Origin of the sequence: Alteraurantiacibacter palmitatis (genome assembly GCF_037154115.1) — a bacterium.
Taxonomy (GTDB): Bacteria; Pseudomonadota; Alphaproteobacteria; order Sphingomonadales; family Sphingomonadaceae; genus Alteraurantiacibacter; species Alteraurantiacibacter palmitatis.
On the sequence record NZ_JBANRO010000004.1, the window covers coordinates 113332 to 225936 of the forward strand.

At 65.3% G+C, this 112605-nt stretch carries 111 protein-coding genes, 2 tRNA genes and 2 pseudogenes (2 of these 115 cut by a window edge); 43 read left to right on the plus strand and 72 right to left on the minus strand.

The window, feature by feature from the left end; genetic code table 11:
* Positions 1 to 398: the final stretch of a UTP--glucose-1-phosphate uridylyltransferase gene (locus WFP44_RS05775; protein WP_336925461.1), read on the plus strand. The gene continues 478 nt to the left of window position 1, outside the view; only the last 398 of its 876 coding nucleotides appear in the window; the start codon falls outside the window, past its left edge; its stop codon occupies positions 396 to 398.
* Between the two features lie 84 nt (positions 399 to 482).
* Here the strand turns inward: WFP44_RS05775 and WFP44_RS05780 are convergent, their stop codons facing one another.
* From WFP44_RS05780 to glnE, 4 genes are all read right to left on the minus strand, one after another.
* A complete protein-coding gene (locus WFP44_RS05780; RefSeq protein ID WP_336925462.1) occupies positions 483 to 1166 on the minus strand; it encodes a M23 family metallopeptidase in 684 nt (227 codons plus the stop codon).
* 132 nt (positions 1167 to 1298) lie between these two features.
* Positions 1299 to 2087, minus strand: a complete 789-nt coding sequence (locus WFP44_RS05785) for a ferritin-like domain-containing protein (RefSeq protein WP_336925463.1) — start codon at positions 2085 to 2087, stop codon at positions 1299 to 1301.
* A 19-nt stretch (positions 2088 to 2106) separates the two neighbouring features.
* Entirely contained in the window at positions 2107 to 2580 is a 474-nt protein-coding gene (locus WFP44_RS05790) for a peroxiredoxin (protein ID WP_336925464.1), read from the minus strand.
* A complete protein-coding gene (gene glnE, locus WFP44_RS05795; RefSeq protein WP_336925465.1) occupies positions 2577 to 5252 on the minus strand; it encodes a bifunctional [glutamate--ammonia ligase]-adenylyl-L-tyrosine phosphorylase/[glutamate--ammonia-ligase] adenylyltransferase in 2676 nt (891 codons plus the stop codon). The genes WFP44_RS05790 and glnE overlap by 4 nt, the downstream gene beginning before the upstream one ends.
* 111 nt (positions 5253 to 5363) lie before the next feature.
* Here glnE and WFP44_RS05800 point away from each other — a divergent pair, with 111 nt between their 5' ends.
* The 3 genes from WFP44_RS05800 to WFP44_RS05810 are packed head-to-tail and all read left to right on the plus strand — an operon-like array spanning position 5364 to position 8198.
* Complete coding sequence (locus tag WFP44_RS05800) at positions 5364 to 7034, plus strand: M28 family peptidase (RefSeq protein WP_336925466.1); 1671 nt, start codon at positions 5364 to 5366, stop codon at positions 7032 to 7034.
* Between the two features lie 2 nt (positions 7035 to 7036).
* On the plus strand, positions 7037 to 8023 hold the full coding sequence (locus WFP44_RS05805) for an agmatine deiminase family protein (protein ID WP_336925467.1): 987 nt from the start codon (positions 7037 to 7039) through the stop codon (positions 8021 to 8023).
* Positions 8024 to 8075: 52 nt separating this feature from the next.
* A complete protein-coding gene (locus WFP44_RS05810) occupies positions 8076 to 8198 on the plus strand; it encodes a hypothetical protein (protein WP_336925468.1) in 123 nt (40 codons plus the stop codon).
* Positions 8199 to 8397: 199 nt separating this feature from the next.
* On the opposite strand, the gene thrS is transcribed toward WFP44_RS05810, so the two are convergent.
* Positions 8398 to 10395 (minus strand): threonine--tRNA ligase, encoded by a 1998-nt coding sequence (thrS, locus tag WFP44_RS05815; protein ID WP_336925469.1) that lies wholly within the window; start codon positions 10393 to 10395, stop codon positions 8398 to 8400.
* Between the two features lie 149 nt (positions 10396 to 10544).
* Between thrS and WFP44_RS05820 the strand changes: the two genes are divergently transcribed.
* Genes WFP44_RS05820 through WFP44_RS05835 form a run of 4 tightly spaced genes read left to right on the plus strand, consistent with a single transcriptional unit; the run spans position 10545 to position 14007 of the window.
* Positions 10545 to 11426 (plus strand): hypothetical protein, encoded by an 882-nt coding sequence (locus tag WFP44_RS05820; protein ID WP_336925470.1) that lies wholly within the window; start codon positions 10545 to 10547, stop codon positions 11424 to 11426.
* A 13-nt stretch (positions 11427 to 11439) separates the two neighbouring features.
* Positions 11440 to 12165: an alpha/beta fold hydrolase gene (locus WFP44_RS05825; RefSeq protein WP_336925471.1), complete on the plus strand. Its 726-nt coding sequence runs from the start codon at positions 11440 to 11442 to the stop codon at positions 12163 to 12165.
* A gap of 28 nt (positions 12166 to 12193) precedes the next feature.
* Positions 12194 to 13012, plus strand: a complete 819-nt coding sequence (locus WFP44_RS05830) for a tetratricopeptide repeat protein (RefSeq protein WP_336925472.1) — start codon at positions 12194 to 12196, stop codon at positions 13010 to 13012.
* Entirely contained in the window at positions 13009 to 14007 is a 999-nt protein-coding gene (locus WFP44_RS05835) for an LLM class flavin-dependent oxidoreductase (RefSeq protein WP_336925473.1), read from the plus strand. Before WFP44_RS05830 ends, WFP44_RS05835 begins: the two co-directional genes overlap by 4 nt.
* Positions 14008 to 14124: 117 nt before the next feature.
* Here the strand turns inward: WFP44_RS05835 and WFP44_RS05840 are convergent, their stop codons facing one another.
* From WFP44_RS05840 to WFP44_RS05880, 9 genes are all read right to left on the minus strand, one after another.
* Positions 14125 to 15285 carry an OmpA family protein gene (locus tag WFP44_RS05840; protein ID WP_336925474.1) on the minus strand — a complete coding sequence of 387 codons (1161 nt, stop codon included), beginning with the start codon at positions 15283 to 15285 and terminating at the stop codon, positions 14125 to 14127.
* A gap of 292 nt (positions 15286 to 15577) precedes the next feature.
* The gene (locus WFP44_RS05845) at positions 15578 to 15916 is read right to left on the minus strand and encodes a P-II family nitrogen regulator (protein WP_336925475.1); all 339 of its coding nucleotides are present in this window, start codon (positions 15914 to 15916) and stop codon (positions 15578 to 15580) included.
* Positions 15917 to 16125: 209 nt separating this feature from the next.
* Positions 16126 to 17463: an ammonium transporter gene (locus WFP44_RS05850; RefSeq protein WP_336925476.1), complete on the minus strand. Its 1338-nt coding sequence runs from the start codon at positions 17461 to 17463 to the stop codon at positions 16126 to 16128.
* A gap of 30 nt (positions 17464 to 17493) precedes the next feature.
* A complete protein-coding gene (locus tag WFP44_RS05855; protein WP_249699641.1) occupies positions 17494 to 17832 on the minus strand; it encodes a P-II family nitrogen regulator in 339 nt (112 codons plus the stop codon).
* A gap of 161 nt (positions 17833 to 17993) precedes the next feature.
* Complete coding sequence (locus WFP44_RS05860) at positions 17994 to 18701, minus strand: endonuclease/exonuclease/phosphatase family protein (protein ID WP_336925477.1); 708 nt, start codon at positions 18699 to 18701, stop codon at positions 17994 to 17996.
* Positions 18702 to 18773: 72 nt separating this feature from the next.
* Positions 18774 to 20297 carry a peptide chain release factor 3 gene (locus WFP44_RS05865; protein ID WP_336925478.1) on the minus strand — a complete coding sequence of 508 codons (1524 nt, stop codon included), beginning with the start codon at positions 20295 to 20297 and terminating at the stop codon, positions 18774 to 18776.
* 115 nt (positions 20298 to 20412) lie between these two features.
* On the minus strand, positions 20413 to 22821 hold the full coding sequence (gene pheT / locus WFP44_RS05870; protein ID WP_336925479.1) for a phenylalanine--tRNA ligase subunit beta: 2409 nt from the start codon (positions 22819 to 22821) through the stop codon (positions 20413 to 20415).
* Positions 22818 to 23933, minus strand: coding sequence for a phenylalanine--tRNA ligase subunit alpha (gene pheS / locus WFP44_RS05875; RefSeq protein ID WP_336925480.1), 1116 nt, complete (start codon positions 23931 to 23933; stop codon positions 22818 to 22820). Before pheS ends, pheT begins: the two co-directional genes overlap by 4 nt.
* 93 nt (positions 23934 to 24026) lie before the next feature.
* On the minus strand, positions 24027 to 24953 hold the full coding sequence (locus WFP44_RS05880; protein ID WP_336925481.1) for a helix-turn-helix domain-containing protein: 927 nt from the start codon (positions 24951 to 24953) through the stop codon (positions 24027 to 24029).
* Positions 24954 to 25214: 261 nt separating this feature from the next.
* On the opposite strand from WFP44_RS05880, the gene WFP44_RS05885 reads away from it, so the two are divergent.
* Positions 25215 to 26099, plus strand: a complete 885-nt coding sequence (locus tag WFP44_RS05885; protein ID WP_336925483.1) for an SH3 domain-containing protein — start codon at positions 25215 to 25217, stop codon at positions 26097 to 26099.
* Positions 26100 to 26257: 158 nt separating this feature from the next.
* Here the strand turns inward: WFP44_RS05885 and rplT are convergent, their stop codons facing one another.
* The 6 genes from rplT to glpX form a co-directional block, all read right to left on the minus strand.
* Positions 26258 to 26617 carry a 50S ribosomal protein L20 gene (rplT, locus tag WFP44_RS05890; RefSeq protein WP_336925484.1) on the minus strand — a complete coding sequence of 120 codons (360 nt, stop codon included), beginning with the start codon at positions 26615 to 26617 and terminating at the stop codon, positions 26258 to 26260.
* A 13-nt stretch (positions 26618 to 26630) separates the two neighbouring features.
* The gene (gene rpmI, locus WFP44_RS05895) at positions 26631 to 26834 is read right to left on the minus strand and encodes a 50S ribosomal protein L35 (protein WP_336920320.1); all 204 of its coding nucleotides are present in this window, start codon (positions 26832 to 26834) and stop codon (positions 26631 to 26633) included.
* A gap of 130 nt (positions 26835 to 26964) precedes the next feature.
* Positions 26965 to 27768: an inositol monophosphatase family protein gene (locus tag WFP44_RS05900; protein ID WP_336925485.1), complete on the minus strand. Its 804-nt coding sequence runs from the start codon at positions 27766 to 27768 to the stop codon at positions 26965 to 26967.
* Positions 27765 to 28154 (minus strand): cupin domain-containing protein, encoded by a 390-nt coding sequence (locus tag WFP44_RS05905; protein WP_336925486.1) that lies wholly within the window; start codon positions 28152 to 28154, stop codon positions 27765 to 27767. Before WFP44_RS05905 ends, WFP44_RS05900 begins: the two co-directional genes overlap by 4 nt.
* Positions 28155 to 28182: 28 nt before the next feature.
* The gene (locus WFP44_RS05910; protein ID WP_336925487.1) at positions 28183 to 29118 is read right to left on the minus strand and encodes a ribose-phosphate pyrophosphokinase; all 936 of its coding nucleotides are present in this window, start codon (positions 29116 to 29118) and stop codon (positions 28183 to 28185) included.
* Between the two features lie 112 nt (positions 29119 to 29230).
* A complete protein-coding gene (gene glpX, locus WFP44_RS05915; RefSeq protein ID WP_336925488.1) occupies positions 29231 to 30253 on the minus strand; it encodes a class II fructose-bisphosphatase in 1023 nt (340 codons plus the stop codon).
* A 57-nt stretch (positions 30254 to 30310) separates the two neighbouring features.
* On the opposite strand from glpX, the gene WFP44_RS05920 reads away from it, so the two are divergent.
* Positions 30311 to 30790 carry a hypothetical protein gene (locus tag WFP44_RS05920; protein WP_336925489.1) on the plus strand — a complete coding sequence of 160 codons (480 nt, stop codon included), beginning with the start codon at positions 30311 to 30313 and terminating at the stop codon, positions 30788 to 30790.
* On the opposite strand, the gene WFP44_RS05925 is transcribed toward WFP44_RS05920, so the two are convergent.
* Positions 30787 to 32094, minus strand: a complete 1308-nt coding sequence (locus WFP44_RS05925) for a homoserine dehydrogenase (protein ID WP_336925490.1) — start codon at positions 32092 to 32094, stop codon at positions 30787 to 30789. The genes WFP44_RS05920 and WFP44_RS05925 overlap by 4 nt on opposite strands.
* Positions 32095 to 32179: 85 nt before the next feature.
* Positions 32180 to 33076 (minus strand): hypothetical protein, encoded by an 897-nt coding sequence (locus tag WFP44_RS05930; RefSeq protein ID WP_336925491.1) that lies wholly within the window; start codon positions 33074 to 33076, stop codon positions 32180 to 32182.
* Positions 33077 to 33529: 453 nt separating this feature from the next.
* On the opposite strand from WFP44_RS05930, the gene WFP44_RS05935 reads away from it, so the two are divergent.
* From WFP44_RS05935 to WFP44_RS05950, 4 genes are all read left to right on the plus strand, one after another.
* Positions 33530 to 34183, plus strand: coding sequence for an energy transducer TonB (locus WFP44_RS05935; protein ID WP_336925492.1), 654 nt, complete (start codon positions 33530 to 33532; stop codon positions 34181 to 34183).
* Positions 34184 to 34225: 42 nt separating this feature from the next.
* Positions 34226 to 34984, plus strand: coding sequence for a MotA/TolQ/ExbB proton channel family protein (locus tag WFP44_RS05940; protein WP_336925493.1), 759 nt, complete (start codon positions 34226 to 34228; stop codon positions 34982 to 34984).
* Between the two features lie 78 nt (positions 34985 to 35062).
* Entirely contained in the window at positions 35063 to 35602 is a 540-nt protein-coding gene (locus tag WFP44_RS05945) for an ExbD/TolR family protein (RefSeq protein ID WP_336925494.1), read from the plus strand.
* 42 nt (positions 35603 to 35644) lie between these two features.
* Positions 35645 to 36079: an ExbD/TolR family protein gene (locus WFP44_RS05950; RefSeq protein WP_336925495.1), complete on the plus strand. Its 435-nt coding sequence runs from the start codon at positions 35645 to 35647 to the stop codon at positions 36077 to 36079.
* 98 nt (positions 36080 to 36177) lie between these two features.
* Here the strand turns inward: WFP44_RS05950 and WFP44_RS05955 are convergent, their stop codons facing one another.
* From WFP44_RS05955 to WFP44_RS05980, 6 genes are read right to left on the minus strand one after another with little or no spacing between them, the layout of a single operon-like run.
* Entirely contained in the window at positions 36178 to 38616 is a 2439-nt protein-coding gene (locus tag WFP44_RS05955; protein ID WP_336925497.1) for a ligase-associated DNA damage response DEXH box helicase, read from the minus strand.
* A 30-nt stretch (positions 38617 to 38646) separates the two neighbouring features.
* Positions 38647 to 39492, minus strand: coding sequence for an arylamine N-acetyltransferase family protein (locus WFP44_RS05960; protein ID WP_336925498.1), 846 nt, complete (start codon positions 39490 to 39492; stop codon positions 38647 to 38649).
* 2 nt (positions 39493 to 39494) lie between these two features.
* Positions 39495 to 40364, minus strand: coding sequence for a DUF2059 domain-containing protein (locus WFP44_RS05965; RefSeq protein ID WP_336925500.1), 870 nt, complete (start codon positions 40362 to 40364; stop codon positions 39495 to 39497).
* 35 nt (positions 40365 to 40399) lie between these two features.
* Positions 40400 to 41815, minus strand: a complete 1416-nt coding sequence (pgmG, locus tag WFP44_RS05970) for a phosphoglucomutase/phosphomannomutase PgmG (RefSeq protein ID WP_336925501.1) — start codon at positions 41813 to 41815, stop codon at positions 40400 to 40402.
* Positions 41816 to 41851: 36 nt separating this feature from the next.
* A complete protein-coding gene (locus tag WFP44_RS05975; protein WP_336925502.1) occupies positions 41852 to 42154 on the minus strand; it encodes a J domain-containing protein in 303 nt (100 codons plus the stop codon).
* A gap of 5 nt (positions 42155 to 42159) precedes the next feature.
* Complete coding sequence (locus WFP44_RS05980) at positions 42160 to 43014, minus strand: division plane positioning ATPase MipZ (protein ID WP_336925504.1); 855 nt, start codon at positions 43012 to 43014, stop codon at positions 42160 to 42162.
* An 80-nt stretch (positions 43015 to 43094) separates the two neighbouring features.
* Between WFP44_RS05980 and panC the strand changes: the two genes are divergently transcribed.
* Positions 43095 to 43961 carry a pantoate--beta-alanine ligase gene (gene panC / locus WFP44_RS05985; RefSeq protein ID WP_336925505.1) on the plus strand — a complete coding sequence of 289 codons (867 nt, stop codon included), beginning with the start codon at positions 43095 to 43097 and terminating at the stop codon, positions 43959 to 43961.
* Positions 43955 to 44179 carry a hypothetical protein gene (locus tag WFP44_RS05990; RefSeq protein ID WP_336925506.1) on the plus strand — a complete coding sequence of 75 codons (225 nt, stop codon included), beginning with the start codon at positions 43955 to 43957 and terminating at the stop codon, positions 44177 to 44179. Before panC ends, WFP44_RS05990 begins: the two co-directional genes overlap by 7 nt.
* On the opposite strand, the gene WFP44_RS05995 is transcribed toward WFP44_RS05990, so the two are convergent.
* The 10 genes and pseudogenes from WFP44_RS05995 to pepN all read right to left on the minus strand — a co-directional run bounded on the left by WFP44_RS05995 (position 44148) and on the right by pepN (position 55341).
* A complete protein-coding gene (locus WFP44_RS05995; RefSeq protein WP_336925507.1) occupies positions 44148 to 47366 on the minus strand; it encodes a type ISP restriction/modification enzyme in 3219 nt (1072 codons plus the stop codon). The two genes, WFP44_RS05990 and WFP44_RS05995, sit on opposite strands and share 32 nt — an antisense overlap.
* A 219-nt stretch (positions 47367 to 47585) precedes the next feature.
* Positions 47586 to 47792, minus strand: a pseudogene (locus tag WFP44_RS15870) (integrase); the annotation flags it as partial.
* Between the two features lie 144 nt (positions 47793 to 47936).
* Positions 47937 to 48161, minus strand: a pseudogene (locus WFP44_RS15875) (Arm DNA-binding domain-containing protein); the annotation flags it as partial.
* A gap of 112 nt (positions 48162 to 48273) precedes the next feature.
* Positions 48274 to 48347 (minus strand) — tRNA-Gly (locus tag WFP44_RS06005).
* A 73-nt stretch (positions 48348 to 48420) separates the two neighbouring features.
* Positions 48421 to 48954: an adenine phosphoribosyltransferase gene (locus WFP44_RS06010; RefSeq protein ID WP_336925508.1), complete on the minus strand. Its 534-nt coding sequence runs from the start codon at positions 48952 to 48954 to the stop codon at positions 48421 to 48423.
* Between the two features lie 17 nt (positions 48955 to 48971).
* On the minus strand, positions 48972 to 49820 hold the full coding sequence (locus WFP44_RS06015) for a cytochrome c1 (RefSeq protein ID WP_336925509.1): 849 nt from the start codon (positions 49818 to 49820) through the stop codon (positions 48972 to 48974).
* A gap of 26 nt (positions 49821 to 49846) precedes the next feature.
* Positions 49847 to 51142 (minus strand): cytochrome b, encoded by a 1296-nt coding sequence (locus tag WFP44_RS06020; protein WP_336925510.1) that lies wholly within the window; start codon positions 51140 to 51142, stop codon positions 49847 to 49849.
* Between the two features lie 17 nt (positions 51143 to 51159).
* Positions 51160 to 51723: a ubiquinol-cytochrome c reductase iron-sulfur subunit gene (gene petA, locus WFP44_RS06025; protein WP_336925511.1), complete on the minus strand. Its 564-nt coding sequence runs from the start codon at positions 51721 to 51723 to the stop codon at positions 51160 to 51162.
* Positions 51724 to 51965: 242 nt separating this feature from the next.
* Positions 51966 to 52709 carry a peptidoglycan editing factor PgeF gene (gene pgeF, locus WFP44_RS06030; protein WP_377922604.1) on the minus strand — a complete coding sequence of 248 codons (744 nt, stop codon included), beginning with the start codon at positions 52707 to 52709 and terminating at the stop codon, positions 51966 to 51968.
* Positions 52681 to 55341: an aminopeptidase N gene (gene pepN, locus WFP44_RS06035; RefSeq protein WP_336925513.1), complete on the minus strand. Its 2661-nt coding sequence runs from the start codon at positions 55339 to 55341 to the stop codon at positions 52681 to 52683. Before pepN ends, pgeF begins: the two co-directional genes overlap by 29 nt.
* Positions 55342 to 55396: 55 nt before the next feature.
* Here pepN and WFP44_RS06040 point away from each other — a divergent pair, with 55 nt between their 5' ends.
* A complete protein-coding gene (locus WFP44_RS06040) occupies positions 55397 to 56206 on the plus strand; it encodes a Rossmann-fold NAD(P)-binding domain-containing protein (RefSeq protein WP_336925514.1) in 810 nt (269 codons plus the stop codon).
* On the opposite strand, the gene WFP44_RS06045 is transcribed toward WFP44_RS06040, so the two are convergent.
* On the minus strand, positions 56175 to 57122 hold the full coding sequence (locus WFP44_RS06045; RefSeq protein ID WP_336925515.1) for a DMT family transporter: 948 nt from the start codon (positions 57120 to 57122) through the stop codon (positions 56175 to 56177). The two genes, WFP44_RS06040 and WFP44_RS06045, sit on opposite strands and share 32 nt — an antisense overlap.
* Positions 57119 to 58114, minus strand: a complete 996-nt coding sequence (locus tag WFP44_RS06050) for a threonine aldolase family protein (RefSeq protein ID WP_336925516.1) — start codon at positions 58112 to 58114, stop codon at positions 57119 to 57121. Before WFP44_RS06050 ends, WFP44_RS06045 begins: the two co-directional genes overlap by 4 nt.
* Positions 58115 to 58170: 56 nt before the next feature.
* Here WFP44_RS06050 and WFP44_RS06055 point away from each other — a divergent pair, with 56 nt between their 5' ends.
* The gene (locus WFP44_RS06055) at positions 58171 to 58509 is read left to right on the plus strand and encodes a GNAT family N-acetyltransferase (RefSeq protein WP_336925517.1); all 339 of its coding nucleotides are present in this window, start codon (positions 58171 to 58173) and stop codon (positions 58507 to 58509) included.
* Positions 58510 to 58625: 116 nt separating this feature from the next.
* Here WFP44_RS06055 and WFP44_RS06060 read toward each other — a convergent pair.
* Positions 58626 to 58700 (minus strand) — tRNA-Thr (locus WFP44_RS06060).
* A 94-nt stretch (positions 58701 to 58794) separates the two neighbouring features.
* Between WFP44_RS06060 and WFP44_RS06065 the strand changes: the two genes are divergently transcribed.
* From WFP44_RS06065 to WFP44_RS06105, 9 genes are read left to right on the plus strand one after another with little or no spacing between them, the layout of a single operon-like run.
* Complete coding sequence (locus WFP44_RS06065) at positions 58795 to 58965, plus strand: hypothetical protein (RefSeq protein WP_336925518.1); 171 nt, start codon at positions 58795 to 58797, stop codon at positions 58963 to 58965.
* 35 nt (positions 58966 to 59000) lie between these two features.
* Entirely contained in the window at positions 59001 to 59687 is a 687-nt protein-coding gene (gene gpmA, locus WFP44_RS06070) for a 2,3-diphosphoglycerate-dependent phosphoglycerate mutase (protein ID WP_336925519.1), read from the plus strand.
* A 5-nt stretch (positions 59688 to 59692) separates the two neighbouring features.
* Positions 59693 to 60190, plus strand: coding sequence for a 5-(carboxyamino)imidazole ribonucleotide mutase (purE, locus tag WFP44_RS06075; protein WP_336925520.1), 498 nt, complete (start codon positions 59693 to 59695; stop codon positions 60188 to 60190).
* Between the two features lie 6 nt (positions 60191 to 60196).
* A complete protein-coding gene (locus WFP44_RS06080) occupies positions 60197 to 61267 on the plus strand; it encodes a 5-(carboxyamino)imidazole ribonucleotide synthase (RefSeq protein WP_336925521.1) in 1071 nt (356 codons plus the stop codon).
* Complete coding sequence (locus WFP44_RS06085) at positions 61257 to 61754, plus strand: dihydrofolate reductase (protein WP_336925522.1); 498 nt, start codon at positions 61257 to 61259, stop codon at positions 61752 to 61754. The genes WFP44_RS06080 and WFP44_RS06085 overlap by 11 nt, the downstream gene beginning before the upstream one ends.
* Complete coding sequence (locus tag WFP44_RS06090) at positions 61751 to 62683, plus strand: bifunctional riboflavin kinase/FAD synthetase (protein WP_336925644.1); 933 nt, start codon at positions 61751 to 61753, stop codon at positions 62681 to 62683. Before WFP44_RS06085 ends, WFP44_RS06090 begins: the two co-directional genes overlap by 4 nt.
* A gap of 41 nt (positions 62684 to 62724) precedes the next feature.
* Positions 62725 to 65643, plus strand: coding sequence for an isoleucine--tRNA ligase (gene ileS / locus WFP44_RS06095; RefSeq protein WP_336925523.1), 2919 nt, complete (start codon positions 62725 to 62727; stop codon positions 65641 to 65643).
* Entirely contained in the window at positions 65640 to 66182 is a 543-nt protein-coding gene (gene lspA, locus WFP44_RS06100; RefSeq protein ID WP_336925524.1) for a signal peptidase II, read from the plus strand. Before ileS ends, lspA begins: the two co-directional genes overlap by 4 nt.
* Before the next feature lie 2 nt (positions 66183 to 66184).
* Positions 66185 to 66583: a DUF3035 domain-containing protein gene (locus WFP44_RS06105; RefSeq protein ID WP_336925525.1), complete on the plus strand. Its 399-nt coding sequence runs from the start codon at positions 66185 to 66187 to the stop codon at positions 66581 to 66583.
* Positions 66584 to 66726: 143 nt separating this feature from the next.
* Here the strand turns inward: WFP44_RS06105 and WFP44_RS06110 are convergent, their stop codons facing one another.
* Entirely contained in the window at positions 66727 to 68019 is a 1293-nt protein-coding gene (locus WFP44_RS06110) for a hemolysin family protein (protein WP_336925526.1), read from the minus strand.
* A 176-nt stretch (positions 68020 to 68195) separates the two neighbouring features.
* Here WFP44_RS06110 and WFP44_RS06115 point away from each other — a divergent pair, with 176 nt between their 5' ends.
* Positions 68196 to 68876, plus strand: a complete 681-nt coding sequence (locus WFP44_RS06115; RefSeq protein ID WP_336925527.1) for a YiaD family glycine zipper/OmpA-like lipoprotein — start codon at positions 68196 to 68198, stop codon at positions 68874 to 68876.
* Positions 68877 to 68937: 61 nt separating this feature from the next.
* On the opposite strand, the gene WFP44_RS06120 is transcribed toward WFP44_RS06115, so the two are convergent.
* The gene (locus tag WFP44_RS06120; protein ID WP_336925528.1) at positions 68938 to 69714 is read right to left on the minus strand and encodes a 3'(2'),5'-bisphosphate nucleotidase CysQ; all 777 of its coding nucleotides are present in this window, start codon (positions 69712 to 69714) and stop codon (positions 68938 to 68940) included.
* 102 nt (positions 69715 to 69816) lie between these two features.
* Here WFP44_RS06120 and sucC point away from each other — a divergent pair, with 102 nt between their 5' ends.
* Positions 69817 to 71016, plus strand: coding sequence for an ADP-forming succinate--CoA ligase subunit beta (sucC, locus tag WFP44_RS06125; RefSeq protein ID WP_336925529.1), 1200 nt, complete (start codon positions 69817 to 69819; stop codon positions 71014 to 71016).
* Positions 71017 to 71112: 96 nt separating this feature from the next.
* On the plus strand, positions 71113 to 72033 hold the full coding sequence (locus tag WFP44_RS06130) for a hypothetical protein (protein WP_336925530.1): 921 nt from the start codon (positions 71113 to 71115) through the stop codon (positions 72031 to 72033).
* Positions 72034 to 72043: 10 nt separating this feature from the next.
* On the opposite strand, the gene WFP44_RS06135 is transcribed toward WFP44_RS06130, so the two are convergent.
* From WFP44_RS06135 to WFP44_RS06160, 6 genes are all read right to left on the minus strand, one after another.
* A complete protein-coding gene (locus WFP44_RS06135; RefSeq protein WP_336925645.1) occupies positions 72044 to 73258 on the minus strand; it encodes a DUF445 domain-containing protein in 1215 nt (404 codons plus the stop codon).
* A gap of 121 nt (positions 73259 to 73379) precedes the next feature.
* Positions 73380 to 76796 carry an efflux RND transporter permease subunit gene (locus WFP44_RS06140; protein ID WP_336925531.1) on the minus strand — a complete coding sequence of 1139 codons (3417 nt, stop codon included), beginning with the start codon at positions 76794 to 76796 and terminating at the stop codon, positions 73380 to 73382.
* A gap of 10 nt (positions 76797 to 76806) precedes the next feature.
* Entirely contained in the window at positions 76807 to 78036 is a 1230-nt protein-coding gene (locus WFP44_RS06145) for an efflux RND transporter periplasmic adaptor subunit (protein ID WP_336925532.1), read from the minus strand.
* A 323-nt stretch (positions 78037 to 78359) separates the two neighbouring features.
* Positions 78360 to 78626: a GlsB/YeaQ/YmgE family stress response membrane protein gene (locus tag WFP44_RS06150; protein WP_336925533.1), complete on the minus strand. Its 267-nt coding sequence runs from the start codon at positions 78624 to 78626 to the stop codon at positions 78360 to 78362.
* A 183-nt stretch (positions 78627 to 78809) separates the two neighbouring features.
* Positions 78810 to 79109, minus strand: a complete 300-nt coding sequence (gene sciP, locus WFP44_RS06155; RefSeq protein ID WP_336920392.1) for a CtrA inhibitor SciP — start codon at positions 79107 to 79109, stop codon at positions 78810 to 78812.
* Complete coding sequence (locus WFP44_RS06160; RefSeq protein ID WP_336925534.1) at positions 79109 to 79429, minus strand: hypothetical protein; 321 nt, start codon at positions 79427 to 79429, stop codon at positions 79109 to 79111. The genes sciP and WFP44_RS06160 overlap by 1 nt, the downstream gene beginning before the upstream one ends.
* 155 nt (positions 79430 to 79584) lie before the next feature.
* On the opposite strand from WFP44_RS06160, the gene mnmA reads away from it, so the two are divergent.
* The gene (gene mnmA, locus WFP44_RS06165) at positions 79585 to 80751 is read left to right on the plus strand and encodes a tRNA 2-thiouridine(34) synthase MnmA (protein ID WP_336925535.1); all 1167 of its coding nucleotides are present in this window, start codon (positions 79585 to 79587) and stop codon (positions 80749 to 80751) included.
* Here mnmA and WFP44_RS06170 read toward each other — a convergent pair.
* Positions 80748 to 81119 (minus strand): hypothetical protein, encoded by a 372-nt coding sequence (locus WFP44_RS06170; protein WP_336925536.1) that lies wholly within the window; start codon positions 81117 to 81119, stop codon positions 80748 to 80750. The two genes, mnmA and WFP44_RS06170, sit on opposite strands and share 4 nt — an antisense overlap.
* Positions 81120 to 81148: 29 nt before the next feature.
* Here WFP44_RS06170 and WFP44_RS06175 point away from each other — a divergent pair, with 29 nt between their 5' ends.
* Positions 81149 to 82321, plus strand: a complete 1173-nt coding sequence (locus WFP44_RS06175) for a serine hydrolase domain-containing protein (RefSeq protein WP_336925537.1) — start codon at positions 81149 to 81151, stop codon at positions 82319 to 82321.
* Positions 82322 to 82328: 7 nt separating this feature from the next.
* Here WFP44_RS06175 and WFP44_RS06180 read toward each other — a convergent pair whose 3' ends face one another.
* Together WFP44_RS06180 and pdxH are read right to left on the minus strand one after the other, a co-directional pair.
* Positions 82329 to 83261, minus strand: a complete 933-nt coding sequence (locus WFP44_RS06180; RefSeq protein ID WP_336925538.1) for a cation diffusion facilitator family transporter — start codon at positions 83259 to 83261, stop codon at positions 82329 to 82331.
* Positions 83258 to 83860 carry a pyridoxamine 5'-phosphate oxidase gene (gene pdxH / locus WFP44_RS06185; RefSeq protein ID WP_336925539.1) on the minus strand — a complete coding sequence of 201 codons (603 nt, stop codon included), beginning with the start codon at positions 83858 to 83860 and terminating at the stop codon, positions 83258 to 83260. The genes WFP44_RS06180 and pdxH overlap by 4 nt, the downstream gene beginning before the upstream one ends.
* A 65-nt stretch (positions 83861 to 83925) precedes the next feature.
* Here pdxH and WFP44_RS06190 point away from each other — a divergent pair, with 65 nt between their 5' ends.
* From WFP44_RS06190 to WFP44_RS06205, 4 genes are read left to right on the plus strand one after another with little or no spacing between them, the layout of a single operon-like run.
* Positions 83926 to 84858, plus strand: a complete 933-nt coding sequence (locus WFP44_RS06190) for a DnaJ C-terminal domain-containing protein (RefSeq protein WP_336925540.1) — start codon at positions 83926 to 83928, stop codon at positions 84856 to 84858.
* A 54-nt stretch (positions 84859 to 84912) separates the two neighbouring features.
* Positions 84913 to 85932 (plus strand): YihY/virulence factor BrkB family protein, encoded by a 1020-nt coding sequence (locus tag WFP44_RS06195; protein WP_336925541.1) that lies wholly within the window; start codon positions 84913 to 84915, stop codon positions 85930 to 85932.
* A 23-nt stretch (positions 85933 to 85955) separates the two neighbouring features.
* Positions 85956 to 86747, plus strand: a complete 792-nt coding sequence (gene fabI, locus WFP44_RS06200; protein ID WP_336920408.1) for an enoyl-ACP reductase FabI — start codon at positions 85956 to 85958, stop codon at positions 86745 to 86747.
* A 47-nt stretch (positions 86748 to 86794) separates the two neighbouring features.
* Positions 86795 to 87196 (plus strand): GFA family protein, encoded by a 402-nt coding sequence (locus tag WFP44_RS06205; protein ID WP_336925542.1) that lies wholly within the window; start codon positions 86795 to 86797, stop codon positions 87194 to 87196.
* Here WFP44_RS06205 and WFP44_RS06210 read toward each other — a convergent pair.
* The 13 genes from WFP44_RS06210 to WFP44_RS06270 all read right to left on the minus strand — a co-directional run bounded on the left by WFP44_RS06210 (position 87193) and on the right by WFP44_RS06270 (position 98854).
* The gene (locus WFP44_RS06210) at positions 87193 to 87564 is read right to left on the minus strand and encodes a hypothetical protein (protein WP_336925543.1); all 372 of its coding nucleotides are present in this window, start codon (positions 87562 to 87564) and stop codon (positions 87193 to 87195) included. The two genes, WFP44_RS06205 and WFP44_RS06210, sit on opposite strands and share 4 nt — an antisense overlap.
* Before the next feature lie 9 nt (positions 87565 to 87573).
* The gene (gene wecC, locus WFP44_RS06215) at positions 87574 to 88881 is read right to left on the minus strand and encodes a UDP-N-acetyl-D-mannosamine dehydrogenase (RefSeq protein ID WP_336925544.1); all 1308 of its coding nucleotides are present in this window, start codon (positions 88879 to 88881) and stop codon (positions 87574 to 87576) included.
* A 302-nt stretch (positions 88882 to 89183) separates the two neighbouring features.
* Positions 89184 to 90305, minus strand: a complete 1122-nt coding sequence (gene wecB / locus WFP44_RS06220; protein ID WP_336925545.1) for a non-hydrolyzing UDP-N-acetylglucosamine 2-epimerase — start codon at positions 90303 to 90305, stop codon at positions 89184 to 89186.
* Between the two features lie 53 nt (positions 90306 to 90358).
* The gene (locus WFP44_RS06225; RefSeq protein WP_336925546.1) at positions 90359 to 90958 is read right to left on the minus strand and encodes a hypothetical protein; all 600 of its coding nucleotides are present in this window, start codon (positions 90956 to 90958) and stop codon (positions 90359 to 90361) included.
* A gap of 84 nt (positions 90959 to 91042) precedes the next feature.
* Complete coding sequence (locus tag WFP44_RS06230) at positions 91043 to 91567, minus strand: demethoxyubiquinone hydroxylase family protein (protein ID WP_336925547.1); 525 nt, start codon at positions 91565 to 91567, stop codon at positions 91043 to 91045.
* A 2-nt stretch (positions 91568 to 91569) separates the two neighbouring features.
* On the minus strand, positions 91570 to 92049 hold the full coding sequence (locus tag WFP44_RS06235; RefSeq protein ID WP_336925548.1) for a disulfide bond formation protein B: 480 nt from the start codon (positions 92047 to 92049) through the stop codon (positions 91570 to 91572).
* Positions 92050 to 92053: 4 nt separating this feature from the next.
* Positions 92054 to 93409: a S41 family peptidase gene (locus tag WFP44_RS06240; protein ID WP_336925549.1), complete on the minus strand. Its 1356-nt coding sequence runs from the start codon at positions 93407 to 93409 to the stop codon at positions 92054 to 92056.
* A gap of 78 nt (positions 93410 to 93487) precedes the next feature.
* Complete coding sequence (locus tag WFP44_RS06245; protein WP_336925551.1) at positions 93488 to 94711, minus strand: murein hydrolase activator EnvC family protein; 1224 nt, start codon at positions 94709 to 94711, stop codon at positions 93488 to 93490.
* A gap of 14 nt (positions 94712 to 94725) precedes the next feature.
* On the minus strand, positions 94726 to 95148 hold the full coding sequence (locus tag WFP44_RS06250; RefSeq protein ID WP_336925552.1) for a 23S rRNA (pseudouridine(1915)-N(3))-methyltransferase RlmH: 423 nt from the start codon (positions 95146 to 95148) through the stop codon (positions 94726 to 94728).
* A 133-nt stretch (positions 95149 to 95281) separates the two neighbouring features.
* Complete coding sequence (gene rsfS / locus WFP44_RS06255) at positions 95282 to 95650, minus strand: ribosome silencing factor (protein WP_336925646.1); 369 nt, start codon at positions 95648 to 95650, stop codon at positions 95282 to 95284.
* A 151-nt stretch (positions 95651 to 95801) separates the two neighbouring features.
* Complete coding sequence (locus WFP44_RS06260) at positions 95802 to 96473, minus strand: nicotinate-nucleotide adenylyltransferase (RefSeq protein WP_336925553.1); 672 nt, start codon at positions 96471 to 96473, stop codon at positions 95802 to 95804.
* Positions 96470 to 97522: an aldo/keto reductase gene (locus WFP44_RS06265; protein WP_336925554.1), complete on the minus strand. Its 1053-nt coding sequence runs from the start codon at positions 97520 to 97522 to the stop codon at positions 96470 to 96472. Before WFP44_RS06265 ends, WFP44_RS06260 begins: the two co-directional genes overlap by 4 nt.
* A 30-nt stretch (positions 97523 to 97552) precedes the next feature.
* Positions 97553 to 98854, minus strand: coding sequence for a glutamate-5-semialdehyde dehydrogenase (locus WFP44_RS06270; RefSeq protein WP_377922595.1), 1302 nt, complete (start codon positions 98852 to 98854; stop codon positions 97553 to 97555).
* A gap of 265 nt (positions 98855 to 99119) precedes the next feature.
* On the opposite strand from WFP44_RS06270, the gene WFP44_RS06275 reads away from it, so the two are divergent.
* Entirely contained in the window at positions 99120 to 100298 is a 1179-nt protein-coding gene (locus tag WFP44_RS06275) for a M23 family metallopeptidase (RefSeq protein WP_336925555.1), read from the plus strand.
* Positions 100288 to 100665, plus strand: coding sequence for a bactofilin family protein (locus WFP44_RS06280; protein WP_336925556.1), 378 nt, complete (start codon positions 100288 to 100290; stop codon positions 100663 to 100665). Before WFP44_RS06275 ends, WFP44_RS06280 begins: the two co-directional genes overlap by 11 nt.
* Positions 100666 to 100752: 87 nt before the next feature.
* Here the strand turns inward: WFP44_RS06280 and WFP44_RS06285 are convergent, their stop codons facing one another.
* The 5 genes from WFP44_RS06285 to WFP44_RS06305 form a co-directional block, all read right to left on the minus strand.
* A complete protein-coding gene (locus WFP44_RS06285) occupies positions 100753 to 101454 on the minus strand; it encodes a DUF1013 domain-containing protein (RefSeq protein WP_336925557.1) in 702 nt (233 codons plus the stop codon).
* Positions 101455 to 101601: 147 nt separating this feature from the next.
* Entirely contained in the window at positions 101602 to 102645 is a 1044-nt protein-coding gene (locus WFP44_RS06290; RefSeq protein WP_336925558.1) for a glycosyltransferase family 4 protein, read from the minus strand.
* A 13-nt stretch (positions 102646 to 102658) separates the two neighbouring features.
* A complete protein-coding gene (locus tag WFP44_RS06295; RefSeq protein ID WP_336925559.1) occupies positions 102659 to 103570 on the minus strand; it encodes a UDP-2,3-diacylglucosamine diphosphatase in 912 nt (303 codons plus the stop codon).
* Between the two features lie 319 nt (positions 103571 to 103889).
* On the minus strand, positions 103890 to 104804 hold the full coding sequence (locus WFP44_RS06300) for a DUF8021 domain-containing protein (protein WP_336925560.1): 915 nt from the start codon (positions 104802 to 104804) through the stop codon (positions 103890 to 103892).
* Position 104805: 1 nt separating this feature from the next.
* Complete coding sequence (locus tag WFP44_RS06305) at positions 104806 to 105792, minus strand: NAD(P)H-quinone oxidoreductase (RefSeq protein WP_336925561.1); 987 nt, start codon at positions 105790 to 105792, stop codon at positions 104806 to 104808.
* Positions 105793 to 105917: 125 nt separating this feature from the next.
* Here WFP44_RS06305 and WFP44_RS06310 point away from each other — a divergent pair, with 125 nt between their 5' ends.
* The 5 genes from WFP44_RS06310 (at position 105918) to WFP44_RS06330 (ending at position 112033) form a co-directional block, all read left to right on the plus strand.
* Entirely contained in the window at positions 105918 to 106127 is a 210-nt protein-coding gene (locus tag WFP44_RS06310; protein WP_336925562.1) for a DUF1192 domain-containing protein, read from the plus strand.
* Between the two features lie 152 nt (positions 106128 to 106279).
* Positions 106280 to 108640, plus strand: a complete 2361-nt coding sequence (gene clpA / locus WFP44_RS06315) for an ATP-dependent Clp protease ATP-binding subunit ClpA (RefSeq protein ID WP_336925563.1) — start codon at positions 106280 to 106282, stop codon at positions 108638 to 108640.
* A 79-nt stretch (positions 108641 to 108719) separates the two neighbouring features.
* Complete coding sequence (locus tag WFP44_RS06320) at positions 108720 to 109727, plus strand: ligase-associated DNA damage response exonuclease (protein ID WP_336925564.1); 1008 nt, start codon at positions 108720 to 108722, stop codon at positions 109725 to 109727.
* Positions 109728 to 109730: 3 nt separating this feature from the next.
* Positions 109731 to 111353, plus strand: coding sequence for a cisplatin damage response ATP-dependent DNA ligase (locus tag WFP44_RS06325; RefSeq protein WP_336925565.1), 1623 nt, complete (start codon positions 109731 to 109733; stop codon positions 111351 to 111353).
* A gap of 32 nt (positions 111354 to 111385) precedes the next feature.
* Positions 111386 to 112033, plus strand: a complete 648-nt coding sequence (locus tag WFP44_RS06330; RefSeq protein WP_336925566.1) for a YoaK family protein — start codon at positions 111386 to 111388, stop codon at positions 112031 to 112033.
* On the opposite strand, the gene WFP44_RS06335 is transcribed toward WFP44_RS06330, so the two are convergent.
* Positions 112030 to 112308: a DUF167 domain-containing protein gene (locus WFP44_RS06335; RefSeq protein WP_336925567.1), complete on the minus strand. Its 279-nt coding sequence runs from the start codon at positions 112306 to 112308 to the stop codon at positions 112030 to 112032. The two genes, WFP44_RS06330 and WFP44_RS06335, sit on opposite strands and share 4 nt — an antisense overlap.
* Positions 112289 to 112605: the 3' portion of a gamma carbonic anhydrase family protein gene (locus WFP44_RS06340; RefSeq protein WP_336925568.1), read on the minus strand. The gene runs 268 nt beyond the window's last position; 317 of the gene's 585 nt are visible here — the last part of the coding sequence; the start codon falls outside the window, past its right edge; its stop codon occupies positions 112289 to 112291. The genes WFP44_RS06335 and WFP44_RS06340 overlap by 20 nt, the downstream gene beginning before the upstream one ends.

Sequence of the window (112605 nt, forward strand, 5' to 3'; positions counted from 1 at the left end):
CGGTGCTGGAAGTGCCATGGGACGAAGTGTCCAGTTATGGGGTTATCGATCCGGGCGAAAGCATGGGTGCGCTGACGCAAGTGAAGGGGTTGGTCGAGAAGCCGCCGCGCGAGCGTGCGCCGTCAAACAAGATCATATCGGGGCGCTACATCCTCCAGCCCGAAGTGATGCGCACGCTGGAAAGCCAGGGCAAGGGCGCCGGTGGGGAAATCCAGCTGACCGATGCGATGGCGCGGATGATCGGGCACCAGCCGTTCCACGCGGTCACCTTTGCCGGGCGACGGTTCGATTGCGGCAGCAAGACAGGCTTTGTCGAAGCCACGCTGGCGCTGGCACTCGAACGCGAGGATATGGGCGCCGAGGTGCGGCGCATTGCCGAACGGCTGCTCAAGGCCTGATGCGGTATTGCAGAGCATAGAAACACAAATGGCGGCAGATGATCTGCCGCCACTTTGCTGTTCACCGGTAATGCCGCGCGGGGCCTAGTCGCCGCCGCGCCCGCCTTCGCCGCGGCGCAGTTCGGCGTATTGCGGCATCATGTAGGGGGTGGGATCAACCGCCACATTGTCCACGCGGACTTCGTAATGCAGATGCGGGCCGGTGGAACGGCCGGTCGACCCGACATAGCCGATCAGATCGCCCTTGCGCACCATGTCGCCATCACGAACGGTGTAGGCCGACAGATGGGCGTAACGCGTCTGCAGCGAGCCGCCATGCTCGATCTGCACATAATTCCCGTAGGAGCTGTACCACTGCGCCATGCTCACCCGGCCATCGGCGGTGGCGTAAACCGGCGTGCCGGTGGGTGCCGCCAGATCGATGCCGTTGTGTTGGCGACGACCGCCCAGCACCGGATGCGTGCGCATACCGTAAGAGCTGGTGAGCGTCATATTGTCGAGCGGCGCGCGCGAGGGGATCGACACGCCGAGTCGCGGAGCGGCTACGATCGTGCCGCTGGTGGTGACCTGCCCGCCATTGGCAAGTTCGCCCCAGCTGGCGAACAGATCGCCAAATTCCTGATCGGGGCTGGCGGAAATGCCGGTATCGGCGGCTTCGATGGCGGCGGAAATGCTGGCGGAAGCGGGGACCAGCGCGTCATTTGCGAAAGCCGGCGTTGCACCAAGCGTCAGCGCGGCAGCAAAGCCAAGTATCGATTTGATGATCATGCGATCCCTTTGATTTCCTTGGCCTTGCGGCAACCCGTCCATTATGCCGAACCCCCCAGCCCGACTGCTGTGCCTGGCGCGGGAACTTTTCCGCATCAGGCGTGTTGAGATGGTTAGGGGCGCAAGGGTTAATCAGGCAAGCGCGGTATACGCTTCGCGCGACAAACCGCCTGCGAGACGCGCTGAGTCGTTGAACGGTGGCTTAACGGCCCCCGAAAAGTGGCGTTTGACGAGGCTGATCCAGCATTCGTCGACAGATTGCCCGCGTTGTTCGCAGATTCTCGCGAAATGGCTTGATCCGGCGCGCACATGGCGGATTTCGTCGTCAAGGATTCGTTCGAGGATCCGGGCGCCGCGCGCGTCCCCCGCTGCGCGCACCCGTGCCAGCGTGGCGGGCGTCACATCCAGCGCGCGCGCTTCAAGCACCATCGGCACCACCGCCAGCCGCGCCGCGACATCGCCACTGGTATCCTGCGCCGCGCTCCACAAACCGTCATGCACCGGCAGGTCGCCATATTGCACCCCCATTTCGCGCAAATGCCGCGCGATCAGGGTAAAATGCATGGCCTCATCCGCGGCCACGCCCAGAAAGTCCGCGATGAAGCACGCGTCCATCTGCGCACCGAAACGCCCCACCATGTCGAGAGCGAGATCGATCGCCACGAATTCGATATGCGCCAGCGCGTGCCACAGCGCGGCGCGGTTGCGGTCCGAACCGCCCCGCCCGCGCTTGGGCATCCGCGACGGGGGCAGCAGCACCAGATGCGCCGGCCATTCCGGGCGGTCGGGCATGGTGGCGGCAAAGCCGGTGGGCAGTTCGCCGCGCCGCCACGCCCGCACAAGCGAGCGGGTGACGCGCACCTTGGCCGGTGGCTCTGCCGTCAGCAGCGCCGCGCGGATGGCTTCCGAAAGGTCGGCCAAGGGTTGAGTCTGCCGAGATTTACAGGGCGCGGGCCGCGTCCAGCACTTCGGCGGCGTGCCCCTTCACCTTCACCTTGCGCCAGATGCGCGCGATCCTGCCCGATGCATCCACCAGAAAGGTGCTGCGCTCCATGCCCATATAGGTCTTGCCATACATACTTTTCTCGGTCCACACGCCCAGCGCATCGGACAGTCCGCCTTCCAGTGCATCGGACGCCAGCGGCGCGGTGAGCGCGTGTTTGGCGGCGAACTTGGCGTGTTTGGCGGGGGGATCCTTGCTGACGCCCAGCAACGCCGTGCCCGCCGCCGCGAAATCGGCCTTGAGCGCGGAAAAGTCGATATTCTCGGTCGTGCAGCCGGGGGTGTCGTCCTTTGGGTAGAAGAACAGCACCAGCTTCTGCCCGGCAAAGTCCGATGGCTTCACGCGTCCGCCAGATGGCGTTTCCAGCGCGATATCGGGAATAGTGTCGCCCACATCGGGAAAAGTGGTCATGCTTGGTCAACCTCCAATGTCTCGCCAAAATGCACGGCCCAAGCCGCCGCGATCGCCTGCCGCGCTGTTGCGATGGCCGCCAGCACGCCGCTGTAATCCGCCTGACCGCACGCCCGCGCCAGCGCAATACGGGCGGCAGCAGGTGGCTCCTTCCCGTCAGGCGCCAGCAGCCGCGCAGAGATGAGCACGCGGGCCAGCGTGGAAAAATGCGCGCCGAAATCCTCCGGCAGCAGCCCCGCCTCGGTCAGCCCGGCAATCGCAACTTCCACGCCGGGGGCCAGCCCCTTGTGTTCGCGCAATTGCAGGTAATGAACCAGGAATTCGCAATCGACCAGCCCGCCGCGCAGCAATTTGACATCCAGCGGCCCCTTGGGGTGCTTGTGCCGCGCCATTTCGGAACGCATCGCCAGCACATCAGCCTTCAGCTTGGCCGGATCGCGCGGGGTTTCCAGCACCTGGCGAATAATGCCCGCCAGTTCGGCGCGCGCCTTGGCCGAGCCATACAGCGGGCGCGCACGGCACAGCGCCATATGCTCCCAGGTCCAGGCATCCTCGCGCTGATATTGCGCAAAACTGGCGAGGCTGACCGCCAGCGGCCCCTGATTGCCCTGCGGCCTGAGGCGCGTATCCACTTCATACAGCGCGCCCTCCGCCGTGGGCACGGATAGCGCGGCGGTCACCCGCGTCGCCAGGCGGTTGAAATAGAGCGAGGTGGTGAGCGGGCGCGGCCCATCCGATTCGCTGCCGATCTCCCCGCCGGCAAACAGATAGACCAGATCAAGATCGGAGGCATGGGTCAGCGCCCCGCCGCCCAGCCGGCCCAGCCCCAACACCACCAGTTCACCGCCCGCAATGCGCCCGTGCTTCGCCGCGAACTCCTCCACCGCCGCATCCGCGCCCACCTGCAAGGCCGCCTCGGCCACGCGGCACAGCCCTTCGGCAATGGCGAGCGGATCGTGACGCCCCTCGATCAGCTGCACGCCAAGGGCAAAGCGCGCATCGCCCACGACCTGCCGGATGTGGTCGAGCCGCTTTTCGTAATCGCGATCCTCGCAGGCAGCCATGCGTGCGGCGAGTTCCGCCACCTCGCCCGGCAAGTCGAGCGCGGTCGAATCGATCAGCGCATCGAGCAGTTCCACCCGCCGGGCCAGCGCGTCGGCCAGCGGCGGGGCAAGCGTGATGATGCGCAGAACTTGGCCGAGCAGGCCGGGGCGCTGTTCGAACAGGCGAAACAGGTTAATTGCCGTGGGCAAACGTGCCAGAAGGGTTTCCCACCGGACCATGGCCCGTTCCGGATCGCTCGCCCCGGCAAAGGCTTCAGCAAGGTCGGGCAGGATCGCATCGAGCGCCAGCCGCGCTTCCGCCCCGCGCAGCGCGCGGATATTGTCCTTCCACCCTTCCACCCGTGCGGCAAAGGCATCGGGCAGTTCCGCCGCCGCACGCGCGGGTGCCGGGTGGGCATCGGCATCATCGCCCAGCAGCTCGTCATACCGCGCCGCCACCGCGCCGCAGACCGCGCGCAAATCCGCCAGCAGCGCCGCGCCATCGGCGAGGCCGTCCAGCCGCGCCACATTGTCCAGAGCCTCGACCGTATCGGGCAGGCTGTGCGTCTGCCGGTCAGCCACCATCTGCAAACGGTGCTCCACCACGCGCAGCCGGTCATAGGCATCGCCCAGCACGCGCGCATCCTCGGCCGCGATGATCCCCTCCGCCGCCAGCGCATCGAGCGCGGCGCGCGTGCCCTTTTGCCTGAGCGAAGGCAGCCGCCCGCCATAGATCAGCTGGTGCGTCTGCGCGAAGAACTCGACCTCGCGGATTCCGCCCCTCCCGCGCTTCACGTCAAAGCCCGGCCCCGGCTCGGTCGGGCCGCGATAGGCACGGCGGATGCGGCTGGTCAGCCGGCGGATTTCCTCGATCGCGGTGAAATCCAGATTGCGCCGCCAGACGAAGGGGCGCAACTGCTCCAGAAACCGCTCCCCCGCCGCCACATCGCCCCCGGCGGCGCGCGCGCGAATATAGGCCGCGCGTTCCCACGCCAGCGCGCTGCTTTCGTAATGCGTCATCGCCGCGCCGAACGATATCGCCAGCGGACTCACTTCGCTGGCCGGGCGCAGGCGCAGATCGACGCGAAAGACATAGCCATCCGCCGTCTGCTGGCTGAGCATTTCCACCAGCCAGCGCGCGTAACGCTGCGCCGCTTCGCCCGGATCATCGCCTGCGCGGCGCGGCAGCGTGTCGGGATCGTAGAGCAGGATGGGGTCGATATCGGAGGAGTAGTTCAGCTCCCCCGCCCCATGCTTTCCCAGCGCGATGGCGGTGAAGCCCTGCGGCTCACCATCGGGCACGCGCCGCGCGATGGCGGCAGCAATCGCCCGGTCAAGCGCCCGGTCGGCCAGCGCCGAAAGCTCCCCGATCACGCGGCCCAGCGGGAAATGCCCCGCCAGATCGCCCACGCCCAGCACCAGCGCCAGCCCCAGCCGCTCCCGCCGCAGCGCGCGGGCGGTATCGCTGTCGGTTACGGCAAGCGCCGACGCCAGCGCCTCGTCCGCGCGGCCCTCGGCCAGCATTGCGGCCAGATCGGGCAGGCGCTGGAGGGCGAGGGTGAGAAACGGCGAATGCGCGCGCACCCGCGCCAGCGCGTAATCCCAATCGGGTGAGGTTCCACTTCCCATGGCCCCTTCCCTGCCGCCAATCATCCGGCAGGGCAAGGGCAGCAGGAGGGGCAGCAGGAGGGGCAGCAGGATCGCTTGCCCTGCGCGGCGTCCTTTGCCAGAGCATCTGCCATGCGCTCTCCCCTGCTTCTTGCCGCCCTGTGCGGCCTCGCCCTTGCCGGTTGCGCCACCACCGGTGCGCCTGCGCCCCTGATCGCCAACGGGGAGATACCGCTCGAACGCTGGCAGAGCCTGTCGCGCACGCTCTCCTCCGACGAGTTTGAAGGCCGCGCGCCGGGAACACGGGGCGAGGAGCTGACCCTGGCGGCGTTGGCGGACGCCTTTGCCGCAGCGGGACTTCAGCCGGGCAACCGGGGCAGCTGGTTTCAGGATGTGCCGCTGGTGGAGATCACCGGGCACAGCCATGCGCCCTTCGTGGTGCGCGGGGCAAGCGGCCCGGCCATCGCGCTGGCCTATTCGGACGACTGGGCGGGCGTGACTTACCGCGAGGCGGCGGAAATCACTCTGCCCGCGAGCGAAATCGTGTTTGTCGGATACGGCATCAACGCGCCCGAAAAGGGCTGGAACGATTACGCCGGCGTGGACATGAGGGGCAAGATCGCGCTCATTCTCGTCAACGATCCCGATTATGCCTCCGAAACGCTGGACGGCCCGTTTGGCGGCCGCGCGATGACCTATTACGGGCGCTGGACCTACAAGTTCGAGGAAGCCGCCCGTCAGGGTGCCGCCGCCGCGCTGATCGTGCATGACACTTTCCCGGCGGCTTACGGCTGGAATGTGGTGCAATCGGGCTGGACCGGCCCGCAATCGCGCGCCCGCACGGCGGATGGCGGAGCGGGTGAAGCGCTGCTCAACGGCTGGGTGCAGCTGGACGCGGCGCGCCGCATAATGACCGCTGCCGGACAGGATCCGGACAGGCTGATGGAAGCCGCGCGCCAGCCGGGTTTCCGCGCGGTGCCGCTGGGGCTGACAGGGGCGACCAGCTTTGCCAACACGATCCGCCCCTATGCCAGCCGCAATGTCATCGGCGTGCTGCCGGGGCGCGGAAGGGCACAGGAATATGTGCTGCACACCGCGCACTGGGACCATATGGGCCGCTGCCCCGCCAACGCAGCAGGCGACGATATCTGCAACGGCGCGATCGACAACGCAGTGGGCACTGCCGCGCTCGCCGCCCTGGCGGAGGCCCATGTGAAAGCCGGGCCGACGCTGCGCACGCAGGTGTTTCTGGCGGTGACGGCGGAGGAGGCGGGCCTGCTCGGTTCCGAATATTACGCCGCGAACCCGGTCTTCCCGCTGGAAAGCACGGCGGGCGGCCTCAATATCGATGCACTGTTCGTTTCGGGCGAGGCGCGCGATGTGATCGCAATTGGCGCGGGCAAAAGCGATCTGGACGATTACCTTTCTGCCGCGCTCGCCACGCAGGGCCGCCGCCTTTCGCCCGATACCGCGCCGCAGGCGGGCCGCTATTACCGATCCGACCATTTCAGCATGGCCAAGCGCGGCGTGCCGATGCTCTACCTCAAATCGGGCATTGACCTGATCGACGGGGGCGAGGAAGCGGGTCTTGCCTGGGGCCGCGCCTATGATGCGGTCTATCACGGCCCGGATGACGAGTTTGACGAAAGCTGGGACTGGCGCGGCGCGATGCGCGATTTGCAGCTGTATTTCACGCTGGGCCGGATGCTGGGCGACAGCGCCGACTGGCCCAATTGGCGCACGGGCGACGAGTTCCGCCAGCTGCGCGATGCCGCCTGTGCCGCATCCAGAAGGGGTTGCTGACAATGACATACCGTATGCCTGCCGAATGGGCCGAACAGGAATGGATCTGGATCGGCTTTCCCGCCGCTGCCGATCTGTGGAAAGACGATCTTGCGCCCGCGCAGGAACAGGTCGCCGCCTTTGCCAACGCCATTGCCGAAACAGGGCAAGAGGTGCGGCTGGTGGTGCAGGGTGATGTGGCCGAAGCGCAGGCGCGCGCGCTGGTTCTGCCGCAGGTCATCATCGAACAGCATCCCTATGGCGATATCTGGATCCGCGATACCGGCCCGCTGGTGCTGCTGAACGAAGCGGGTGAGCGCGCCGCGCGGCGGTTCGGCTTCAACGGCTGGGGCGGGAAATATCTGCTCGATGGCGATGCCGAAACCGGTGCGTCGCTGGTGGCGGCGGGCGGGCTGGCCGATCTGGGGCAGGCGGACTGGGTGCTGGAAGGCGGCGCGGTGGACAGCGACGGCACGGGCCTGATCGTGACGACCGCGCAATGCCTGCTCCACCCCAACCGCAACCCGCAGCTGAGCAAGGACGAGATCGCCGCACGGCTGAACCGCGATCTGGGCGCAGGCCGCGTTCTGTGGCTGGGCGATGGCCTGCTGGGCGACCATACCGATGGCCATGTGGACAATCTGGCGCGTTTCGTGGCGCCGGGCCGCATCGCCATTCCTGAAGGTGCGGGCGACGATGATCCCAACACCGCGACCTATGACGATGCCGCGCGGCGCGCCGCCGCCTTTGGCCTGGATGTGGTGCGCGTGCCCAGCCCCGGCCTGTACGGGGACAGCGACGATGCAGAGCCTGCCAGCTATATGAACTTCGTCATCGCCAACCATGTGGTGGTGGTGCCGATCTATGGCGCGGAAAATGACGCGGCGGCGGTGGAAGCCATCGGCGCGCTGTTTCCGGGGCGCCGCGCCGTGGGGCTGATGGCGGATGCGGTGCTGACCGGCGGCGGCAGCTTCCATTGTTGCAGCCAACACGTGCCGCTGGCGCTGTAGGGCGCGGGACGCGTTAACCTTTCGTTAGGGATTTTGGCGGAGAGGGGGTGGCATGAGCAAGGCCATCGCCCTCACCCGCCTCTATGCCGCCGATCCGGTGGACGCACTCCGCAGCGCTATCGTGCTGGTCTGTGCGGCGGCACTCATCCTTGCCGGGGCGGCGCTGCCTTTCTGACGCGAAAGTGACAAAGCTGACATCGTGACGATGGGCTTTTTCGCCAGATAACCATCGATTATCAAATATTTGGATGCTTCAAGCGAAGTTGACACTTCGCCGCCGCGCTTTGCGGCCTATCGGGGGTTCTGACAGGGGAAAGAGCCACAGCCGGGCTGCCATGGCTCCATCCGTGTAGGACAGTGCCCGTTCGCACGGATTACCGCAGATCAGGCGGCGTCGCTTCCCCTGAAATCAGTGCCACGGCATCGTCCAGCGTCATCACCTTCTGATGCTCGGCCCCCAATGTGCGCAGCGCAATCGTGCCTTCCTCCGCCTCGCGCTTGCCCACCACCAGCAGGAACGGCACCTTGGCAAGGGAGTGCTCGCGCACTTTGTAATTGATCTTCTCGTTGCGGGTGTCGGTATCGACGCGGATGCCCGCCGCGGCCAGCTTTTCCGCCACTTCAGCGGCATAGCCATCGGCATCGGACACGATGGTGGCGACCACCGCCTGCGTCGGCGCGAGCCAAGTGGGCAGGCGGCCGGCAAAATGCTCGATCAGAATGCCGATGAAGCGTTCATAGCTGCCGAAGATCGCGCGGTGCAGCATCACCGGGCGATGCTTTTCGCCATCTTCGCCCACATAGACCGCGTCGAGCCGTTCGGGCAGCACCCGGTCGGACTGGATCGTGCCCACCTGCCAGGTGCGGCCAATCGCATCGGTCAGGTGCCATTCCAGCTTGGGGGCATAGAACGCGCCTTCGCCCGGCAGTTCTTCCCAGCCATATTCGGGCGTTGCCAGTCCGGCTTCGATCACCGCATTGCGCAGTTCGGATTCGGCCTGATCCCACATTTCATCGGTGCCGAAACGCTGGTCGGGGCGCAGCGCCAGCTTGATCGCATAGGTGAAGCCGAAATCGCGGTAGATGCGGTCGGCCAGCTCGCAAAAGGCGCGCACCTCGCTCACGATCTGGTCTTCACGGCAGAAGATATGCGCATCGTCCTGCGTGAACTGGCGCACGCGCATCAGGCCGTGCAGCGCGCCATGCGGTTCGTTGCGATGGCAGCAGCCATTCTCATACAGGCGCAGCGGCAGATCGCGGTAGGAGGTGATGCCCTGCTTGAAGATCAGCACATGGGCGGGGCAGTTCATGGGTTTGAGCGCCATCCACTGGGCCTCGCCGCTGATAACCGGGCCGTCATCCTCCGTATTGGGAACCTCGTCGGGGATGACGAACATATTGGCGCGGTATTTGCCCCAATGGCCGCTCTGCTCCCACTGGCGGGCGTCCATCACCTGCGGGGTTTTGACTTCCTGATAGCCGGCGGCATCGATGGCGCGGCGCATATAGGCTTCGAGCGCGCGCCACACCTTGAAGCCGTTGGGATGCCAGAAGACCGATCCGTGCGCCTCTTCCTGCAAGTGGAACAGATCCATCTCGCGGCCCAGACGGCGATGGTCGCGCTTGGCGGCTTCCTCCAGCCGGGTGAGGTGCGCGTCCAATTGCTTCTTGTTCAGCCAGCCGGTGCCGTAAATGCGGGTGAGCTGCGCGTTCTTCTGGTCGCCGCGCCAGTATGCGCCCGCCACGCGCATCAGCTTGAAGGCCTGCGGATCGAGCTTGCCAGTGCTGGGCAGATGCGGGCCGCGGCACATATCAAGCCAGTCATCACCGCTCCAATAGACGGTCAGTTCCTCGCCTTCAGGAAGCTCCGCCGCCCATTCGGCCTTGAAGGTCTCGCCCTCTGCCGTCCAGCGGTCGATCAGCGCCTGCCGGCTCCACACTTCGCGGCGGAGCGGTTTGTCGGCGCGGATGATCTCGCGCATCTTCTCCTCGATCGCGGGCAGGTCTTCCATGCTGAAAGGCGCGCGGCTGGCAGGCGCCATGACGTCGTAATAGAACCCGTCATCGGTGGCCGGGCCAAAGGTGATCTGCGTGCCGGGCCACAGCGCCTGCACCGCCTCGGCCAGAATATGGGCGTAATCATGCCGGACGAGTTCCAGCGCGTCTGCCTCGTCACGCGCCGTGACCAGCGCCAGCTCGCAATCGCCGTCAAACGGGCGGGTCAGATCGCGCAGTTCCCCATCCACCCGCGCGGCCAGCGCCGCCTTGGCAAGGCCGGGGCCAATCGCGGCAGCAAGGTCAGCCGGGGTCGAACCCGCCGGCATTTCGCGGGCGGAACCATCGGGCAGGCGGATCGTGAGCATTTCGGACACGGGGGAAACTTTCCTTGGGCTGTGGCCGCTGGCATTACGGGGAGGCCGCGCTGCCTGCAACCCCGGCATCGCGCCAAGGGCTTTGCAAATCCGCGCCCCGGCATCTATCCTGCGCCCGGGCGCGGCATTTCAGGAGCAGGACAGGGCAGATGGTATCCCCGGACCTCAGGGAAAGGCTGCGCGATCCGGCCTATCGCGATCTGCACTTGGCGGCGGTGATGGCGATGCGGCAGGTGGCGGACATTCCCTGGTACGATGCGCATTTCCTGCGCTTCTACGAAACCGCCAAGCTATATCTGGCAGCGGTGCGGCCTGACGCGCTGGAATGCTTCGTGGACGGATTTGCTCCCTTGCGCACCCCGCCCGGCTTTACCGTGCAGGAGATCGAAGGGCTGTTCGGTGCCGCAGAACTTGAAGCGCTGCGCGCCGAAGTCGCCGGCCTGCCCGCGGCAAAACTGCGCGATGACGAGATCCGCACTTTCGGCCGCCACGTGGTGCAGGATCATCCGGCCTTCCTGGCGCTGCAACGCGAACTAACCCCCCGCGTCAGCGCATGGGCCGGGCAAGAGGTGGAGCCGGGCTACAATTTCCTCAGCCTCTACGGCAATTCCGGCCGCTGCGCGCTGCACATGGACCAGCCCATATCGATGTACACGCTGGACATCTGCATCGACCAGGACGTGGAATGGCCGATCTGGTTCAGCGACGTGGTCGACTGGCCGGACAGCGCCGCGATGGCCGCCTTCGATGCCGCCGATGTGAAGGCGCGGCTGCCTTTCACCGGCTATACGCTGCAACCGGGCAAGGCGATCCTGTTTTCCGGCAGCAGCCAATGGCATTACCGCGACGCCATGCCCCGCCCCGGCTTCTGCCACCTGTTGTTCTTCCACTATTACCCCAAGGGCTGTCTCGAACTGGTGGAATCGAGCAACTGGCCCCGGCTGTTCGATTTGCCGGAACTGGAGCCGCTGATCGACATATTCCGCGAAGCCTATCCCGAAGCGGTCGGTTTCCGCCCCGTTTTCGGGTAAGGCGCCGCGCGCGATGATCCGCCATTACCCCTTCGCAGGCCTCCACCTCGCATACCGCCACACATCCGGAACCGGCCCTGCCATCGTCTTCCTGCCCGGCTATATGTCCGACATGGCGGGCGGCAAGGCGACTGCCGTGTTCGATTGGGCGCAAGGCACCGGGCGCGAATGTCTGCTGCTCGATTATTCGGGCTGCGGGGGAAGCGGGGGCGACTTTGCCGAAGGCACGCTCAGCCGCTGGCGGGACGAGGTGCTGGCGCTGATCGGCGCGCAGCTGGCGGCGGATCGGGTGATCCTTGTCGGCTCCAGCATGGGCGGCTGGCTGATGCTGCTCGTGGGCCTTGCTCTGCAGAACCGGCTGGCCGGCCTTGTCGGCATCGCTGCCGCGCCCGATTTCACCGATTGGGGCTATTCGCCGGAACAGAAGGCGCAGCTGGCAGCAGGCGAAACCGTGTTCGAGGACAATCCCTATGGCCCCGAACCCACGCCGACCCATGCCGGTTTCTGGGCCGATGGGGAGCGGTTGAAGCTGCTGGATACGCCCATCGCGCTCACCTGCCCCGTGCGGCTGATCTACGGGCAGGAGGATGCCGATGTGCCGCCTGCCCTCTCGCTGCGGCTGGCAGCGGCCTTGCGTTCAGAGGATGTGCAGGTCACGCTGGTCAAAGGCGGGGATCACCGCCTGTCGCGCGCGGGGGATATTGCCCTGTTGCTGCGCACATTGGCCTCATTGGCCTGACTTGATGGCCTGAACGGATTTGTCGTCCATGCTCCTGATTGCCTCGCTTGCCTTTGCCCAGCTGACCATTCCGCTGAACCTGCCCACTTTCGGCAGCCCCGATGCGCCGCGCACCGCGCCGGTGGAGGTGCCGGCCGCCGATGCGCGGCTTGCCGCCTGCATGAGGCAGGCGCGCGACAATCCGGATGCAGCGGTGGTGGCCGCGCTGCAATGGCTGGAGGGTTTGATCGCGCCGGCAACAAGCGCGCCGCAGGAATGCCTCGGCTTTGCGCATACGCTGGCGGGCCGGTGGGGCGCGGCCGAAACCGCCTTTGTCGCCGCCCGCGATGCGCGGCTGGCGGGGGATGCAACGGAACGTGCCCGGCTCGGCGCCATGGCGGGAAATGCCGCGCTGGCTGGCGGGCGGCTGGAGCAGGCGCTGAACTTGCTCACAGCGGCGCAGGCTGATGCAGGCGCGGCCAGCAATGCCGATATGGCGGGCGCGATCGCGGCCGACCGGGCGCGGGCGCTGGTGGCGCTGGGCCGCGAACTGGACGGGGCGCAGGCGCTCGCCAGCGCACGCGATCTCGCCCCGCAGGATGCCACCGTCTGGCTGCTGTCGGCCACGCTGGCCCGGCGGATGGAAGATCTGGCCTCCGCGCAGGGATGGATCGTGAACGCCGCGCGGCTCGACCCGCGCAGCCCTGCCGTCGGCCTCGAAGCCGGGCTGATCGCCGCGCTGGCAGGGCAGGACGATACCGCCCGCCGGAACTGGCAATCGGTGATCGAAATGGCGCCGCAGTCTTCACAAGCCGATGCCGCGCGCCAATATCTGGCTCAGCTCGATAGCCAGCCGGAAAGCCCATGATCCCGCTCAGCGTCCTTGATCTCGTCCCGATCCGCGAAGGCAGCGATGCCCACGACGCGCTGGCCCAGGCCTGCGCCCTGGCGCGGGTGGCCGAGGAAGCGGGATACCGGCGCTATTGGGTGGCCGAACATCACGCCACACCCGGCATTGCCGGGGGTGCCACGGCGGTCGTTCTGGCCGCGATCGGCCATGCTACGCGCATGATCCGCATCGGGGCAGGCGGAATCATGCTGCCCAACCACAACCCCTTCGTGATTGCCGAACAGTTCGGCACGCTCGATGCTCTGTTTCCGGGCCGCGTCGATCTGGGGCTGGGCCGCGCGCCGGGCGCCGCGCCGATACTGGGGCAGGCGCTGCGCAAGGATCTGGGGCGCGCGGCCGAATATTTCCCTCAGGATGTGGTGGAACTTCGCGCGCTGCTGACGGGCGATATCGACCTGCCGATTTCCGCGACGCCCGGCCTGGGGGCAAAGGTGGATCTCTGGATGCTCGGCTCCAGCCTGTTTGGCGCGCAACTCGCCGCACGGCTGGGGCTTCCCTATGCCTTTGCCAGCCATTTCGCGCCCGATCACCTCGATGCAGCGCTTGCCACCTATCGCGAGCAGTTCCAACCCTCGGCCCAGCTTGATCAGCCCTATGCGGTGGCCGCGATGACGGTGATCTGCGCCGATACCGATTCGGAGGCGGAGCTTCTCGCCAGTTCGCAGGATCAGGCCTTCGTTCGCCTGCGCACCGGCGATCCGGGCAAGCTGCCGCCTCCCCTGCCCCATTACCGGCAATCGCTTTCGCTGTCCGAGCGGGGAATGCTTGAACGGCTGGGCGCAGCACGCGCGGTGGGATCGCCGCAGACGGTGCGTGACAAGATCGCCCGCTTCGTGGAAAGGACGCGCGCGGACGAGATCATCGTATCGGGCGCGACCTTCGATCCGCTGGCCCGCCAGGCCTCGCTGCGGCTCACCATGGAAGCCGTCGGCGGCACAGCCCTCGCCGCCTGAGCTTCGGGTTGGCTGACCCTCGCTACCCGGCGATCAGCCTCACGCGCGCAACCCCATGAAAAAGGGGCCGGAAGGTTTCCCCTCCGGCCCCTGTTTTCGTGTTGGTGAAACCGACCCTTAGCGGCCCGAACCCGGACCGTAGGTGATTTCCACGCGGCGGTTCTGCAGTTCGCGCACACCGTCGGCGGTGGGAACGCGGTTCTGCGTTTCGCCGAAGGCTTCGCTGCTGATGCGTGCCGCGGGGATGCCGCGACCGGTCAGATACTGCTGCACGGCTTCGTTGCGGCGCTGCGACAGGCCGACATTGTACTGGGCCGAGCCCGAACGGTCGGCGTGGCCGGCCAGCATGATCGCGGCGCTGCCGCAATTGCCGTAAGCCGTGACGGCCGAGTTCAGCACCGTGGCCGCTTCGGCCGTGATCGCCGAGGAATCCCAATCGAAGAACACGATGTAGGGGCCCTGGTTGCACTGCACCACCGGCGGCGGAGGCGGCGGCGGGGGAGGCGGCGGCGGGGGCGGCGGGGGAGGCGGCGGCGGGGGCGGCGGCGGCGGAGCCACAGCAGCCGGGGCCGGAGCGCCACCGAAGTTGTAGATCAGGCTGATCAGCGCGGAGTGCGTGGCCAGCGAGAACGAGGTCGCACGGCCCTGGCTGTCGGTCACGTTGAAGGTGTTGGTGTTGAAGTACTTGTACTTCAGGCCAACATCGAAATTGCGGCTGGCCGGAACACGCAGCGCGGCAATCGCCTGCCATGCCCAGGTGTGATCCGCATCATCGATATAGCCGGGGCCGGGCGAATAGATCGAGGTTTCGCCGCTCATCCAGGTGTGGCCGAAGCCGCCACCCACCGACAGGCCAACGCCTTCGTCACCGCCGAAGTCGACCAGCGCATTCGCCATCACCGAGGTGAGGCGCAGTTCGCCGCCAGCGACCGAGGTGCCGGTGAAGAAGTTGCCGTTGCGAACAGCTTCCGCGGTGCGCGGAATGCCGATGACGGTCGATGTGAGGAGCGTGGGGTCCCACTCCTTGTAGGAACCTTCCAGTTCGGCACGGACGGGGCCAAAGTCATAGCCGAGCACGCCGGCGACTTCCCAACCGGTTTCGCCTTCGATCAGCACCGCGTTCTGGGCAACGCCAGCATTGGTGGTGACGTCGAGTTCATACTCGTTCGGGAAAACAGCGCCGACATCGACACCGAAATACCCCTGACCATCCCTGGCCATTGCAGGTGCCGAAAGGGCAACGGCTGCAACGCCAAGGCCAAGCGCAAATTTCTTCATAGTTTATTCCCCTTTGAACCTTCGAAGACGGTCATAATTGCTCATGCCAATTGTGGCAACCGTAACCGGTTATCCAGCATATGTGACAGCCGGTGGTTTCAACGATTTGAAGCCCCATATCGCAAACCTATGCCGCACTTGCGGTTCCCGGCAACGCCCCTTTTCGCGCAGTTTCGGGCGATAATGGAGCTTTTCACCCGCCATCGTTGCCCAAATGCAACATTTGCGCGATTTCCATGCGTGGCGGGCAAACTCTGCTGCATTGCAGCGGCGTTGGGCTGCCAAGGCGGCCCTAGAGGGCCAATTCGCCCGATTCTCCGGTGCGTATCCGCACCACTTCGGGCAGGTCGAGAACGAAGATCTTGCCATCGCCGATTGTATCGGTGCTGGCGGCGTGGCGGATTGTCTCGATGACTTGGGGCGCCAGCTCGTCGCTCGTGGCGATCTCCAGCCGGACCTTGGGCAGCATATTCACCGCATATTCGGCGCCGCGATAAATCTCGGTCTGGCCCTTCTGCCGGCCAAAACCCTTGGCCTCGGATGCGGTCATGCCGGCGATCCCGATCCCGGCCAGCGCCTCGCGCACGGCTTCCAGCTTGAAAGGCTTGATCACCGCAATCACCAGTTTCATCGCATATCCCCTTGGTCAGTGCCCCGGCAGCCGCGCCTTCCCCCGGCGTCTGCCGCCCCTCTCATAATCGGCCTCTGCGCCGCGATGGCAACAAAAAAGGGCCGGAGCGGCTGGCTCCGGCCCAAAGTTTGTTCGTTCGCAGGAGGAACGAGTGGAGGCGGGACCGAGGGGAGAGGAGGAGGAGGTTCCCGGTCCCGCCAAGCTTCAACTCAGTTGTAGGCGCGCTCGCCGTGTTCGGAGATGTCGAGGCCGTTGACCTCTTCCTCTTCGGTGACACGCAGACCGATGGTCAGCTTCACGAGGTAGCCCGCAATCAGCGTGCCGATACCGGCCCACAGGATCGTGACGATTACGCTGAAGGTCTGGATCCAGAGCTGTGCGCCCATGGCGGTCGAACCGTCGCCAGGGCCGCCCAGGAACGGCTGGTAGACAACCGCGGTGCCGATGGCGCCGACGATGCCGCCGATCCCGTGGATGCCGAAGGCGTCCAGCGAGTCGTCATAGCCGAACTTCGCCTTCATCTTCGCCACGAAGACGTAGCAGACGATGGAGGAGACGATGCCGAGCAGGATCGCGCCGAACGGGCCGGAATTGCCCGCCGCCGGGGTGACGGCGACGAGGCCCGCGATAATGCCCGAGGCAAAGCCCAGCGCCGAACCCTTGTGGCCGGCCAGCTTTTCCACGACCATCCAGGTGAGCGCAGCGGCAGCGGTGGCCACGAAGGTGTTGATCATGGCAAGACCAGCCGAACCATCAGCCTCCAGCGCCGAACCGGCGTTGAAGCCGAACCAGCCCACCCACAGCAGGCCAGCGCCCACCAGCGTCAGCGTCAGGCTGTGCGGCGGCATCGGCTCCTGCGGGTAACCACGGCGCTTGCCCAGCAGATAGGCGAGGACGAGGCCCGAGATACCGGCATTGATGTGCACCACGGTGCCGCCGGCGAAGTCGAGCGCGCCATCTTCGAACAGCAGGCCGCCGCCCGCCCACACCATGTGCGCGATCGGGAAATAGACGATGGTCAGCCAGATCGGCACGAACAGCATCAGCGCGCTGAACTTCATGCGCTCGGCCGTCGCACCCAGGATCAGGGCGGCGGTGATCGCGGCGAAGGTCATCTGGAAGCTGATGAAGACATACTTGCTGATGACTTCATCGGTAAAAGTGGCGGCCGTGCTGGACGCATCGGTGCCCATCAGGAAATAGCTGCCGCCCGAAATGAACAGGCCCAGCGTGCCTTCATAGGTGGTGTCGCCAAAGGCGAGCGAGTAGCCCCACATCACCCAGATCAGCATGGCAAGACAGGCCGTCGCGCCGACCTGCGTCATGGTGGAGAGCATATTCTTGGAACGCGTCAGGCCGCCATAGAACAGGGCGAGGCCCGGCAGGATCATGAGCAGCACCAGAAGGGTGGCGGTCATCATCCAGGCGTTGTTGCCGGGATTGGGCACGGCTTCGACCACTTCGGCCGCTTCCTGTGCAAAGGCCGCCGTAGCGGTCAGCATGGATGCACCGAGCGTTGCGGCGCCATACATGAGTTTGCGGATCATTGTGTTACCCCTTTGTCCGAAAAGCACTGGTCAAAGCGCGGTTTCGCCGGTTTCGCCGGTGCGGATCCGGGTCGTCGACATGAGGTCGAGGACGAAGATCTTGCCGTCGCCGATGCTTTCCGTGCTGGCGGTCGCCTGAATGGTTTCCACGACCTTGGGCATAAGCTCGTCGCTGACGGCGATTTCGAGCTTCACCTTGGGCAGCATATTCACCGAATATTCGGCCCCGCGGTAAATCTCGGTCTGGCCCTTCTGCCGCCCGAAGCCCTTGACTTCGGACACAGTCATGCCCGCAACGCCCAGCGCGCCAAGCGCTTCACGCACTTCGTCGAGCTTGAATGGTTTGATGATGGCGATGATGAATTTCATCACTGACCCCTGTTGCTTCTACCGGAGACGGTCCCGGCCAAGCGAGGGCAATGCAAAGGCCGTGCCAGTTTCCCGCAAGAGGGGCTCAACGGACTGTTAACAATTAGGACAGGGGCAAGATCGTCCGCGACACGCCCGAATCTTGTGCAGTTGCACAAAAATTAGGCACCCACCCCCCGCTTCGTGAGCTCCAGTTCGGCACGCACCGGCAGGTGGTCGGATGCAGCGACAGCGAGCGCGCTGCGGTGCACTTCGCATCCCGCACAGCGCCAGTGCGGCGAATGCACGATCCGGTCGAGCGGGGCGAGCGGGCGGCTGCCGGGAAAGGAGCGGCCGGGGGCAAGCACTTCCCACCCCTGCCCGAACGAGCGCAGCGCCCCGCCGCGCGGCGACCATTCGTTGAGGTCGCCCAGGATCACCGCCGGCGCATCCCCATGCGCCAGCACGCCGCACACGGTTTCGATCTGGCGGCGGCGCAGCAGCCCCGACAGGTCGAGATGCATCCCCACCACATCGAATTCGCAGCCTTCCTTCGACAGCCGCGTGTGCACCGCGCCGCGCGGTTCGAGCGAAGGGAGCGTTATCGGGGCGGCGTCCACAATGTCGATCCCGCGCTTCACCAGAATGGAATTGCCGTGCCAGCCCATTCCCCCTGCCCGCATCGCCAGCGGCACGATCTGCCAATGCGTCTCGATCAGCATATCGCGCGGGATCACCGCGGCGCGCGGGCCGAAACGCTGATCGGCTTCCTGCAAGGCCACCACATCGGCATCAAGCTCGTGCAGCACGCGCACGATCCGGTCGGCATCGTGCCGCCCGTCAATCCCCACGCCCTTGTGGATGTTGTAGCTGGCGAAAGTCAGCTTCATCCCGCGCATTTTCCATCAACCGGCATGGGACTACAGGTAGGTCGGCCCTGCCCGATTGTCACCTGCCGCCAATCACCGTTCCTTGGTGGCGGAAAAAGCGAGGTCGGGATTCTTCTCTGCCGCGTAATTCACATCCCAGGGGCTTTTTGCCATGAACACCAGATCGCCGTCGCGGTCTTTCGCCAGATTGGGGCGGTTGAATTCGGCAAAGCTGCGCTGCGCCGCCTCGCTGCCCCTGATCCAGCGCGCGGTGGCAAAAGGCGAGGGTTCGAGCACCGCCTCCACCTTGTATTCGGCTTCCAGCCGCGAAATCAGCACTTCCAATTGCAGCTGGCCCACCACGCCCACGATCCACTGGCTGCCGATTTCGGGATAGAAAACCTGGATCACCCCTTCTTCGGACAAGTCATCCAGCGCTTTACGCAATTGCTTGGTCTTGGTGGGATCCTTCAATTGCACCCGGCGCAGGATTTCGGGGGCGAAATTGGGCAGGCCGGTGAAGCGGATCTGGTTCTTTTCCGAAAGCGTATCGCCCACGCTCAAGGTGCCGTGATTGGGGATGCCAATAATGTCGCCAGCCTCTGCGGTATCCGCCAGCTCGCGGTCCTGCGCGAAGAACAGGATGGGCGAATGCACCGCAATCGGCTTGCCGAGGCCCGATGGCACCAGCTTCATGCCGCGTTTGAAGGTGCCCGACACCTGCCGCATGAAGGCGATGCGGTCGCGGTGGTTGGGGTCCATATTGGCCTGCACCTTGAAGATGAAGCCGGTCACCTCGTCGCGTTCCGGGCTGATCAGCTCCTCGCCCGCAGGCTGCGGGCGCGGCGGTGGGGCATAGCGGGCGATGGCATCAATCAATTCCTCGACGCCGAAGTTCTTGAGCGCCGATCCGAAATAGACCGGCGTCAGATCGCCGTGGCGGAAGGCTTCCAGATCAAACTCCGGGTAACCGCCGCGCGCCAGCTCGATTTCCTCGGCAAAGCGCGCAGGGATGGCGGCATCGGTTTCGCGGGTGCCGAGAAATTCGCGGCTCGGCCCTTCGGGGCGGCTGACCGTTTCGGTCGCGAAATCGAGCAGGCCTTCAAACTCGCCGCCCATGCCGATGGGCCACATTTGCGGGGATACATCGAGCGCCAGCATATCGGCCACTTCGTCGAGCAGTTCGAACGGATCGCGCCCTTCGCGGTCGACCTTGTTGACGAAAGTGATGATGGGCACGGAGCGCAAGCGGCAGACCTCGAACAGCTTGCGCGTCTGCGGTTCGATCCCCTTGGCCGCATCGATCACCATGATGGCCGAATCGACCGCTGTCAGCGTGCGGTAGGTATCTTCGCTGAAATCCTCGTGCCCCGGCGTGTCGAGCAGGTTGAAGGTGATGCCGTCCTTCTGAAAGGTCATCACGCTGGAAGTGACCGAGATGCCGCGCTGCTGTTCGATCTTCATCCAGTCAGACCGGGCGCGCCGCGCGGCGCCGCGCGCCTTCACCTCGCCCGCCAGATGGATCGCGCCGCCTTGCAGCAGCAGCTTTTCGGTAAGCGTGGTTTTGCCTGCGTCAGGATGCGAGATGATCGCGAAGGTGCGGCGGTTGGACGTCATGATTGAACTTTCTTCTCCCCTCCCGCCTGCGGGAGGGGCCGGGGGTGGGCCTGTTCCCAAAACATCGCGCCAGGGGCAGGCCCACCCCTAACCCCTCCCGCGAGCGGGAGGGGAACTATCCGCGCAGCTCCGCGCCCAGCTTGGCCGCTGCCGCGACCACCTTGTCCGAAATGGCTTTCAGATCGGCATCCTTGAAGCTGGCTTCGCCCGGTTGCAGCGTGACCTCGATCGCCAGCGACTTCTTGCCATCGGGCACGCCCGCGCCTGCGAACAGGTCGAAGATGCGCGCATCGGCAATGCTCACCTTGTCCGCGCCCCTGACGCTGCGCAGCAGATCGCCCGCAGGCAGATCGGCGGGCACCAGGAAGGCGAAATCGCGCGTCACCGCTTGCAGCGCGGGCGGGGCGTAATGCGGGCGGGCAAAGCTGGCCGCGCCCTTCTTCGCCGGGATCGCATCGAGGAACAGTTCGACCGCCATCACCGGGCCATCGACATCGAACGCGGCCAGCGTAGCGGGGTGCAGCGCGCCGAAGCGGGCGAGCACAACCTTCGGCCCCAGCCGCAAAGTGGCAGACTGGCCGGGGTGGAACTGATCGCCCGCCTCGCCGGCGATTTGCAGCTTGTCGACCGGCGCGCCCGCTTCGGCCAGCAGGGCCAGCGCCTCGGCCTTGGCGTCGAAGGCGTCGAACTTTACCGCCTTGCCCGTGGCCCAGCCACGCGGGGTCTTTTCGCCCGCCAGCACCACGGCCAGCGCGGCGCGCTCGTCGCTCGCGCCATCAGGGCTGCGCAGATAGCGGCGGCCGATTTCGAACAGGCGCGAGCCGGCCGCGCCGCGATCGGCATTGCGCTTGGCCGCAGCCAGCAGGCCGGGGATGAGCGAGGGGCGCATTGCCTTCATGTCTTCGCTGATCGGGTTGTCGAGCACCCATACTTCGTCAGGCTCAGCATGAGCGGAACGGGTAGCAAAATGCTCCGCCTGCGCCACCGGCAGGAAGGACCATGTCACCGCCTCGTTCAGCCCGCGCGCGGCCGCCGCGCGGCGCAGGCGGCGCTCCATTTGCTGCTGCGGCGTGGCGGTGGGACGGGCCACGCCGTCGGCACGCGGCAGCGGCACGCTGGCCACCTTGTCCAGCCCATGGATGCGCACCACTTCCTCGACAATGTCGGGCGCGCCGTCCACATCGTGGCGGCGCAGCGGCACGGTCACCTGCCAATCGGGCGAGACGCTGAAATCGAGCGCTGAGAGGATGCGGCGCTGTTCGCTCTCCTCCACCGCCACGCCGCCCAGCTTCTGCGTCAGCGCGGGGTCATAGGCGATGACCTTGGGCGTGGCGGGCGGCGAACCGGCGCGCACCACATGGCTCGCCTCGCCCCCGCACAGCCGCAGGATCAGGCTGGTGAGCCCGTCCAGCCCGCCATCGAGCCAGGCCGGGTCCACCCCGCGTTCAAACCGCGTGCGCGCATCGCTGGCGAGGCCGAGGCGGCGCCCGGTCACGCCAATGCTTTCCGGGTTGAAATAGGCGATTTCGAGCAGGACATCTCTCGTCCCCTCGGTCACGCTCGAATGTTCACCGCCCATGATCCCGGCAATGTCGTGCACTTGCTCATCGTCCGCGATCACGGTCATGCTGGAATCGAGCGTATAGGTCTTGCCGTTCAGCGCCAGCACCTCTTCGCCATCCCTGGCGCGGCGGGCAACAACCGCGCCGGTCAGCTTGGCGAGGTCATAGACGTGCGCCGGGCGGCCAAAGGCCAGCATCAGGTAATTGGTGATGTCCACCAGCGCACTGATCGGGCGCTGGCCGGCTGCCTTCAGCCGCGCCTGCATCCAGTCGGGCGAAGGGCCGTTTGTGACGCCGCGGATCACCCGGCCGTAGAAGGCAGGGCAGCCTTCGGGATCGTCGGTGCGGATTTCCACGGGGCAGGGGAATGTCCCCTCGATCCGGTCATCGCGCAGCGGCTTCAGCGTGCCCAGCCCTGCCGCCGCCAGATCGCGGGCAATGCCATACACCCCCATGCAATCGGGCCGGTTGGGCGTGATCGCCACATCGAACACGGGGCTGGTGCCGTGATAATCGGCAAAGGGCGTGCCCACCGGCGCATCATCGGGCAGTTCGATGATGCCTGCGTGGTCATCGCCCAGCTCCAGCTCGCGGCTGGAGCACATCATGCCGTTCGATTCCTGTCCGCGAATGGCGCTTTTCTTCAGCACCATGCCGTTGGCGGGCACCACCGCGCCGGCCGTGCCCAGCACGCCCTTCATCCCTGCGCGGGCATTGGGCGCACCGCACACGACCTGAAGCGGATTGCCATCGCCGGCATCCACGGTGAGCACTTGCAGCTTGTCCGCATCGGGATGCGGGCGGGCGGTGAGCACATGGGCGACACGAAAACCGGCGAGCTTTTCCGCCGGGTCTTCAATGCCTTCCACCTCATGACCGATGGCGTTGAGGGCACCAGCAATCTGCGCGGTATCCGCCTCGGTGTCGAGGAAGTATTTCAGCCATTCGAGCGAGAACTTCATGCCCGTGCTCCTACGCCGCCGGACAATGTCGGCTGATCGAACGGCGAGAAGCCGTAATGCGCCAGCCAGCGTGCATCGCCATCAAAGAAGGCGCGCAGATCATCCATCCCGTATTTCAGCATGGCCAGCCGGTCCACGCCGAGGCCAAAGGCAAAGCCCTGCCATTCATTGGGATCAAGGCCCGACATTTCGATCACCCGGCGGTTGACCATGCCGCTGCCCAGCAATTCCATCCAGCCGTGCCCCGGTTCATCCCCGCTCCCGCCCAGCACGCGGCGCGAACGGCCATCGGGCGTCTTTTCGATGGCAAAGCCCACATCGACTTCCACCGATGGTTCGGTGAAGGGGAAATAGCTGGGGCGCAGGCGCAGCACGATGTCCTCGCGTTCGAAAAACGCCTTGAGGAAGGTTTCCAGCGTCCATTTCAGATGGCCCAGATGGATGTCGCGGTCGATCACCAGCCCTTCGATCTGGTGGAACATCGGCGTGTGCGTGGCGTCGCTGTCACTGCGGTAGACGCGGCCCGGCGCGATGATGCGCAAAGGCGCGCCTTCCGCCAGCATGGTGCGCACCTGCACAGGGCTGGTATGCGTGCGCAGCAGCATCTTGCCGCCTTTCGGCGCCTGATCCGGAAAATAGAAGGTGTCGTGCATCGCCCGCGCCGGGTGGCTTTCTGGCATATTGAGCGCGGTGAAATTGTACCAGTCGTCCTCGATCTCCGGACCCGTAGCCACGGCAAAGCCCAGATCGGCAAAGATTTCGGCCAGCTCGTCCATCACCTGCGAAACCGGGTGCACGCTGCCGCGCGCGGCTTCGGGCGCGGGCAGCGTCAGATCGACACGCTCGGTCGCAAGCCGCTCGGCCAGTTCGGCCGCTTCGAACGCCTGCTTGGCGCTGGCCAGCGCTTCGGCCACGGCTTCGCGCAAGCCCTGGATCGCGGGGCCTTTGGCCTGCCGCTCCTCCGGGCTCATCGCGCCCAGCGTTTTCAGCAGCGCGGACACGCTGCCCTGCTTGCCCAGCAGGCCAACGCGCAAGGCTTCCAGTGCGGCAGGATCGGCAGCGGCAGCGATTGCGGCCAGCGCCTCGCGCTTCATGGTTTCAATGTCAGACATGGTTCGTGGTCAGTCACAAGGTTTGCGGCAGATAATGGCTGGCGCGCCTGTTAGCCGCCCCGCGCGCTGCACCCAAGCCTTAAATGGCAAGACCTAGCCAGCAACCCCCGCGCCATCGGCATAACGCAGCACGGTGGGCATATCGGTTTGCGGAAGGACACCCTGATCGACCATGCGGCGCGCCATGATCCGGTCGAGCACCGGGTGCGGCGTGTCGGCATAGTCGGTTGGCGTCATCCCCATGAAGCTGCGGAAATCGCGCACGAAATGGGCATGGTCGAAATATTGTTCGTCAAGCGCGCTGCTCCAGCTGCGCCCGCTGCCATCGGCCGGCGGCAACACCATGAACCGCGCCAGACTGCGCAGGAATCGCTGCCGGCGCAGCAGCTTCTTGGGCGCAAAGCCGAAATGGCGCGCGCAAAACCGCTCCAGCGAACGGCGGTTCATGCCCAGCCTGCGGCCCAGCTCCTCCACATCGCCTACCGCCGGATCGCGCAGCACTTCATGGCAGCGCTCCACCATGGGATCGGGCGGGCCAAAGTGGACGTCCTGTTGCAGGAGATAGGAATTGATCTGACGGGCGATGGCATCGGCTTCCACCCCTTGCTGCCGCACAATGTCGAGGATGGGGGCGAAATGCGCCAGCGCCTGCACCTGGCTGCCGTCAACAATCCGGTCGGCCAGCTCGCGCGCGTGCAGCCGGACATAGCGCGCCCATCCCGCCGGTTGCAGCCCCAGCCCCCACAGGCGCGAGCGCCACAGGGTAAATCCGATCGCGCGGCTGGTGGGGCCGCTCACCACAAAGGGAAAAGTCGGGCGTGTCGCCTCGGGAATGACACCGGCATCCGGCGGCCTGCCGCTTTGGGTAAAGCGCATCGTGGCCCATTCGGGGTGCAGCCAGTCATCCACCCGCGCGCCTTCAAGGCAATCGATCTCGAAGGAATAGAGCGCGGTGAAATAAGGCTGCAATGCGCCCGACAGCGCGTAGAATTGCACCCTAACCTCAATCGGCTCCGTCATTTGCGCAACCCAGCCCTGTCTGTGCCGAACCATTGGTGCCGGGCCGGATTCGGCTCCGCTCAATGCGACACATTATTACGCGCCACTGCCCGGATGGTTCCCATCAAGACCAGTTTTTTGCACGCCGCCTGTTACAATCGCACTCGGAATAATGACAAGCACCGTTAGGGCGCGGCGGCTGTCTTGCCGCACAGGACTGGCGCTGTTTCACATCGCTTTCGCCGACTGGATCGTTTCAGATCGGGTGGAAGGGATAGAGACATGAAGACGCGAACCGGATGGGCCTGTGCAACTGCGCTGGCCCTCGCCTGCGGGGCGATGCCCGCACTTGCCAACGACAATGCCGTGCAACTTGTCCGGTGCGAACAGAGCCTGGGCAGCGTGGCGTTGGTGGACGGCGCGAATGCCGGGTGGAGCCAGTGGAACCTGGGCAGCCCGCGCGCGCTGCTGATGCGCCTTGCAACCGAATCGGGATGCTTCACCCCGCACAGCGGCGGCAACGAGCCTGCGCGCTTTCTGATGACCGCCATCGCCGGGACCCAGGAAGAAGTGGATCAGGGCGTGGAACTGGCGCGCGGCGCCGCCACCGAAGCGCTGGTGCGCAGCGGCGCGGCGTCATCCGTCCTGCGCAGCGTGCCCTTTGGCGGCGCGGCGCTGGGGATGCTGGGCGGGCTGGGCGGCCGGCGCACCACGGTGGCCGCCGGCCTGACCGTGGTGAGCCCGGCCAATGGCCAGCCGCTTGCCACCGGCAGCGGATCGGTCACGCGATCCTCGCTGACATTTCGTGGCAATAACGGATCATGGGCGCGCGATGTGGCGGGCACCACGGGCTATGCCAACAGCAGCGAGGGGCAGCGCCTGACCGAAGCCTTCATTCTCGCCTTCAACCAGATCGTGGCGCAGAGCGCCGCGCTGGCCGCGGCTCCGCAACCGGGTGCCGCGGCAGCAGCTCCGGCTCCAGCGCCGGGGGCGACCACGGCGGTTGCCACGGTGATGCGCGCCGGCCCTGCCGAAAGCGCCGCCGAAGTGCGCGACCTGCGCGCAGGCACCGCCCTGAAGCTCACCGGCAACCGCGACGGACTGTGGATCGAGGCGGAGGACAATTTCGGCACCAAGGGCTGGGTATCGGTCGAAGACCTGCAATAGCCCCCTTTTCAGGGACGGCCTTCTGAACCGGCGCTGCGCCTCTCGGCAAACGACCCTTGCCCCTGCGGTGTTCGGAACAGACGAAGGGCGCGGATGGCCCAAACCATCCGCGCCCTTCATTTTGTCTTGTGGTCAGACGACCGCAACGCGCAGGCAGCTTACGCGGGAAGCGCGCTCTTGGCCTGGCGGATGATCGCGGTGAAGGCATCGGCCTGGTTCATCGCCAGATCGGCCATCACCTTGCGGTCCAGTTCAATGCCGGCCAGCTTGGCGCCGTGCATGAACTGCGAATAGGTCAGGCCTTCCACGCGGACCGCGGCGTTGATGCGCTGGATCCACAAAGCGCGGAAATTGCGCTTCTTCACCTTGCGGTCGCGGTAGGCATACTGGCCGGCCTTCTCGACCGCCTGCCGCGCTACGCGGATGGTGTTCTTGCGGCGACCGCGATAGCCCTTGGCCTGGTCCAGAATCCGCTTGTGCTTGGCGCGGGTGGTAACACCCCTCTTGATACGGCTCATCCGTCAGTACTCCTTAATTCAGGCCGTAGGGCGCCCAAAGCTTGATCGTCTTCGCATCTGCGTCAGAGATCACCTTGGTGCCGCGCTGCTGGCGGATGTACTTGGCGTTGTGGCTGATCAGGCGGTGGCGCTTGCCGGCCACACCGTGCTTGACCTTGCCATTGGCGGTGATCTTGAAGCGCTTCTTCACACCGCTCTTGGTCTTCAGCTTGGGCATTTTCGTCTCCTTTGTCAGGGACACGTCCGACCAGCCCTGGCAGCCCTTGTGGCCAGACCGGCGGTGAATCACGTGTCAGTGAAGGTGGGGCCGATAGGCGTTGGTCGCGCAAAAGGCAAGCCGGATCGGATCAGTGCGCGTGATCGTCGTGCGCGTCCTTGCCGCTCATCGCGGCGAGCACATCCTCAAGCCGCGCCGGATCGCCCAGCGCCAGCACATGACCTTCGGATGCATCGTGCAGCGGTTCGCCGTTCCAGTCGCACATCATGCCGCCTGCGCCTTCCACCACGGGCACCAGCGCGGCGTAATCGTGCAGCTTCAGCCCCGCTTCGCACACGATGTCGATATGGCCGCTGGCAAGACAGGCGTAATTGTAGCAATCGCCGCCCATCACCATGCGCTTGTGATCGGTCTTGGCCGCCAGCGCCATGAACACTTCGCCTTCCTGCTGGCTGAAATAGTGCGGGCCGGTGGTGGCGATGGTGGCGCGCGAAAGGTCGCGGCAGGCGCGCGCGGACACAGGCTGCCCGTTCAGCGTGGTGCCCTGCCCGGCCACGCCCAGCCACCGTTCCTTCAGCACCGGCTGATCGATCAGGCCCAGCACGGGAAAGCCATCCACCAGCAGCGCGATCAGCGTGCCGAAGGTGGCGCGCCCGGCCAGAAAGGCGGTGGTGCCGTCAATGGGGTCGAGCACCCATTGCCGCCCCGAACGGCCCTTCTCCTCGCCAAACTCTTCGCCAAACACGCCGTCTTGCGGGACTTCGGCCTTGAGGATGCGGCGCATCGCTTCTTCGGCGTTGCGGTCCGCCAGCGTGACGGGGGTCGCATCCTCCTTCGCCTCGCTGGAAACGGGCGTGCGGAACAGCGGCAGGATCTCGGCCCGCGCGGCGTCGGCCAGTCGGTGCGCCAGCGCGATTTCGGCGGCGAGGTTCATTGAGGCGGCATCCTCTCAGCCGCGGGCGTGCTCACCGGATCGCCCGCATCGTGCACACGGACAACGATGGCGCGAATCCCTTCCGCCCCGGCGCGCGGCGTGTGCACCGTGCGGCGCGGAATGACGAAGCTTTCGCCTGGCCCCAATTCGCGCGGCTCCATCCCGTCAATATCGAGCACCGCGCTGCCGCCCAGCACGTAGAGATATTCCTCCCACTCATGCCAATGCGCCTCGCCCACGGCATTGGGCGGCAGGTGGAGATCGGCCACGATCAGCTCATGCCCCGGCGCGGCGTGGGTTTCCTCGGTAAACACGGGGTTGGAGCCGAAAGGCGGCTGATGGATCGCGGGCTGGGCATGGGCAGGCGCCGCAGAAGCGGCGAGCAATACGAGGGGAGCCAGCGCGCGCATCGGATCAGTCGAACAGGCTCGACACGCTGCTTTCGTCCGCGATGCGACGCACCGCTTCGCCCACCAGCGGGGCGATGGTGAGCACGCGGATCTTGGAGGACGTGCGCGTCGCCTCGGTCGGCAGGATGGTGTCGGTAATCACAAGTTCCTTCATGCACGAACCCTCGATCCGCGCCACCGCGCCGCCTGACAGCACGCCGTGCGTGATATAGGCCGCCACGCTCTTCGCGCCCGCTTCCAGCAGCGCTTCGGCCGCGTTGCACAGAGTGCCGCCCGAATCGATGATGTCGTCGATCAGGATGCAATTGCGCCCCTTCACCTCGCCGATGATGTTCATCACCTCGCTCTCGCCCGGACGCTCGCGGCGCTTGTCCACAATCGCCAGCGGGGCGTTGTCGAGCCGCTTGGCCAGCGCGCGGGCGCGCACCACGCCGCCCACATCGGGGGAGACGACCATAAGATCGTTCTCGCCGTAACGGGCCTGAATGTCCGCCGCCATCACGGGGGCTGCATAGAGGTTGTCGGTGGGGATATCGAAGAAACCCTGAATCTGGCCGGCGTGCAGATCCACCGCCAGCACGCGGTTGGCGCCCGCCTGCGTGATGAGGTTCGCCACCAGCTTGGCCGAAATCGGCGTGCGCGGGCCGGGTTTGCGATCCTGCCGGCCGTACCCGAAATAGGGCACCACCGCCGTGATCCGCTTGGCCGAGGCGCGTTTGAGCGCGTCGATGCAGATCAGCAATTCCATCAGATTGTCGTTCGCCGGATAGCTGGTGGATTGCACCACGAACACATCCTCGCCACGCACATTCTCGTGAATCTCGACGAAGATTTCCTCGTCCGCAAAGCGGCGCACGCTGGCATCGGTCAGCGGCACTTCGAGATAGCCGGCAATGGCGCGGGCAAGCGGCAGATTGGCATTGCCGGACATGATCTTCATGGGCGTTCAAGACCTGTAATGACGCATGGGGGCGGAATCGTTGCCATGCCTCTAGCCCAGCGTCACATTATTGCAAACCATGGGCGCGCGGCGGATCGGGGGAAAGGCAGGCTCAACCCGCCTGCGGCACACCGTGTTCGCCCCTTATCCAGCGAATCGTGCCGGTGGACGCGCGCATGACCACGCTGTGGGTGGACAGCGCGTGGCGCCCGTCCTTGCGGCGAATGTGGCGCACCCCGTCAAGCAGGCTGCCATCGGTCACGCCCGTGGCCGCAAAGATGCAGTCGCCGCGCGCCAGATCCTCCAGCCGGTAGATGCGATCGAAATCGGTAATGCCGCATTCATGCGCGCGGCGGCGCTCGGCCTCGGTGCGGAACATCAGCCGCCCTTCGAACTGCCCGCCAAGGCAGCGCAGCGCCGCTGCCGCCAGCACGCCTTCGGGTGCGCCGCCCGACCCCATGTAGAGGTCGATCCCGCCATCGGGATCAGCAGTGGCAATCACCCCGGCAATATCACCATCGCCCAGCAATTGAATGCCGCAGCCCAGCTCCCGCAATTTGCCGATCAGATCAGCATGGCGCGGCCGGTCAAGCACGCTGACCATCAGCTGGTCGGGTGCAACGCCCTTGGCGGCGGCCACCGCCGCGATGTTTTCCTCTGGCGTCTTGGCAAGGCTGACGATTCCATCGGGAAAACCGGGGCCGACCGCGATCTTTTCCATATAGACATCGGGCGCCTTGAGCAGGCAGCCCTTGCCCGCGATCGCCAGCACGGTCAGTGCATTGGCCCCGGCCTTCGCGGTGATGGTGGTGCCTTCCAGCGGATCGACCGCAATGTCGATTTCCGGCCCGGCCAGACCTTCGCTGGCCTGCGCTGCGCCCAGCTTTTCCCCGATATAGAGCATGGGTGCGTGGTCGCGCTCGCCTTCACCGATCACCACTGTGCCATCGACCGGCACAAGATCGAACGCGGCGCGCATGGCCCTAACCGCCGCGTCATCGGCCGCCGTCTCGTCTCCCCGGCCCACCTGTCGCGCCGCCGCCATCGCCGCCGCTTCGGTGACTCGCACCATTTCCAGCGTCAGCACCCGGTCGAGCGGGGATGTCGTCGCGGCAAGTGTGGCGGTATCGTTCACGGGCAATTCACTCGGGCAAGGGGAGGTTGCCGGCGGGATTAGGACGGGGTGGCAGCGATGTCGAGATCATTGGCGCATTACGCCGTGCTTGCGGCGCTGGCTGGGGCTCTGTCCGTGCCCTTGGCCGCGCCCCTGGCCGCGCAGCAGGCCGCGCCCGCCATCACGGCAGAGGAAGCGCTGGAAAACGCCCGTTCTCTCTGGAGCACAAGGCCGGAGCCCGAAGTGGACCCTTGCGCGCAGGCCGAAGCCAATCCCGATGTGATCGTGGTCTGCCGCCGCTGGGAAAGCGGGGAGCGCTATACCTTCGCGCGCCCGGTGCAGGCGGATACCGATGTCACCGGCAGCGGCGCGCCGCGCCCGCCCGAATTCGACAATTCCTGCCTGCGCACGCTGGGCCGCGAAAACTGCATCATGCTGGGCAGTGTGCCGCCGCCTGCCGTGATGGTGGACTTCTCCGCTTTCCCCGAAACGCCAGCCGGATCGGATGCGGCGCGCTATGGCGGGCCAACCGATGCGCGCGAAGCCGCCTCCGATTAACCCAGCAGCGGCATCACCAGTGGCGGTTCGGCAAGGCTGGGCGAGCCTTCGAGCAGGCGCATCGCTGCCGCCACCGCGCTTTCCGGCCCTTCATGGCTGACAATCGCCACCAGCACCGGGTCCAGCCCGTCGAGCGGGTGGCCATGCTGGATCATGCTCTCGATCGACACGCCCGCATCGCGCATTGCGGCGGTAATCTCGGCCAGCACGCCGGGCCGATCGGCCACGGTAAAGCGCATATAGTGCCGCCCCAGCCGGTTGCCGGGATCAGCGGCAGGTGCCTCTTCCAGCATGGCCACGGGCAGCGAGAACGCGGGCACCGCATTGCCGCGCGCAATGTCGATGAGGTCAGCCACGACGGCGCTGGCCGTGGGGCCATCGCCCGCACCGCGCCCCTGGAACAGCAGGCGGCCCACGAAATTGCCTTCGGCCACCACGGCATTGGTGGGGCCGTCCACCGCGGCGAGCGGGTGATCCTTTGCCACCAGCACCGGTTGCACGCGCTGGAACAGGCGATGCTCGCCCTTCACCGTCTGCATTTCGGCCTGTCCGACAAGGCGAATCACATGGCCCAGCGCATCGGCCTGCGCGATATCGGCGGCGCGGATGCGGCTGATGCCGGAAATGTCCACCGCACCGAAATCCACCGCCGTGCCGAAGGCGAGTGCCGCCAGAATCGCCAGCTTGTGCGCCGCGTCCACGCCCTCGACGTCAAAGGTGGGGTCAGCCTCGGCATAACCCAGATCCTGTGCGGCCTTGAGCACGCCGCCAAAATCCGCGCCGGTCGATTCCATCTGCGTCAGGATGTAATTGCAGGTGCCGTTGAGGATGCCATACAATCGCTCGATCCGGTTGGCGGCTGCGCCCTCGCCCAGCCCCTTGATCACCGGGATGCCGCCCGCGACCGCCGCTTCGAACTTGAGCGCAAGGCCGTGCTGTTCAGCCAGAGCGGCCAGTTCCATCCCGTGATGCGCGATCATCGCCTTGTTCGCGGTAACCAGCGCCTTGCCGCCGCCCAGCGCCTGCCGCGCCAGAGTGAGCGCGGGGCCATCCGATCCGCCGACCAGCTCCACCACCACATCCACGTCGGGCCGCTTGGCCAGCGCGGTCATGTCGTCTTCCCAGGCATAGGCGGACAGGTCGATGCCGCGATCCTTGCCGCGGCTGCGCGCACTCACCGCCACAACTTCGATGGCCCGGCCCGCACGCGCGGCGATCAGGCCGCCATTGGCATCAAGCAGGCGAATCACGCCAGCCCCCACGGTGCCAAGTCCGGCAAGAGCGATACGCAAGGGGTGGGTCATTTCCGGATTTCCGCAAGCTGAGTGGTGAAGGCCTAGGCCGCGCCCGATAATGCGGACAGGTGCGCTTGGCTAGGGCCAGCCGCGCCTAATCCCCGCTGCGCGCGCAGGGGCCGACCCGCTCGCGCACCAACGCGTAATCGGCCCGCGCCCGCGCCCGCGAATCGGGATCGCGCTGCAAAAAGGCGTCGGCGGGCAATTCGGGCGGCAGGAAGCAGGCCAGCGCATACCATTGCAGCGTTTCCGCGCGCGGCGGGCGGGCGGACTGGTCGACGATCTCGGTCCAGGACACGCCCCATTCAGGCGCCATCCCCGGTCGCCGCACGATCGACAGCGAGACAGGCGCACCGCTGCGCGTTTCGAGGAAGATCTGCGTTTCCGATTCGCCCGCCAGATTGCCCGGCACGCTCATCACCTCTTTCACCCCGGTGATGACGGGTGGCCGGTCACCCTGAACCAGCTGTGTCATGACCTCGCGCACGCGCGCTTCCAGCAGCGGATCGGCGGGCTGGATCGCCTGCGGCCCCACCAGCTGGATCTGCCCCGGACGGTTGGGCACGCGGCGGGCGAAGACCACCACGGTCTCGCGCTTCAGATTGGGGCGGCGGCCGCGTTCGTTCAGCGGCAGATCGACCAGAAAACTGTGCCGCGCGCCCACCGGCCCCGGCCCCGCGATGAGCGCCTGCGTGTCGGCTTCCACCAGCAGGCGCGCCATGCCCGGCGCCAGCCCCGGCGCATTGGCCGGGCGGATATTGCTTTGCTTGCGCACCTCGACGCGCATCACCAGTTCGGCCGCCTGCCCCAGTTCGACCAGGTCGACATAGGTGAGATCTGCAGCAGGCAGGGGGCCGCTGCGGAACGGGGAAGGAAGTGTCGCTGCCGCCTGCGCCTGTACGGGCGTGGCCGCGGGCCCTGTTGCCGCCGTCAGCGCCAGCGCGATTCCCGCGACCGCCAGAAGATTCGCCTTGCGAGAGATTCGCATCATCAAGCCATCCTTGTGCCAAAAACAGGCCCCGCCAATGGAGGGAACTGCCCGTTCCTTGCCCCATATAGGACGCGATTTGGCGGTTTTGCGACAAAAACTGTCTTTAAACCCTCCGTTAACGGCTGAATCCTTGCTGAACTCCGCCTGCACGCCATGAAAGCGATTGCCCATGGGGTAAGGTGCCGTTAAGACCCGGGCCGAATGGATGGCGCACCCATAACAAAACAAGGGCGCTTCCTGGGCGGGGTGGGCAAAATGCGTATGTCCTCTCGTTCCTTACCGCTCTTGAAGCAACGCGCGCTCCGAACAGGTTCGGGCCGAGTTTTCTGGAGTAGTAAAATTTCGCTGCGGCAGGCGAACCCCGATCGGGTTGTGGAATGCTGCTCTGGCCGGGCCTGGACCCGGCGAATGGAAATGGAGTGATGGGACTGGATGGCTTACGCTGACCAAGAAATGAGCGGTAGTCGAATCATATCGATTATCATCGTTGCCCTCATCCACATTGCAGTTGGTTACCTGCTTATCAGCGGCCTCGCCATTTCGGCGGTAAAGGAAGTTGTCGAGCGCGTGACCACCGTGGATGTGAAGGAACCGGAGCCGGAAGTGGAGGAACCCCCGCCACCGCCGCCGGACGAAACCGCGCCGCCGCCGCCAGTGGCACCGGCACCGCCGATCAGTATTGCACCGGCACCGCCGCCGATCCGCACGCAGGAGAATATTCCTCCGCCTGCGCCGCCGGCCGTGATCGTGCCGCCGCCGGCACCGCCCGCGCCGCCTGCTGCTCCGCCGCCGCCGCCGCCGCCTTCGCGGGCACGTCCTGCGCAGCCGGATGGGCAAAGCCGCTGGGCGCGCCGCATCCAGGACAACTATCCCGCACGCGCCGTGCGTCAGGAAATCCAGGGCAATGTCGGCGTAACTGTCGTCGTCGGCCCGGATGGCCGCGTGACGCAGTGCACGGTTTCCAATTCCAGCGGTTCGGACATTCTGGACACGGCAGCTTGCGAAGGGATGCAGCGTTACGCGCGCTACACTCCGGCGCTGGATGATGCGGGCAACCCCACAACCGGCCGGCACTCGATCACGATCGTGTACCAGCTCGGCAACTGATTTTCCGGTTCAGATTCATCTCATACAGAGAGGACTTTTCGCATGTTTATTGAACTTCTCGCCGCCGCTGCCGATGCAGCTCCGCAGAACCAGTTCGGCTTCATGGAAGCCATGGAACAGGGTGGCCCCGTCGCCTGGTCGATTCTGGGCGTGCTGGTCATCCAGTCGGTTGGCTCGTTCTACATCCTGTTCACCAAGTATTTCGAACAGAACAAGGTGATGAAGCAGTACAGCAACAGCCGCGCCGCTTTCTGGCGTGCCGGTTCGCTGTCCGAAGGCGCAACCAAGCTGGAGAAGGACAGCGCCTGGCGCCAGCTGGTGGATGATGCCCTCGCCGCCGAATCCGAGCACAAGAACATGACCGACAGCCTCGAAGCGCATGACTGGCTGCACGGCACGCTGGCGCGTTCCGAAGCCGCGATCAACGCCAAGCTGTCGAGCGGCCTGCCCTTCCTCGCCACCACCGGTGCGACCGCGCCGTTCGTGGGTCTGCTCGGCACCGTGATCGGGATCTACCGCGCGCTGATCAACATCGGCATCGCCGGCTCGGCCTCGATCGACAAGGTCGCCGGCCCTGTGGGTGAAGCGCTCATCATGACCGCCATCGGTCTGCTGGTGGCCGTGCCTGCGGTGTTCGCCTATAACTACCTGCAGAGCCGCAACAAGAAGATCGCAGCGATGCTGTCGGGCTTCTCGACCGAACTGCTGGCCAACCTCGCCTCGAACGGCGCAGTGAAGCCGGCCCTGCCGGCCGCGGCTGCCAAGCCCGCCGCTCCGGCCAAGCCGGCGCCGAAGGCCTGATCCTCTCCTGCAAACATGACGGCGGGTGCCAGGCGGCACCCGCCACCTTGCAGATTTATTTGAGATAGGACGAGAAACATGGCCATTTCGATGGGTGGAGACGGCGCCGACGCGCCAATGTCCGACATCAACACCACCCCGCTGGTGGACGTGATGCTGGTGCTGTTGATCATCTTCCTGATCGCCGTGCCGGTTGCCATCCAGACGGTGGAAGAACTGCGTGTGCCGATCCTCGTTTCGCGCGAATCGGACAACAAGGTCGAAAACCTGCTGATCACGGTGACCACCACCGACGAAGCAGGGCGCACCCCTAGCACGATCAACACGGCTTTCACCGGCGCCTCGCGCAACGGTGATTGCCGCGTGTATTTCAACAACACCACGCTGGTCGATTCGAGCGAGCTGTATCAGCAGGCGTTCGAGCGTCTGGATGCCATCGTGCAACGCGCGGGCGGGCCGGAAGCTATCATGGCGCAGCCCGAACTGATCCCGCAGGTGCACATCCGCGGTGACGTGAATGCGCCCTGGCGTTGTGTGGCGGGCACGATCTTCAACGTGCAGGCGGCGGGCTATCCCACCGTCGGCTTCATTTCCAACCCGGTCGATCCGAACGGCTGATCGCCGCTCGCCAAATCGATCAGGATACGAGGAGACTAACCCATGGCAATGTCAGGCGGCCGGGACGATGGCGAGCCGATGATGGAGATGAACACGACGCCGCTGATCGACGTCATGCTCGTGCTCCTCATCATGTTCATCATCACCATTCCCGTGGCGACCCACGCCATCAATATCGATCTGCCGGCGCCGAGCCCGCCAACCGATGTTCCGCCGCCCGATCCGGTGGTGAACAAGGTGGTGCTGACGCCGGAAAACCAGATCCTCTGGAACGGGAATGCCATTTCGATTGCCGAGCTGCGCTACCAGTTGCAGCAGACGCTGAACTTCCCGGTGGAACCCGAGCTTCAGTTCGAGCCGGAAGCACAGGCAAGCTACGAATTGTCGGCTCAGGTGCTTAACGTGATCAAGAACGAAGGCATCAACAAGTTCGGCTTCGTCGGCAACGAACGCTACCGCAGCTTCGGCAAGGAATAAGCCGGAACGCTTCGGCGGACAGAATTGAGGGGGCCGGAGCGATCCGGCCCCCTTTTTCGTGCGCCCCCCTTTCGCGGATGCGGCCGTGACGTCGGGGATCAATCCAGCCGCATGGCCGCATCCGCCAGGCTCTCGGCTTCCAACAACAGCTCGTCATCGCCTGCGCCCTGCGGCACCGCCTCGCGGCCGATCATCACCATCACCGGCACTGCCAGCGGGCTAACCCGATCCAGCGTGACATGGACGATCCGCGCCGCCGCCCCTTCCAGCACATCGGCCAGCCGCGCCATATCGGTCAGCCGCGCGCGCGCATCGGCCCAGGCCGCCTCGATCAGCACATGACCCGGCTCGTATTTGCGCAGCACATCGTAGATCAGATCGGTGCTGAAAGTGACCTGTCGCCCGGACTTCTTCCGGCCGGGTTGCTGGCGTTCAACCAACCCGCCAATCACCGCCACTTCGCGGAACGCGCGGCGCAGCAGATAGCTGTTTTCCACCCAGCTTTCGAATTCTGCCGCCAAAATCGCGGGCGAGAGCAGCAGCGCGGGGTCTGCCACCTGCCGCCGCCCCCATACCGCCAGGCAATAATCATTGGCGACAAATCCGCCCGGCATCAGGCCCGCATCCTCCATCCGCTTGGTAATGAGCATCCCCAGCGACTGGTTCGCATTCCACCCGGCGAAGGTGTAATAGACCGTGTATTCGCGCCCGCCATGTGGGAAGCTCTCGACCAGCAGATTGTCCGGCCCCGGCAGCCGGCTGCGCCAATCCTGCACCTCCAGCCATTCGCGCACCTCATCGGGCAGGCGCGCCCAGCCTGCCCGATCGACCAGCAGGGCGCGCACCCGGTCGGCCAGATGCGTGGTGAGCGGCAAGCGCAAACCGCCATAGGAGGGGATCACTGCCGCCTTTGCGCTGGCGCGCACGATCAGCTCCATGTCCTTCAATTGCTCGACTTCGAGGTTGAGGCCGGAAAAGCGGAACGTGTCCCCCGGTGACAGCGCCGCGGCAAAGCGTTCCTCCACACGCCCCAGCGCGCGGCCGTTGCGGAAGCGGACATTGAGCATTTCGGAATCGACAATGATGCCGGCATTGAGGCGGTGCCGCGCCGCCATTTCGGGATGCGTCAGCCGCCATGTGCCGTCGGCTTCGCGGGTGATGCGCCGGAACCGGTCATAGGCCTGCAGCGCATAGCCGCCTGTCGCCACGAAGTTCAGCACCCGGCTCCACACCGCCGCGTCCACAAAGGCATAGGGCAGGCAGGATCGCACTTCGGCCAACAGCCCACCCTCGTCAAACGGCGCTGCGCAGGCGCAGGCCATCACGTGCTGCGCCAGCACATCGAGCGCACCGGGCCGGAAATCTTCCCCGTCGCGCCGGCCTTCATCCACCGCATCCTTGGCCGCCTGCGCTTCCAGGAATTCGAACCGGTTGCCCGGCACCAGCAGCGCGCGGCTTGCCTGGTCGAGCCGGTGATTGGCGCGGCCGATGCGTTGCAGGAGACGGCTGGAGCCCTTGGGTGCACCCATCTGCACCACCAGATCGATATCGCCCCAGTCTACCCCCAAATCGAGGCTGGCGGTGCACACCAGCGCCCGCAGTTCCCCGCGCGCCATCGCGCCTTCCACCTTGCGCCGCCCTTCGGCCGACAGCGATCCGTGGTGGATGCCGATCGGCAGCTTGTCCTCGTTCGCGTCCCACAAGTGTTCGAAGATATATTCGGCCAGAAAGCGCGTATTGGTGAAGATCAGCGTGGTCTTGTGGGCGCGGATCTGGGCGTACAGCTGCGGGATCGCCCATGTCCCCGCATGGCCGCCCCAGGGCACGCGCGCATCCTCGGGCAAGGCAATTTCCACCTCAGCCGGTGCGCCCGGCTCGCCTTCCACCAGCGCGACCGAGTCGATTTCACCAAAGGGGGCGAGCCATGCGCAAAAACCTGCCGGATCGGCCAGCGTGGCGGAAAGGCCCACGCGCTGCACATCGGGCGCAATGGCCTGCAACCGCGCCAGCGCCAGCGCCAGCAGGTCGCCGCGCTTCTGCGTGGCGAAGGCGTGAATCTCGTCCACCACCACGCGTTTCAGCCCTGCAAACAGCGTGAAGCTTTCGGGGTAGGACAGCAGCAGCGAGAGGCTTTCCGGCGTGGTGAGCAGGATATGCGGCGGCTTTTCGCGCTGGCGCTTCTTGCGGTCGGACGGGGTATCGCCGCTGCGCGCCTCCACCCGCAGGGCGAGGCCCATTTCGGCCACGGGGGTGAGCAGATTGCGCTGCACATCATGCGCCAGCGCCTTCAGCGGCGAGACATAAAGCGTGTGCAGGCCTTCGGGCGGTGGCCCATCCCCCAGAACCGACGGGCAGAACGCCGCCAGAGTGGGCAGGAAACCCGCCAGCGTCTTGCCCGCGCCGGTATCCGCCACCAGCAGTGCGTGCCGCCCGGTCTCGGCCACCGCCAGCATCTCGGCCTGATGGCGGCGCAGACGCCAGCCCTTGGCGGCAAACCATTGCGCGATTTCGGGCGGGAGAGGCGGCGAGGATGCCATGCCATAGAGATAGGGCGCACCGCCCCGCGATCAAAGATCGAACAGATCCAGTTGCGCAATCTCTGCGAGCGAAAGGTGAAGGCCGAAATTCTGCGCCAGCACAGCGCGCAGCTCCTCCGCCCCTGCCAATTCGCGCTTTTCCACCGCAGCCGTGCTGCCGATCGACAGCGTTCGGTCGGTCAGCGCCGCAAACCCGGCGGGCAATACAAGGCTGACCACCAGCCCGGCGCGAAAGCGGGACTGTGGCCATGTCGCTGTCCAGTGATTGGCCTGCTCCAGATCCATCGGCATGACGGGCGCGAGATCGAAACTGTATTGCGCCTGCCACTCGGCGGTGTCCCGCGCGCGGCCATCGGTGGTGGTGCGCGGGCCGCTGCGTTCGAGCAGCCATTCGCCATGCGGCTCGCCTGCCCGGCGCAAGCGGTGGCGTGCGCCATCGGGCGTTTCGGCCGACGCCCCATCCTCCAGCGGCATGGGCGGCACGAAACTGCCGCCAAAGCCCGCATCGGCCAGCCATTTCTGACCCCCAAGCTCGGCCAGCAACAGCACATGGGTGCGCGGGCCAATGAAGTCCGCAGGCATGGCGAGGCGCGGACGGGCGAGCAGGGGCCGGTTGGCAATGCCCAAGGCGGCAAGCATATCGGCGTAAAGCCGGTTCTGTTCAAAACAATATCCGCCGCGCCCGCGCTCCACCAGCTTTGCAAAAACGCTGTCGCTGTCGATCGCAGGCGTCTGGCCCCGCAACACGTCGATATTTTCGAAGGTGATTGCCTGCCGATGCGCAGCCTGCACCTCGGCCAGACCCGCTGCCGAGGCGGGCGGCACGTGGGCCAGACCCAGTCGCGCCAGATAGGCGGCCAGCCGATCTGCCACCATCGCTACCAGCCTTCGTCGGCCTGCGCGCCATGGGCGGAATCGATGAACAGCATCTGCTCGTCCAGCTCCTCCCGGCTCAATCCCACCATCTGCGCCAGCCGTTTGCGGTCAGCTTCGGGCAGGTCGAAATAGCGTCGTTCCGCCGGCAGGTCGGCCGTGGCGGCGGCGATCTCTGCCTCCATGGCGGTGAGACTTCCCATCATCGCAGGGATGGCTGCCATACTGGCCGAAGCCATGCGCGGATCAGAGCTCATTTCCTGCGATTGCCGGGCAAAGGCCGCGCCTGATGGCGTGGCGAAAAAGGCGGCGATATCGGTCAATTCGGTTACGCTGAAACGGATCGCATACATTTCCGTCATGGCCCGGCGCACCGGAGCCTCCATCCGCTCGACCACGCGCTGCATCATCTGCGGGAGTATCTGCATCTCGCGTTCGGAACGGATACGCCAGGCGGGGTCAAGCAGGCTCGCGGCGCGTTCGGCCTGCGCCTCGTCCAGGTCCAGATCCCAGCTTTCCATACCCAGCCGCCGTGCCACATACTGGGCCGCGCCGGACGGTGCCATGTCCTGCAGGGGCGTGAGGATCGTATCGGCAAGGCTGCTCATCATCTGGCCCATGCTGCCTTCGGGGAACAGCTGCGCCACCACGGCTGCGGCCAGTGGCAGGCGCGCCTCCTGCTCTGGCGTCAGCGGTTCGGGGGTGAAGGCCTGCATCAGCCCGCCCAGCCAGTCGCCGCCCGATTCCCCCTTCCCGCCCGGATATTCATCGGCGCGCTCCACCGGGATTTGGGCGTTCCATCTGTCCTGCGCGCCCGCGCCCGCAGGCGCAAGAAGCAGCGCCAGCGGTGCGGCCCACGTCAGGCTCTTGCGCATTCCATGTCCCCCTGTGCCCACCTGTCTTGCGCAGCCTAGTGCCCCACGCTTTCCCCGCGTTCGAGGCCGGAGAGCGCCAATTGCTCGTCGATCTGCGCCAGCAGCCGTTCCAGCCCTTCCGCCGTGTCGCTTTCCGCGCGGGCGACCAGCACATCCTGCGTGTTGGAGGCGCGCAGCAGCCACCAGCCATCTTCGTTGGTCACGCGCACGCCATCGGTATCGTTGACCTCGGCCGGGCTGCCAGATTCGTTGGCGGCGAGCCGTGCGGCGACTTCGGTGATGGCGGCAAACTTGCGGCTTTCATCCACCTGAAAGCGCATTTCGGGCGTGTTGAGCATTTGCGGCATCGCGCTGCGCAATTCGGTGACCGATTTGCCCAGCCGCGCCGAGGCGGCGATCAGCCGCACACCGGCATAAAGCGCATCGTCAAAGCCGTAATATTCGTCCGCAAAAAAGACATGGCCGCTCATCTCGCCGGCCAGAGGTGAGGAAACCTCCTTCATTTTGGACTTAATCAGCGAGTGGCCCGTCTTCCACATCAGCGGCTGCCCCCCGCAGGCCGCGACATGATCGAACAGCGCGCGGCTGGCCTTCACATCGGCGATAATCGTCGCGCCGGGGCGGCGGGCAAGCAGATCTTCGGCATAGATCATCAGCAACTGGTCGCCCCAGATCACCCGGCCCTTGCCGTCAATTGCGCCGATCCGGTCGCCATCCCCGTCAAAAGCAACTCCGAAATCGAGGGACTTTGCGGAGACAAGCGCGCGCAAATCCTCAAGGTTTGCCTCGACAGTAGGATCGGGATGATGATTGGGAAATTCGCCATCGACTTCGGTAAACAGCAGGTGATGTTCGCCGGGCAGACGCGCGGCCAGCTTCTCCAGCGCAGGGCCAGCAGCGCCATTGCCCGCATCCCACCCCACCTTCAGACGGGACAGGACTTGCGGATCGATCCCCTCCAGCGGGGCGAGGAGCCGGTCGATATACGCATCGAGGATATCTACATCCTCAGCCGTCCCGGTGCCGCTGTCCCAATCGCCCGCCGCCGCCATCCGGCCCAGCGTCTGGATGTCCGCACCGAAGAACGGACGCCCGCGAAATACCATTTTGAAGCCGTTGTAATTGGCGGGATTGTGGCTGCCGGTTATCTGAATGCCGCCATCCACATCTTCGGCTGACGCTTCGGCGTAATACAGCATGGGGGTTGGTCCCATGCCCACGCGCCGGACATTCACCCCGGCCTCGTTCAGGCCCTTCACCAGCGCTTCGGCCAGCATGGGTGAGGAGACGCGCCCGTCCCAGCCCACCGCCACCAGCCTGCCCCCGTCACGCGCGATCAGCGTGCCGAAACCCCGGCCGATGGCATAGGCATCCTCCGTGCCCAGCGTTTCGCCGATAATGCCGCGAATATCGTATTCGCGCAGGACGGTGGAGTGGAACTGGTGCGTCATGGATGCTCCTTGGAATCGGGGGAGATGAGTGCAGATTCAGGGCTTTGTGTCAGAAGGCAGATCAGGCGGCAATTCGGCCAGCAACAGGTCGCGCGCGGCGTTGGCTTCGTGCATCTGTTCATTCGTGCCGCCGCGATCGGGATGCACCACCGCCACGAGGCGGCGATGCGCGGCGATGATATCCTCGCGCCCGGCTTGCGTGTCCACGCCCAGCAGGCGGCGCGCGCGTTGCAACGCCTGTTGCCGCAGCGATTGCTTGCGTTCCCAGGGCCAGCGCCCCGCCAGCAGCTTGTAGCCCAGGCACAGGACACCGGCGAGAATAAGAATGCGCAGAAACACCGCGCTCAGCTCGCACCGCTATCCGCCAGCGCCAGTCGCGGCGCGGCGGTGGCAGCGGGCGCACGGCTCACATTCGTCTGGGGCATGGGCAAGGCAAGGCTTGCCACCAGGCTGCGCAATTCCTGCCGGGCGACCAGATGGCTGGTGCCCAGTTCGCCCAGATGCCCCTTGTCGAGCAGGGTCAGCCCCGAAGGGAACAATTCGCGGTAGATCACGCGTTCGGACAGGCCCTGCGCCACGCGAAAGCCCACCCGCTTGGAAAGTTCGCCCAGCGCGGCATCCAGACGGCGCTGGTTGCGCGCATCGGTATGGCCGGTGCGGTTGCGCACCACCACCCAATCCATCTGCCGCCGGTTCTGCTCGATCGTGGATCGGCTGCGCTTCAACCGCGCCTCCCAGATCAGTTCGGCATAGAAAGACAGGCGCCGCACCTTGAAGCTTTCCGCATCGACCTGCCCGATCAGGTCGAAATCGACGAAGCTGTCATTCATGGGCGTGACCAGCGTGTCCGCTTCGGTCGCCACATGGCGGGCAAAGGGATCGTCGCGTCCCGGCGTGTCAAAGATCAGGAAATCGGCCGCCTCGCCCAGTCGCGCGGCCTGCGCCTCCAGCTCCTCCACCGTTTCGCCGCGAAACACCTCGCACGCCGGCCCGGGCAGATCGATGCCGCGCCGCGCAGCGGTCTCCACGCGATTTTCGATATAGCGGTGCATGGTCGCCTGCCGCGTGTCGAGATCGATCGCCGCCACACGCGCGCCCTGATAGGCAAGCGCCACCGCCACATGGACGGCGGTGGTCGATTTGCCCGTCCCGCCCTTTTCATTGGCGAAGACGATGCGGAATGGCTGGGCAGCGGTCACGGCAAAGCAGGCTTTCTCTGGCAGGAGGACAGGTCTAGGGGAGTTCCCCCGAGCGTCCATACTATCCGAGGGAAGCCTGCGTGCAAACCGTCAACAGCCTGAACACCCTCAAGCAAGCTGTGGAAGACCTGCGGCAGAGCGGCCGTATTGCGCTGGTGCCCACCATGGGCGCGCTGCACGAAGGCCATTTGGCGCTGGTGCGCCGCGCACGCGAATTGGCCGATCACGTGGTGGTATCGATCTTCGTCAACCCCACGCAGTTTGGGCCGAACGAGGATCTGGGGCGCTATCCCCGCAGGCTCGCAGCCGACGAGGCGCTGCTGGAGGCGGAGGGCGCGGCGCTGATCTGGGCCCCGCAAGCGGCCGAGATGTATCCGCAAGGCTTTGCCACCAGCGTGGAAGTGGGCGGGGTGAGCGAAGGCTATTGCGGCGCGGCCCGGCCCGGCCATTTCGCAGGCGTTGCGACCGTGGTCCTGAAACTGTTCAACCAGGTGCAGCCCGATTTCGCGGTTTTCGGTGAGAAGGATTGGCAGCAATTGGCGGTTATCCGCCGCATGGCGCAAGACCTCAACCTAACTTCACCTTGCGTGGAAAACATCGTGGGAGCGCCAATCGTGCGGGAGGAGGATGGCCTCGCCCTTTCCAGCCGCAACGCCTATCTTTCCGCCGCCGAGCGCCGCGTGGCGGGCCGCCTCAATGGGCTGATGCGGCAGGCAATTGCGCAGATCGAAGGCGGTGGCGAAGTGTCCGCTGTGCTGGCCGATCTGGACACCGCCTTGCTCGCGGCGGGCTTTGCCAGTGTGGATTACGCCGCTCTCGCCGATGCGGAGAGCCTGGCGCCGCTTGCTGCGCTGACCGGCTCCCCTGCCCGCCTGCTTGTCGCGGCGCGGATTGGCGGCACGCGGCTGATCGACAATATGCCGGTGGGGAGCAACGCGCGATGCTGACCGAAGCCGATTTCCGCGCCTGTGTCGCCGCCTTCCATGCCAATGATTTGGGCGGCTTCGGCTGCGCTGGCCGCGCCCGCCCGATCATCGTCCGCCCCGATCACCACGCGGCGCACAGCGGGCGGGAATTGCATGGCAGGCTGGAAGGGCGCCCCCGCCACCACCCGGACAGGGCCGACCATTCGCTCATTCCAGCGGCAGGTCTATTTCGGCCATGATCCGGTCTGTCTCTGACAGGATTTTGATGATCCGCTGGTAGTGGCGGATATCGTCATAGGACAGGGTGCGGCCCTTGCGGTCTTTCAGCCATTTCTGCGCGGGCTGGTATCCGCCGATGTGGAAGCCCCAGACCACGGCTGGCACGCCATCGAAATACTGGCCTTCGCCATCCTTGCCGTTGATGTAGACGCGTCCGCCTTCCGGCCCGCCTTCAAAGCGCGGCTTGTCCACCACGCAATCCTGTCCATCCGGCCCTGTGCCCATGAAGGGGAAGGGCGTGTCGCCAATGGCGGGGGCTTCCATCAGGTGCAGGCGGCGCAGCGCCTCCCCTTGTGCGCTGATGGTGCGGAACACTTGTGGCGAAGGCGGGAAGGGGACGCGGGGGAAATCCACTTTCAGGAATTCGCGGTAGGTTTCGCGATAGGCCGGGCAATGCAGCACGCCATAGATGTAATCGAACACCTGCACTTCATGCGGGCGCGCGTCGCCCGTGGCGCGGCGGAAGGCATCGGAGCCATCGGGCGCAGGCGATACCCCGGAAAGCCCCGCTGCTTCCCGGATTTTGGCGTAAAGCTTGGGTTCGAAATTGATGCGGATGGATTGATCCAGCTCATCCTCTGCCGGGTAGAGGTAGAGGGGCATATTATAGGTGATATCGAAGCCGCTGAATGCCTTGTGTCCAGCAACGGAAGAAGAAACTAGGCCACCCACCTCGTCCTTGGTTTGTCCTGTAATCATCAGATCAAAGTTTGATTGGTTGAACAAATGCCTCATCGCGCGGTCGCGTCTATGAACGGCCACATGAGGATTATATACTGTATAACGAACATCAAATGGCCTGTAGATAATCGGCGTTATCTCTTTTCGCCAATCTTCATCAGCCAAAGCTGCTTTCGCTGCATTATAATTCCATTGGTTTTGCGAACATAGACGAAAAAGCTGGCGGGCCTCCAATTCGGTTTTAGTTGCCAGCAGGCGTTCCACTTTCTCAGCCGCTTCCGCTGCGCTCCAGGAGATCGCAAATTCATCATGGGTTGTGACAATGCCGGGGGCAGGTCTGCCGTTGGGTGAAAAGAGATCGGCCACCGAAAAGCCGGCCCCATAGCGAGCCTCCAAAGCCTTGTCGGAAGGCTTGAAACGCCAAGGCGGGGTAACCGGCGAAACATTTTCGGCAATCAGGGAAGCGGCCTCGCCCTCCCACAGCGCAGCATATTTGGCATCGCGGTTGCCCCACAGATCGCCATGAAACACTTCGGCTAGCTTCTTTTCGCCCTTGTCGGTGGCCTTGCGTTTCACCGCGATAATGATCGCCACGCCCTGCATGATATCGAACACATTCTTGTCCGCCGATCCATCAGGCGCGACTTCCTTTTTCTTGGAATTGCCGTGCAGATCCAGCACATGGATACGGTCAAAAGTTTCCCGCAAATGATTGCGCATATCCAGAAAGGTGGGGTTATCGAGATATCCGTGATTGGTGATGAACCCCAGCACGCCCTCGCCCGTCTTGGCGATCATGTGTTCGGCAAGCCGGATGAACTTCACATAGTCATCCGATAGCCATTTGGCTTGCGCCGGGCGCTTCAGTTCGGGGCTAACCTTGTAGTCGGCCATCAGCCCTTCAATCCAAGCGCCCTTGTTGGATGAATGGCCCGAATAGGGCGGGTTGCCGATCACGCACATGATCGGCGTCTGGCGCTTGATATCGCTGGCCGCCTTCGCCTCGTTCGCCATGGCGAGCGACAGGCCGAACAGCGTCTGTTCCACCCGCTCGCCTTCCTCCAGGCTGTTGGTCAGGTAAACGCCAAGGCGCGGCGGATTGCCCGATGGCCGGTATCCCAATTCGGTCAGGATCATGTCCAGCTTCATGTGGCACATGGCATAGCTGGCCATCAGCAGTTCGAACCCGTGCAGGCGCGGGATCAGGTTTTCCTCCACATAGGCAGACCAGTTGCCCGGTGCGACGCCCTGCACCCGGCCCGCCACCAGCTTGATGACTTCGGCCAGAAAGGTGCCCGTGCCCGTTGCCGGGTCCAGCACCTGCACCCGGTGAACCTCTTTCCTTATGGTGGCGGGCCTGCCCTTGGCATCGGTCTGCCCGGTATCCCAATCCACCGTGATGCGGCTGGTATCGGCAAGGCCGTCCGCCAGGCCAAATTCGCTTTGCAGCACCTTGTCCACCGCGCGCACGATGAAATTCACCACGGGTTCGGGCGTATACCAGACGCCGCGCGCCTTGCGCTTGGCCGGGTTGTATTCGGCCAGGAAGGTTTCGTAGAAATGCAGGAAGGGATCATTGCGCGCGGTGAACTTGCCAAAGTCCTTCAGGATTTCCTTCAGGTCTGCGGCGCGGAACACCTCGCACAGTTCATCGATAACCCAGCGGATGCGGTCATCCAGATCAACGCCCGCAATATAACCGAACAGTGATCGCAGGAACGGGTTTGACCGGGGCAACAGTTCCAGCGCCTCTTGCCGGGAAAAGCTGTCCAGACTGTCATCATGCAGCCGTGCGGCAAACAGGCCATAGGCGATGGTTTCGGCATAGATATCGGCAAATTCGGCCACGCTGATATCGTGGATCAGATTGGCGCGGAACGCCTCATACTGGCCGGTCAACTCGGTGGCGGTTTCCTTTGCAAGATCGGCCACCAGTGCGCGGCCCATGATATCCTTGATCAGCATGGCCTTGCCCGCCATCATCTGGGCCAGTTGCCTGGCCGTGGTGATGCTGGCCGGGGTTTCGCGCGCAAAGTCGCGCAGCAGGTTTTCCAGTTCGGCAAAGCGGGTCGGATGCGCCGGAAGGCCGGGGGCCAGATCGGCAATGGAGACAAAGGCCACCGCATCGCCACCCCGCAGGAATTCGAAATCCCGCCCGTTGGTATAGATCAGGTTGGGCAGGCCCTTGGCATAGCGGGCCTTTTGTTCGCGGCTGTAATCGGTGGCGGCGAATTTGCGGATATCCTTGTCGATATCCTTTGCCTCCACCCAGCCGATGGAAATCCCCCGGCGGGTAAACACGAAATCGGGCGCGCCCACCGCCACGCGGCGCGGCTCGTTGATGACTTTCACATCAGGATCGATGGAGCCAAACAGATCGGACAGCGCAGGGCGGAAGCTGTGTTCGGTTGTCTGGCCGCTGGCATACAGACCACGGATTTTCGACACATAACCCGCAATATCCATGGCCCGTGCATTACCCCCTGATTGAACCGATGTGTTTGATCCGGCTGGCAGGCTAGAGAGGCTTGGCCCTGCCGCCAAGTGTTTGCTGCCAGCCGCCGCAGCTTGGCATTGGCCAGGCGTTGCGCATCCCGCGCGCGCGTGAAATCTGGGTTTGATTGTGGCCTGGCGTTTTCGCACCGCTCTGGCCTTTTGCCGCTTGCGGTTTGTTAACGCCCCCGGTTAGCGCGTCGCCTTGTTCGGAAAGGGCACCACGTCCGCCCCCCTTTGCAGCGCGTCCAGATAATCACTCCACCATTGCGCCATCCGCACCCGCTCATCCCGATGCGGGCCGCGATGGTAGGCACGGCGCACCTTGTCGGTGTCGCCATGCGCCAGCGCGCGTTCGATCGCATCGGGGTGCCACGTGCCGCTTTCATTCAGCAGGGACAACAGATATTCGCCGCGGATGGCGATGGACGGTGCCCAGCCCTTTGCTCCGTCCCGTTTCCGCTTGGCGGCATATTCCGCAGCGATTGCGGCGAAGGCATTTTCTGCCGATGGCTTCGCTTGCACATTTCGGCGTTGCGTGGCCCGTGCCGGATCATCGCCGTGGGCAATTTGCGCCCGCGCCGCGTCCCGCTTCTTTCGGGCATTTGGCGGACAGATTTCGGGATAGCGGCCCAAGGCCAGCTTGCGTTCCTTGCCATCCACCCCGAATTTCAGACGCCATAGCCTGCCCCCGGCTGGCGTTACTAACAGGTATAACCCGCGCGAATTGCCCGTCAGATCAAAATGCCCCCCAAAAAGGCCCCCAATCTGTTGCGGCTTTCAGCGATCAAAGGTGAAGGCCAATGGCCGCTTCTAGGCGAGAACATGGCGGATTTCCGGCATTTGCCTAGGCGGGAATGCACAGCGATGAACGGGGGGTTGGAGCGGGTAGCGGGAATCGAACCCGCATAGCCAGCTTGGAAGGCTGGAGCTTTACCACTAAGCTATACCCGCTTGGCCGGATGATCCTTGCCACCCGCGATGCCGGCACGCCTTTGCCACCTGACGGGTGGCGGCGTCAAGCAGGTCAGTGTCCCGCGAACTTGAGCAGCGCCTTGCCTTCCACGCCTTGCTCGGCCAATTTGGCCATTCCGCCAAGATCCGGCAGGTCAATCACGAACAGCGCCGTGTCGCAGACTGCCCCCGCCTCGCGCAGCAAGTGCGCGGCCGCAAGGGCGGTGCCGCCTGTGGCGATCAGGTCATCCACCAGCAGGACGGATTGACCGAGCGCGAGGAGCGTGGGGTCAATCTCGATCCGCGCGGCCCCGTATTCCAGCGCGTAATCGGTTCCGATGGTGGGGACAGGCAGCTTGCCTGCCTTGCGCACCGGGATAAAGCCCAATCCCAGATGCACCGCCAGGGCCGCGCCAAAGATGAAGCCGCGCGCTTCGACACCAGCAATCGCGCCGATGCCCCCCGGCACGCAGTGCGCCATCTGCCCGATGCAGGACGAAAACCCCGCCGGATGCGTAATCAGCGTGGTGAGGTCGCGGAACAAGATCCCCGGCGCGGGGAAATCGGGAACTGTGCGAACCAGCGCCATGATCTCATCACGAGTCATGGCGCCGGCCGGCATATTCAGTCTTCCAGCTTGGCGCGCGCCCAGACCTGCTTCTTGGCCAGCCATGCAAGGATGGTGGCAAACAGCAGGAAGCCCATCACAATCCAGCCCACCTGCTTGCGGTAAACCAGCGTCGGCTCCGCGGTCCAGGTGAGGAAGGCGGCCACGTCAGCCGCCATCTGGCGCACAGTCGCCTCGGTGCCATCAGCATAGGTCACCTGGCCGGTCGAGGTCAGCGGCGGAGCCATCGCCAGGTTGAGATTGGCGAAATAGGGGTTGTGATGCAGGCCCGGCCCCGGCGCCGAATCCGGGAACTGGGCGAGCAGTTCGGCCGAAGGCTCCTGATATCCGGTCAGCAGCGAATAGACATAGGCGGTGCCGTGATGGCGCGCCTTGGTCATCAGCGAAAGATCGGGCGGAATCGCGTTGTTGTTGGCCGCAGCCGCCGCGATGTTGTTGGGATAAGGCGAAGGGAAGCGGTCGGTCGGCAGGCCCGGACGGGTCGAGGCCTCGCCCGTGTCGGGGTTGATGCCCGGCACCGTCCAGCTGGCGGCTTCGGCCTTCACTTCCTCTTCGGTGTAGCCAAGTTCGGCCAGATTGCGGAAATGCAGCTGGTGCAGGCTGTGACAGGCGGCGCACACTTCCTTGTATACCTGATAACCGCGCTGCAACTGCGCCACGTCCCATTGCGGGAACAGGCCGTCGAAGGAATAGCCGCCGGCGGGCAGATGTGCCGCCCGGTGGAACACCTTTTCCGCCGTGGGCTGGGCGGGCTCGGTCGCCGCCGTGTAAGCGCCCACGACAAAGGCCAGCAGCACCACGAAGGTGAAGCCCAGGCCGACAAAAAATCCAACAAGGCGGATCATCGTATAATTCCCCTAAACCCGCGCGCTCAGGCAGTTGCCGGCTTGGTGTTGTCAGTCAGTGCGGCCTGCTCGTCCTTGCCCAGCACCGCTTCGGTGATCGAGAACGGCAGCGGCTCGGGCTTCTCGATCGAGGAGATGATCGGCAGGATCACCAGGAAGTGCAGGAAGTAGTAGGCCGTGAAGATCTGGCTCAGCATCACATACGGTTCTTCCGCAGGCGCACCGCCCAGATAGAAGAGCGCCGCCATGGTCGGGATCAGGCCGAACCAGAAGAACTTGCGGAACAGCGGGCGGTAATGCCCCGAACGCACCGGGCTCTTGTCCAGCCAGGGCAGGAAGAACCACACCAGGATCGACGAGAACATCGCCAGCACGCCCCACAGCTTGGCCGGCAGGATGAAGTCAAAGGTAAAGGCGCGCAGGATCGCGTAGAACGGGTAGAAATACCATTCGGGCACGATGTGCGCGGGCGTCGAAAGAGGGTTGGCCGGGATGTAGTTGTCCGGATGGCCCAGCGCGTTCGGCATGAAGAACACGAAGGCGAAATAGACCAGCAGGAACACGCCAAGGCCGAAACCGTCCTTCGCCGTGTAATAGGGATGGAAGGGCAGCGTGTCGCTCTGGCTCTTCACCTCCACGCCGGTCGGGTTGGACGAACCGGGAATGTGCAGCGCCCAGATGTGCAGGATCACACAGCCCGCGATCACGAAAGGCAGCAGGAAGTGCAGCGAGAAGAAACGGTTGAGTGCGGCATTATCCGGCGCATAACCACCCAGCAGCCACACCTGCAGCGGCTCACCCACGAAGGGGATCGCGCCGAACAGGCCGGTAATCACCTTGGCGCCCCAGAAGCTCATCTGGCCCCAGGGAAGCACATAACCCATGAAAGCGGTGGCCATCATCAGCAGGAAGATCACCACGCCGATCAGCCAGATCATCTCGCGCGGGGCCTTGTAGGAGGAGTAGAACAGGCCGCGGAAGATATGCAGGTAGATGACCACGAAGAACGCGCTGGCGCCGTTGGCGTGCATATAGCGCATCAACCAGCCCCAGTTCACATCGCGCATGATATGTTCGACCGAATCGAAGGCGACGCCGGCATTGGCGGCATAATGCATCGCCAGCACCACGCCGGTGACAATCTGGAGCACCAGGCAGAAGCCGGCGAGCACGCCGAAGTTCCACATATAGGACAGGTTGCGCGGCACCGGATAGCCGGCGCCCACCGCGTTGTAGACAAACCGCGGCAGAGGAAGTTTCTCGTCGAGAAACTTCATCAGCGGAGTGGTCGGTTCGTACTGCTTCGCCCAGGGAAAACTCATCGCTTCTGTCTCTCGCCTCAGCCGATCACGATGGTGGTGTCGGAAGTGAAGGTATATTCCGGAACTTCAAGATTGGTCGGCGCCGGGCCTTTGCGGATGCGCGCGGCGGTATCGTAGTGCGAGCCGTGGCACGGGCAGAAATAGCCGCCATACTCACCCTTCACCTCGCCCTCGGCCGCGCCCAGCGGCACGCAGCCCAGATGGGTGCACACGCCCATGACGACGAGGATGTGCTCATGCCCTGCCTGCGTGCGTTCGGCCAGCGTCTGGGCATCGCGCAGCGAACCGGGGTCAACCGCGTTCGCCTCGGCAATCTCGGCATCGGTCAGATAGCGCACGAAAACCGGCTGCTTGCGGAATTCGGCCTTGATGGCCTGACCCGGCTCCAGCGCGGAAATGTCGAGCTCGGTCGTGCTGGCGGCCAGAACGTCCTTGGAAGGGGCCATCTGGCTGACCAGCGGCAGCAGGGCGAAAATGCCGCCCACGCCCGCGGTTGCCACGGCAGCGATTTCGATAAAGTCGCGGCGGCGCACGCCATCGGCGGCGGTATCCGTCGGTGTGGTATCAGTGGAGCTTGCCATTACCCTGCCTTGCCTGCCGGGCAATCCGCCAGCGCCGCAGCGCCAGCCCATGCCCGAAAAGAAACCTGACCGTGCCGCCCTGCCCGCGCCCCGGATGCCTTGCAGCGGATTCCGGGTGCACGGGATGGCGGCTTGGCGCGGCTGATAGACGAGCAAATCGTCCCTGCCAACCCGCCTTTTCGGCCCATATGCGCGAGCGTGGCGCAGGGAAATACCCTTCGCAATCCCCGGCCTGAGCTTGTCTACAGCCCTATCGCGGAAAACTGGCGGCCATAGGTCGGCTCGCCCCGGTGGGTGGCGCGGCGGAAGGAGTGGAAGTGCCGGGCATCGGCATAGGTATCGCGCGCCGTATCACCCACCTCGCCCACGCCTGCCGCGATGAGCCGGGCGCGGACATAGGCGGGCAGGTCGAACTGGAAATGATCGGCACGCGCACCGGGCGCGAAGAACGCCGCGTTGACAGGATCGGCGTCGAGCAGGCGCTGGCGAAAGCCCGCGTCCACTTCGTAACTCGCCTGCGCGATCGTCGGGCCGATGGCGGCGCGGATTCGCGCACGATCCGCCCCCAATGCCTCCATTGCGGCCACGGCGTTCTCCAGCACGCCGCCAAAGGCGCCGCGCCAGCCGGCATGAGCCGCGCCCACCACGCCCGCCACGGGATCGGCCAGCAGCACCGGCGCGCAATCGGCAGTGACCACGGCCAGCACGAGGCCGGGTGTCGCGGTTACCAGCGCATCGCCCTCCGGCTCCTCGCCCGGCAAGAAAGGCGCGGTGACCGGCAATGCCAGCGCGGAATGCACCTGCCGCAACCTGACCAGCTGACCAGAGGGAACGACCAGACCGGCATCGGGCGGGGCATTCTGATCGGGATTGGCAAACCCGATTCCGGTGAAGAAGCCGTGCGGCACGCCTGCCAGCACAGCATGGCGGATGACGGGCCGCCCCTGCGGTGCGCCCTCAGCCAAGCGAGCGCGCCACTTGCTCATGCGTATCGCGTGACAGGCTGGGAGCAGCGGCGATCCGCTCCAGCTCGGCCCGCATCAGAGCGGCGCGCGCAGGCTCGATCCGCCGCCAGCGGCCCAGCGGGGCGACAAAGCGCGCGGCGGTCTGCGGATTGAGCGGGTCGAGCTGAAGGATCAGATCGGCGACCATGCGATAGCCTTCGCCCGAGGGATCGTGAAACGCCGCCGGATTGACCGCCATCGCCATATACAGTGCGCGCACGCGGTTGGGGTTGGTCAGCGTAAAGTCCGGATGGCTCGCCAATGCCTTCACATGGGCGAGCACCTGCGGGTGCAGCGATCCGGCCTGAAGGGAGAACCACTTGTCCACCACCAGCGCATTGCCGCGATAGCGGGTGTAGTAATCCAGCAAGGCATGGGTGCGTTCCGGCCCTTGCAGCCCGGCGAGCACCATCAGCGCCCCCTGCCGGTCGGTCATGTTGTCTGCCGCGCGGTATTGCGCCGCCGCCATCTGTTCGGCGCGCGCGGGATTGCCTTCCGCCAGATAGATGAGCGCCTGTGTCTTGACCTTGCGCGCACCGCGCGCCTCTGCGCTCAGGCTGTAGGGCACCGCGCTCGCCCTTTCGTGCAGCGCCACGAACTCGCCTTCCAGCGCACGGGCCAGACCGGCGCGCAGCGCCTGCCGTTCGGCGTGGATCGCGCCGGGATCGGCCACCAGCATCTGTTCGGAAAGATAGGCATGGCTGGGCAGGATCAGCAATTCGCCGCGCATCAGATCATCCAGCCGGTCATCCGCCAGCACGGCGCGCAAGGCGCCGGCAATCGCGGCGCGTCCTTCATCCCTCTGAACGTCCGAGAGACTGCCCGACACCGCCTCCTTCAGATGCGTGACGACAAGTTCCTGCATCGCTTCGTAGCGGGCAAAGGGATCGTCATCATGCGCCGCCAGGAACACCAGATCGCTGGTCGCCACATCCTGCGCGATGGCAACCGGCGCGGTGAAGCCGCGATTGGCCGACAGCACTGGCGGCGCGGAATATCCACCAAAGGTGAAGCTGTCTTGCGCTTTGTCCAGAACCAGCAGTTCTTCACCCCGGTGCCTGCCCGTTTGGCGATCGAACAGCGCCACCTTCAGCGGGATCGGCATGGGCTGCTTTTCCGGCTGGCCGGGGGTGGCGGGCACTTCCTGCGACAGGTGCAGCGTGACCGTGTCGCCCTCATGCGCCATGCGGATGGTCACGCGCGGGGTGCCTGCCTGCGCATACCACAGGCGGAACTGCGTCAGGTCCAGCCCTGCGCCCTCTTCCATCGCGCGGATGAAATCCTCGCAGGTCGCCGCTTCGCCATCGTGCCGTGCGAAATAGAGGTCGCAGCCTTTGCGGAAACGCTCCTGCCCCGCCATCGTCCGCATCATGCGGATGACTTCGGCCCCCTTGTTATAGACCGTGGCAGTGTAGAAGTTCGAGATTTCGCGGTAGGCATCGGGCCGGATGGGATGCGCCAGCGGGCCCGAATCCTCCGGAAACTGCACCCCGCGCAAGACCCGCACATCCTCGATCCGCTTCACCGCCTCGCTGCCCATATCGGCGCTGAACAACTGGTCGCGCAGCACGGTGAAGCCTTCCTTCAGCGAAAGCTGGAACCAGTCGCGGCAGGTCACACGGTTGCCCGACCAGTTGTGGAAATATTCGTGCGCGATCACGCCTTCGACCGCGTCGTAATCGCCATCGGTCGCGGTTTCGGGATCGGCCAGCACATAGCGGGTATTGAAGACATTCAGCCCCTTGTTCTCCATCGCGCCCATGTTGAAATCGGACACGGCGACGATGTTGAATATGTCGAGGTCGTATTCGCGGCCGAACACCTCCTCGTCCCATTTCATCGAGCGGATGAGCGATTCCATCGCATGGCCGGTGCGCTCCAGATCGCCCGTGCCGCGCCGCACGAAGATGGCAAGATCGACCTTGCGGCCCGACATGGTCGTGAAACTGTCGCGCCGCGCTTCCAGATCGCCCGCCACCAGCGCAAACAGATAGCTGGGCTTGGGCCAGGGGTCGTGCCACTGCGCCCAATGCGTGCCGCCTTCGCCCGTGCCGCTGGCAACAAGATTGCCATTCGCCAGCAGCACCGGAAAAGCGCCCGCATCCCCGCTCATCCGCACGGTATAGGTGGAGAGCACATCGGGCCGGTCGGGGAAGAAGGTGATGCGGCGAAAGCCTTCCGCCTCGCACTGGGTGCACAGCATCCCGTTCGACGCGTAAAGGCCCATCAATTGCGTGTTCGCGGCGGGCGCGATCGCCGTGGCCACTTCCACGCTGTGCGCCTCTCCCGGCAGGGTCAGCAGCAGATCGGGGCCATCCATCACCCAGCCGGCGGTTTCCGCCCCGTCAACCTTGACCCACAGCGGCGTCAGGCCATCGCCATTCAGACGCAGCACGGGTGAAGCCTCCGCCGCCGGATTGCGCCGCACATCCAGAAGCGCGGTGACGCGTGTCTCCTCAAGCCCCAGTGCAAAATCGAGCGCGACCTGCGGCACGGCCCAAGGGAAAGGGCGGTAATCTTCGCGCCGCACTTCCACGGGCGAGGCGATTTCGTGCGCGGCATCCGCCATTTCGGGGTTGCCGTCAGGGGTGGAGGGGGTGCGGGCAATATCCATGCCTGCGTGATTTAGGTTCTTTCGCGCCCGCGTCCAGCGGCTATCTTGCGCGGATATGGGACATTTGCTGATCTTCGGCCTCGGCTATACCGCCAGCGTCATCGCGGACCGGTTGCGTGCGCTAGGCTGGCGGGTGGATGCCACGGGCCGCGCCGGGAATATCGCCTTTGCCGACAGGGCAGGCGTACTGGCGGCGCTTGACGGGGCAAGCCATGTCCTGTCCAGCGTGCCGCCCGCAAACGAAAAGGAGGGCGGCGGCGATCCCGTGCTCGACAGCTATGGCATGGCGCTGGCGGGCAAATGGCTGGGCTACCTGTCCTCCACCGGGGTCTATGGCGACACAAAGGGGGCCTGGGTCGACGAAAGCACCCCGACAGGCACCGGGCGGCGCAGCGCACGGGCGGTTTGCGACGCGCGCTGGTTGGATGCGGGCGCGCATATCTTCCGCCTGCCGGGAATCTACGGCCCCGGCCGCAGCGCGTTTGACCGAATCGCCGATGGCCGCGCGCACCGCATCGATCTGCCCGGCCAGGTGTTCAGCCGCGTGCACGTGGAGGACATTGCCAGCGGCGTGATTGCGGCGATGGGCGGCGGATTGCCACCGCAGGCGTGGAATCTGGCGGACGATCTGCCGTGCAGCCAGAACACGGTGATCGAACACGCCTGCCGCCTGCTGGGCGTGGCGCCGCCGCCCTTGCTGGCGCTGGATCAAGCGGGGCTTTCCCCCATGGCGCGCGGGTTTTATCTGGAGAACCGCCGGGTGGCGAACGGCAAGGCAAAGCGCCTTCTTGGCTGGCGGCCGCTTTATCCCACTTTCCGCGAGGGTCTTGCCGCTATTGCGCAGGCGGAACGCTTCGCGCCCTGAGCGCCAGCAGCAGCCCCGCCATGGCCAGACCTGCGCCACCCATGGCCAGCGGCGTCCAGCGATAGCCTTCGAGCAGCGTGGAAATCCCCATCGCCACCACCACCACCAGCACGCCGTTATACGCCGCGCGGCCCGCGCCCAGCTTGCGCACCAGATCGTAATAGAGCGGGAAGGTCACCACCGATCCCACGATCGCCAGCCACGCCGTGCCCAGCCAATAGGCGCCGTCGCGCGGGATTACCGGCGGCCCGTCGATCAGCCAGGCCAGCCCCAGATTGGCCAGCGTGCCATACAGCATCGACCACGCCAGCAAGGTAACAAGCGCCGCACCCTTCCCCGATGGCCCCGCCTGAATCACATTGGCGATGGACGCCGCCAGCATCGCCATAAGCGCAAGCGCCGTCCCCAGCACCACATTGCCGCTGATCCGCGCGCCCGTCGGCACCGCTTGCGCCTCGTTCAACAGCAACAGCGCAATCCCGGCAATCGCCACCGCGCTGCCCGCGGCGAATCGCGGGGTGATGGGCTGACCCAGCATGATCTTGCCCAACACCGCATTGGGCACCAGCATCAGCCCGATCAGCAGCGCGACAATGCCCGATGTCAGATGCAGTTCAGCCAGATAGACAAAGGTATAATTGCCGCAGAACTGGAACAGCCCCATCCACATGGCGAGGCCGTGTGCGCGGCGCGGCATGGCCAGCGGCAAACGCATCACCAGCGCCAGCACGAACATGGCCGGCGTTGCAATCGCAAAGCGCCACGCGACCGACCAATGCGCCGACACATCCCCGATCTGCCCGGTAATCACGAACCAGGTCGATCCCCAGATCAGCGCCACCAGCACAAAGGGAATGGCAATGGCGGGCCGCAACAAGGCGTGCGGCGCAGAGGCGCTTTGCAAAGGCGCGCTCACAGCGAACCCAATGCGCGGGCCAGCGCGGCAGCGTCCTCCAATCGCGTATCCCACGAACAGACAAAACGGGCGGTGGCATCATCCCAGTCGTAAAAGGCAAAGCCGCGCGCGCGCAGTTGCGCCCGCTCCCGCTCGGTCAACGCCACGAACACTTCATTCGCCTGCGGCGTGAACCGCAGCTTCTCTCCTGCCATGGCGGCGATTTCGGCCGCGCAGGCATTGGCATGGGCGGCGAGTTCCAGCCACAGATCGCCTTCAAGCAGGGCAAGGATCTGCGCCGCGATGAAGCGCCCCTTGGAATTGAGATGGCCCGCACGCTTGCGCCGCCAGCGCGCCAGATCGGCGCGCGCAGGATCGAAGAACACCGCCGCCTCGGCCCCCAGCGCACCGTTCTTGGTAAAGCCGAAAGACAGCGCATCGACTGGCCCCGCCGCCTCGGCCGCGCTGCACCCCAGATGCGCCGCCGCATTGGCAAAGCGTGCGCCGTCCATATGCAGCGCGAGGCCATATTCATCCGCCAGCGCCTTGATCGCCAACAGCTCGGCCAGCGTGTAGCTCTGCCCGTATTCGCTCGCCTGCGTGATGGAAATGGCGTGCGCCTGCACCTGGTGGATGCCGCGCGTAATCCCCGCCAGCACCGCTTCCGCGCTTTGCGGGGTCAGCTTCGCCCCTGCGCCCTCGGCCAGCAGAAGCTTGGCCCCGTGCAGGAAGAAGCCGGGCGCGCCGCCTTCGTCCATCTCGATATGCGCCTCGCGGTGGCAGATCACCCCGCCATGCGGATCGACCATGGTGGCGAGCGCAAGGCAATTGGCCGCCGTGCCGGTATTGGCCCACACCGCATGGCATTCGCGCCCGAACAGTGCCGAAAACGCCTCGTCCAGCCGCTGGCTCAGCGCATCGCCATCATACGGCTTGTCCGGCTCGTCCGCGCGGCGCAACGCTTCCCAGACTTTGGGGTGGACGCGGGCGGCATTGTCGGAGAGGAACTGCATATGCCGTGCATTGGCTTCGCCCGCGCACGATGACAAGAGCGAGAGGCCCAAAGACCATGTCCGATGAACGCACCTTCGATCCCACCCTGATCCAGCGCGAGGAGGAGGACGGCGTCGGCGCCTATTACTACCCGGTCGAAGGCGCGGTGCGGCCGGCGGTGCTCACATGGCGTTCCGGAGGAGGGCGAACGGGCGCAGATGATGTGCGGGTGGTCGACCACACCTTCACCCCGCCCGAAGCGCGCGGGCGCGGCATTGCGGCAGGGCTGGTGGACGCCATCGTGGCCGATGCGCGGGCAGAAGGCTTCCGTATCGCGCCGCTGTGCCCTTATGTGGTCCGCGCCTTCGGCAAGAATCCCGACTGGGCGGATATACGGGCGGATTTGCCGCGATAGGCAGCCCGGCCTAACGCAGCCGAAGGCGGCAGGACAGAGTGCCCGTCCTCAAATAGCCGAAGGCAGTAGGACAGAAAGCTCGTCCTCAAGTAGCCGAAGGCGGTAGGACAGAAAGATGGTGCTGCTGGGGAGGATTGAACTCCCGACCTCACCCTTACCAAGGGTGCGCTCTACCACTGAGCTACAGCAGCCCGGCCCGACGTAATGCGCCGGGTGTCTGGACAGGCGCGCGCTATTGTCGCGGGGCTTGCGAAAGTCAAGCCAAGCTTGAGCTGGGCGTGCAATTTGGGCAAGAAGCTCGCCATGCCTCCCGCTCCTTCCAAACCTTCGCGCGAAGAAATCCTCGCCGCCAAGCTGCGCGAGAACCTCAAACGGCGCAAAGCGCAGGCCCGCTCCCTCGCAGCCGAACCCACCCCGGATGGCTCGGCCCTTCCCAAGGGCGAATCGAACGGCTAACGGCTGGCGCTTCTTGAAAAGAAGGAGCCGAACCCGTGCCCTCGCTTATTCTTGTCCGCCACGGCCAGAGCCAGTGGAATCTGGAAAACCGCTTCACCGGCTGGTGGGATGTGGACCTGACCGAAAAAGGCGTGGCCGAAGCCATCGCGGCGGGCGAATTGCTGGCGACCGCGGGCCTGCTCCCCACCATCGCCTTCACCTCGCTGCAAAAGCGCGCGATCAAGACGCTGCATCTGGCGCTGGAAGCCTGCGGGCGGCTGTGGATTCCCGAAATCAAGGACTGGCGCCTGAACGAGCGGCATTATGGCGGCCTCACCGGCCTCGACAAGGCGGAGACAGCCGCGCTGCACGGCGATGAGCAGGTGAAGATCTGGCGGCGCAGTTTCGATGTGCCGCCCCCGCCACTGGAGGCAGGCGGCGAATTCGATCTGGCCGCCGATCCGCGCTATGCCGGGATCGCCATCCCGGCGACCGAAAGCCTGAAGCTGACGATCGAGCGCGTGCTGCCCTATTGGGAAAGCACCATCCGCCCGCAACTCGCCGCAGGGGAAACGGTGATCGTGGTCGCGCACGGCAACAGCCTGCGCGCATTGGTCAAGCACCTGTCCAATATTTCGGATGCGGATATTACCGAGCTGGAAATCCCCACCGGCCAGCCGATCATTTATGATTTCGATGAAGCACTGGTGCCGGGCGAGCGGCATTATCTGAAGGATCGCTGAGAGAGATGACCGCGCCTGTTGTCCCCCCGGTCGCCATTGTCATGGGCAGCCAGTCCGACTGGCCCACCATGAAGCGCGCCGCCGATGTGCTCGACCAATTGGGCGTGGCGCATGATGACCGGATCGTCTCCGCCCACCGCACGCCCGACCGGCTGCACGCCTTTGGCAAGGGCGCGGCGGGCGAAGGCTTCAAGGTCATCATTGCAGGCGCGGGCGGCGCGGCGCATCTGCCGGGCATGGTGGCAGCCCTCACCCATTTGCCGGTGCTGGGCGTGCCGGTGCAATCCAAGGCGCTGAGCGGGCAGGACAGCCTGCTGTCGATCGTGCAGATGCCGGCGGGCATTCCGGTGGGCACGCTGGCGATCGGCGATGCGGGTGCAACCAATGCGGGCATTCTGGCCGCGTCGATCCTGGCGCTGGAAGATCCCGCGCTGGCCGCGCGCTTGATTGCCTTCCGCGCCGCGCAGACCGGATCGGTGGCGGAAAAGCCCGCCACGCAATAGGCTGCCATGATGACGCACTCCTTCCCCCTGCCCGCAGGCAGCACGATCGGCATCCTTGGCGGCGGGCAATTGGGCCGGATGATCGCCATGGCCGCCGCACAGCTCGGCTATCGCTGCCATATCTATGCGCCGGAAAGCGACAGCGTGGCCGCCGATGTGGCCGCCGCCTTCACCTGCGCTGCGTGGGACGATGCAGGGGCGCTGGCCCGCTTTGCATCCGATTGCGATGTGGTGACCTATGAGTTCGAGAACGTGCCCGTCGGCCCGCTTTTGGCACTCGCCCCCGGCCTGCTGGCCCCCGGCACCGCCGCGCTGGAAGTGGCGCAGGACCGGCTGAACGAAAAGCGCTTCGTGACGGAGTTGGGCGGCGCGCCCGCGCCCTTTGCAGCGGTCGACTCAGCGGACGATCTGGCCGCTGCCGTTGCTGCCATTGGCGCGCCCGGCATCCTGAAAACCCGGCGCGAAGGCTATGACGGCAAGGGCCAGTGGCGCATCGCCTCTGCTGCCGATGCGCTGGACGAAGGCGTATTCGCCACGCCGCTGGTTTACGAAGGCTTTGTCGATTTCGCCTGCGAATTCTCGGTCATTCTCGTGCGCGGGCGCGATGGCGAAGTGCGGTTCTGGGATTCCACGCACAACACGCATGAAAACGGCATTCTGGCGCATAGCAAGCTGCCCGCCCCGCAAATCGTGGGCGAACAACTGGCCGCGGCGCGGGAACTGGCGCAGAAGGTGGCGGAAAAGCTGGGCTATATCGGCGTGCTGACCTGCGAATTCTTCGCCACGGCGGGCGGCCCTGTCTTCAACGAAATGGCCCCGCGCGTGCACAATTCGGGCCACTGGACGATCGAGGGCGCGGTCACCAGCCAGTTCGAAAACCATGTGCGCGCGATTTGCGGCCTGCCGCTGGGCGATTGCGCCAGCGTTTCGCAGCGGATCGTGATGGACAATCTGATTGGCGAAGGCGCGCTCGACATCGTCCGCCACCTGTCCGATCCGCGTGCGCATCTGCACCTCTATGGCAAGGCCGAGGCGCGCGCGGGGCGCAAGATGGGGCATATCACCCGTGTCGGCTGAGCGGGAAATCCTGTGCATCGTGGCGCGCGCCACCAATGGCTGCATCGCGGCGAATGGCGATGTGCCGTGGAAGATCCGCGCCGACCTCAAGCGGTTCAGGGCGCTGACACTGGGCAAGCCGATGGTGATGGGCCGCAAGACATTCGAAAGCCTGCCCGGCCTGCTGCCCGGCCGCCGCCATATCGTGCTCACCCGCTCCCAAAGCTGGCAGGCGACAGGCGCCGAAATCGCGCATGATGTGGACGCGGCTTTGGCATTGGCGGGGCCGGGCGATTTTGCTGTCATCGGCGGGGCGGAAATCTTCGCGCTGATGGATGATCTTGCCACGCAATGGGAAATCACCGAGGTGCATGAGGATACGGCGGGCGATGTGTTCATGCCGCTGCCCGATCCGGCGCTGTGGGAGGAGGTTTCGCGCGAGGCGCATCCCGCCGCCGATGGCTGGCCGCCTTATGACTATGTCACTTACAGGCGGCGCGCAGGCTGATGCTGCTGGGTCACCGCGATCCGGTGCCGGAAGCCTTGCGCGGCGCGATTGTGGCGCTGGGCAATTTTGACGGCTTTCATCTGGGCCATCAGGCGGTTGTTGCCGAAGCCGTGGCCTGGGCGCGGGCAGAGGGGCGCCCGGCCATCGTTGCCACCTTCGATCCGCACCCCGTGCGCCATTTCGCGCCGCACGTGCCCCCCTTCCGCCTGACCACCCTGCCCCAGCGCCACGAACTGTTCCGCGCTGCCGGGGCAGACGCCATGCTGGTGTTCCATTTCGACGATGCGCTTGCCAGCCTTTCCGCTGATGCGTTCGTCGCGGATCTGCTGGGCGCGCATATCGGTGCGGCAGGCGTGGTGACGGGGGAGGACTTTACCTTTGGCCGCGCGCGCGGCGGAAATGTGGCCGTGCTGCGCGATGTCGGGGCCACGCGCGGCATTGCCACGCGCGCAGTGGGGCAAGTGAAGCATGAGGGGCAGTTCGTCTCCTCCAGCCGCATCCGCGATCTGCTCAAAGCCGGCGAGTGCGAGGCGGCGGCCGCGCTGCTCACCCGCCCCTTTGCCATCCGCGCGGAAGTGATCCACGGCGACAAGCGCGGGCGGATGATCGGCTATCCCACCGCGAATATGGACATGGGCGCCTATTTGCGCCCGCGTTTCGGGATCTACGCGGTGACCGCGCGAGTCATGGCAACGGGGCAGGTCCTGCACGGCGCGGCCAATCTGGGCGTTCGGCCCATGTTCGACCCGCCCAAGGAATTGCTCGAACCCTATTTCTTCGACTTTGCGGGCGATCTCTACGGGCAGGAAATCGAGGTGCATTTGCGCCATTTCCTGCGGCCGGAGGCGAAGTTCGCCATGCTCGACGCGCTGATGGCACAGATGGAGCGCGATTGCGCGGCGGCGCGCGCCCTGCTCGCTGCGCTTTGAAAATTGCGCCGCGCGCCCGCGCCCGCTAAGGCCCGCCCACGATGACACAGCAGCGCGATTACAAAGACACGGTCTTCCTGCCCAAGACCGATTTCCCGATGAAAGCCGGCCTTCCGCAGAAGGAGCCGGGCATTCTGGCGCGCTGGCAGGCCGAAAAGGTCTATGCCAAACTGCGCGAGGCGCGCGCGGGCCGCGAAAAGTTCATCCTCCACGATGGCCCGCCCTATGCCAATGGCGATATCCATATCGGCCATGCGCTGAACAAGGTGCTGAAGGACGCGGTGGTCCGCACGCAGACCCTGTTGGGCAAGGACGCGCCCTATATCCCCGGCTGGGATTGCCACGGCCTGCCGATCGAGTGGAAGGTGGAAGAAGCCTACCGCAAGAAGAAGCTCAACAAGGACGAGGTTCCCGCCGAAGAGTTCCGCGCCGAATGCCGCGCCTATGCCGCTAAGTGGGTGGAGGTGCAAAAAGGCCAGTTCCAGCGGCTGGGCATCACCGGCGACTGGGACCGCCCCTATCTCACCATGGCCCCCGAAGCCGAAGCGCTGATCGTGGCCGAGCTGCTGAAATTTGCGGAGTCCGGCCAGCTCTATCGCGGCGCCAAGCCGGTGATGTGGTCGCCGGTGGAAAAGACCGCGCTGGCCGAAGCGGAGGTCGAATACGAGGACATCACCTCGACCCAGATCGACGTGGCGTTCGAGATTGTCTCCTCGCCCATTGCGGAACTGGTAGGCGCTCATGCGGTGATCTGGACAACCACGCCGTGGACGATCCCGGTGAACCAGGCTTTGGCTTATGGGCCGGAGGTCGAATATCGACTAGTCTCCGCCCATGGTAAGAGATGCCTAGTTGCGGAAGAACTTTATCAGGCTTTTCTGCTCCGTGCAGGAGCCTTGCCATCGTTAGGCGAGATCCTAGGCGAACAGCCTGAGCAAGATCGCTCTCATCACTTTACCGACCCGGTCTTGGGGGAGCCCAAAATCTTCAAAGGCTCCGAACTCGCCGGCACGATCTGCCGCCACCCGATGCACCATCTCGGCGGCTTCTATGCCGAACCGCGTCCGATGCTGCCGGGCGATTTCGTCACCACCGAGAGCGGCACCGGCCTTGTCCACATGGCGCCCGACCATGGCGAGGACGACTTTGCGCTGTGCAAGGAACACGGCATCAACCCCAAGTTCGTGGTCGAGGCCGATGGCCGTTATCGCGAGGATTGGGGCTGGCTGCCGCGCACGGATGCGCGCAACATGTCGGTCATCAACCCCAAGTTCAACGCGCCTGACGGGCCGATCTGCTCCGACCTGCGCGAGGTGGGCGCGCTGCTGGCGGCGAGTGCGGATTACAAGCATTCCTACCCGCATTCGTGGCGTTCCAAGGCCAAGGTGATTTTCCGCTGCACGCCGCAATGGTTCGTGCCGATGGACAAGCCCATGGCGCCGTTCGATTTCCCCGTCGCGCCGCTCGGCGGCATCGGCGGCGCGATTTCGCTGGCGGTGGATGCCAGCCACACCGCCACCCTGCGGCAAACCGCGCTGAAGGCGATTGCTGACACTGCCTTCTACCCGGACAAGGGCCGCAACCGCATCGGCAGCATGGTGGAAGGCCGCCCCGATTGGGTGCTGAGCCGCCAGCGCGCCTGGGGCGTGCCGATCACGCTGTTCGTGGACCGCAAGTCCGGCGAATACCTCGTCGATGCGGCTGTGAACACCCGCATCATCGCCGCCATCCGCGAAAAGGGCGTCGATGCGTGGAGCGACGAGGCGGCGCCCGCTCTGCTCGGCCCCGATTACAACCCTGAGGATTACGAGCGGATCACCGACATTCTCGATGTGTGGTTCGACAGCGGCTCCACCCACGCCTTCGTGCTGGAAAGCGGCACCTGGCCCGAACTGCAATCTCCGGCTGACCTGTATCTGGAAGGCAGCGACCAGCATCGCGGCTGGTTCCAGTCGAGCTTGCTGGAAAGCTGCGCCACGCGCGGCCGCGCGCCGTACAAGGCGGTGCTGACGCATGGTTTCACCATGGACGCCAAGGGCATGAAAATGTCCAAGTCCCTCGGCAACACGATCAGCCCGCTTAGCGTGATGGAGGAATACGGCGCGGACATCATCCGCCTGTGGGCGCTCAGCGTCGATTACACCGCCGATCACCGCATTGGCCCGGAAATCCTGAAAGGCGTGGCGGACCAGTACCGCAAGCTGCGCAACACTTTCCGCTATCTGCTGGGCGCGCTGCACGATTACACGCCGGAAGAAGCGGTGAGCGTGGAGGATATGCCCGAGCTGGAGCGCTATATGCTCAGCCTGCTGGCAGACCTCGATGCGCGGATGAAGGCGGCGGTGGAGGCTTACGACTTCAACAGCTACACCCGCGCGCTGGTGGATTTCTGCAACGAGGATCTCTCCGCCTTCTTCTTCGATATCCGCAAGGACTCGCTCTATTGCGATCACCCGGCGGATATGAAGCGGCGGGCCTATCGTACCGTGCTGGATGCGATGTTCCACGCGCTGATCCGCTACGCCGCGCCGGTGCTAGTGTTCACGGCCGAGGAAGTGTGGGCCAGCCGCTATCCCGATGGGGAGAGTGTGCATCTTCTCGAATGGCCCGAAATCCCTGCTGCCGCGAATGCGGAACTGGCGACAAAATGGGCGCAGCTTCGCGCCACCCGTGCGGACGTGCTCGAAGCGATCGAGCCGCTGCGCCGCGACAAGCTCGTTCGCTCAAGCCTTGAGGCCGAAGTCACCGCGCCCGTTGACGCTGAAACAACGGATTGGGCAGAGCTTTTCATCACCTCCGCCGTCCATGCAGGCGAGTTGCAGGTGAGCAAGACCACCCACCACAAATGCGGCCGTTGCTGGCGTCATTTGCCCGAAGTGGCCGAAGACGGCGCGCTGTGCGGGCGGTGCGAGGATGTCGTGGCGCGGCTGGATGCCGAAGCAGGAGCGCCCGCCGCATGACCGGCCTGTTCACCCGCGTGCGCCTGATCGGCCTTGCCGCCGCGCTCCTCATCTTTGCGGTGGATCAGTGGACCAAGCATTTCGTGGTCAATGTGCTGGGCCTGCGCGATGTGGGCGACCATTACCCGCTGCTGCCGTTTTTCGATCTGACGCGGGTGAACAATTACGGCGTGTCGCTGGGGATGTTTTCCGCCACCAGCGTGGAAATGCGCTGGGCGCTGGTGCTGGTGACTGCCGGGATTGCGCTGGGCGTCTTCATCTGGATCCTGCGCGAGCGGCGGCCGTGGGACATTGCCGGCCTCTCGCTGATCCTGGGCGGGGCACTGGGCAATATCGTCGATCGCTACTCTTACGGCTATGTCGTGGACTTTGCCGATTTCCATATCGGCAGCTTCCGTCCCTTCCTGATCTTCAACGTGGCCGATGCCGCGATCACCATCGGGGTCGTGATTCTGCTAATCCGAGCCTTGTTCATCGGCGAGAAACCCGCCACAGAGCAGGAAACCACCGAGGCGGGGCAGACCCGCGGAGAGAATTGACCATGCGTAATGCCACCCGGATCATTTTGGCGTTTGGCGCCACCGCCATGCTGTCGGCCTGCGGCGGGGGTCTGATCGCCGCGCGCGAGAGGCCCGATGAATTTGCCGTGCAGCGGCAGGCTCCGTTGGTGATCCCGCCCGATTTCTCACTGGTGCCGCCTGCCCCCGGCGCGCCGCGTCCGGGCGAAGGCACTGCCGCGCAGCAGGCATTGGAAGCGCTGTTCCCACCGCAATCGCGCAGCGCGGTGGAGCGCGACGCGCTCAGCCGCGCGGGTCAGGCCGAGGTGGGCATCCGTTCCACCGTGGGCGATCCGGCGACCTTCACCGTGAACAAGGGCGCCACCACGCGCACCATCCTCGCCGCGCCGGAAGGTGACGGACAGGCTGCGCGGGCGATCTGATTTGCGAAGGGCGATCCGGCCCTTCGTCCTCGGCGCAATTCCTTTGTTACGCAGCGCGCCGCTGCGACATCTGCGGGCCTGCCTTTGCCTTGCTTGTTGCGGCTCATCGCCAGAACAAGGGTGAAGCGGGGGCAGTCCAGGGCCTAAACCCGGCTTACCAGCAGCTTGTCGATTCGGCGGCCATCCATGTCGACCACTTCAACCCGCCAGCCCTGCTCCTCAAACGCCTCGCCCTCGGTCGGCAGCTTCTTGAGGTGGAACAGCACGAATCCGGCAGCGGTCGCAAATTCGCGCTGATCGGGCAGGGTGATGTCCAGTCGCTGGGCCAGCGCATCGGCAGGCATGGCTCCGGCGATCAGCAGCGATCCGTCCGCCCGCTCGACCACCAGCGGGGTGTCATCATCATCGCGGTGGCTGGCAAAGGTGCCCGCAATGGCGGCCAGAATATCCGCCGTGGTCACGATCCCGTCGAGATGGCCGTATTCGTCATGCACCATCGCCATGCGCGTGCCCGATTGCTGGAGCACGCGCAGCGCGTCCATCGCGTCGAGCTGATCAGGCACCACTTCGGTCTTGTGGATGAGGTCGGCCAGCACGATCGGCCCGCCCGCCAATTGCCGCGCCAGCACTTCGCGCACCTTGATCACGCCCAGCACCTTGTCGGGCGATCCATCGGCCACCGGCACCAGCGAATGCGGTGTTTCCGCTATCACCGAGAGAATCTCCTCCTCGCCGCCCGCCGCGTCGATCCAGTCCAGCTCGGTCCGCGGCGTCATCACTTCGCGCACCGGCTTGTCGGCCAACTTCATGATGCCTGAAAGGATGGCGCGCTCCTGCTCCTCGATCACGCCGCTTCGCGTGGCTTCGGCAAAGATCATCTGCAATTCTTCCGCCGTCAGCCCTTGCTCACCGCTCTGCCGCACGCCCAGCACGCGCAGCAGGAAGGCCGAGGAATTGTCGAGCAGCCACACAAAGGGCGCGGTCGCCTTGGCCAGCATCGCCATGGGCAGCGCCATCACCAGCGCAATGGGCAGCGCCGCGCGCAGGGCCAGCTGCTTGGGCACCAGTTCGCCCACCACCAAGCTGAAATAGGTCGTCAGCACGATCACCAGCGCAAAGCCGGCATTGTCCGCCACATTGGCGGGCACGCCCAGCAGCATCAGCCGCTCCCCCACCGGCCCGCCCAGCGCCGCGCCGGAAACCGCGCCCGATATGATCCCGATCAGCGTGATGCCGATCTGCACGGTGGAGAGGAACTTGCCCGGTTCCGAGGCCAGTTTAAGCGCCACTTCGGCACTCTTGCTGCCGTTGTCCGCCGCAATTCGCAGCTGCGCCGTTCGCGCCGAAACAATCGCCAGTTCGGACATGGCAAAGACCCCGTTCAACAGGATCAGCCCGGCCAGCGCAGCCAGATAGTGCCAAGGGAATGCGGTCATCGCAAGAAAGTCGCTAGCACATTTGCCCCGCTTGTCTAAGACTGTTCATGGGCTTGGGGGCTACTGATGGAACCGGTCAGGAAATCATGCGTTCCCCGGCCATCACTTGTTCATTTTTCGCATCCTAGCTGATCCGGAGTGAGCAAGACCCACTTTTGGGGAACTCGGAGGACGTCATGAAGACTTCACGTATTCTGGTTGCGGGCATCGGCGCTATATCTCTCGTTTCGCTGAGCGCCTGCGTAACCGATCCCAATACCGGCGAACGGACGGTTTCGCGGGCGGCCATCGGCGGCCTTGGCGGCGCTGGCCTGGGCTATCTGCTGGGTGGCATTGTCGGGGGCAAGACCGCGCGCATCGTGGGCGCAGGCATTGGTGCAGCCGCTGGCGGCTATGTCGGCTACCGCATGGACGAACAGATCCGCGAACTGGACGAAGTGACGGCGGGCACCGGCGTGGACGTGAGCCAGACGCCGGGCGGCGATGGCATCCTGCTGAACTTCCCCGATGTCACCTTTGCGGTCGATTCGACCACGATCAGCCCGGCCATGCGCGCGGTGCTGGATGATGTGGCGGCCAGCATGATCCGTTATCCCAATTCGCTGATCGACGTCATGGGACACACCGATTCGACCGGATCGGATGCCTATAATCTCGACCTCTCGCGCCGCCGCGCCGAATCGGTGGCGAACTACCTCGTGTCGCGCGGCGTGTCGCGCGCCCGGATCGAGACGATCGGCTATGGCGAGCAATATCCCATCGCCGACAACACCACCGCAGCGGGCCGTTCGCAGAACCGCCGCGTGGAAATCCGCATTACGCCCGTCACCGAACAGGACGTGCGTCAGGCCTATTGATCAGGGATGGAGGGGCCGCCCGGCCCCTCCTCCTCACCCGTGTTCTGCCTTGAAGGCGGGGTCAGCTCAGCGCCCTTGCGCGATCCGCCAGCCGTTCCACCGCCGCTGCGTGGATCGCGGGCGCAGTGACCAGCAGGCCAAAGGCGCGCGGATCGGGCTTGTTGTAAGCCAGCGCATTCCCGAAGGCATCGGTCACCCGCGCACCTGCTTCACGTGCGATCAGGGTTGCGGCGGCCACATCCCATTCCGACCCCCAGCGCAGCGTGGCGACCAGATCGGCCCGGTTATCCGCCACCATGGCAATGCGCAGCGCGATCGAATTGGGCTTTTCGACCAAGGTCAGATCGGCATCTTCCGGGGCCAGACTGTCGGCAGGAACGCGCGCGCCGGGAAAGACGCGCCGTGTGCTGGCGCTGATATCCACGCCGTTGAGCCGCGCGCCGGTGCCCGCAGTGGCTGTCCACACCTCATCGCGGGCGGGCGCCACCAGCAGGCCGATCAGCGGGCGACCGGCGCTGATCAAGCCCACCGACACCGCCCAGCCGGTGCGGCCGCGCAGATAATCGCGCGTGCCGTCAATCGGATCGACCACCCAGATGAGATCGCGTTGCAGGCGTGCCGGATCGTCCGCCGTTTCTTCCGAAAGCCACCCTGCGGCGGGCAACAGGCGGCCCAGTTCCACCTTCAGGAAAGCGTCCACTTCCAGATCGGCGGCGCAGACCGGGCTTTCATCGCCCTTGTGCCAGCTTTCCACCGCATGGCCCGCGCCCGGCCATTGGCGCATGGCAATCTGCCCGGCTTCCAGACAGATATCTTTCAAGCGATTGCGGTCGATCATGCAAAGGCGAACTTGGAATGCGCTGCAACGCATTGCAAGGCCAAGGAGTTAGTGCTTTAGCGCGAAGCCAACCGATTCATCCGGAAAAAGGTTCTCTCTCCCATGAACATCCACGAATACCAGGCCAAGGAATTGCTCGCAAAGTTCGGCATTGGCGTGCCCGCAGGACACGCGGCGCTGACCGTGGAGGAAGCGGTGGCTGGGGCCAAGGCACTGCCGGGGCCGCTTTATGTGGTGAAGGCGCAGATCCATGCGGGCGGACGCGGCAAGGGCAAGTTCAAGGAACTCGGCCCCGATGCCAAGGGCGGCGTGCGCCTGGCCAAGAGTGTCGAGGAAGTGGAAGCCAATGCCCGCGAAATGCTGGGCAATACCCTCGTCACCGTGCAGACGGGCGAAGCGGGCAAGCAGGTCAACCGCCTCTACGTGACCGATGGCGTTGATATTGCTTCCGAATATTACCTTTCCATGCTGGTTGACCGCGCCAGCGGCCGGATCGCCATGATCGTATCCACCGAAGGCGGCATGGATATCGAAACCGTGGCGCATGACACGCCCGAAAAGATCACCACGATCACCATCGACCCTGCCACCGGCTTCATGCCGCATCACGGCCGCGCGGTGGCCTTTGCGCTGAAGCTGTCGGGCGATCTCAACAAGCAGGCGCAGAAGCTGGCGGCACAGCTTTACACCGCCTTCACCTCGCTTGATTGCGATATGCTGGAAATCAACCCGCTGGTCGAAACGGTGGATGGCAATCTGCTGGTGCTCGACACCAAGATGAGCTTCGATTCGAATGCGCTGTTCCGCCACAAGGACATTGAGGCGCTGCGCGACGAGACCGAGGAAGACCCGATGGAGGTCGAGGCCAGCAAGTATGACCTCGCCTATATCAAGCTGGATGGCGATATCGGCTGCATGGTCAACGGTGCGGGCCTTGCCATGGCGACGATGGATATCATCAAGCTGAACGGTTCGTTCCCGGCCAACTTCCTCGATGTGGGCGGCGGCGCGAGCAAGGAAAAGGTGACGGCCGCGTTCAAGATCATCCTGTCCGATCCGGCGGTGAAGGGCATTCTGGTCAACATCTTCGGCGGCATCATGCGCTGCGACACCATTGCCGAAGGCATCGTGGCTGCCGCGCGCGAAGTCGACCTGTCGGTGCCGCTGGTGGTGCGCCTGGAAGGCACCAATGTGGAGCTGGGCAAGCAGATCCTGGAGCAGTCGGGCCTGCCCATCGTGGCGGCGGACAATCTGGGCGATGCGGCACGCAAGATCGTGGCCGAGGTGAAGCAGGCCGCCTGATCGCGGCAGAGCCTTTTCCTCCGTTACAATTTGCAATTATTCACCGCTTGACCTCCGGCGCGATGGCAATAGCCTTGTGCGCCGGAGGGATGCCCAATGAAAAGAACAACGCTTTGGCTGGCGGCTGCGGCTGTCGCGCTTTCGCCCATGACCGTAACCGCGCAGGACAGGTCCCGCGTTTTCCAGCCATCGGGGCCGTGGACTGCGGACTTCGGGGATGATTACTGCCGGCTGCTGCGCACATTCAGCGACGGGCGGGAGACGGTTTCGATCTCGTTCGAGAAGATTGACACCGGCCCCACGATGCGCCTGACGGTGCTTGGCAACGCCCCATCGGTCTATCGCGGATCGGACGAGATCGGCGTGGAATTCGTTCCTTCGGCAAGCCCCCGACGCCTGCCCTTTGCCCGGTCAACATCTACCGATGGCCAGCAATTGCTGATTTTTTCCGGCGTAGCGATCGATGACGGCAGCGCAGCGCCTATGGGCGAGAATGCGGCTCCTCCTCCCGCTACCCTGCCCAGCGCTGCCGAGCGCGATGCGCAGGAACTGGCCCGCGGCGCACAGATCACCGCGCTCAGCCTGACGAGCGGCCTGACAACCCCGGTGCGGATCGAGACCGGATCGCTGCGCAACGCGATGGAGGTGTTGCAAACCTGCGGTTACGATCTTTTGTCGATCTGGGGTCTCGACCCGGAGAAACACCGCACGCTGTCGCGCCCCGCTTTCCCCCCGCCCGGCCCGCTGCTGGCCAATGGCACGATACCCTTTGGCGAATTTTCCCGGCTGGCAGGCGGCTCGAACATGGTGCGCGTCATGGTTAGTGCCGAGGGGAGGCCGACAGCCTGCGAGATCCACTATCCGACGCTGAGCGCCAATGTGAACACGCGGATCTGCGCACAGATCATGGACAATGTCCGGTTCCAGCCAGCTCTGGATGCCGAAGGGCAGCCGATGGCAAGCTATTGGACTGTTCCGCCCTTCGTGCTCATGGGGCCCCCACCCGGCCGCCGCTAATCCGCGCGCGTCAGAAAAGCTGCGTGATGGCGTGGAGGGCAACACCCACCAGCCCGCCCACCAGCGTGCCGTTGATGCGGATGAATTGCAGATCGCGGCCCACCGCGTTCTCGATCCGGTCGGTGATCGTCTGCGCGTCCCAGCGCTTCACCGTTTCGGAGACGAGCCGCACGATCTGCTCGCCATAGCGCTGCGCCACGCCCACCAGCGTGCGGCGCGCAAGGCGGTTGATCTGCGCCTGCAAGGCCGGGTCGGATTGCAGCTTCTCCCCCAGTTCGCGCAAGGCCGCACCCAATTGGCCGTCGAGCGCTGCATCGGGGTCGCGCGCGGCGGCGATCATGCCGTGGCGGATGCGTTCCCACACGCCCATCCACCAGTCGCCCAGCGCCGGATTGGCGAGCAGGTCGAGCTTGGCGCGTTCCACCTTGGCGCGCAAAGCGGGGTCGGATTGCAGATCGGCCGCCAGTTTTGCCAGCCCTTCCTCCATCCGCCCACGCAGGGGATGCTGCGGATCGACGAGGATTTCGGCCAGCAGGCGGTAAAGGCCATCCAGCACGGATGAGGAGAGGCGATCATCCAGACCCGTCCAGCGCAGCACCGCATTGGCGCGCGCGCGGATCATCTCGCGCACCAGTTCCTCGTTGCCTTCCAGCGTCAGCCCCGCCCAGCGCACCAGGGCGTCGATCACCGGGCGGTGACGGCCATCCTCCATCGCGCCCGCCAGCATCCGGCCGAGCAGCGGCGACACCTCCAGCTTGCGCGCCTGCGCCGCCAGCCCGGCCTTGACCTGAAGGCCCAGCCTTTCGGGATCGAGAGCCTCCAGCAAGTCGACCAGCAATTGCACCGTGCCGCTGCGGATGCGGCCCAGCTGGGCATCGCTGCTGCGCCGTTCCACCAGAAAGCCGCCCAGTGCGGCAGCAAGATTCATATCCTGCAAGCGCCGCGCCACCACGTGGGGGGTGAGGAAATTGCGCCGCAGGAAATCCGCCATCGTATCGGCGATGCGGTCCTTGTTGCGCGGAATGATCGCGGTATGCGGGATCGGCAGGCCCAGCGGATGGCGAAACAAGGCTGTGACGGCAAACCAGTCGGCCAGCCCGCCGATCATGCCCGCTTCGGCAAAGGCGCGGATATAGCCCCAGGCAGGGTGCATATCCTGCCGGGGAAAGGCGATGGCAAAGACCACCGCCATCGCCACCAGCATCAGCGTGGCAGAGATGCGCATCACCCTTGCGCGATCGACAGGGGCACGCGCGCCGGGCGTGGAAATGGCAAACGGGTCTGTCACAGTCCGGCCAGTCTAACGCGGCTGGCCCGCGCGCACCATGGGGCTGGCCGGCCGATGCCTATTCCGCCGGCACCGGTTGCGCACGCGCCTTGTCGGCATCACTGTCACCGGGCTTGTAGGTAAGCAGGTTCTCGCGCAGCCACGGCCCCACGCGCTTTTCCAGCCCATCAGCGAGGCTGAAGCCCGCCGGCACGATCAGCAGGGTGAGCAGCGTGGACAGAATCAGGCCGCCGATCACCACCGTGCCCATCGGCGCGCGCCACGCCGAATCGCCGCTGAGCGAAAGCGCGGTGGGCAGCATCCCTGCGGTCATGGCGATGGTCGTCATCACGATGGGCTGCGCACGCTTGTGCCCGGCTTCCAGAATGGCCGCACGCTTGGCAGCGCCCTTTTCCATCTCGTCGAGCGCAAAGTCGATCAGCAGGATCGAGTTCTTGCCGACAATGCCGAACAGCATGAGAATACCGATGAACACCGGCAGCGAGAGCGGCTGGCCCAGCGCCCAGACGAGCACCAGCCCGCCGAGCGGCGCCAGCGCCAGCGAAGCCATGTTGACCAGCGGCGAAACGAGGCGGCGGTACAGCAGCACCAGCACGGCAAAGACCAGCAGGATGCCCGTCACCAGCGCCACGCCGAAACTGTCGATCAGCTGGCCCTGCCATTCGTCCTGACCCACCGGGGTATTGGCAACGCCGGTGGGCAGGTTGCGCATGATCGGCAGATTGTTGATCGCCGACATCACCGAACCGCGCGCGGCATCGGGCGCCAGATCAGCGCTGACAAAGACCCGGCGGTTCTGGTTGTAACGCTCGATCGAGGTTGGCCCCATGCCAAGGCCGATTTCGGCCACGCGCTCCAGCGGAACCGATCCGCCGGTGGAGGTGGGCACGGGCAGGTTGCGGATAACCGACAGATTGCGCCGGTCGCCTTCGGCAAGGCGCACGCGAATGGGGATCTGCCGGTCGGAAAGGGAGAATTTGGCTGCGTTCTGGTCAATATCGCCCAGCGTGGCGATACGGATCGCCTGGCTGAGCGCCTGCGTGGTGACGCCCAGGCTGGCCGCCAGATCCTCGCGCGGCTTGATGATCAATTCGGGCCGCTGGAGGTCCAGCTCCACGCGCGGGCCGACCGCGCCGGGCACATCCTGCATCTGTTCGACCAGCGTATTGGCAGCCGATTCCAGCGCCGCCGGATCGGAACCCGACAGCATGATCGTGATCGCACGGCCCGAACCGCCGCCGCCACCGCCGCCATCCTGGTCCTGGAAATTGACCCGCGCATCGGGAATGTTGGACAATTCCGGCCCCAATTCACGGATGAATTCGAGACTGGTGCGTTCGCGGTCCGGCTTGAACACAAGGCGCACCATGCCGCTGCCTTCATTGGCAATGCCCAGGGCCAGCGCCACTTCGGGCTCCTCGCTCATCCGCGCGGCCACGCGGCTGACCACTTCGTCGGTCTGCTGCAAGGTCGTTCCCGGCACCATATTGATGCGGATCATCGCAAAATCGCTGTCCGCATTGGGGAAGAACTGCATCGGGATGCGGCTGCCGACAAGGACGGTCAGCCCCAGCGCCACAACGCCCACCAGCATCATCCACACGCGGTGATCAAGGAAACGCGCGCCCAGATAACGTGCGCGGGCGAAGAAGGGATTGCTGTCATACCCTGCCATCCGGCCGCCAATCAGGCCGAGGAGGAAATTGACGAGGCCGCCCACCAGATAGGCAAGCACAAGCAGGCCCAGCATCAGGCCAAAGGACAAGCCGGCTTCGCCGCTTTCGCCGGACGCATCCGCCCCGCTGCCCATCCATTGGCGCAGGCCGAGAATGACGATCAGTCCGCTGGCCACGGCCAGCAGGTGGAACCACCAGCGCGTGCCCGTCTTGCCGATGCGCGCGCGCATGGCGCGGAACCTGCTGTCATCCAGCGACCAGCGCAGCACCTTCATATAGGTGTCCATCAGGCGGCCTTCGCCGTGCGCGGCCTCGCCCTTGGCTTTCAGGAAGTAGGCCGCGACCATCGGCGTAATCATGCGCGCCACCGCCAGACTCATCAGCACCGAAACAACAACGGTGAGCCCGAAATTCTTGAAGAACTGGCCTGACACGCCCGGCATCAGGCCCACCGGCAGGAACACCGCCACGATGGAGAAGGTGGTGGCGACCACCGCCAGCCCGATTTCGTCCGCCGCGTCGATGGAGGCCTGATAGGCGCTTTTGCCCATGCGCATATGGCGCACGATGTTCTCGATCTCCACGATCGCATCATCGACCAGCACGCCTGCAACCAGTCCCAAGGCAAGCAGGGAGAGCGTATTGAGCGTGAAGCCCAGCCATTCCATGAAATAGAAGGTCGGTATCGCCGATAGCGGGATGGCCAGCGCGGCGATGATCGTGGCGCGCCAGTCCCTCAGAAACAGGAACACGACGACCACGGCCAGAATGGCGCCTTCCACCATGGCGGCCATGCTGCTTTCATACTGGGCCTTGGTGTAATCGACTTCCGTGAACAGGCGGGTGAAGCGGATGCCGGGATTGGCCTCCTCCAATTCCTGCAGGACTTCCACCGCGCCGTCGTAAACGGCGACATCGGATTCGCCGCGTGCGCGGGTAATCGAGAAAGTGACGACCTGCCGCCCGTCAATCTTGGCGAGCGAGCGGATTTCGCCATAGGCATCGCGCACCGTGGCGATATCGGCCAGCTTGACCGTGCGCCCGCCGCCCAGCGCGATCTGCGTCTGCGACAATTCGTAAGCCGACCCGGCATTGCCCAGCACGCGAACCGATTGCCGCGAACCGGCGATCTCAGCCTGCCCGCCCGCCGCGTTCACATTGGTCTGGCGCAGCGTGGAATTCACCGCAGCCGCGGTAACGCCCAGCGACTGCATCTTGGCCGGATCGAGAATGACAAGGATTTCGCGATCCACCCCGCCGCTGCGGTTCACTTCGGCCAGGCCGGGGACGTTCAGCAGCGCCTTGGTAATCGTGTCGTCGATAAACCAGCTCAGCTCCTCGATCGTCATGTCATCGGCGGTGACGCCGAAATAGACGATGGGCTGCGAACTGGTCTGCTGCTTGAAAATGCGCGGTTCCAGAATCCCGTCGGGCAACTCGCCCCGGATCTGGTCGACCGCGCTTTTGACCTCGTTCACCGCTTCGGCAATGTCGGTGCCAAGCAGGAACTGCACCTGCGTGGATGAACTGCCTTCGCTGGCGGTCGAGCGGATGCTTTCGACCCCGTCCAGCGTCTGCACCGCAGCTTCCACGCGCTGGGTGATCTGGTTCTCTATCTCGCTCGGCGCGGCGCCGGGCTGCGCGATGGAGATGATGACCACCGGAAATTCGATATCCGGGCGATCCTGGATATCCATCCGCTGGAACGCCATGATCCCGGCCAGCATCAGGCCGATGAAAGCGAGCAGCGGGACGATCGGGTTGCGGATCGACCAGGCAGAGATGTTGCGGAAATTCATGCGCCCGCGCCTATCGCGCCGGGGCCGGGGCCGGGGCCGGGGCCGCGCCCTCCACCACCGGACGCACGGTTTCCCCCACATTGAGGAAGCCGCCCGCGCGCGCCACGATGCGCTCCTGTCCGGTCAAGCCAGCGGCAATGATGATGCCATCGTCGCTGATCATGCCCAGTTGCACATCGCGCCGCTCCACCTTGTTTTCGGCGTTGACAACCAGCACATAGCTGCCGCTGTCATCGGAGAGAACCGCGCTTTCGGGCAGGCGCGGAGCTACCACCGCTCCGCTGTCGATCTGGATCGAGGCAAATCCGCCGGGGCGCAGCGAGGCGTTGTATGCCATCGCGCACCGCGCGGTGCCCTGCCGGGTCTGTTCGTTGATCACAGGTGATTTCTGCCAGATCTGGCAGGTAAAGGTCTGGTCGCTGCCCACCGGAGTGACCCGCCCCGTCGCGCCCACGGGGATGCGGTCAAGCTCGCTCTCGCCAATCTGTGCCAGCAATTCCATTTCTCCGCCGCGCGCGATGGAGAACAGGACGCCTGAACCTGCGCCCACCACCTGGCCGGGTTCGACATTGCGTGTCAGCAACAGCCCGGCCGCCGGGGCCACGATGTTGAGCTGCGCATTGCGTGCCTGCCGCTCGCCCAGCTGCGCCTCGGCCACGCGCACGCGGGCATTCGCGGCGTCGCGGGTGGCGGTGAGCCGGTCGACATCGGCCTGGCTGATGAAGCCGCGGTCCACCAGCTGCAGCGCGCGATCGAGATTGGCCTGCGCCAGGCTGGCATCGGCGCGCGCGACTTCGATCTGTGCGGCGGCGCTGGCGGTCTGCTGGGTCTGCACCGAACGGTCGATCACGGCAAGCACCTGACCTGCCTTGACCCACTGGCCCGCCTCTACGGGCACGGACACCACGCGCCCGCCTTCCCCCACCACGCCCACCGGCATTTCGCGGCGCGCCGCCAGCGTGCCGGTTGCGTTGATCAGGCCCGCATAACTTCCCACGCCCGGGCTGATGACGGTGACGGCCGGGATCGTGCCTTCGGCCTGACCGGTGAAGGGCGCAGGCTCGTCGCTGCGGTTCAGGAGGAAGAAGGCGATGATCGCCGCAACACCCAGAACGGCCAGCGCAATGATGAGATTGCGCTTCTTCCGCGCGCGCAATGCATCCTGTTCATCCAGAGTCCCGCCAGGCTGCCCGGAATCCTGCGAAATCTCGCTCAGGTCCATTCGCGTTTCGTAGTTCATTTGCGCAGTCCGCCTCGATCTTACGGTCCGGCGCGGATCGCCTGGAGCCCCCTTTTTCCGCCGGATCGCTCCGCACGGTAACGGGTCATGCCCTAGCACCGCTGCCGCAGCCCGCCGAGATGGCCTGACTGCCGTAACCGGTTGCGCCATATACGCTTGCGTTGCGTGCTGCAACGCACCCATCGTCCAGAGGGCGAGCACCATCGACCAACGGTGCGTCAGCGGCAAAGCAAAAAGGCCGGAAACGCGAGGGTTTCCGGCCCTAAAGCCAATTTGTATCATTTTGTCAGGCGGTCATCCGATCGCCTTTGTGCACCCGGACTCTAGCGAATCCGGCCGCGCTGAACCAGATTGACAATGCCCAGCAGCACGATGGCGCCGAGCAGCGCGATCAACAGGCCGGTGAGCGAAAAGGCCTGCACCGTCCCCTGAACGCCGAACAACGGGCCGGCAAGCCAGTTGCCGATCACCGAACCAACGATACCGACAACGACATTCCAGAAAATGCCCATCGACGCATCGCGGTTCATGACCAGGCTGGCCAGCCAACCGGCAATGCCGCCTACGATAATTGCAATGATCCATCCCATAACCGTCTCCTCCTGTTTCCCTCCGGCCTTACGGGCCCGCAGGCGCCCTGCTGCATCAATGCGGCAGAGCCCATGCGGTTCCGGCCTCGCGCAGTTAAGAGCGAGGCCGGAGGGGAAACTGACGGTTAACGAAACACGAGTCCAACGAATTGAATCAAGCGGCCCGGATGAAGCCAACGGCCGTCAATATTTGAGCTGGCGCTCGTAAAGGTCGCGGTAATGCTGGATGCGGGTCACGCGCAGGCCCTGCATCCCCGAACGGTCCACCGCCCGTTGCCAGCTGGCGAATTCCTCCAGCGTAAGCGAATAGCGCTCCAGCACCTCGTCTATGGTCAGCAGGCCGCCATTTACAGCGGCCACGACCTCGGCCTTGCGGCGCACCACCCAGCGGCGGGTTTCGGGCGCGGGAAGATCGGCAAGCGTCAACGGCTCCCCAAGGGGACCGATGACTTGCGCGGGGCGGATTTTCTGGTTCTCGATCATTATTTCCTCTGGTCGCTGCCGCAACCGGCATCACGCGATGCCCCGGTAATGACCCCAAGCGCTTTTCGATCGGCTAAATCTTCAAGGTTAACGCCCTGTTTGCCATTGGAGAGCGCAGCAATCCGCCGCGCCGAATCGGCATCGAAACTTGCCAGCTTCTCCGCTTCTCCTGGCCGGCGCAGGGCGCAACGCAAATCACGCACAGCATCAAGCCGTGCGCGCAGGTCGCGCCACGTCATTTCGCGCAAGATTCCGGATTCGCCGGAATCCTGTCCGGTTTCAATGGCCTGCTTGGCCGAAGGCAGTTTTCCCTCGTACATGACAAGCGTCTTACACGCTCAACCGTCAAGAAGCGGTAAAGCCGCGCTTAACCACGCCTTAGCCGCGGCCTCGACGTTTTGCCCTCGGCCCTCTGCTATTCCTTGCCCGCGGCCGCGCCATTGGCGCGCGGACGGCAAGAGTGTATGGGCCGCCCATGCCCGCCGCCTCCCTTTCTCCTGCTCCGCCGCTTGATGCGCAGTGCGCCGCCGCCCTGTTCGATCTGCCGCGCGCCGCAGCCAAGTGCCGAATCGTGGTCGCCATGTCGGGCGGGGTCGATTCCTCGGTCGTGGCGGCCCTTGCCGCCGCCAGTGGGGCCGAAGTGATCGGCATCACGCTGCAACTTTACGATTATGGCGCGGCCACCGGGCGAAAGGGCGCGTGCTGCGCGGGCGACGATATCCGCGATGCGCGCGCGGTGGCCGACCGGTTGGGCATCGCGCATTACGTATTCGACCATGAGAGCGCTTTTCGCGAGGATGTGGTGGAACGCTTTGCCGATGATTATCTGGCGGGGCGCACGCCGATCCCCTGCATTCGCTGCAATATGGGGCCAAAATTCACCGATCTGTTGCGCATGGCGCGCGATCTGGGGGCCGATTGTCTGGCAACAGGCCACTATGTGCGCCGGGTGATGGGTGCCGCGGGGCCGGAACTGCACCGCGCCGCTGATCCGGCGCGCGACCAGTCCTATTTCCTTTACGGCACGACCGGGGAACAGCTCGCTTTCCTGCGCTATCCGCTTGGTGGCCTGCCCAAAGACGAGGTGCGACGTCTGGCGGCAGGATACGGGCTTGCCGTGGCAGCCAAGCCCGACAGTCAGGATATCTGTTTTGTGCCCGATGGGGATTACGCCCGCATCGTCACCAAGGTGCGCCCCGAAGGCGTTCGGGCCGGCGAGATCGTCCATGCCGCCACGGGCGAGGTGCTGGGCCACCACAAGGGCATTATCCATTACACAGTGGGCCAGCGGCGCGGGCTGGAAATCGGCGGACTGGCCGAGCCGCTCTATGTCGTGGCGCTCGATGCCGCCAGCGCCCAGGTGCGCGTGGGGCCAAAAGCGATGCTGGCGGTCGCGTCGGCGCAATTGATCGAGACGAACCGCATCGGCCCGCTGCCGGGCCATGGGCTGACGGCCAAGGTGCGGTCGCTGGCAAAGCCCGTCCCGGTCACGCTGGAAGGCGAATTGGGTGACGGCGCATCCGCCACCATCCGCTTTGCCGCACCCGAATTCGGCGTGGCCCCGGGGCAGGCGGCGGTGCTCTATTGCGGGGACAGGGTCGTCGGCGGCGGCTGGATCGATTCGACCGGGGCAGCCGCCTAGTTTTCCCACCCCTCCAGCACGCAGCCAAAGCCGTCGCGGTATTGCGCCGTGGCGCGGGCGACCAGGGGCACGCGGGCGGTGACCGTCCGCGCCTCGTCATCTTCGCTCAGGAACACCGCCTCCATGCCGGGGACGAAATCGCCCTTGCAGCTCGCCAGATCGCGCCCGCCCAGATGGCGGCACGAACAGGCGGTACGCGCGCCATAGGCGGTGGCGACTTCGGCCTGCGCGCGGATGGGCGCGCCCCATTGCCAGGCGGCAAGGCCGAGCACCAGCAGCGCCCCCATTAGCCAGAACGCCCAGCCATTTTTCGGGCCGCGACGCGGGCCAAGGAGGGTGGTCGCTTGTCCTTTCTTTCGGGTTGCCATTCCTGCCTGCCTGTTCAATTGAGGCGCTGATGCTGCCTTCGCCTGATCCTGCCACCTTCCCTAAACGCGCCAAGCGGCTGCGGCCAAGCGCCAAACGTGCCATGGCATCGCTGGGCGCGATTCTGCTTGCCTCATGCGGGCAGGAAGGCCCACCGCCCCTGCCGCCGCTTCCCGAAAGCGCGCTGGAAGCCGTGGCGGTGGAACCCGGCGTCCCGCGCGAGGAGCTGGCGCGCCGGCTGGACGCGCTGTTCACTGGCGATGACCTTGGCGAAACCTATGCCGTGGTCATCATGCACCGCGGCGAAGTGGTGGCCGAGCGGTATGCCGAGGGGTTTTCCGCCGACACCCGCTTCATCGGCTGGTCGATGTCCAAGACCGTCACCGCCGTGCTGATCGGCATGATGGTGGCCGACGGGCGACTGGCGCTCGATACCAGCCCGCCGATTGATCACTGGCAGCGCGCCGGCGATCCGCGCGGCGCGATTACGCTGCGGCATCTGCTCCAGATGCGGTCGGGCCTCAGGCACCAGGAAGGAGCCGAACCGGTGCAGGACAGTTCCGAAGTGCGGATGCTGTTCCTCGACGGGCGCGACGATATGGCGGCCTGGGCCGAAGCGCAGCCTCTGGCGCATGAGCCGGGCAGCCAGTTCACCTATTCCACCGCCACCACGGTTATTCTGGGCGACATCATGGCGCGGCTGCTCGCGCCCGAAGGCGATGCCGCCACACGCCAGCGCGCCATGGCCGATTTTCTGGAGGCTCGCCTTGCCGTGCCGCTGGGCCTGACCAGCATGGTGGGCGAATATGACGCGGCGGGCACTCTCATCGCGGGCAGCGCGATCTGGGCCAATGCGCGCGACTGGGCACGGTTTGGCGATTTCCTGCGCAGCGGCGGCGCTGCGGGCGGCGTGCAGGTGGTGCCGCGCGGCTGGGTCGATTTCATGAAAAGCGAAAGCCCGCGCGCGCCCGATTACGGCGCGCAACTCTGGCTCAACCGCCCCTCGGGCACCGAGCGCAATGTGATCTTTGCCGACCAAGGCCCGGACACGGCCTTTGCCGCAATGGGCCATCTGGGGCAGGTGCTCTATATCTCGCCGCAGCAGGGGCTGGTAATCCTGCGCACCGGCAAGACGCTGGACGAAGAGGAACGCGCACTGATGGATGCTATCGCGGCAATTTCCGCGCTTTACCCGGTGCGTTGACGGCGCGTTACCGGCGATCGGGGAGCAATTCCTCGCCCTCGGCGCGCACAAGCCCTTCAGGGTCGGGGTGAATCAGCACTTCCACGCCGGGAAATTCGGCCTCGATCCGCGCTTCCAGCTCGTCCATCAGGCGGTGGGCATCGGCCACGCTCATCCGCGGATCAACCGCCGCGTGGAACTGCACAAAATCCTTGGCCCCGCTGGTGCGCGTGCGCAGATCGTGCACCCCGCGCAGTTCCGGATGGCGCGCCAGCACGGCGAGGAAGGCGCTGCGCCGTTCCTCCGGCCATTCGTGATCCATAAGATGATCTATCGCACTGCCCGCCGCGCGCCACGCGCTCCAACCCAGCCACAGCGCGATCCCCAGCCCAAACAGCGGATCAGCTCCGGCGACATTCAGATAGCGGTCGAGCACCAGCGCCGCGATCACCGCGAGATTGAGCGCCAGATCGCTCTTGTAATGCAGATGGTCGGTGGAAATCGCCAGGCTGCCGGTGCGCGCGATCACATGGCGCTGCCACCCGATCAGCGCCAGCGTCGCCACAATGGCAATGACGGAAACGGCGATGCCCTCCTCCGCGCCAGCCACCCGCCCGCCGGCCAGCCATTGGCCCACCGCGCGGTACGCCAGCCCGAAAACGGAAAGCGTTATCAGCACAACCTGAAACATCGCGGCCAGCGCTTCGGCCTTGCCGTGGCCGAAACGGTGCGTGGCATCCGCCGGGCGCGCGGCGATCACCACGCCCGCCAGCGCCGCCATGCTGGCCACCAGATCGAGCGCGGTATCCGCCAGACTGCCCAGCATGGCGGTGGAACCGGTTTGCCAGACCGCCCACAGCTTCATCCCCACCAGCAGCAACGCCACCGCCATGCTGGCATAGGCGGCGCTGCGCGTCAGCCAGGCGCGCTCTGCCTCGGCCGGCGTGCGCGGCGCGCTCACGGATAGAGCAGCGTGCTGGTCCAGCCGCCTGTCGCGGTGCGGGTGAACTGGCGGCGTTCGTGCAGGCGATTGGGGCGATCGGTCCAGAACTCCATCCGTGCCGGATCAAGGCGGAACCCCGTCCAGTGCGGCGGGCGCGGAACCTGCACCGGGCAGGCCTCGGCAATCTGCTCCACGCGCCGCAGATAAGTCGCCCGCGAATCGAGCGGGCGCGACTGGTCGCTGGCCGCGCTGCCCACTTGCGATTTCAGCGGGCGCGAATGGAAATAGGCGTCGGCCTCTTGGGCGCTCACCTCGGTCAGCGGGCCTTCGATGCGGATCTGGCGGCGCAGGCTCTTCCAGTGGAACAGCAGCGCGGCATTGGGATTGGCGAGGATTTCGCCGCCCTTGCGGCTGTGCGAATTGGTATAGAATACGAAACCGCGCGCATCGTGTCCCTTCAGCAGCACCATGCGCACCGATGGCAGCCCGTCGGGTGTGGCCGTGGCCAGCGCCATGGCGTTGGGGTCGTTCGGTTCTGCCCCGTTCGCCTCTTCGAACCAGGCATCGAAAAGGACGAAAGGATCGGTATCGGGAATGGCGTTGTCGGTATCCTGCATAAGGCCGGGTTACTCCAAGCGGCAAACGCTTGCCAGCCAACAATGCATTACCTAGCTAACACACCATGAGTGATCCTTACGCAACACTGGGGGTATCCCGCACGGCAAGCGAGGCGGAGATCAAATCCGCCTATCGCAAGTTGGCGAAAGAACTGCATCCCGACCGCAACAAGGACAATCCCAGGGCCTCGGAACGCTTCTCCGATGTCACCCGCGCCTACGATCTGCTCTCCGACAAGGAAAAGCGCGGCCAGTTCGACCGGGGCGAAATCGATGCCGAGGGCAATCCGCGTATGCCCTTTGGCCAGGGCGGCTTTGGACCTGGGGCAGGTGGCGGCGGATTTCGCGGTGCGGGCGGGCCGGAAGAAATGGATCTTTCCGACCTGTTCGAAGGGCTGTTTGGCGGGCGCATGGGCGCACGGGCAAGCGGCGGATTCGGCGGGGCGGGCTTTGGCCGTCGCCCGCCGCCCCCACCTCCGCGCGGGGCCAATCTTGCTTACACGCTGAAAGTGCCCTTTGTGGATGCAGCCACGCGTGCGCCGCAACGCATCACGCTGGGCGATGGCAAGACAATCGACCTCAAGCTCCCCGCCGGGCTGGAAGATGGCACGCAGATGCGGCTGAAAGGCAAGGGCGAGCCGGGGCCGGGCGGCGCGGGCGATGCGCTGGTGACGATCAAGATCGAGCCGCATCCCTTCTTCCGCCGCGACGGGGCCGATGTTCTGCTCGAACTGCCGGTAACGCTCGACGAGGCGGTGAACGGCGGCAAGGTCAAGGTGCCCACGGTGGACGGGCCAGTGATGCTGAATGTGGCCGCAGGCTCGTCCTCGGGAAAGGTGCTGCGCCTGAAAGGCAAGGGCTTTTCCAAGAAGGACGGGTCGCGGGGTGACCAGCTGGTGACCCTGCAGATCCACCTGCCCGCCGATCCCGCCGCGCTGGCGGCCCGGCTGGATGGGTGGAAAGACGACAGTCCGGTGCGCCAGCGCTTCGGCTTGTGATGCAGGGGCACACCTGCCCTCGACCCGGCTTTACCCGCCTGTTAGGACGAGTGCATGGCTTTGCCCGGCACGCCCGAAGCGCCCTCATCTGACGAGGGCCTGGTTGACCTGTCGCCCGAAGCGCGGCGGCGCGAAGCGGTTCAGTCCGCACGGCTGCGCGACCGGATGCGCAACGGCAAAGATCGCCGCGAACTGCTGAGCAGATGCAAGGTCGTCCTGAGGCGGGCAATGGTGGGCATCTATAATGACGGCCCTATCCACGCCGGCAATCTTGCCTATCTGTCCATGCTGGCGATCTTCCCGTTCTTCCTGACCGGCGCCGCCGCCTTGTCGCTGCTGGGGGAGGAGGCCGAACAGGCCGCCGCGGTCAATGCGGTGCTCGCCGCCATGCCGCCGGTGGTGGCCGATGTGCTGCGCCCCGTGGCGCTGGCCGCGATCGAGGCGCGCAGCGGCTGGCTCTTGTGGGTGGGCGGGCTGATCGGCCTGTGGACGGTGGGCAGCCTGATCGAAACGATCCGCGACATTCTGCGCCGCGCCTATGGCACCAAGGCGACGCGAGCCTTCTGGATCTACCGCCTCGGCTCCACCGCGATCATTATCGGCGCGGTGCTGGTGCTGATGGCGTCGCTGGTGGCGCAGGTGATGATCGGCGCGGCACAGCAGGCCATTGCCGCCTGGATGCCTGAGCTGGCCAGCGCCCTGCGACAATTGGCATGGTCGCGGATCATCGCCACGGGCGGGCTGTTCGCGTCGATCTATCTGCTGTTCTATGCGCTCACCCCCGATCCCTACCGCCGCAGTCGCTACCCCAAATGGCCGGGTACCCTGCTGACAACGCTGTGGTGGCTGGGCGTCAGCATGGCCCTGCCGCCGGTGCTGCGTTCGGTCTTTACCTATGACCTCACCTACGGATCGCTGGCGGGCAGCATGATCGCACTTTTCTTTTTCTGGCTGGTGGGCTTAGGGATGGTCGCAGGTGCGGAACTGAACGCCGCACTGGCCGAGCCGGAGGGAATGGAGCCCGACAGCACGGCGAATAGGACGCAAGCGGCAGTTGAGGAGGGCGCGCAATGACGGCAGGTCTTGTTCCGGGTCTGATGCAGGGCAAGAAGGGCCTCATCATGGGGCTGGCGAATGAAAAATCGCTGGCCTGGGGCATTGCAAAGAAGCTGCATGAGCACGGCGCGGAAATGGCCTTTTCCTATCCCAACGAAGCCTTTGCCCGCCGCGTGGGGCCGCTTTCGGCCGAACTGGGCAGCGATTTCCTGATCGAGTGCGACGTGTCCGACATGGCGGCCATGGACGCCGCCTTCGCCCAGATCGAGGAGCGCTGGGGCAAGCTCGATTTCCTTGTCCACGCCATCGGCTTTTCCGACAAGAACGAGCTGCGCGGCAAATATGTCGATACCAGCCTCGAAAACTTCCTGCTGACGATGAACATCTCGGCCTATTCGCTCGTGGCGGCGGCGAAGCGCGCGCGCCCGCTGATGAAGGATGGCGGATCGATCATCACGCTGTCCTATTACGGCGCGGAAAAGGTCGTGCCGCATTACAATGTGATGGGCGTGGCCAAGGCGGCGCTGGAAACCAGCGTGAAATATCTCGCCAATGATCTGGGGCCGGAAAACATCCGCGTGAACGCGATTTCCGCCGGGCCGATCAAGACGCTGGCCGCCAGCGGGATCGGCGATTTCCGCTATATCCTCAAATGGAACGAGCTAAATTCGCCCATGCGGCGCAATGTCACGATCGAGGATGTGGGCGGCGCGGGCCTTTATTTCCTGTCCGATCTCGCCAGCGGCGTGACGGGCGAGGTGCACCATGTCGATGCGGGCTATCACCTGGTCGGCATGAAACAGGAAGACGCGCCCGACATCGCGCTGGCATAAGGCCCTCGTTCCGCATATGTTCCATCCCGAATCGGGGTTGGAGACAGATGATGGCGATGACAGGTGGATGCCGCTGCGGCGCGGTGCGGTATGAAGTTTCAGGCGATGTGCTGCACCACGCGCTGTGCCATTGCCGCGATTGCCAGATGGCCAGCGGTGCGCCGATGGTGGCGTGGCTGGCGGTAAAGGCAGAGGGCCTGCGCGTGACGCAGGGTGAAGCCGCCAGCTATGTCAGCCCGGCAGGTTCCCTCCGCCGTTTTTGCGGCAATTGCGGCACGCCGATGTTCTTCGAAAACGCCCAATTCCTGCCCGGTATTGTCGATGTGCAATCAGTGACGCTCGACGATCCCGATGCCCAGGCGCCGCAGGTCCACATTCAGGTGGCCGAACGGCGCAGCTGGATGGCGGATGCGGCCAGCCTGCCCGAATTTGAGCGATTTCCGGACTAGAGCCAATCGAAGGCCATATCGCTGAACAGCGCCAGCCAGGCGGCCAGCAGGCCGTACATCATCGTGCGGGGAAAAGTGTCCGGAAGTCGCGCCAGATCGGGCCGGCGGCGCGGATGGCTCAGCCAGTGCACGCTGCCCACCGGCGGCTGCGGATTTATGGAAGCCGTGCGGCCGCGCACCTCGTGCGTAACGGTGCCGTTCAGAAACTGGAAAACCGGAACGAATCCGTCCGTGCTCAAATCGTGCCGCACCACCGTGCCGCGCACATGGCGCACCCCCTGCACCACCCGCAGCAGATCGGGCCAGCCAAACAGCACCAGCGCGTAAAGCGCAGGCAGCAGCGCCGCGATGAGCAGAACCTTGAACACGGTGCGGGACTAGCCCGCGCGGCGCAGTTCCTCAACCGGGGCGGATGCAGCGACCGGCTGATCGGGCCAGATGCCGCGTGTGTCATACACGGCCTTGCCCTCGCGCTCGGCCAGGGGCACGGAACGGAACACATCGTGATCGACCAGCACGATCATCACGGCGCAATCCTCCAGCGCGCTGTCGATATCGGTCAGCATGGCGCCCGTCCCTTCGAACTCGCGCGGCAATTCGGCAGCGTAAGGCTCCACAATGTGGATGCGTTCACCATACCGGCGGGCAAGCGTCGCGGCGACAAGGCGCGCCGGGCTTTCGCGGAAATCGTCGATATTGGCTTTGAAGGCGAGGCCGAGGCAGGCCACCTTTGCACCTGGATTGGCTTCCACCAAGGCGGCAGCGCGGGCAATCACATGGTGGATCTTGCCGTCATTCACCCCGCGCGCGGTGCGGATCAGCGGGGTTTCCTCTGGCGCGGCAGACACGATGAACCACGGGTCCACCGCGATGCAATGCCCGCCCACACCGGGGCCGGGGGTGAGGATGTTCACGCGCGGATGCCGGTTGGCGAGGCGAATCACCTCCCACACATCCATGCCCAGCTTGTCGCACACCATCGACAGCTCGTTGGCAAAGGCGATGTTCACATCGCGAAACGCGTTTTCAACGAGCTTGGTCATTTCCGCGCTTTTTGCATCGGTGGTGACGCAGGTGCCGCGCACGAAGCGCTTGTAGAAGGACAGCGCCTTGCGCGCACAGCGCGGCGTAATGCCGCCAATGCTGCGGTCGTTATGCGCCAGCTCTTCCAGAATGCGGCCCGGCAGCACGCGTTCGGGGCAATAGGCGATCGAGATATCGGGCGTGCCGCTGGTCAGCCCCGGCATGGCCAGATCAGGCCGCGCGGCGGCGATGGCATCGCGCATCGCCTCGGTCGTGCCCACGGGTGAAGTCGATTCGAGGATCACCGTGTCGCCTGCCTTCAGCACGGCAGCTACATTCTTCGCCGCTTCGAGCACATAGGAAACATCGGGCGTGTGGCGGCCATCCTTGTGAAAGGGCGTGGGCACCGCGATCACGAAGACATCGGCCGGTTGCACTTCCAGCGAGGCGGTCAGCAGCCCGCGCGCCACCACGCCCTGCACCAGCCCGTCGAGATCGACCTCCTCGATATGAATTTCGCCCCGGTTGATCGTATCGACCACATGGGGCGTCACATCCATGCCGAACACGCGCATCCCGGCCCGCGCAATGATTGCGGCGGTGGGCAGGCCGATATAGCCAAGGCCGATGACAGAAACGGTGGGAAGCGATTGCCCGCGCATGAAATGCCTTTCGCGTGTGTGGTGCGAGAGGCTTTGGCGGAAATTGGTTGATATTCGGGTAATGCTGGTGGGGGTTCTGGGTCGTGAGCTTACGCTGAATTGCGGTGAATTGCCGAAGATCATGTGTCGATCCCGTTCCAGTCGCAGCAAGAGCCCACCCCCAGCCCCTCCCGCAAGCGGGAGGGGAGCGAGACTTGGCGGCCTTGCCGCCTAGTCGCAGCGGGGTGGGCATCGGGCCGGGATGGCAGCTTCCCACCCTCATTTCGGCCATTAGCTGCGAGGCCAACCCTCGCCAAAAGCGGTCACCCCGCCAGCAGATCGCAAATCCGCCCCGCGCTTTTCCCATCGCCAAACGGATTGTGCGCCCGCGCCATCGCCTCATAGGCCGCTGCGTCATCCAGCAGCCGCTCCGCCTCGGCCACGATGCGGTCGGCATCGGTTCCCACCAGCTTCGCCGTGCCGGCAGCAACGCCTTCGGGCCGCTCGGTCGTCTCGCGCATCACCAGCACCGGCTTGCCCAGCGCAGGCGCCTCTTCCTGCACGCCGCCGCTGTCAGTCAGCATCAGGGTGGACAGGCCAATCAGCCGGGCGAAATGCGGGTAATCGAGCGGTTCGATCATCGCCACATTGGCAATGCCGCCCAGCGCGCTGTCCATCACGGCGCGGACATTGGGGTTGAGGTGGACGGGGAAGATCACCGCCACATCATCGCGCGCGGCAAGGCGGCGGATCGCCTCGGCAATCGCCTCCATCCCGCCGCCGAAATTCTCGCGCCGGTGGGTGGTCACGCCGATAATGCGCTTGCCGTGAAAGCGCGCCTCCAGCTCCGCCAGCCCGCCCGCCAGCGCAGGATCGGCGGCAATCTTCGCGGTGATCCAGTGCAGCGCGTCGATCACCGTATTGCCGGTGACATGGACGCTCGCGGGCGGCACATTTTCCGCAAGCAAGGCATCGCGGCTGACCAGGGTGGGCGCGCAATGCAAGGCCGCGATGGAGCCGATGATCTTGCGGTTCACCTCTTCGGGCCAGGGGTGATAGATATTGTGCGAACGCAGCCCGGCCTCGACATGGCATACGCGGATCTTGCGGTAATAGGCGGCCAGCGCGCCCGCCATCGCGGTGGCGGTATCGCCCTGCACCACCACCCAATCGGGCTGTTCGGCATCCATCACGCGGCCAAGCCCGGTGATGAGGCGTGCGGTCAGTTCATCCAGCGTCTGGTCGGGCTGCATTACCGCCAGATCGTGATGCGGGGTGATGCCCGAAATGGCCAGCACCTGATCGAGCATCCCCCGGTGTTGCCCGGACACGCAGACGCGGCTGTCGAAACGCGGGTCAGCCTCCAGCGTGTGAACCAGCGGAAACAGCTTGATCGCCTCTGGCCTTGTGCCGAAGACGGTGAGGATGCGAAGCGGCAAAGTCATGCGCCGCCTATACCGGCCCAAGCGTTACCAAGCACCTAGCGGAGAAATCACGCCTAGGGCTGCATCACCGGCGGGCGCTGCGGGATGGCATCGGGATCGACCACGCGCAGTTCGGGCAGCGCCTCCTCCTCGCCCGGCAGCGGGGCATCACGCTCCGCCTCCAGCCGTTCGAGATAGGCGCGCTCCAGCTCTTCCACGCGGGCTTGCGTCATGCGCGCATCGGCGTCGATGGTTTCCAGCCGCTCGGCACGGGCCTGTTCGATCTGCAGGCTGAAGCGGCGTTCGGGCGAATTCTCGCGCTCGGCCCGCGCCAGTTCGATTTCCTGGATCGAGCAGCCGATTTCCGATCCACCGCCGACATTGGTGCACGAACCGGGGCCGAAAGCGCCCACCCGCTCGTTTTCGCGGGCGCGCTGCGCCCAGCTGCGGTTTTCGGGGCTGTTGCTTTGCCGCAGTCGACTGGGGATGCGGTAGGGATCCTCGATCTGTTCGCACACCACGATCGTATCGGGATCTTCGGATTGCGGGCAGACCTCGCCTTCCTGAAGCTGCACCATCATCACACGCTCGCCGCCGGTATCCTGCGCGGCAGCGGGCGGCGCCAGCAAGGCGGCGGCACCAAGGGCGGTGGTCAAGGTAAGGAGGCGCTGCATAGTCGGTTCCTTCTACGTCCTCTCGCCTGTGGCGACATTGGGCTTAACCTGCCGTGAAGACAGGAGCGCGTGCAATGATCCGCATCAAATCCGTTCCGAAAGGCGAATCGCCACGCGGCAGCCAAGACGGATCGCGGCGGAAAACAGCGGATAGGCTGGCGCCTTCTCCGCCCCTGCGGCCAGCGCGGCATCGCGGTGTTCGCGCTCGTCATCGCGGAAACGCGCGATCAGCGCGGCGAGTTCCGGATCATCGCCCTCCGCTTCCAGTTCTTCAAGTTGCGCGGTGTAGTGCCGGTCGATCTCCTCTTCGATCGCGGCGGTGCAGGCCATGGCCGCCTCTGGCCCGATCAGCGCAGAGCCTGCACCCAGCGCAAAGCCTGCCGCGTTCCAGACCGGATGCAGGGCCGTGGGACGCACGCCGCGCCGCGCCATCAGGGCATCGAACTGCGCGCGGTGTTCCGCCTCCTGCTCGGCCATGGCGCGGATTTCCGCCGAGTGCGGCCCCCGGTCGCCCATCACTGCCAATTGCCCGGCATAGATGCGGGTGGCGCCAAATTCGCCGGCCTGATCGACCCGGATCATGGCTGAACGGTCGGGTGATACGGCCATCGTCACTTCCTGTCCTTTTGTGTCAGCAAGGCAAATATGGCGATGGCCCCGCCAATCGAAAAGAGCGCGTTGAACCCCGCCAGCGAGATTCCGGCAAATGTCCAGGCGGGCTGGCTGCACGATACGGTGGGCTGCGCCAGAATGGCTTCCAGCGGATCGCCGCCCGCTGGCGCCCCTGTTACCGCGCAGGCGGTGATCCCTTCCCACCAGCCATATTCGACGCCTGCGTGAAACACGCCGATCAGCCCCGATGTGAGGATGCCGCCTGCCGCCAGCGCCACCAGCAGCCGGCGCTGCGGCACGATCACGAACGACATGAGAGCCAGCAGCACGGCGGCGAAATGCGGCCAGCGCTGCCACCAGCACATCTCGCACGGGAACAGGCCAAAGCCATATTGCGAAACATAGGCGCCCGCGAGCAGCAGCGCGGGCAAGGCCAGCGCCAGACGCTGGGCGCGCAGGGTGGACGGGTTCCTTGCCATGCGGTCAGTTGCGCGCGGCAGTGAGGCCACGCAGCGCGACGGTGGCGCGCGTGGTGCGCCGCAATGTTTCGAGCGCGTAATGCAGCTGGAAATCGTCGATCCCCTGCTCTTCCAGCTGGGCGGCGGTGAGCTGGAAACGCGGATCGTCGATCCGGTCGCGCTCGATAGCGCGGTCCTCGCGGCCCAGTTCGTTCACCAGATGGCCGCGCAGATCGCTTTCGCGCAGGGCATAACGCTGCCGCCGCTCGGCATCGGGATCGGAAATTTGCGGCACGCGGATATCCGGCTCAATCCCGCCTTCCTGCACGCTGCGGCCCGACGGGGTGTAATAGAGCGCGGTGGTCAGCTTCAGCGCCGAATCGCGGGTCAGCGGCAGCAGCGTCTGCACGCTGCCCTTGCCGAAGCTGCGCTCGCCCATAATCAGAGCGCGGCTGTGATCCTGCAACGCGCCGGCGACAATCTCACTGGCCGAGGCGGAGCCTTCGTCGATCAGCACGATGATCGGCAGGCCCGCCGCCACATCACCGCGATAGACGGTTTCGGCCTGGTAATAGATCGTGTCGCGCTGTGTCCGGCCGCGCTGCGAGACAATCGCCCCGCGATCGAGGAACAGGTCGGACAGCGCCACCGCCTCATCGAGCGATCCGCCGGGATTGCGCCGCATATCGAGCACCAGGCCGGCGAGCCGCCCGCCCGATTCGGTGCGCAGGCTGTTGATTGCACCCAGCACATCGGCGCCCACGTCGCGGCTGAATTCGTTGACGCTGATATGGCCGATATTGCCCTCCTCCAAGGAGAAGGTCACCGGCTCCAGTTCGATCACGCCGCGCGTCACGGTCACTTCCAGCCTGTCATCGCGGCCGGGGCGGAACAGCGTCAGGTCAATCGTGCTGCCCGCCGGGCCGCGCATCCGCGCCACCGCTTCGTTGATGTCGAGGCCGTAGATCAGCTCGCCATTGATATGGGTGATGAAATCGCCCGCCTTGATCCCGGCATTGTCCGCCGGACTGCCGCGGAAGGGGGAGACGACCTTCACCGCGCCGTCCTCCATCTGGATCGAGATGCCCAGCCCCTGATATTGCCCGTCGATCATGGTCTCCAGCCGTTGCAGCGACGAGCCATCAAGATAGGCGCTGTGCGGATCGAGCGCGGCGAGCATCCCGTCAATCGCGCCGCGGATCAGCCGTTCGTCATCCACCGGTTCCACATAGCTTGCCTTGATCCGCTGATAGGTGGCGAACAGCTTGGCAAATTCGGGCGAGGCGCGCCCTTCCACCTGCGCGAAACCGGCGGTGGTGGCGGGCAGCAGCGCAATCGCGGTGCACAGGGCTGCGGCGCGGAAGGCGGGAAGAAGCTTCATCAAAGACACATCCTGTCAGACTACCGCCCAGTTGTATCGCAGCCCCCGCGTTAACGCCAGATGAGGAAAAGGGCCGTCTTACCCGGCATATTCGAGCGGGTTCACCGGCTCGCCGCCGCGGCGCAATTCCACGCTGATCGACGGGCGGCCCGGCCCGGCAATGCCGATCGGCGCACCGCCCACCAGATCATCGCCCACGCGCACATCGCTGCGCGCCATGCCGGTGACAAGGCTGGTCCAGCCGCCGGCGTGTTCGATGATGACGATCTGCCCGTATCCGCGATAGGGGCCGGCAAAGGCCACGCGCCCGGCAGCAGGTGCCACCACCTGCGCATTGCCCTGCGGTGCCAGCGTCAGCCCCTGGCTAAGTCCGCCTTCCACCGGCACGCCAAAGCCGGTCAGGGTGCGGCCCGTGACCGGCAGGATATAGGGGACAGGTGCGCCAACAGGCACAGGAGAGGCGGCCGGCGTAGCCATGCTATCGTCAGGCTCAGAGGCTTTGCTCACCCCTGCCAGTTGATCAGGCCGCAGCACCGGGCCGGGCAGTGTAGCCAGGCGGTTGCGCAGTTCCGCCGCGCGATCGAGTTCACCCACCAGCGCATCCAGATCGCGCGCCTGTTCGGCCAGTGCCAGCGCGCGTTCGGCCTCTCGGCTGGCGATGGAGCCGGCCTGCCGCGCAGCGAGACGCTGGCGTGCCTCCAGCGCTGCGAGTTCGCGGCGCCGCTCGCTCAGCGCGCCTTGCTCCTCGCGCAGGACGCGGGCGGCCTGCACGGCCTCCTCCTCCAGCCGGGCCGCACGCGTCAGGCGGTCGCGCAGCAGTCTGGTGCGCTCCTCCACCTGCGGCAGCGTGCTTGCCATCACCGCACGCAGATAGACGAGGTCGCGCACCTCGCCGGGGCGCAGCAGCGACAACGCCAGCGGCCGCCGCGCAAATTGCTGCAAGGCGGCGGTGAGCGAAACGATAGGCTTTTCCTCGCGACCCAGTGCGCCGCGCAGGCTCGCCTGCTCGCGCCCGATCAGCACCAGCCGCGCCTCGGCCGCGCCAATGCCGGCCTCCGCCTGCTGGATGCGCGCCGCAAGCGCCGCAGCCTGCCGCGCGGTGCGTTCGGCGGCGTCCTCGGTCAGTTGCGCTTCGGATTCCAGCCGCTCGCTTCGCGCCTGCGCGGCCTGCCGCGCGGCCAGCGCCTGTTGCAGCGCGGCGCGTGTCTCGGCCGCATCCTCATAGGCCGGTGTGCGTTGCGCCGTGGCGGAATAGCCAAGCGCGACGGCAAAGACTCCGAAAGCCAGCAGAAAGAGGGCCATGCGCGACATCGCGCCTATCCTGCCCTGTGATAAGGGTGCCCGGCAAGGATTGATGTGGCGCGGAACAGTTGTTCCATCAGCATGGCGCGGGCCAGCAAATGCGGCCAGGTCGCCCGGCCAAAGGCAAGCAGCAGATCGGCCGCGTCCCGCTCGGCCTGCGAATGACCATCCGCCGCGCCCAGCACAAAGCGGCATTCGCGCACACCCCCGTCACGCCATTTTTCAAGGATGGCGGCCAGTTCCTCGGACGACAGGTCGCGCCCCTTTTCATCGAGCAGCACGGTGCGGCATGGCGTCAGGGGTTCGGCAACGCGCCCACCGGTTTCGGGCAATTCGGTGAGTTTGAGCGGCCAGGTCACACGCTTTTCGTAGCGCGCGACCAGCTCGGCTTCGGGTGATCGGGCGATCTTGCCACGGGCGATGATGTGCAGGAGCATTGACCCATCCTCTCACCTGCCGCTTGCGGAGGCGGCAGCGAGACCCGGCTCCGCTGGGCAGGCCCGGTCGCAGCGGAGCAGGTGCTGACGCGCCCTTCCCCTCAACCCCTCCCGCAAGCGGGAGCGGAAATTCTCAAGATACCTTCTCTTCCCCGAAGCCCCACATCCGTTCCAGATTGTAGAAGCTGCGCACTTCGGGGCGGAACAGATGCACGACCACATCGCCCGCATCGATCAGCACCCAGTCGGCAGCAGGCAAGCCTTCGATGCGCGGCGTGCCGTAGCCCGCCTGTTTCAGCTTCTCGCCCAGCTTGGTTGCCATGGAGGCAACCTGGCGGGTGGAACGGCCCGAGGCGACGATCATGTGATCGGCGATGGAGCTTTTTCCGGCGAGCGGGATCGACACAAGATCCTGCGCCTGATCCTCGTCCAGCTGGTCGAGAATGAAGGCGTGGAGCGAGCCCGGCACGGCGGAAATGGTATGGTCTGGATTGCTGGTCATGGAAATAATGGTTGCGGTGCCGGTGGGAACCGGAATGGCCTGGGTGGAAGCCCGGTCGATCTGGACAGATCTCATCGCGACGTTTCTTGCTCCTGTGGCAAAGGATGGAAGGGTTCCGGCCCGCGGCAAAACGGCGGCAGGCCAGCGCGCCTCATGCGGCCAGACCTCCCGGATTGTCGTGGATGAGGGAATGCGTCACCTGATCCCGCACAGCGCCGCCTGAAAGCCGGCCCGAAAGCTTTTTGGCCCAGTGCGGATCCGCCACTCTCAGCGCAGTGGCCGAGCGGGGATCGGGATCGAAACGCAATTCTATCAGCGCCGGTGCGCTCCATTCGCCCCGGTTGGACAAGCGGGTTGCGGCCAACCGGTAACGCCGCAACCAGGCCATGGCGGGGCTCGCCAAGGCGTCCTGATCATAACCGGGCCGGGCAATCACCGCAATCGGCATTTCGCGGGCGATGCCGCGCCAGTTCTTCCAGCGGTGGAATTGCGCCAGATTGTCCGCCCCCATCAGCCAGACGAAGCGCCGTTTGGGATAGCGCCGCTTGAGCGCCCGCAGCGTGTCCACGGTGAAACGCGTGCCGAGTTCACGCTCAATCGCGGTGACGCGAATGGGCGCGCGGCGGGCCTGCCCTTGTGCAGAGCGGGCGCGCGCCGCCAGCGGAGCCATGCCTGCCTTGGGTTTCAACGGGTTGCCGGGCGATACCAGCCACCACACCTCGTCGAGGCCCAGCGCGGCCATGGCGAACAGCGTCACGCGGCGGTGCCCACCATGCGCGGGATTGAAGCTGCCGCCCAGAAGTCCGGTAAGCGGTCCGGTCACTGCGGTTTACGGCGCGGCGAGACGCGGAAGCCGTGGCGATGATCCTGCGCCTTGATCGCCCAGGCGGGATATTCGTCCTCCAGCCGCCCCACTTGGTCCAGCGTGGCGAGTTCCTCCGCCGACAGTTCGACATCGCTTGCCGCCAGATTCTGCGCCAATTGATCCGCCCGCTTGGCCCCCATGATCACGCTGGACACAACCGGTTGGTGCAGCAGCCAGGCCAGCGCAATCGCGGCCACCGACAGCCCGCGCGCCTCGGCCATGGGACGCATGGCGGCGACGGCAGCGGCAGCCATGCCCTTGTCGGCACGCGGGAAATCGAGTTTTGCCCGCCGCCCTTCGCCCGAAACCTGCCCATCAGGGCCGAAATCATATTTGCCCGACAGCAGGCCGCCCACCAGCGGGCTCCACACCATCAGGCCCAGTCCCTCGGAAAGCATCATGGGCACGATCTCGCGTTCCAGCTCGCGCCCCGATACGGCGTAGAAGGCCTGGTTGGAGATGAACCGATCCCACCCGCGCCTCTCGGCAATCCCCAGCGCCTTGGCAATCTGCCACGCGGCCCAGTTGGACACACCGATATAGCGCGCCCGGCCCGACCGCACGATATCCTCCAGCGCGCGCAGGCCTTCCTCCATCGGGGCGTGGGGATCCCAGCCGTGGATCTGGTAAAGATCGACATGGTCCAGCCCCAGCCGCGCAAGGCTCGCATCGATCTGGTGGAGCAGGTGGGTGCGGCCATAACCGCCATCGTTCGGCCCTTCGCCCATCGGCCCCATGCCCTTGGTGGCGATCACCACCCGATCCCGCGCCACGCCCAGATCGCGCAGCGCCTGCCCGGTGAACACCTCGCTCTGCCCGGCGGAATAGACATTGGCGGTGTCGATGAAATTGACGCCCGCATCGAGCGCCTGTTTCACCAGCGCGGTGGAGCCGGCCTGATCCAGATCATGCTGGAAAAAGGCGCTGGGCGCGTTGCCGAAGGTCATCGCTCCCAGACACAATTCGGACACAACCAGCCCCGAACTGCCCAGCCGGTTATAGCGCATCGGCCTTCCTCTCCCCTCGTAAGGCCGCGATCAAGCGCGTGTCTGACCGTTGCCCAGCACCTGCCACTTATAGGTTGTCAGCCCTTCCAGCGCCACCGGCCCGCGCGCGTGCAGCCGGCCCGTGGCAATGCCGATTTCCGCGCCGAGGCCAAATTCACCGCCATCGGCAAACTGGGTGGAGGCGTTGTGCATCACAATGGCGGAATCGACTTCGGCCAGGAAACGGTCGGCCACGGCCTGATCCTGAGTCACGATGGCTTCGGTATGGCCGCTGGAATGGCGGGCGATGTGCTCCATCGCTGCCTCCACCCCATCGACCACCGCGACCGAGAGGATGGCATCGAGATATTCGGTATTCCAATCCTCGGGCGTGGCGGGCGTGATGCGCGGGTCGAGCGCCTGCGCGCGGGCATCGCCGCGCAGCTCGCAGCCTGCATCAATCAGCGCGCCGACCACGTCCTGCGAACCGGGAAAGGCAGCGTCGAGCAGCAGGGTTTCCATCGCCCCGCAAATGCCGGTGCGGCGCATCTTGGCGTTCAGAGCCAGCGCGCGGGCCATCGCCGGATCGGCGGCCGCGTGGATATAGGTGTGGCAGATGCCGTCCAGATGCGCGAGCACGGGGACACGGGCATCGTTCTGCACCCGCTCCACCAGACTTTTGCCGCCGCGCGGCACGATCATGTCAACCAGCCCCGCTGCGCGCAGCATGGCGCCCACCGCCTCGCGGTCCTGCGTGGGGATGAGCTGCACCGCTTCGGCGGGAACTCCGGCACTGGCAAGACCTGACGCCATGGCGGCGGCAATCGCACGGTTCGAATGCACCGCCTCGCTGCCCCCGCGCAGCAAAGCGGCATTGCCGCTCATCACGCACAGCGCGGCGGCGTCGGCCGTCACATTGGGGCGGCTTTCATAGATGATGCCGATCAGGCCAATGGGGATGCGGCGGCGCACCAGCACCATGCCCGCCAAAGCCTCGCTGCGGTCGATTTCCTGCCCCACGGGATCGGGCAGGCGGGCGACATTCTCGATCGCAGCGGCAATGCCTTCCAGCCGCTTGGCATCCAGCCGCAGCCGGTCAAGCATCGCGCCCGAAAGGCCGCGCGCCTCGCCCGCGGCAATATCCTGTGCATTTGCGGAAAGGATCCGCGGCGCATCGGCGCGCAGGGCCGCAGCGGCGGCCATCAGCGCGGCGGCCTTTTCTGCCGTGCTCATCCGCGCAAGAACACGCTGCGCGCTGCGGCCTGCACGCGCCATGTCGCGCACCAGCCTTTCCACGTCTGCCGCCTGGGGTTCCATCGTCGATGCGCTTTCCAGCGTTTGCGTCTGTTCCATGGCAGGCCCGATACCATCGCCATCACGCCTTGTCAGGCGCAATCCGACAGGCAGCGAGCGAGGCGAATCGGCGGCGCGGTCAAACGGCCGCGCGGGCGATTCGTTCCCGATAGTGATGCGGCCGGGACAGGAATCCGGTGATGGTTCCACGGTTCACCGCATGGTGCCTTCGTTTCGCCCCAAAGGTTAAGCGGGGTCGGTCGACTCTGCCGCAACTGCCGTTAACCCCACCGCACACGGACGGGGCAAATCGCAAGGGGTCGTCTTGGATAAGAATACCGTCGGCGGATGGTTCAACCGCCTGCGGGCCTGGTTTCCTGAGCGTGAATTCTTCATGCGCTCCGAAGGCCACGTCCGCTTCATCAAGATTTCGTCGCGGATGCAGATGACCGTGGCCGGTGTGGCGCTTGCCGCGCTGCTGGGCTGGGGCGGTTCGATGGGCGCGATGGCGGTGAGCCAGTACCGCGCCAATGCGGAACGCGCCGATCTGCTCACCCGCGCGGCCCAGGTCGCCAAAGCGGAGGATCGGCTGCACGATTACCGGCAGGATCTCGACCAGATCACCGCCAACCTGCAGGAACGGCAGGATTTCCTCGATGGGATCCTGCAGATGCTCCCCGCCGACATGAATGCCGAGGGCGAAGACGCGGCGACAGTTTCCGATTCGACCGAGGAAGCGCAGGAACTGATCGGTCTGATCGAAGGCGCAATCCCCGAAGCCGCCGGCCTTGCCCGGATAGAAGCGCGCCAGCTCGCCTTTGTCGAACGCCTCACCCGCTATGCCGACCGCCGCGCCAGTCGCACCGAACGGGCCATCCGCTCGCTCGGCCTCGATCCGCGCGCGGTGATGGTGCGCGACGAAGCGGCGATGGGTGGTCCTCTCCAGATGCTGCGATCGGACAGCAACGGCTCGCTCGACCCGCGCTTTGAACGGCTGGCGCTCAGCCTTTCGCGGATGAGCGCGCTGGAGCGCGGGCTGGACGAAATCCCGCAGGTGATGCCGGCGGATATGCGCAGCATTTCGTCGGGCTTCGGCTACCGCCGCGATCCCTTTACCGGCCGCGCGGCGATGCATTCGGGCCTCGATTTCCGCGGCCCGATCGGCGCGCCGATCCACGCTGCCGCCGATGGCCGGGTGAGCTTTGTCGGCACCAAGGCGGGATATGGAAAGGTGGTGGAAATCACGCACGGCAACGGCATGATGACGCGTTATGCGCATATGTCGCGCTGGGATGCGCGTGCCGGGCAACAGGTCAGCGCGGGCGAGGTTATCGGCCGCATCGGCAATACCGGCCGTTCGACCGGGCCGCACCTGCATTTCGAAGTCCATATCAACGGCCGCCCCGTCAATCCGCGGCCCTTCCTGGAGTCGGCGTCGAATGTTCTCGAAGAAGCCCGCGCGGAATTTGCCGCCAACGGTGATGAGAAGCGGCATGGCCACTGATCGCGCGACCTTTTCTGTCATCGGCAAGGACGTGACCATCCGCGGTGATGTCGAGGCCTCGGCCGATCTTCATGTCGATGGCGCGGTGATCGGCGATATTGCCTGTGCCGCGCTTGTGCAAGGCGAAGCCAGCCGCATCGAAGGCGCCGTCACGGCGGAGCGTGCGCGCCTGTCGGGCTATGTCAAGGGCACGATCAATGCGCGCGAACTGGTGGTGCTCAAGACCGCGCGGATCGAAGGCGATGTCGCCTACGAAACGCTGACCATCGAACAGGGCGCCGCGGTGGAAGGCCGTTTTGCCCCGCGCGATGCCGGATCGGGCCGCGCCGCGAAGGCCGGGGACAAGGTTGTGCCGCTGGGCAATTGAGCAGCTTGACCTGCAAGCAAAAGGGGCGGCCCAGGGATTTCTGCCGGGCCCGCCCTTTTTGTGCGCATTGCGCTGCTGGGAAGTCGATCAGGCGCCGCCAGCTTCGGCGGCACGCTTGGCTTCGAGCCAGGCTTCGGCTTCGGCCTCCTGCGCGGCTTCGGATGCGGCGCGCGCCGCCGCGTCACGCTCGGCCTTCAGCTCCTCGATCAGCGCTTCCCGGTCGTCGCGGCGCGCGGGCTGGGGAGCTTCCTCGGCTGCGCTTTCCTCAACCGCCGGTTGCTGCGCGGCAGCCTTCTTGGCCGCACGGGCCACGGCGGCATCGAGTTCGCGCTGCGAACACAGGCCCAGCGTCACCGGATCCTTGGGCGTGATATTGGCGATGTTCCAGTGGCTGCGTTCGCGGATCGCATTGATCGTGTTGCGCGTGGTGCCGATCAGCTTGCCGATCTGCGCATCGGAGATTTCGGGATGGTTGCGGATGATCCACGCAATCCCATCGGGCTTGTCCTGCCGCTTGGACACCGGCGTATAGCGCGGGCCCTTCGTGCGGCTGACATCGACCGGCGCCTTCTGCATCTTCAGGCGGTATTCGGGATTGGCCTGACCGCGCTCGATCTCTTCATGCGTCAGCTCGCCCGAATGGACCGGGTCGCGACCGGTATATTTGGAGCTGGCCAGATCATCGGCCATCGCCTGCACTTCCAGGATGTGCAGGCCGCAGAATTCAGCAATCTGCTCAAAGCTGAGCGCCGTGTTGTCGACCAGCCACGAGGCAGTCGCGTGCGGCATAAGGGGGGTGGGCTGGGCCACGCGAAATCTCCATCGCAAAAGAATGGGCGTAAATAAAAGGGCCGCCCCTCGCGGGACGGCCTGCATGGAGTGTGATCTAGTCCCTCTGCGCGCAAACGGCAAGCATTTGAGTCAACGGGGCGCAGATCACGCAGGTGACGGGGTGAGGACCGGCGCCGGCGCCGCACTCGCCAGCGGATGCAGCGCGGCAAGAAACTGCTGCGCACTGGCCCGCCAGCCGAAGGACCGACCATGCGCCAGGCAGTCGGCGCGGGAAAGAGTCAGCGCCCCCGCGATTGCGCGATCCAGATCATCCTCCATCACGCCGCTTTGGGCCGAGAGCACGTCGAGCGGGCCGGGAACCGGAAAGGCGGCCACCGGTGTGCCGCAAGCCAGCGCCTCGATCATTACCAGCCCGAACGTATCGGTGCGGCTGGGAAAGACGAACACATCCGCCCCGGCATAGGCCGCCGCCAGCGGCGCGCCGGTCAACTGGCCGAGGAAATGCGCGTGCGGATAGCGCGCGCGCAGCGCAGCCAGCGCCGGCCCATCGCCCACCACGACCTTGCTGCCAGGCTGCGAGGTGGCAAGGAAGGCCTCGATATTCTTCTCCACCGCCACGCGGCCCACATAAAGCTGGATCGGGCGCGGCAGGTGCAGGAACAGATCGGGCGGCGCGTAATCGGGGTGAAAAGTGGCGGTGTCCACGCCCCTGCTCCAGTGGCGCAGCTGCGTCAGCCCCTGTGCGCGCAATTGCTGGCGGATCGTTTCGGTCGCCACCATGATTGCGGCGGCGGGGCGGTGGAAATGCCGGATCACCGGCCAGATCAGACCCGAAGGAAGCCCCGTGCGCCGCGCCACATAATCGGGGAATTGCGTGTGATAGGCGGTGGTGAAGCTGCGCCTGTTCGCCAGACACCAGCCGCGCGCCGCCCAGCCCAGCGGGCCTTCGGTGGCGATGTGGATCGCATCGGGCGCGCAATCGGCCAGCAACCGCCCCACCTGACGCCTTCCCGCCAGCGCGAGCCGGATTTCGGGATAAGTGGGGCAAGGGAGGGAGCGGAACCGGTCGGGCGCGATGATTTCCACCTCGTGCCCCATGGCGCGAAGCTCGGCGGTCACGCTTTTGAGCGTGCGGACAACGCCGTTGACCTGCGGGCTCCACGCATCGGTGACGAGGACGATTCTCATGAGGCAATGCGCATCAGGCGGCCTGCGGCACCAGAGCGGGCCGCGACGCCTCTGCCGCTTCGCGCTTGGCGATTTCGGCAGGCCAGTGGAGGATTTCCATCCGCCCGTCTGCGTGTTCGACCAGCGCGTTGCAGCCTTCCACCCAGTCGCCATCGTTCCAGTATTCGACCGTCTTGCCATCATGGCTGAACAGGCGGTGTTCGGCGGTGTGGATATGGCCGCAGACCACGCCGTCCACACCGCGTTCGCCGGCGGCGCGGGCCACGATCTCCTCGTAATGCGAGATGAACTCGACCGCGTTCTTCACCTTGTGCTTGGCCATTTTGGACAGCGACCAATAGGGCAGGCCCAGCTTCTGGCGCACCGCATTGACCCACACATTGGCCGCCATCAGCGCGTGATAGGCCGCATCGCCCACAAAGGCGAGCCAGCGGTGCGCAAGCATGATCGCGTCGAATTCGTCGCCATGCAGCACCATCAGGCGGCGGCCATCGGCGGTATCGTGGAAAGCGGCGCGGCGGATTTCCACCCCGCCAAAGTTGAGGCCGGTGAACTGGCGGAACATCTCGTCATGATTGCCGGGGATATAGACGATGCGCGTGCCGCGCTTGGCGCGCTTCAGGATACGGCGCACAATGTCGTTATGGCTGGCAGGCCAATAGAACTTCTTCTTCAGCCGCCACCCGTCGATAATGTCGCCCACCAGATACATGGTGTCGGAATCGACATGGTCGAGGAAGTCGATCAGCAGCTCGGCATTGCAGCCCTTGGTGCCCAGATGCACATCGCTGATCCACACGGTGCGGAACTTGCGCCGTTTGCCATGCGTGCGTTCGGGAATGGCGTGATCCTGCCGCTCGAAATCGTCGAGCGCATTGGCTGGAGAACCGTTGCCGAAATTGCCTTCGATATAGTCCCCGAACATGGTGCGGGTTCCCTTGTGGCCTTTGTGCATTGAGGGCGCCACTACCGGGCAATTGTTACACAGGACTCACAGTTCAGGGACAAAACGGGGACAATGTGACCGGGAAAAGACGCTCCCTGCGGCGGCAAAGGTGACGAAATTGACATCGTCACGATCACTCAATTCGAAAAATAGATGTCTATTTTCATATGCTTGGACGCCGAAACCGAAGTTGACACTCTGGCGGAACGAAGCAGCCTTGGCGGGCCGGGGATCAACAGTGCAAAGAACCGGCAGCGCGATGCCACGGCGTGCATTCTGTAGGAAAGCCCGCCTGTTCTCAGCCCCGGATCACATAGGGCTGCCGCGCGACCCAAGGTGACACCATATTATACGGCACGGTGATGAACACCGCCTCCACCTCGGCAATCTTGCCGCCCACGATCTTGAACAGTTCCAGCAGCACGAAGCTGTGCGGAAAGTGGAAGATCGAGGTGTGACGGCTGCCATCGGTCCAGGTCACATCGGTCACGCGGCCCGCATGGTCGATGAAACCGGCGGCCAGCACGATCCCCTTCTCCTCATCGACAAGGGGAAAACGCCGGTCGCGCAGGCGATCGTCATAGATATATTGCCCCAGCCGGAACTGGTCGGCCGTGCCCATGCGCGCAATGGGATAGCCCTCGATGTCGGTATTGGTGGTTTGCAGCCCGTTTTCGATCCGGTCGCATTCGTCAGTGAAATGGGTGAACAGCGTGCCGTCGTTCAATTGGATCGTGTCGAAATAACCATCGGCAATCGAAATCAGCCGATCGCGCGGCAGGCGCTCCTGCGGCGGCACATCGGCCAGCAGCAGCGGGCGAACCGGCTTTTCATAGCCCGCAATATTGGGGAAAGGCCCCAATTCGTGCGCGCGGCACACAATCGTCTCGACCTCGGAAATGGCCTCGCCGCGATAGGCCAGCCGCAGCGCCATGATGGCGGGGTGGCCGCGCTCCTCGATCACGCCGAACCAGCTGACCTGCCCCGTGTCCAGATCGGCGCATTTGAGATCGTAATCAGGCCGGCGCGCGCTGATCGTGTTCCACAGCCCGTCGCCCAGCATCAGCTGCACATTGTTTTCGGTGAACACCACATCGTCGGTAAAGGCGAGGCGTGAGGGGTCTTTCGCCACCAGCGCATCCAGATAGGCCTCTGCGCCTGCATAAAGCGCAGCACGCTCCCACTTGCGTCCCGGATGCGATGATACGGCCATGTCATTCCCCTCCTACATTGAGCACGATCTTGCCGAAATGCGCACCCGCTTCCATCCGCCGGTGCGCGTCTGCCGCATCGGCGAGGGCAAAGCTCTGGTCCATCTGCGGGGCAAGATCGCCCTGTTCCACCAGCGGCCAGACCTCGCGCGCGATTTCCTGTGCCAGCGCCGCCTTGAAGGCGTCCGAGCGGGGGCGCAAGGTCGATCCGGTAAGTGTCTGGCGGCGCACCATCAGCTTGCCGACATGGATGTTCGCCTTCGGCCCGCCCAAAGTGGCGATGGTGACAAGCCGCCCCTCCACCGCGAGACAATCCAGATTGGCCTGCGTGTAATCGCCCGCCACCATATCGAGGATCACATCCGCGCCGCGCCCTTGCGTGAAGGCGCGCACGGCCTCGCCAAAATCCTCCTCCCGGTAATTGATCGCCAGATCGACACCCAGAGCGCGCGCCTGCGCGCACTTCTCCTCGCTGCCGCAGGTGGCGATCACCGTAATGCCGAACAGAAGCGCCAGCTTGATCGCCATGCTGCCAATGCCGCTGGTGCCGCCATGCACCAGCAGCACCTCGCCATCGCGCACATATCCGCGCTGAAAGACATTGTGCCACACGGTGAACAGGGTTTCGGGCATGGCCGCCGCTTCGGCCATGGACAGCGCTGCGGGAACGGGCAGGCACACATCCGCCTTGGCCAGACAATATTGCGCATAGCCGCCACCATTGACCAGCGCGCAGACCTTCTGCCCCCGCATTTCCGCCATGACGCCATCGCCCAGCGCCACCACCGTGCCCGCCACTTCCAGCCCCGGCAGATCGCTTGCGTCGGGCGGCGGCGGGTAAAGCCCGGCGCGTTGCAGGCAATCGGGCCGGTTGACCCCGGCATGGCTGACCGCGATCAGCACCTGCCCCGGCGCGGGGCGCGGCACCGGCCGCTGTTCCATCTGCAACACCTCCGGCCCGCCCGGCCGGGCGATTGCGACAGCCTGCATAAGGTCCGGCAATAATTCGGGAAATTCGGCCCCCACGCATCCCTCCCGCAACAGTGCATCACACTTCCACGCCTGTAAGGGGCGCGGGCATTGACAGCAAGCGGCGAGGCGGCAATGCTGCCCACATGGAAGACGATCTTCCCCGCCCGCGCGGCGATGCCGCGAGCCTCCTTTCGAAGGAGCTGCTCGACAGCTATTCGCAGGAAGAGCTGCTCGCCCGCATCGCCCTGCTCGAAGCGGAGATTGCACGGGTCAGGGCGCACCACGCCAAGGCGGTCGATCACCGCAAGCTGGCGGAAGCGCTGTTCCGCCCTTCTGGCGGGAACGGCGACTGATGGCGCTGCGGGCAGCAGATGCGCGGCCCTTGGTCCCTCTCGCAATTGCGCGGCGGCACCTTATATTTTCGTTATCACAAGGCGGGCCGGACATCCCATTCAGCCAGTCGCAATCAACCGGGTGCATGATCGCGCCCACTGGATAGAAACGCATGGCACGCTTCGCGCAGAACCTCGAAAAGACCCTCCACACCGCACTGCAGAACGCCAGCGAGCGTTCGCACGAATATGCAACGCTGGAACATCTGCTGCTCGCCCTGGTGGATGACGAGGACGCCGCCGAGGTGATGAGCGCCTGCGGCGTGGACCTGTCCGAACTGGGCAATGTGGTGCGCCAGTATCTCGATCAGGAATACCAGTCGCTCAAGACCGAGGACAATGCCGACCCGCAGCCCACTGCCGGGTTCCAGCGCGTGATCCAGCGCGCCATCCTGCACGTGCAGTCGAGCGGCAAGGATACCGTCACCGGTGCCAATGTGCTGGTCGCGCTGTTTTCGGAGCGGGACAGCTACGCGGTCTATTTCCTGCAGCAGCAGGATATGAGCCGGCTCGATGCGGTCAGCTATATCAGCCACGGCATCGGCAAGAACGGCCGCCAGACTGACAGCCGCCCGCCTTCCGGCGCGGAAGAACCCGAAGTGCGGGCCGAGGAGAAGCCGGAAAAGAACAAGAAGGATTCCGCGCTCGACCAGTTCTGCGTCAACCTCAACCAGAAGGCGCTGGATGGCAAGGTCGATCCGCTGATCGGGCGCGGGCCCGAAGTGGACCGCACGATCCAGATCCTGTGCCGCCGGTCGAAGAACAACCCGCTCTATGTCGGCGATCCGGGCGTGGGCAAAACGGCGATTGCCGAGGGCCTGGCGCGCAAGATCGTCGAAGGCGACGTGCCCGAAGTGCTGCAGGACGCGGTGATCTACAGCCTCGACATGGGCGCGCTGCTGGCGGGCACACGCTATCGCGGCGATTTCGAGGAGCGGCTGAAGCAGGTCGTCTCCGAACTGGAAAAAATGCCGGAAGCCGTTCTTTTCATTGATGAAATTCACACGGTGATCGGTGCCGGCGCGACCAGCGGCGGGGCGATGGATGCGTCCAACCTGCTCAAACCTGCGCTGTCATCGGGCGCGATCCGCTGCATCGGTTCGACCACTTACAAGGAGTTCCGCAACCACTTCGAAAAGGACCGCGCATTGCTGCGACGGTTCCAGAAGATCGACGTGAACGAGCCGACGGTGGAGGATACGATCAAGATCCTGAAAGGCCTGCGCACCGCGTTCGAGGAGCATCACAAGGTCAAATACACGCCCGAGGCGATCAAGACCGCGGTGGAACTGTCGGCGCGCTATATCAATGACCGCAAGTTGCCCGACAAGGCGATCGACGTGATCGACGAGGCAGGCGCGATGCAGATGCTCGTGCCACCCAGCCGCCGCCGCAAGACGCTGACCGCCAAGGACATCGAGAAGGTGATCGCCACCATGGCGCGCATCCCGCCGAAATCGGTCAGCAAGGATGACAAGGCCGCGCTGGCCAGCCTCGACAAGGATCTGAAGCGCGTGGTCTTTGGCCAGGACGAGGCAATCGAACGCCTTGCCACCGCGATGAAGCTGAGCCGCGCAGGCCTGCGCGATGCGGACAAGCCCATTGGCAGCTTCCTGTTTTCCGGCCCCACCGGCGTCGGCAAGACCGAAGTTGCCCGCCAGCTTGCCCATATCATGGGAATCGAGCTCAAGCGATTCGATATGTCCGAATATATGGAGCGGCACTCGGTATCGCGCCTGATCGGCGCCCCTCCGGGCTATGTCGGATACGATCAGGGCGGATTGCTGACCGATGCGATCGACCAGCACCCGCATTGCGTGCTGCTGCTCGACGAAATCGAGAAGGCGCATCCCGACCTGTTCAACATCCTGTTGCAGGTGATGGATAATGGCCGCCTGACCGACCATCACGGCAAGACGGTGGATTTCCGCAATGTCGTGCTCATCATGACAACCAATGCCGGCGCGGCCGACATGGCGCGGCAGGGGATCGGCTTTGGCGCGGGCACCAAGGTCGAGGCGCAGGACGAGGCGGTGAAGAAGATGTTCACGCCCGAATTCCGCAACCGTCTCGATGCGGTGGTGCCCTTTGCCTATCTCGGCCCGGAAACGGTCAGCCGCGTGGTGGACAAGTTCATCCTTCAGCTCGAACTGCAACTGGCCGACCAGAACGTCCATATCCAGTTCGACAGCGACGCCCGCAGCTGGCTGGCGACCCGCGGCTATGACAAGCTGTATGGCGCACGCCCCATGGCCCGACTCATCCAGGACAAGGTGAAGCAGCCGCTGGCCGAGGAATTGCTGTTCGGGAAGCTGGCGGGCGGCGGCGAAGTCCATGTGAGCGTGAAGGACGACAAGCTCTCCTTCGAACTCACCCCGGCCGCACCAAGGCCCGCCAAGCCGAAAAAGCCCAGCGCCAGGAAGCGCGCGGCCAAGCCGACGCAGGCACCGGTCGAGGATGCGGGCGAGGAGTAATCCTCTCTCACTGCCGCAAAATCGCAGGTGACAAAGGGCGGTGCTGGAACTCCGGCACCGCCCTTGCCATTGATGGGGGATGAGCGCCCCCTTCTCCTGGATACGGCCTGACCCGCGCGGCATTTTCGTGGCCCCGGCCAATGCGTGGATTGACCCATCGCATCCCGCCGATCTGGCGCTTGTCACCCACGGCCATGCCGATCACGCGCGCGGCGGGCACGGGCAGACAGTGGCGACGCCTGAAACACTCGCCATCATGAAGTTGCGCTACGCAACTTGCGCCGGCGCAGTGCCGGTGGCCTATGGCGAGACGCTGCGCTTGGGCGGCGGAGTGGACGCCACCTTCGTGCCCGCAGGCCATGTGCTGGGCAGCGCGCAGATTCTGCTGGAGCACGCAGGCGAGCGCGTGGTTATTACCGGCGATTACAAGCGCAGGCCCGATCCCACCTGCGCGCCTTTTGAAGTCACGCCCTGCGACATCTTCATCACCGAGGCGACCTTTGGTCTGCCCGTTTTCACGCACCCGCCCATTGCAGACGAAATCAGCAAGCTGCTGGCGCGCCTTGCCGCGCAGCCCGATTCCTGCGTGCTGGTGGGCGCCTATGCGCTGGGCAAAGCGCAGCGGATAATTGCCGAACTGCGCACCGCCGGCCATGCCGACACGATCTGGCTGCACGGCGCGATGGAGGCGATGTGCCACCTGTATGAAGAGCACGGCGTGCCGCTGGGCGATCTGCGGCTGGTGAGCGATGCGCCATCGAAAGACGCCTTGCGCGGCGCCATCGTGATCGCCCCGCCATCGGCCCTGAACGACCGCTGGAGCCGCCGCCTGCCCGATCCGGTCACCGCCATGGCCAGCGGATGGATGCGCGTGCGCGGGCGGGCGCGGCAGCGCGGCGTGGAATTGCCGCTGGTTATTTCCGACCACGCCGATTGGGGCGAATTGACGCGCACGATCGAGGAGGTGAACCCGGCGGAAACGTGGATCACCCACGGGCGCGAGGAAGCGCTGCTGCGCTGGCACGAGCTCACCCAACGCCGCGCCCGCGCGCTGGCGCTGGTGGGGCGCGAGGAGGAGGACGATTAGGCGATGCAGGCCTTTGCCGCCCTGCTCGACGCGCTGGTTTACACCACCGGCCGCAACGCCAAGCTGGCGCTGCTGGCCGATTATCTGCGCGCCGCGCCCGATCCCGATCGGGGCTGGGCGCTTGCCGCATTGACGGGCGAGCTGGACTTCCCGGCGGTGAAAGCGTCCACCTTCCGCGCGCTGATGCATGATCGGGTCGATCCGGTGCTGTGGTCGCTGTCGCGCGATTTCGTGGGCGATACGGCGGAAACGGTCAGCCTTCTGTGGCCCGAACCACCTTTTGACGTCACCGCGTCAACGCCTGCTGACATCAGTTTGCGCGAAGTGGTCTCCCGCCTGTCCGCGCTCACCCGCAGCACTGCTCCGGGTGAACTGGCAGCCCTGCTCAATCGCCTGGATGCGTCAGGCCGCTATGCGCTGATCAAATTCGCCACCGGTGCCATGCGCGCCGGCTTATCCGCGCGACTGGCCCGCACCGCCTTTGCGCAGGCCTTTGGCGTGGCGGTGGAGGAGGTGGAGGAATACTGGCACGGGCAAACGCCGCCTTACACCGCGCTGTTCGCCTGGGCGGCCGACGGCGCGCCGCCCCCGCGCACCGACAATCTGCCGCTGTTCCGCCCTTTCATGCTGGCCCATCCTTTGGAGGAGGCAGAACTTTCGCTCACCGATTATGTGGCGGAATGGAAATGGGACGGCATCCGCGCGCAGCTTGTCCATATGGGCGGGGAAACCCGCGCCTTTTCGCGGTCGGGCGATGATATTTCGGCCAGCTTTCCCGAAATGGTGGCGGCGCTGGATCTGCCAGTGGTGCTCGACGGCGAATTGCTGGTGCGCGGGAGCAGCCAAGGCGGAAAGGCCAATCCCGGCACGCAAGGGGGAGCGGCCAGTTTCAACGCGCTGCAACAGCGGCTGGGCCGCAAGAGCGTGAGCAAGGCAATGTTGGCGGAATATCCGGTCTTCATGCGCGTCTATGATCTGCTGCTGCACGATGGCGAGGATCTGCGCCCTTTGCCCTGGCACGCGCGCCGCGCTGCGCTGGAGGCGCTGATGCCGCGCCTGCCGGCCAGCCATTTCGACCTCTCCGCGCTGGTGGAGGCACGCGATTTTGCCGAGCTTGCCGCGCTTCGTGACAATGCGCGCGATGCCGCGATCGAGGGGCTGATGCTGAAGCGGCGCGATGCGCCCTATATTGCCGGGCGGCGTGCAGGCCTGTGGTTCAAGTGGAAGCGCGATCCGCTGCTGGTCGATTGCGTGCTGATGTATGCCACTCGCGGCAGCGGCAAGCGATCCAGCTTCTATTCCGATTACACCTTTGGCTGCTGGGGTGGCGATCCGGCGGAAGGCGGGCAATTGCTGCCCGTGGGCAAGGCCTATTCGGGCTTTTCGGACGAGGAGCTGGTGCTTCTCGACCGGCACGTGCGGCAGCATACGGTGAACCGGTTCGGCCCGGTGCGCGAGGTGGAGCGGCGGCTGGTGTTTGAGGTAGCCTTCGATTCGGTGCACGCCAGCACACGCCACAAATCGGGCCTCGCCATGCGATTCCCGCGCATCCGCCGCATCCGCTGGGACAAGCCCGCGCACGAGGCGGACCGGATCGAGGCGCTACGCGCTCTCATCCGCGATTGACGCCGCGAAGCTGGTGCGCGCATGATGGCGCGATGCTGCACTTCGCGCCGTCCGAACGCCTGCTTGCCTATGCCATTGCCGGGCTGGCGGGCTTTGTCGATGCGTCGGGCTTTCTGGCGGCAGACCGGTTCTTCGTCTCCTTTATGTCGGGCAATACCACACGTCTGGGTGTCGAGCTGGCGGGCGGAGGGCGCGCTGCGCTGGTGGCGGGGTTGCTGCTGGCGGGATTCGTGCTGGGTGTGGCGGCGGGAGCGGTGATGGCCGAGAAGGTGGCGTCACGGCGCAAAACCGCCGTGTTGGCTGCATCGGGCGCGCTGCTGCTGCTGGCGGCGGCGGGGCAGGCGCTGGGCAGCACCGCGGCCTTCCTCGGCTTTGCGGTGATTGCGATGGGCGCGATCAACAATGTCTTTCGCCGCGATGGACAGGTGGCGCTGGGCGTGACCTATATGACCGGCGCATTGGTGCGCATGGGCGAAGGGCTGGCTGGATGGCTGACGGGCAGCGTGCATGGGCGCAAAGGGGCCCTGCCCAGCTTCATCCTGTGGAGCAGCCTTGCCGCCGGGGCCTGCGGCGGGGCGCTGTTGTTTTCAAGCCTGCCCCTGCTCGCGCCATGGGCGGCAGGTCTGTGGGCGCTGGCGCTGGTGGTCTGCGCGTGGCGGATGGAGCAAGGCCCCGCCTAACCCAGTTGCACCAGCTTTTGCCGCGAAGTTGCGCCGCGCAACAAGGTGATGCGCGAGGGCGCGGTATTGAGCGTACGGGCCAGCAATTCCAGCACTGCCGCATTCGCCGCGCCTCCATCAGGGCGGGCGCGCACCTTGATGTGAACCACACCGCCTGCGATGGTGACGGCTTCGGTTCTTGCCCCCGGCGTTACGCGCAGCGCAAGCCGCCCTTCGCCATCGGCCAGCGCGCGAATGGCATGGGCAGGAGCGAGATCAGCCTTGGGTTTCGCCACCAAGTGCAGCCTTGTGCCGCCGCGCCAGTTCGCAATAGCGCTGCGTCTGATAGCGGATCTTGGCGATTTGCCCTTCGTCCTGCGCGCGCAGGAAACGCGCCGGGCGGCCCACCCAGATTTCGTCCGGCGGGATGACCTTGCCGGGGCTGAGCAGCGCGCCTGCCCCCAGCATCGCGCCGCTGGAAATGCGCGCGCCATCCATCGCCACGGCGCCCATGCCGACAAAGCCGCCATCCTCGACCACCGCGGCATGGACGATCGCCATATGGCCGATCACGCAATCCTCGCCAATAATTG

Excerpts from the sequence above, each read along its gene's own strand:
- WFP44_RS05780 (WP_336925462.1), bottom strand. The coding sequence starts at position 1,166 with ATGATCATCAAATCGATACTTGGCTTTGCTGCCGCGCTGACGCTTGGT.
- WFP44_RS05790 (WP_336925464.1), bottom strand. The coding sequence starts at position 2,580 with ATGACCACTTTTCCCGATGTGGGCGACACTATTCCCGATATCGCGCTG.
- glnE (WP_336925465.1), bottom strand. The coding sequence starts at position 5,252 with ATGGGAAGTGGAACCTCACCCGATTGGGATTACGCGCTGGCGCGGGTG.
- WFP44_RS05800 (WP_336925466.1), top strand. The coding sequence starts at position 5,364 with ATGCGCTCTCCCCTGCTTCTTGCCGCCCTGTGCGGCCTCGCCCTTGCC.
- WFP44_RS05805 (WP_336925467.1), top strand. The coding sequence starts at position 7,037 with ATGACATACCGTATGCCTGCCGAATGGGCCGAACAGGAATGGATCTGG.
- WFP44_RS05810 (WP_336925468.1), top strand. The coding sequence starts at position 8,076 with ATGAGCAAGGCCATCGCCCTCACCCGCCTCTATGCCGCCGATCCGGTG.
- WFP44_RS05820 (WP_336925470.1), top strand. The coding sequence starts at position 10,545 with ATGGTATCCCCGGACCTCAGGGAAAGGCTGCGCGATCCGGCCTATCGC.
- WFP44_RS05825 (WP_336925471.1), top strand. The coding sequence starts at position 11,440 with ATGATCCGCCATTACCCCTTCGCAGGCCTCCACCTCGCATACCGCCAC.
- WFP44_RS05830 (WP_336925472.1), top strand. The coding sequence starts at position 12,194 with ATGCTCCTGATTGCCTCGCTTGCCTTTGCCCAGCTGACCATTCCGCTG.
- WFP44_RS05835 (WP_336925473.1), top strand. The coding sequence starts at position 13,009 with ATGATCCCGCTCAGCGTCCTTGATCTCGTCCCGATCCGCGAAGGCAGC.
- WFP44_RS05840 (WP_336925474.1), bottom strand. The coding sequence starts at position 15,285 with ATGAAGAAATTTGCGCTTGGCCTTGGCGTTGCAGCCGTTGCCCTTTCG.
- WFP44_RS05845 (WP_336925475.1), bottom strand. The coding sequence starts at position 15,916 with ATGAAACTGGTGATTGCGGTGATCAAGCCTTTCAAGCTGGAAGCCGTG.
- WFP44_RS05850 (WP_336925476.1), bottom strand. The coding sequence starts at position 17,463 with ATGATCCGCAAACTCATGTATGGCGCCGCAACGCTCGGTGCATCCATG.
- WFP44_RS05855 (WP_249699641.1), bottom strand. The coding sequence starts at position 17,832 with ATGAAATTCATCATCGCCATCATCAAACCATTCAAGCTCGACGAAGTG.
- WFP44_RS05860 (WP_336925477.1), bottom strand. The coding sequence starts at position 18,701 with ATGAAGCTGACTTTCGCCAGCTACAACATCCACAAGGGCGTGGGGATT.
- WFP44_RS05865 (WP_336925478.1), bottom strand. The coding sequence starts at position 20,297 with ATGACGTCCAACCGCCGCACCTTCGCGATCATCTCGCATCCTGACGCA.
- pheT (WP_336925479.1), bottom strand. The coding sequence starts at position 22,821 with ATGAAGTTCTCGCTCGAATGGCTGAAATACTTCCTCGACACCGAGGCG.
- pheS (WP_336925480.1), bottom strand. The coding sequence starts at position 23,933 with ATGTCTGACATTGAAACCATGAAGCGCGAGGCGCTGGCCGCAATCGCT.
- WFP44_RS05880 (WP_336925481.1), bottom strand. The coding sequence starts at position 24,953 with ATGACGGAGCCGATTGAGGTTAGGGTGCAATTCTACGCGCTGTCGGGC.
- WFP44_RS05885 (WP_336925483.1), top strand. The coding sequence starts at position 25,215 with ATGAAGACGCGAACCGGATGGGCCTGTGCAACTGCGCTGGCCCTCGCC.
- rplT (WP_336925484.1), bottom strand. The coding sequence starts at position 26,617 with ATGAGCCGTATCAAGAGGGGTGTTACCACCCGCGCCAAGCACAAGCGG.
- rpmI (WP_336920320.1), bottom strand. The coding sequence starts at position 26,834 with ATGCCCAAGCTGAAGACCAAGAGCGGTGTGAAGAAGCGCTTCAAGATC.
- WFP44_RS05900 (WP_336925485.1), bottom strand. The coding sequence starts at position 27,768 with ATGAACCTCGCCGCCGAAATCGCGCTGGCGCACCGACTGGCCGACGCC.
- WFP44_RS05910 (WP_336925487.1), bottom strand. The coding sequence starts at position 29,118 with ATGAAGATCATGTCCGGCAATGCCAATCTGCCGCTTGCCCGCGCCATT.
- WFP44_RS05920 (WP_336925489.1), top strand. The coding sequence starts at position 30,311 with ATGTCGAGATCATTGGCGCATTACGCCGTGCTTGCGGCGCTGGCTGGG.
- WFP44_RS05925 (WP_336925490.1), bottom strand. The coding sequence starts at position 32,094 with ATGACCCACCCCTTGCGTATCGCTCTTGCCGGACTTGGCACCGTGGGG.
- WFP44_RS05930 (WP_336925491.1), bottom strand. The coding sequence starts at position 33,076 with ATGATGCGAATCTCTCGCAAGGCGAATCTTCTGGCGGTCGCGGGAATC.
- WFP44_RS05935 (WP_336925492.1), top strand. The coding sequence starts at position 33,530 with ATGAGCGGTAGTCGAATCATATCGATTATCATCGTTGCCCTCATCCAC.
- WFP44_RS05940 (WP_336925493.1), top strand. The coding sequence starts at position 34,226 with ATGTTTATTGAACTTCTCGCCGCCGCTGCCGATGCAGCTCCGCAGAAC.
- WFP44_RS05945 (WP_336925494.1), top strand. The coding sequence starts at position 35,063 with ATGGCCATTTCGATGGGTGGAGACGGCGCCGACGCGCCAATGTCCGAC.
- WFP44_RS05950 (WP_336925495.1), top strand. The coding sequence starts at position 35,645 with ATGGCAATGTCAGGCGGCCGGGACGATGGCGAGCCGATGATGGAGATG.
- WFP44_RS05955 (WP_336925497.1), bottom strand. The coding sequence starts at position 38,616 with ATGGCATCCTCGCCGCCTCTCCCGCCCGAAATCGCGCAATGGTTTGCC.
- WFP44_RS05960 (WP_336925498.1), bottom strand. The coding sequence starts at position 39,492 with ATGGTGGCAGATCGGCTGGCCGCCTATCTGGCGCGACTGGGTCTGGCC.
- WFP44_RS05965 (WP_336925500.1), bottom strand. The coding sequence starts at position 40,364 with ATGCGCAAGAGCCTGACGTGGGCCGCACCGCTGGCGCTGCTTCTTGCG.
- pgmG (WP_336925501.1), bottom strand. The coding sequence starts at position 41,815 with ATGACGCACCAGTTCCACTCCACCGTCCTGCGCGAATACGATATTCGC.
- WFP44_RS05990 (WP_336925506.1), top strand. The coding sequence starts at position 43,955 with ATGCTGACCGAAGCCGATTTCCGCGCCTGTGTCGCCGCCTTCCATGCC.
- WFP44_RS05995 (WP_336925507.1), bottom strand. The coding sequence starts at position 47,366 with ATGGATATTGCGGGTTATGTGTCGAAAATCCGTGGTCTGTATGCCAGC.
- WFP44_RS06010 (WP_336925508.1), bottom strand. The coding sequence starts at position 48,954 with ATGACTCGTGATGAGATCATGGCGCTGGTTCGCACAGTTCCCGATTTC.
- WFP44_RS06015 (WP_336925509.1), bottom strand. The coding sequence starts at position 49,820 with ATGATCCGCCTTGTTGGATTTTTTGTCGGCCTGGGCTTCACCTTCGTG.
- WFP44_RS06020 (WP_336925510.1), bottom strand. The coding sequence starts at position 51,142 with ATGAGTTTTCCCTGGGCGAAGCAGTACGAACCGACCACTCCGCTGATG.
- petA (WP_336925511.1), bottom strand. The coding sequence starts at position 51,723 with ATGGCAAGCTCCACTGATACCACACCGACGGATACCGCCGCCGATGGC.
- pgeF (WP_377922604.1), bottom strand. The coding sequence starts at position 52,709 with ATGAGCAAGTGGCGCGCTCGCTTGGCTGAGGGCGCACCGCAGGGGCGG.
- pepN (WP_336925513.1), bottom strand. The coding sequence starts at position 55,341 with ATGGATATTGCCCGCACCCCCTCCACCCCTGACGGCAACCCCGAAATG.
- WFP44_RS06040 (WP_336925514.1), top strand. The coding sequence starts at position 55,397 with ATGGGACATTTGCTGATCTTCGGCCTCGGCTATACCGCCAGCGTCATC.
- WFP44_RS06050 (WP_336925516.1), bottom strand. The coding sequence starts at position 58,114 with ATGCAGTTCCTCTCCGACAATGCCGCCCGCGTCCACCCCAAAGTCTGG.
- WFP44_RS06055 (WP_336925517.1), top strand. The coding sequence starts at position 58,171 with ATGTCCGATGAACGCACCTTCGATCCCACCCTGATCCAGCGCGAGGAG.
- purE (WP_336925520.1), top strand. The coding sequence starts at position 59,693 with ATGACCGCGCCTGTTGTCCCCCCGGTCGCCATTGTCATGGGCAGCCAG.
- WFP44_RS06080 (WP_336925521.1), top strand. The coding sequence starts at position 60,197 with ATGATGACGCACTCCTTCCCCCTGCCCGCAGGCAGCACGATCGGCATC.
- ileS (WP_336925523.1), top strand. The coding sequence starts at position 62,725 with ATGACACAGCAGCGCGATTACAAAGACACGGTCTTCCTGCCCAAGACC.
- lspA (WP_336925524.1), top strand. The coding sequence starts at position 65,640 with ATGACCGGCCTGTTCACCCGCGTGCGCCTGATCGGCCTTGCCGCCGCG.
- WFP44_RS06105 (WP_336925525.1), top strand. The coding sequence starts at position 66,185 with ATGCGTAATGCCACCCGGATCATTTTGGCGTTTGGCGCCACCGCCATG.
- WFP44_RS06110 (WP_336925526.1), bottom strand. The coding sequence starts at position 68,019 with ATGACCGCATTCCCTTGGCACTATCTGGCTGCGCTGGCCGGGCTGATC.
- WFP44_RS06115 (WP_336925527.1), top strand. The coding sequence starts at position 68,196 with ATGAAGACTTCACGTATTCTGGTTGCGGGCATCGGCGCTATATCTCTC.
- WFP44_RS06120 (WP_336925528.1), bottom strand. The coding sequence starts at position 69,714 with ATGATCGACCGCAATCGCTTGAAAGATATCTGTCTGGAAGCCGGGCAG.
- sucC (WP_336925529.1), top strand. The coding sequence starts at position 69,817 with ATGAACATCCACGAATACCAGGCCAAGGAATTGCTCGCAAAGTTCGGC.
- WFP44_RS06130 (WP_336925530.1), top strand. The coding sequence starts at position 71,113 with ATGAAAAGAACAACGCTTTGGCTGGCGGCTGCGGCTGTCGCGCTTTCG.
- WFP44_RS06135 (WP_336925645.1), bottom strand. The coding sequence starts at position 73,258 with ATGCGCATCTCTGCCACGCTGATGCTGGTGGCGATGGCGGTGGTCTTT.
- WFP44_RS06140 (WP_336925531.1), bottom strand. The coding sequence starts at position 76,796 with ATGAATTTCCGCAACATCTCTGCCTGGTCGATCCGCAACCCGATCGTC.
- WFP44_RS06145 (WP_336925532.1), bottom strand. The coding sequence starts at position 78,036 with ATGAACTACGAAACGCGAATGGACCTGAGCGAGATTTCGCAGGATTCC.
- WFP44_RS06150 (WP_336925533.1), bottom strand. The coding sequence starts at position 78,626 with ATGGGATGGATCATTGCAATTATCGTAGGCGGCATTGCCGGTTGGCTG.
- sciP (WP_336920392.1), bottom strand. The coding sequence starts at position 79,109 with ATGATCGAGAACCAGAAAATCCGCCCCGCGCAAGTCATCGGTCCCCTT.
- WFP44_RS06160 (WP_336925534.1), bottom strand. The coding sequence starts at position 79,429 with ATGTACGAGGGAAAACTGCCTTCGGCCAAGCAGGCCATTGAAACCGGA.
- mnmA (WP_336925535.1), top strand. The coding sequence starts at position 79,585 with ATGCCCGCCGCCTCCCTTTCTCCTGCTCCGCCGCTTGATGCGCAGTGC.
- WFP44_RS06170 (WP_336925536.1), bottom strand. The coding sequence starts at position 81,119 with ATGGCAACCCGAAAGAAAGGACAAGCGACCACCCTCCTTGGCCCGCGT.
- WFP44_RS06175 (WP_336925537.1), top strand. The coding sequence starts at position 81,149 with ATGCTGCCTTCGCCTGATCCTGCCACCTTCCCTAAACGCGCCAAGCGG.
- pdxH (WP_336925539.1), bottom strand. The coding sequence starts at position 83,860 with ATGCAGGATACCGACAACGCCATTCCCGATACCGATCCTTTCGTCCTT.
- WFP44_RS06190 (WP_336925540.1), top strand. The coding sequence starts at position 83,926 with ATGAGTGATCCTTACGCAACACTGGGGGTATCCCGCACGGCAAGCGAG.
- WFP44_RS06195 (WP_336925541.1), top strand. The coding sequence starts at position 84,913 with ATGGCTTTGCCCGGCACGCCCGAAGCGCCCTCATCTGACGAGGGCCTG.
- fabI (WP_336920408.1), top strand. The coding sequence starts at position 85,956 with ATGCAGGGCAAGAAGGGCCTCATCATGGGGCTGGCGAATGAAAAATCG.
- WFP44_RS06205 (WP_336925542.1), top strand. The coding sequence starts at position 86,795 with ATGATGGCGATGACAGGTGGATGCCGCTGCGGCGCGGTGCGGTATGAA.
- wecC (WP_336925544.1), bottom strand. The coding sequence starts at position 88,881 with ATGCGCGGGCAATCGCTTCCCACCGTTTCTGTCATCGGCCTTGGCTAT.
- wecB (WP_336925545.1), bottom strand. The coding sequence starts at position 90,305 with ATGACTTTGCCGCTTCGCATCCTCACCGTCTTCGGCACAAGGCCAGAG.
- WFP44_RS06225 (WP_336925546.1), bottom strand. The coding sequence starts at position 90,958 with ATGCAGCGCCTCCTTACCTTGACCACCGCCCTTGGTGCCGCCGCCTTG.
- WFP44_RS06230 (WP_336925547.1), bottom strand. The coding sequence starts at position 91,567 with ATGGCCGTATCACCCGACCGTTCAGCCATGATCCGGGTCGATCAGGCC.
- WFP44_RS06235 (WP_336925548.1), bottom strand. The coding sequence starts at position 92,049 with ATGGCAAGGAACCCGTCCACCCTGCGCGCCCAGCGTCTGGCGCTGGCC.
- WFP44_RS06240 (WP_336925549.1), bottom strand. The coding sequence starts at position 93,409 with ATGAAGCTTCTTCCCGCCTTCCGCGCCGCAGCCCTGTGCACCGCGATT.
- WFP44_RS06245 (WP_336925551.1), bottom strand. The coding sequence starts at position 94,711 with ATGGCCCTCTTTCTGCTGGCTTTCGGAGTCTTTGCCGTCGCGCTTGGC.
- WFP44_RS06250 (WP_336925552.1), bottom strand. The coding sequence starts at position 95,148 with ATGCTCCTGCACATCATCGCCCGTGGCAAGATCGCCCGATCACCCGAA.
- rsfS (WP_336925646.1), bottom strand. The coding sequence starts at position 95,650 with ATGACCAGCAATCCAGACCATACCATTTCCGCCGTGCCGGGCTCGCTC.
- WFP44_RS06265 (WP_336925554.1), bottom strand. The coding sequence starts at position 97,522 with ATGCGCTATAACCGGCTGGGCAGTTCGGGGCTGGTTGTGTCCGAATTG.
- WFP44_RS06270 (WP_377922595.1), bottom strand. The coding sequence starts at position 98,854 with ATGGAACAGACGCAAACGCTGGAAAGCGCATCGACGATGGAACCCCAG.
- WFP44_RS06280 (WP_336925556.1), top strand. The coding sequence starts at position 100,288 with ATGGCCACTGATCGCGCGACCTTTTCTGTCATCGGCAAGGACGTGACC.
- WFP44_RS06285 (WP_336925557.1), bottom strand. The coding sequence starts at position 101,454 with ATGCCGCACGCGACTGCCTCGTGGCTGGTCGACAACACGGCGCTCAGC.
- WFP44_RS06290 (WP_336925558.1), bottom strand. The coding sequence starts at position 102,645 with ATGAGAATCGTCCTCGTCACCGATGCGTGGAGCCCGCAGGTCAACGGC.
- WFP44_RS06295 (WP_336925559.1), bottom strand. The coding sequence starts at position 103,570 with ATGTTCGGGGACTATATCGAAGGCAATTTCGGCAACGGTTCTCCAGCC.
- WFP44_RS06300 (WP_336925560.1), bottom strand. The coding sequence starts at position 104,804 with ATGGCCGTATCATCGCATCCGGGACGCAAGTGGGAGCGTGCTGCGCTT.
- WFP44_RS06305 (WP_336925561.1), bottom strand. The coding sequence starts at position 105,792 with ATGCAGGCTGTCGCAATCGCCCGGCCGGGCGGGCCGGAGGTGTTGCAG.
- WFP44_RS06310 (WP_336925562.1), top strand. The coding sequence starts at position 105,918 with ATGGAAGACGATCTTCCCCGCCCGCGCGGCGATGCCGCGAGCCTCCTT.
- clpA (WP_336925563.1), top strand. The coding sequence starts at position 106,280 with ATGGCACGCTTCGCGCAGAACCTCGAAAAGACCCTCCACACCGCACTG.
- WFP44_RS06320 (WP_336925564.1), top strand. The coding sequence starts at position 108,720 with ATGAGCGCCCCCTTCTCCTGGATACGGCCTGACCCGCGCGGCATTTTC.
- WFP44_RS06325 (WP_336925565.1), top strand. The coding sequence starts at position 109,731 with ATGCAGGCCTTTGCCGCCCTGCTCGACGCGCTGGTTTACACCACCGGC.
- WFP44_RS06330 (WP_336925566.1), top strand. The coding sequence starts at position 111,386 with ATGCTGCACTTCGCGCCGTCCGAACGCCTGCTTGCCTATGCCATTGCC.